At 68.0% G+C, this 113965-nt stretch carries 105 protein-coding genes, 1 tRNA gene and 1 pseudogene (2 of these 107 only partly in view); 52 read left to right on the forward strand and 55 right to left on the reverse strand.

Features of this window, described 5'->3' with window-relative positions; translation table 11 throughout:
• The 3 genes from EDM04_RS04445 to EDM04_RS04455 all read right to left on the reverse strand — a co-directional run.
• Positions 1-52: the beginning of a magnesium transporter gene (locus tag EDM04_RS04445; RefSeq protein ID WP_123619950.1), read on the reverse strand. The gene continues 1208 nt to the left of window position 1, outside the view; only the first 52 of its 1260 coding nucleotides appear in the window; it begins with the start codon at positions 50-52; its stop codon lies beyond the left edge, outside the window.
• 94 nt (positions 53-146) lie between these two features.
• Positions 147-3098 (reverse strand): excinuclease ABC subunit UvrA, encoded by a 2952-nt coding sequence (uvrA, locus tag EDM04_RS04450; RefSeq protein WP_123619951.1) that lies wholly within the window; start codon positions 3096-3098, stop codon positions 147-149.
• A 102-nt stretch (positions 3099-3200) separates the two neighbouring features.
• Positions 3201-5444, reverse strand: coding sequence for a twin-arginine translocase subunit TatC (locus EDM04_RS04455; RefSeq protein WP_123619952.1), 2244 nt, complete (start codon positions 5442-5444; stop codon positions 3201-3203).
• 121 nt (positions 5445-5565) lie between these two features.
• Between EDM04_RS04455 and EDM04_RS04460 the strand changes: the two genes are divergently transcribed.
• Positions 5566-6789, forward strand: a complete 1224-nt coding sequence (locus tag EDM04_RS04460; protein ID WP_123619953.1) for a twin-arginine translocase subunit TatC — start codon at positions 5566-5568, stop codon at positions 6787-6789.
• A 139-nt stretch (positions 6790-6928) separates the two neighbouring features.
• Here EDM04_RS04460 and EDM04_RS04465 read toward each other — a convergent pair whose 3' ends face one another.
• From EDM04_RS04465 to EDM04_RS04535, 15 genes are all read right to left on the reverse strand, one after another.
• Positions 6929-7291, reverse strand: coding sequence for a hypothetical protein (locus tag EDM04_RS04465; RefSeq protein WP_123619954.1), 363 nt, complete (start codon positions 7289-7291; stop codon positions 6929-6931).
• 529 nt (positions 7292-7820) lie between these two features.
• Positions 7821-8720, reverse strand: a complete 900-nt coding sequence (argF, locus tag EDM04_RS04470; protein ID WP_123619955.1) for an ornithine carbamoyltransferase — start codon at positions 8718-8720, stop codon at positions 7821-7823.
• A 107-nt stretch (positions 8721-8827) separates the two neighbouring features.
• Positions 8828-10027, reverse strand: coding sequence for a [LysW]-lysine hydrolase (locus EDM04_RS04475; RefSeq protein ID WP_206424421.1), 1200 nt, complete (start codon positions 10025-10027; stop codon positions 8828-8830).
• A complete protein-coding gene (locus EDM04_RS04480; protein ID WP_123619956.1) occupies positions 10027-11154 on the reverse strand; it encodes an aspartate aminotransferase family protein in 1128 nt (375 codons plus the stop codon). The genes EDM04_RS04475 and EDM04_RS04480 overlap by 1 nt, the downstream gene beginning before the upstream one ends.
• Positions 11151-12068 carry an acetylglutamate/acetylaminoadipate kinase gene (locus EDM04_RS04485; protein ID WP_123619957.1) on the reverse strand — a complete coding sequence of 306 codons (918 nt, stop codon included), beginning with the start codon at positions 12066-12068 and terminating at the stop codon, positions 11151-11153. Before EDM04_RS04485 ends, EDM04_RS04480 begins: the two co-directional genes overlap by 4 nt.
• Positions 12065-13141, reverse strand: coding sequence for an N-acetyl-gamma-glutamyl-phosphate reductase (gene argC / locus EDM04_RS04490; RefSeq protein WP_123619958.1), 1077 nt, complete (start codon positions 13139-13141; stop codon positions 12065-12067). Before argC ends, EDM04_RS04485 begins: the two co-directional genes overlap by 4 nt.
• Positions 13138-14046, reverse strand: coding sequence for a lysine biosynthesis protein LysX (gene lysX / locus EDM04_RS04495; RefSeq protein ID WP_123619959.1), 909 nt, complete (start codon positions 14044-14046; stop codon positions 13138-13140). The genes argC and lysX overlap by 4 nt, the downstream gene beginning before the upstream one ends.
• 41 nt (positions 14047-14087) lie before the next feature.
• The gene (gene lysW / locus EDM04_RS04500; RefSeq protein ID WP_004047516.1) at positions 14088-14276 is read right to left on the reverse strand and encodes a lysine biosynthesis protein LysW; all 189 of its coding nucleotides are present in this window, start codon (positions 14274-14276) and stop codon (positions 14088-14090) included.
• 273 nt (positions 14277-14549) lie between these two features.
• The gene (argH, locus tag EDM04_RS04505) at positions 14550-16067 is read right to left on the reverse strand and encodes an argininosuccinate lyase (protein WP_123619960.1); all 1518 of its coding nucleotides are present in this window, start codon (positions 16065-16067) and stop codon (positions 14550-14552) included.
• Complete coding sequence (locus EDM04_RS04510) at positions 16068-17309, reverse strand: argininosuccinate synthase (protein WP_123619961.1); 1242 nt, start codon at positions 17307-17309, stop codon at positions 16068-16070.
• A 359-nt stretch (positions 17310-17668) separates the two neighbouring features.
• Positions 17669-19006: a glutamate-1-semialdehyde 2,1-aminomutase gene (locus EDM04_RS04515; RefSeq protein WP_123619962.1), complete on the reverse strand. Its 1338-nt coding sequence runs from the start codon at positions 19004-19006 to the stop codon at positions 17669-17671.
• Between the two features lie 187 nt (positions 19007-19193).
• Entirely contained in the window at positions 19194-20873 is a 1680-nt protein-coding gene (locus tag EDM04_RS04520; RefSeq protein ID WP_123619963.1) for an ammonium transporter, read from the reverse strand.
• Positions 20874-21381: 508 nt separating this feature from the next.
• Positions 21382-22413 (reverse strand): DNA repair and recombination protein RadA, encoded by a 1032-nt coding sequence (gene radA / locus EDM04_RS04525; protein ID WP_123619964.1) that lies wholly within the window; start codon positions 22411-22413, stop codon positions 21382-21384.
• Positions 22414-22611: 198 nt separating this feature from the next.
• A complete protein-coding gene (locus EDM04_RS04530) occupies positions 22612-23112 on the reverse strand; it encodes an ACT domain-containing protein (RefSeq protein ID WP_123619965.1) in 501 nt (166 codons plus the stop codon).
• 54 nt (positions 23113-23166) lie between these two features.
• A complete protein-coding gene (locus EDM04_RS04535) occupies positions 23167-23637 on the reverse strand; it encodes a DUF6789 family protein (RefSeq protein ID WP_123619966.1) in 471 nt (156 codons plus the stop codon).
• Between the two features lie 186 nt (positions 23638-23823).
• Between EDM04_RS04535 and EDM04_RS04540 the strand changes: the two genes are divergently transcribed.
• Complete coding sequence (locus EDM04_RS04540; protein WP_123619967.1) at positions 23824-26049, forward strand: ATP-dependent DNA helicase; 2226 nt, start codon at positions 23824-23826, stop codon at positions 26047-26049.
• A gap of 48 nt (positions 26050-26097) precedes the next feature.
• On the opposite strand, the gene EDM04_RS04545 is transcribed toward EDM04_RS04540, so the two are convergent.
• Together EDM04_RS04545 and EDM04_RS04550 are read right to left on the reverse strand one after the other, a co-directional pair.
• Positions 26098-26457, reverse strand: a complete 360-nt coding sequence (locus EDM04_RS04545) for a hypothetical protein (protein WP_123619968.1) — start codon at positions 26455-26457, stop codon at positions 26098-26100.
• Positions 26458-26517: 60 nt separating this feature from the next.
• Complete coding sequence (locus tag EDM04_RS04550; protein ID WP_123619969.1) at positions 26518-27075, reverse strand: TATA-box-binding protein; 558 nt, start codon at positions 27073-27075, stop codon at positions 26518-26520.
• 87 nt (positions 27076-27162) lie between these two features.
• On the opposite strand from EDM04_RS04550, the gene EDM04_RS04555 reads away from it, so the two are divergent.
• The 3 genes from EDM04_RS04555 (at position 27163) to rpiA (ending at position 30374) form a co-directional block, all read left to right on the forward strand.
• Entirely contained in the window at positions 27163-28263 is a 1101-nt protein-coding gene (locus EDM04_RS04555) for a THUMP domain-containing protein (protein ID WP_123619970.1), read from the forward strand.
• A 162-nt stretch (positions 28264-28425) separates the two neighbouring features.
• Positions 28426-29553, forward strand: coding sequence for an ORC1-type DNA replication protein (locus EDM04_RS04560; RefSeq protein WP_123619971.1), 1128 nt, complete (start codon positions 28426-28428; stop codon positions 29551-29553).
• Between the two features lie 71 nt (positions 29554-29624).
• Positions 29625-30374, forward strand: coding sequence for a ribose-5-phosphate isomerase RpiA (gene rpiA / locus EDM04_RS04565; protein ID WP_123620175.1), 750 nt, complete (start codon positions 29625-29627; stop codon positions 30372-30374).
• A gap of 102 nt (positions 30375-30476) precedes the next feature.
• Here rpiA and EDM04_RS04570 read toward each other — a convergent pair whose 3' ends face one another.
• On the reverse strand, positions 30477-30644 hold the full coding sequence (locus tag EDM04_RS04570) for a DUF1931 family protein (RefSeq protein WP_004047560.1): 168 nt from the start codon (positions 30642-30644) through the stop codon (positions 30477-30479).
• A gap of 186 nt (positions 30645-30830) precedes the next feature.
• Here EDM04_RS04570 and larB point away from each other — a divergent pair, with 186 nt between their 5' ends.
• The 3 genes from larB (at position 30831) to EDM04_RS04580 (ending at position 32284) form a co-directional block, all read left to right on the forward strand.
• On the forward strand, positions 30831-31613 hold the full coding sequence (gene larB / locus EDM04_RS04575) for a nickel pincer cofactor biosynthesis protein LarB (RefSeq protein WP_123619972.1): 783 nt from the start codon (positions 30831-30833) through the stop codon (positions 31611-31613).
• A gap of 170 nt (positions 31614-31783) precedes the next feature.
• Positions 31784-31936: a hypothetical protein gene (locus EDM04_RS18435; protein ID WP_164471082.1), complete on the forward strand. Its 153-nt coding sequence runs from the start codon at positions 31784-31786 to the stop codon at positions 31934-31936.
• A 75-nt stretch (positions 31937-32011) separates the two neighbouring features.
• Positions 32012-32284: a GIY-YIG nuclease family protein gene (locus EDM04_RS04580; RefSeq protein WP_123619973.1), complete on the forward strand. Its 273-nt coding sequence runs from the start codon at positions 32012-32014 to the stop codon at positions 32282-32284.
• Between the two features lie 21 nt (positions 32285-32305).
• On the opposite strand, the gene hisG is transcribed toward EDM04_RS04580, so the two are convergent.
• The gene (gene hisG / locus EDM04_RS04585) at positions 32306-33196 is read right to left on the reverse strand and encodes an ATP phosphoribosyltransferase (protein WP_123619974.1); all 891 of its coding nucleotides are present in this window, start codon (positions 33194-33196) and stop codon (positions 32306-32308) included.
• A gap of 481 nt (positions 33197-33677) precedes the next feature.
• Between hisG and EDM04_RS04590 the strand changes: the two are divergent.
• Positions 33678-34343 (forward strand): annotated as a pseudogene (locus tag EDM04_RS04590) (RNA-guided endonuclease TnpB family protein); the annotation flags it as partial.
• 47 nt (positions 34344-34390) lie between these two features.
• On the opposite strand, the gene EDM04_RS04595 reads toward EDM04_RS04590, so the two are convergent.
• From EDM04_RS04595 to EDM04_RS04610, 4 genes are all read right to left on the reverse strand, one after another.
• Positions 34391-34933, reverse strand: a complete 543-nt coding sequence (locus EDM04_RS04595; protein WP_123619975.1) for a KH domain-containing protein — start codon at positions 34931-34933, stop codon at positions 34391-34393.
• 102 nt (positions 34934-35035) lie between these two features.
• A complete protein-coding gene (gene rio1, locus EDM04_RS04600) occupies positions 35036-36010 on the reverse strand; it encodes a serine/threonine-protein kinase Rio1 (RefSeq protein ID WP_123619976.1) in 975 nt (324 codons plus the stop codon).
• A gap of 73 nt (positions 36011-36083) precedes the next feature.
• Positions 36084-36638, reverse strand: coding sequence for a Holliday junction resolvase Hjc (hjc, locus tag EDM04_RS04605; protein ID WP_123619977.1), 555 nt, complete (start codon positions 36636-36638; stop codon positions 36084-36086).
• A gap of 81 nt (positions 36639-36719) precedes the next feature.
• Positions 36720-37259: an NADPH-dependent FMN reductase gene (locus EDM04_RS04610; protein ID WP_123619978.1), complete on the reverse strand. Its 540-nt coding sequence runs from the start codon at positions 37257-37259 to the stop codon at positions 36720-36722.
• Between the two features lie 757 nt (positions 37260-38016).
• Between EDM04_RS04610 and EDM04_RS04615 the strand changes: the two genes are divergently transcribed.
• The 3 genes from EDM04_RS04615 (at position 38017) to EDM04_RS04625 (ending at position 40729) form a co-directional block, all read left to right on the forward strand.
• Positions 38017-39417 carry a phosphoglucomutase/phosphomannomutase family protein gene (locus EDM04_RS04615; protein ID WP_123619979.1) on the forward strand — a complete coding sequence of 467 codons (1401 nt, stop codon included), beginning with the start codon at positions 38017-38019 and terminating at the stop codon, positions 39415-39417.
• A gap of 141 nt (positions 39418-39558) precedes the next feature.
• Positions 39559-39924: a hypothetical protein gene (locus tag EDM04_RS04620; RefSeq protein ID WP_123619980.1), complete on the forward strand. Its 366-nt coding sequence runs from the start codon at positions 39559-39561 to the stop codon at positions 39922-39924.
• 61 nt (positions 39925-39985) lie between these two features.
• Positions 39986-40729, forward strand: a complete 744-nt coding sequence (locus EDM04_RS04625; protein ID WP_123619981.1) for a DNA polymerase sliding clamp — start codon at positions 39986-39988, stop codon at positions 40727-40729.
• 56 nt (positions 40730-40785) lie between these two features.
• Here EDM04_RS04625 and EDM04_RS04630 read toward each other — a convergent pair whose 3' ends face one another.
• The 3 genes from EDM04_RS04630 to EDM04_RS04640 form a co-directional block, all read right to left on the reverse strand.
• A complete protein-coding gene (locus EDM04_RS04630) occupies positions 40786-42609 on the reverse strand; it encodes a histidine kinase N-terminal 7TM domain-containing protein (RefSeq protein ID WP_123619982.1) in 1824 nt (607 codons plus the stop codon).
• A 59-nt stretch (positions 42610-42668) separates the two neighbouring features.
• The gene (locus EDM04_RS04635; RefSeq protein ID WP_123619983.1) at positions 42669-44096 is read right to left on the reverse strand and encodes an MFS transporter; all 1428 of its coding nucleotides are present in this window, start codon (positions 44094-44096) and stop codon (positions 42669-42671) included.
• A gap of 75 nt (positions 44097-44171) precedes the next feature.
• Positions 44172-44765 carry a hypothetical protein gene (locus EDM04_RS04640; RefSeq protein WP_123619984.1) on the reverse strand — a complete coding sequence of 198 codons (594 nt, stop codon included), beginning with the start codon at positions 44763-44765 and terminating at the stop codon, positions 44172-44174.
• 131 nt (positions 44766-44896) lie between these two features.
• On the opposite strand from EDM04_RS04640, the gene mdh reads away from it, so the two are divergent.
• On the forward strand, positions 44897-45811 hold the full coding sequence (mdh, locus tag EDM04_RS04645) for a malate dehydrogenase (protein ID WP_123619985.1): 915 nt from the start codon (positions 44897-44899) through the stop codon (positions 45809-45811).
• A gap of 559 nt (positions 45812-46370) precedes the next feature.
• Entirely contained in the window at positions 46371-46643 is a 273-nt protein-coding gene (locus EDM04_RS04650; protein WP_123619986.1) for a glutaredoxin family protein, read from the forward strand.
• Positions 46644-46686: 43 nt separating this feature from the next.
• On the opposite strand, the gene EDM04_RS04655 is transcribed toward EDM04_RS04650, so the two are convergent.
• Positions 46687-48348: an HVO_2922 family protein gene (locus EDM04_RS04655; protein WP_123619987.1), complete on the reverse strand. Its 1662-nt coding sequence runs from the start codon at positions 48346-48348 to the stop codon at positions 46687-46689.
• Between the two features lie 204 nt (positions 48349-48552).
• Here EDM04_RS04655 and EDM04_RS04660 point away from each other — a divergent pair, with 204 nt between their 5' ends.
• From EDM04_RS04660 to ligA (EDM04_RS04670), 3 genes are all read left to right on the forward strand, one after another.
• Positions 48553-49728 (forward strand): amidohydrolase family protein, encoded by a 1176-nt coding sequence (locus EDM04_RS04660; RefSeq protein ID WP_206424422.1) that lies wholly within the window; start codon positions 48553-48555, stop codon positions 49726-49728.
• A gap of 234 nt (positions 49729-49962) precedes the next feature.
• Positions 49963-50502 carry a hypothetical protein gene (locus EDM04_RS04665; protein ID WP_123619988.1) on the forward strand — a complete coding sequence of 180 codons (540 nt, stop codon included), beginning with the start codon at positions 49963-49965 and terminating at the stop codon, positions 50500-50502.
• Between the two features lie 66 nt (positions 50503-50568).
• The gene (gene ligA / locus EDM04_RS04670) at positions 50569-52719 is read left to right on the forward strand and encodes an NAD-dependent DNA ligase LigA (protein ID WP_123619989.1); all 2151 of its coding nucleotides are present in this window, start codon (positions 50569-50571) and stop codon (positions 52717-52719) included.
• Between the two features lie 47 nt (positions 52720-52766).
• Here the strand turns inward: ligA (EDM04_RS04670) and EDM04_RS04675 are convergent, their stop codons facing one another.
• Positions 52767-54182: a GntP family permease gene (locus EDM04_RS04675; protein WP_123619990.1), complete on the reverse strand. Its 1416-nt coding sequence runs from the start codon at positions 54180-54182 to the stop codon at positions 52767-52769.
• Positions 54183-54504: 322 nt separating this feature from the next.
• Between EDM04_RS04675 and EDM04_RS04680 the strand changes: the two genes are divergently transcribed.
• The 4 genes from EDM04_RS04680 (at position 54505) to EDM04_RS04695 (ending at position 57194) form a co-directional block, all read left to right on the forward strand.
• Positions 54505-55593, forward strand: a complete 1089-nt coding sequence (locus EDM04_RS04680; protein ID WP_123619991.1) for an ABC transporter ATP-binding protein — start codon at positions 54505-54507, stop codon at positions 55591-55593.
• Positions 55590-56420 carry an ABC transporter permease gene (locus tag EDM04_RS04685; RefSeq protein ID WP_123619992.1) on the forward strand — a complete coding sequence of 277 codons (831 nt, stop codon included), beginning with the start codon at positions 55590-55592 and terminating at the stop codon, positions 56418-56420. Before EDM04_RS04680 ends, EDM04_RS04685 begins: the two co-directional genes overlap by 4 nt.
• Before the next feature lie 109 nt (positions 56421-56529).
• Positions 56530-56787, forward strand: a complete 258-nt coding sequence (locus EDM04_RS04690; protein ID WP_123619993.1) for an antitoxin VapB family protein — start codon at positions 56530-56532, stop codon at positions 56785-56787.
• Positions 56784-57194, forward strand: coding sequence for a PIN domain-containing protein (locus EDM04_RS04695; RefSeq protein WP_206424423.1), 411 nt, complete (start codon positions 56784-56786; stop codon positions 57192-57194). Before EDM04_RS04690 ends, EDM04_RS04695 begins: the two co-directional genes overlap by 4 nt.
• Before the next feature lie 18 nt (positions 57195-57212).
• On the opposite strand, the gene EDM04_RS04700 is transcribed toward EDM04_RS04695, so the two are convergent.
• Entirely contained in the window at positions 57213-58517 is a 1305-nt protein-coding gene (locus tag EDM04_RS04700) for an O-acetylhomoserine aminocarboxypropyltransferase/cysteine synthase family protein (RefSeq protein WP_123619994.1), read from the reverse strand.
• A gap of 166 nt (positions 58518-58683) precedes the next feature.
• Here EDM04_RS04700 and EDM04_RS04705 point away from each other — a divergent pair, with 166 nt between their 5' ends.
• Complete coding sequence (locus EDM04_RS04705) at positions 58684-59913, forward strand: SPFH domain-containing protein (RefSeq protein ID WP_123619995.1); 1230 nt, start codon at positions 58684-58686, stop codon at positions 59911-59913.
• A gap of 235 nt (positions 59914-60148) precedes the next feature.
• Here the strand turns inward: EDM04_RS04705 and EDM04_RS04710 are convergent, their stop codons facing one another.
• The 5 genes from EDM04_RS04710 to uvrB all read right to left on the reverse strand — a co-directional run bounded on the left by EDM04_RS04710 (position 60149) and on the right by uvrB (position 66790).
• On the reverse strand, positions 60149-61837 hold the full coding sequence (locus tag EDM04_RS04710; protein ID WP_123619996.1) for a ribonucleoside-diphosphate reductase subunit alpha: 1689 nt from the start codon (positions 61835-61837) through the stop codon (positions 60149-60151).
• Positions 61838-61839: 2 nt separating this feature from the next.
• Positions 61840-62868, reverse strand: coding sequence for a ribonucleotide-diphosphate reductase subunit beta (locus EDM04_RS04715; RefSeq protein WP_123619997.1), 1029 nt, complete (start codon positions 62866-62868; stop codon positions 61840-61842).
• Positions 62869-63427: 559 nt separating this feature from the next.
• Positions 63428-64024 carry a hypothetical protein gene (locus EDM04_RS04720; RefSeq protein ID WP_123619998.1) on the reverse strand — a complete coding sequence of 199 codons (597 nt, stop codon included), beginning with the start codon at positions 64022-64024 and terminating at the stop codon, positions 63428-63430.
• Positions 64025-64099: 75 nt separating this feature from the next.
• Positions 64100-64630 carry a hypothetical protein gene (locus EDM04_RS04725; protein ID WP_123619999.1) on the reverse strand — a complete coding sequence of 177 codons (531 nt, stop codon included), beginning with the start codon at positions 64628-64630 and terminating at the stop codon, positions 64100-64102.
• A 105-nt stretch (positions 64631-64735) separates the two neighbouring features.
• Positions 64736-66790 carry an excinuclease ABC subunit UvrB gene (gene uvrB / locus EDM04_RS04730; protein WP_123620000.1) on the reverse strand — a complete coding sequence of 685 codons (2055 nt, stop codon included), beginning with the start codon at positions 66788-66790 and terminating at the stop codon, positions 64736-64738.
• A gap of 114 nt (positions 66791-66904) precedes the next feature.
• On the opposite strand from uvrB, the gene EDM04_RS04735 reads away from it, so the two are divergent.
• The 3 genes from EDM04_RS04735 to EDM04_RS04750 all read left to right on the forward strand — a co-directional run bounded on the left by EDM04_RS04735 (position 66905) and on the right by EDM04_RS04750 (position 70394).
• Positions 66905-67360, forward strand: coding sequence for a hypothetical protein (locus EDM04_RS04735; RefSeq protein WP_123620001.1), 456 nt, complete (start codon positions 66905-66907; stop codon positions 67358-67360).
• Positions 67361-67786: 426 nt separating this feature from the next.
• Positions 67787-69439 (forward strand): thermosome subunit alpha, encoded by a 1653-nt coding sequence (gene thsA, locus EDM04_RS04745; RefSeq protein ID WP_123620178.1) that lies wholly within the window; start codon positions 67787-67789, stop codon positions 69437-69439.
• Positions 69440-69737: 298 nt separating this feature from the next.
• Positions 69738-70394, forward strand: coding sequence for a lactate utilization protein (locus EDM04_RS04750; protein WP_123620003.1), 657 nt, complete (start codon positions 69738-69740; stop codon positions 70392-70394).
• A 240-nt stretch (positions 70395-70634) separates the two neighbouring features.
• Here EDM04_RS04750 and EDM04_RS04755 read toward each other — a convergent pair.
• A tRNA-Lys gene (locus tag EDM04_RS04755) sits at positions 70635-70708 on the reverse strand.
• 112 nt (positions 70709-70820) lie between these two features.
• On the opposite strand from EDM04_RS04755, the gene EDM04_RS04760 reads away from it, so the two are divergent.
• Positions 70821-72188, forward strand: a complete 1368-nt coding sequence (locus EDM04_RS04760; RefSeq protein ID WP_123620004.1) for a M20/M25/M40 family metallo-hydrolase — start codon at positions 70821-70823, stop codon at positions 72186-72188.
• On the opposite strand, the gene EDM04_RS04765 is transcribed toward EDM04_RS04760, so the two are convergent.
• The gene (locus tag EDM04_RS04765; protein WP_123620005.1) at positions 72161-72829 is read right to left on the reverse strand and encodes a hypothetical protein; all 669 of its coding nucleotides are present in this window, start codon (positions 72827-72829) and stop codon (positions 72161-72163) included. The two genes, EDM04_RS04760 and EDM04_RS04765, sit on opposite strands and share 28 nt — an antisense overlap.
• Before the next feature lie 164 nt (positions 72830-72993).
• On the opposite strand from EDM04_RS04765, the gene EDM04_RS04770 reads away from it, so the two are divergent.
• A complete protein-coding gene (locus EDM04_RS04770) occupies positions 72994-74148 on the forward strand; it encodes an aminopeptidase (RefSeq protein ID WP_123620006.1) in 1155 nt (384 codons plus the stop codon).
• A 423-nt stretch (positions 74149-74571) separates the two neighbouring features.
• On the opposite strand, the gene pheT is transcribed toward EDM04_RS04770, so the two are convergent.
• The gene (pheT, locus tag EDM04_RS04775; RefSeq protein WP_123620007.1) at positions 74572-76308 is read right to left on the reverse strand and encodes a phenylalanine--tRNA ligase subunit beta; all 1737 of its coding nucleotides are present in this window, start codon (positions 76306-76308) and stop codon (positions 74572-74574) included.
• Complete coding sequence (locus EDM04_RS04780; RefSeq protein WP_123620008.1) at positions 76308-77816, reverse strand: phenylalanine--tRNA ligase subunit alpha; 1509 nt, start codon at positions 77814-77816, stop codon at positions 76308-76310. Before EDM04_RS04780 ends, pheT begins: the two co-directional genes overlap by 1 nt.
• 210 nt (positions 77817-78026) lie before the next feature.
• Here EDM04_RS04780 and EDM04_RS04785 point away from each other — a divergent pair, with 210 nt between their 5' ends.
• Entirely contained in the window at positions 78027-78332 is a 306-nt protein-coding gene (locus tag EDM04_RS04785; RefSeq protein WP_123620009.1) for a HalOD1 output domain-containing protein, read from the forward strand.
• A gap of 23 nt (positions 78333-78355) precedes the next feature.
• Here the strand turns inward: EDM04_RS04785 and EDM04_RS04790 are convergent, their stop codons facing one another.
• The 3 genes from EDM04_RS04790 to EDM04_RS04800 all read right to left on the reverse strand — a co-directional run bounded on the left by EDM04_RS04790 (position 78356) and on the right by EDM04_RS04800 (position 80606).
• A complete protein-coding gene (locus EDM04_RS04790; protein WP_123620010.1) occupies positions 78356-79051 on the reverse strand; it encodes a peptidase in 696 nt (231 codons plus the stop codon).
• Between the two features lie 74 nt (positions 79052-79125).
• Positions 79126-79776: a chromosome partitioning protein ParA gene (locus tag EDM04_RS04795; protein WP_123620011.1), complete on the reverse strand. Its 651-nt coding sequence runs from the start codon at positions 79774-79776 to the stop codon at positions 79126-79128.
• Complete coding sequence (locus tag EDM04_RS04800) at positions 79773-80606, reverse strand: hypothetical protein (RefSeq protein WP_123620012.1); 834 nt, start codon at positions 80604-80606, stop codon at positions 79773-79775. The genes EDM04_RS04795 and EDM04_RS04800 overlap by 4 nt, the downstream gene beginning before the upstream one ends.
• Before the next feature lie 135 nt (positions 80607-80741).
• Between EDM04_RS04800 and EDM04_RS04805 the strand changes: the two genes are divergently transcribed.
• From EDM04_RS04805 to EDM04_RS18440, 6 genes are all read left to right on the forward strand, one after another.
• The gene (locus EDM04_RS04805) at positions 80742-81203 is read left to right on the forward strand and encodes a 6-pyruvoyl tetrahydropterin synthase family protein (protein WP_123620013.1); all 462 of its coding nucleotides are present in this window, start codon (positions 80742-80744) and stop codon (positions 81201-81203) included.
• A complete protein-coding gene (locus EDM04_RS04810) occupies positions 81203-82009 on the forward strand; it encodes a 7-carboxy-7-deazaguanine synthase QueE (protein WP_123620014.1) in 807 nt (268 codons plus the stop codon). The genes EDM04_RS04805 and EDM04_RS04810 overlap by 1 nt, the downstream gene beginning before the upstream one ends.
• Before the next feature lie 64 nt (positions 82010-82073).
• Positions 82074-82772 carry a 7-cyano-7-deazaguanine synthase QueC gene (gene queC, locus EDM04_RS04815; RefSeq protein ID WP_123620015.1) on the forward strand — a complete coding sequence of 233 codons (699 nt, stop codon included), beginning with the start codon at positions 82074-82076 and terminating at the stop codon, positions 82770-82772.
• Positions 82773-82844: 72 nt separating this feature from the next.
• Entirely contained in the window at positions 82845-84008 is a 1164-nt protein-coding gene (locus EDM04_RS04820; protein WP_123620016.1) for a hypothetical protein, read from the forward strand.
• Between the two features lie 270 nt (positions 84009-84278).
• Positions 84279-84767, forward strand: a complete 489-nt coding sequence (locus EDM04_RS04825) for a type II toxin-antitoxin system death-on-curing family toxin (RefSeq protein WP_123620017.1) — start codon at positions 84279-84281, stop codon at positions 84765-84767.
• A gap of 25 nt (positions 84768-84792) precedes the next feature.
• On the forward strand, positions 84793-84933 hold the full coding sequence (locus EDM04_RS18440) for a hypothetical protein (protein ID WP_164471083.1): 141 nt from the start codon (positions 84793-84795) through the stop codon (positions 84931-84933).
• 389 nt (positions 84934-85322) lie between these two features.
• Here EDM04_RS18440 and EDM04_RS04830 read toward each other — a convergent pair whose 3' ends face one another.
• Positions 85323-85637, reverse strand: a complete 315-nt coding sequence (locus EDM04_RS04830) for a hypothetical protein (protein ID WP_123620018.1) — start codon at positions 85635-85637, stop codon at positions 85323-85325.
• Positions 85638-85730: 93 nt separating this feature from the next.
• On the opposite strand from EDM04_RS04830, the gene EDM04_RS04835 reads away from it, so the two are divergent.
• The 4 genes from EDM04_RS04835 (at position 85731) to EDM04_RS04850 (ending at position 89439) form a co-directional block, all read left to right on the forward strand.
• Positions 85731-86069 (forward strand): hypothetical protein, encoded by a 339-nt coding sequence (locus tag EDM04_RS04835; protein WP_206424424.1) that lies wholly within the window; start codon positions 85731-85733, stop codon positions 86067-86069.
• 1051 nt (positions 86070-87120) lie between these two features.
• Complete coding sequence (locus tag EDM04_RS04840) at positions 87121-88134, forward strand: site-specific integrase (RefSeq protein ID WP_123620019.1); 1014 nt, start codon at positions 87121-87123, stop codon at positions 88132-88134.
• A 107-nt stretch (positions 88135-88241) separates the two neighbouring features.
• Positions 88242-88934 (forward strand): nucleotidyltransferase domain-containing protein, encoded by a 693-nt coding sequence (locus EDM04_RS04845; RefSeq protein WP_123620020.1) that lies wholly within the window; start codon positions 88242-88244, stop codon positions 88932-88934.
• Positions 88927-89439: a DNA-binding protein gene (locus EDM04_RS04850; protein ID WP_123620021.1), complete on the forward strand. Its 513-nt coding sequence runs from the start codon at positions 88927-88929 to the stop codon at positions 89437-89439. The genes EDM04_RS04845 and EDM04_RS04850 overlap by 8 nt, the downstream gene beginning before the upstream one ends.
• A 14-nt stretch (positions 89440-89453) precedes the next feature.
• Here EDM04_RS04850 and EDM04_RS04855 read toward each other — a convergent pair whose 3' ends face one another.
• Together EDM04_RS04855 and EDM04_RS04860 are read right to left on the reverse strand one after the other, a co-directional pair.
• On the reverse strand, positions 89454-90569 hold the full coding sequence (locus EDM04_RS04855) for a site-specific integrase (RefSeq protein WP_123620022.1): 1116 nt from the start codon (positions 90567-90569) through the stop codon (positions 89454-89456).
• A gap of 2 nt (positions 90570-90571) precedes the next feature.
• A complete protein-coding gene (locus EDM04_RS04860) occupies positions 90572-90832 on the reverse strand; it encodes a hypothetical protein (RefSeq protein WP_123620023.1) in 261 nt (86 codons plus the stop codon).
• Between the two features lie 556 nt (positions 90833-91388).
• Between EDM04_RS04860 and EDM04_RS04865 the strand changes: the two genes are divergently transcribed.
• Positions 91389-92342, forward strand: coding sequence for a metallophosphoesterase (locus EDM04_RS04865; protein WP_241154849.1), 954 nt, complete (start codon positions 91389-91391; stop codon positions 92340-92342).
• 56 nt (positions 92343-92398) lie between these two features.
• On the opposite strand, the gene EDM04_RS04870 is transcribed toward EDM04_RS04865, so the two are convergent.
• Positions 92399-94504, reverse strand: a complete 2106-nt coding sequence (locus EDM04_RS04870; RefSeq protein ID WP_123620024.1) for a DUF262 domain-containing protein — start codon at positions 94502-94504, stop codon at positions 92399-92401.
• A 92-nt stretch (positions 94505-94596) separates the two neighbouring features.
• Between EDM04_RS04870 and EDM04_RS04875 the strand changes: the two genes are divergently transcribed.
• Positions 94597-95235, forward strand: coding sequence for an IS6 family transposase (locus EDM04_RS04875; RefSeq protein ID WP_123620025.1), 639 nt, complete (start codon positions 94597-94599; stop codon positions 95233-95235).
• A gap of 147 nt (positions 95236-95382) precedes the next feature.
• Here the strand turns inward: EDM04_RS04875 and EDM04_RS04880 are convergent, their stop codons facing one another.
• Positions 95383-96117: an MBL fold metallo-hydrolase gene (locus EDM04_RS04880; protein WP_123620026.1), complete on the reverse strand. Its 735-nt coding sequence runs from the start codon at positions 96115-96117 to the stop codon at positions 95383-95385.
• Positions 96118-96179: 62 nt separating this feature from the next.
• Positions 96180-98030, reverse strand: a complete 1851-nt coding sequence (gene ligA, locus EDM04_RS04885) for an ATP-dependent DNA ligase LigA (protein ID WP_123620027.1) — start codon at positions 98028-98030, stop codon at positions 96180-96182.
• 169 nt (positions 98031-98199) lie between these two features.
• On the opposite strand from ligA (EDM04_RS04885), the gene EDM04_RS04890 reads away from it, so the two are divergent.
• From EDM04_RS04890 to EDM04_RS04935, 10 genes are all read left to right on the forward strand, one after another.
• Positions 98200-99759 carry a hypothetical protein gene (locus EDM04_RS04890; protein ID WP_123620028.1) on the forward strand — a complete coding sequence of 520 codons (1560 nt, stop codon included), beginning with the start codon at positions 98200-98202 and terminating at the stop codon, positions 99757-99759.
• A gap of 327 nt (positions 99760-100086) precedes the next feature.
• Entirely contained in the window at positions 100087-101247 is a 1161-nt protein-coding gene (locus tag EDM04_RS04895; RefSeq protein WP_206424430.1) for a LeuA family protein, read from the forward strand.
• 385 nt (positions 101248-101632) lie between these two features.
• A complete protein-coding gene (gene ilvB / locus EDM04_RS04900; RefSeq protein ID WP_123620030.1) occupies positions 101633-103450 on the forward strand; it encodes a biosynthetic-type acetolactate synthase large subunit in 1818 nt (605 codons plus the stop codon).
• Positions 103447-104148, forward strand: coding sequence for an acetolactate synthase small subunit (ilvN, locus tag EDM04_RS04905; protein WP_123620031.1), 702 nt, complete (start codon positions 103447-103449; stop codon positions 104146-104148). The genes ilvB and ilvN overlap by 4 nt, the downstream gene beginning before the upstream one ends.
• Positions 104145-105245 carry a ketol-acid reductoisomerase gene (gene ilvC / locus EDM04_RS04910; protein ID WP_394338976.1) on the forward strand — a complete coding sequence of 367 codons (1101 nt, stop codon included), beginning with the start codon at positions 104145-104147 and terminating at the stop codon, positions 105243-105245. Before ilvN ends, ilvC begins: the two co-directional genes overlap by 4 nt.
• 70 nt (positions 105246-105315) lie before the next feature.
• Complete coding sequence (gene leuC / locus EDM04_RS04915; RefSeq protein ID WP_123620033.1) at positions 105316-106737, forward strand: 3-isopropylmalate dehydratase large subunit; 1422 nt, start codon at positions 105316-105318, stop codon at positions 106735-106737.
• Positions 106734-107390 carry a 3-isopropylmalate dehydratase small subunit gene (gene leuD / locus EDM04_RS04920; protein WP_123620034.1) on the forward strand — a complete coding sequence of 219 codons (657 nt, stop codon included), beginning with the start codon at positions 106734-106736 and terminating at the stop codon, positions 107388-107390. Before leuC ends, leuD begins: the two co-directional genes overlap by 4 nt.
• Positions 107387-108385, forward strand: a complete 999-nt coding sequence (locus EDM04_RS04925; RefSeq protein ID WP_123620035.1) for an isocitrate/isopropylmalate family dehydrogenase — start codon at positions 107387-107389, stop codon at positions 108383-108385. Before leuD ends, EDM04_RS04925 begins: the two co-directional genes overlap by 4 nt.
• A 94-nt stretch (positions 108386-108479) precedes the next feature.
• Positions 108480-108860: a DUF555 domain-containing protein gene (locus tag EDM04_RS04930; protein WP_123620036.1), complete on the forward strand. Its 381-nt coding sequence runs from the start codon at positions 108480-108482 to the stop codon at positions 108858-108860.
• A gap of 89 nt (positions 108861-108949) precedes the next feature.
• Positions 108950-109489, forward strand: a complete 540-nt coding sequence (locus EDM04_RS04935) for a CBS domain-containing protein (protein WP_123620037.1) — start codon at positions 108950-108952, stop codon at positions 109487-109489.
• Positions 109490-109545: 56 nt separating this feature from the next.
• Here the strand turns inward: EDM04_RS04935 and EDM04_RS04940 are convergent, their stop codons facing one another.
• A complete protein-coding gene (locus EDM04_RS04940) occupies positions 109546-109743 on the reverse strand; it encodes a hypothetical protein (protein WP_123620038.1) in 198 nt (65 codons plus the stop codon).
• The gene (locus EDM04_RS18945; RefSeq protein WP_277424142.1) at positions 109740-109868 is read right to left on the reverse strand and encodes a hypothetical protein; all 129 of its coding nucleotides are present in this window, start codon (positions 109866-109868) and stop codon (positions 109740-109742) included. Before EDM04_RS18945 ends, EDM04_RS04940 begins: the two co-directional genes overlap by 4 nt.
• Positions 109869-110085: 217 nt before the next feature.
• Between EDM04_RS18945 and EDM04_RS04945 the strand changes: the two genes are divergently transcribed.
• Both EDM04_RS04945 and EDM04_RS04950 read left to right on the forward strand, forming a co-directional pair.
• Positions 110086-110391 (forward strand): hypothetical protein, encoded by a 306-nt coding sequence (locus tag EDM04_RS04945; protein WP_206424425.1) that lies wholly within the window; start codon positions 110086-110088, stop codon positions 110389-110391.
• Between the two features lie 92 nt (positions 110392-110483).
• Positions 110484-112286: a nitrite/sulfite reductase gene (locus tag EDM04_RS04950; RefSeq protein WP_123620039.1), complete on the forward strand. Its 1803-nt coding sequence runs from the start codon at positions 110484-110486 to the stop codon at positions 112284-112286.
• Between the two features lie 46 nt (positions 112287-112332).
• On the opposite strand, the gene EDM04_RS04955 is transcribed toward EDM04_RS04950, so the two are convergent.
• The 3 genes from EDM04_RS04955 to EDM04_RS04965 form a co-directional block, all read right to left on the reverse strand.
• On the reverse strand, positions 112333-112953 hold the full coding sequence (locus EDM04_RS04955) for a class I SAM-dependent methyltransferase (RefSeq protein WP_123620040.1): 621 nt from the start codon (positions 112951-112953) through the stop codon (positions 112333-112335).
• Between the two features lie 133 nt (positions 112954-113086).
• Positions 113087-113230, reverse strand: coding sequence for a hypothetical protein (locus EDM04_RS04960; RefSeq protein WP_206424426.1), 144 nt, complete (start codon positions 113228-113230; stop codon positions 113087-113089).
• A 39-nt stretch (positions 113231-113269) separates the two neighbouring features.
• Positions 113270-113965: the 3' portion of an NAD-dependent epimerase/dehydratase family protein gene (locus tag EDM04_RS04965; RefSeq protein WP_123620041.1), read on the reverse strand. The gene runs 228 nt beyond the window's last position; the window shows 696 of its 924 coding nt (coding positions 229-924); its start codon lies off the right edge, out of view; the stop codon is at positions 113270-113272.

Raw genomic sequence — 113965 nt, forward strand, 5'->3', positions numbered from 1 at the left:
GCTCCAACGACATCGAGATGGTCTCCCCCGCGTCCTCAGCCTGAGTCGCCATACGATTGCGGCGCGACTGACTCACTAAATGGTACCGGGCGTGCGGCGATGCGGGGGTGCGGGCGTACGGAGGTGCTACACCAAAGTTCCCGCCCTCAGTCGTCGTCCGCGGCCGCCGGCTTCCGGCGGTCGTCGCGCGGCCCCTCCAGCTCCACGTCGGGGAGCATGTCGCGGAGGTACCGACCGGTGTGCGAGTCCTCCTCGCGGGCCACGTCCTCCGGGGTCCCGCCGGCGACCAGTTCGCCGCCGCCGTCGCCGCCCTCGGGACCGAGGTCGATCACGCGGTCGGCGTTCTTGACGAGGTCGAGCTCGTGTTCGATGACGACGGCCGTGTTGCCGGCGTCGACGAGGCGGTGGAGCACGTCGATCAGCTTGCGCTCGTCCTCCTTGTGGAGCCCCGTCGTCGGCTCGTCGAGCAGGTAGAGGGTGTCGCCGGTCGCCTTCTTGCCGAGCTCCTCTGCGAGCTTCACGCGCTGCGCCTCGCCGCCGGAGAGCGTGGTGGAGGGCTGGCCCAGCTCCATGTAGCCGAGCCCCACGTCCTTCAGCAGCTTCAGGCGGCGCTGGAGCCCCCGGTGGCTCTCGAAGAAGTCGTACGCCTCGTCGACGCTCATGTCGAGCACGTCCGAGATGGTCGCGCCCTTGTACTCCACCTCGAGCGTCTCGTCGTTGTAGCGCGCGCCGCCGCACTCCTCGCAGGGGACGTACACGTCCGAGAGGAAGTTCATCTCGATCTTCACGGTCCCCTGTCCGCCGCACTCCTCGCAGCGCCCGCCCTTCACGTTGAAGGAGAAGCGGCCCTTCTCGTAGCCGCGGCGCTTCGCGAGCTTGGTCTCCGCGAACAGCTCGCGGACGTAGTCGAACACGTCGGTGTACGTCGCGGGGTTCGAGCGCGGCGTCCGGCCGATCGGCGACTGGTCGATGAGCCGCACCGTCTCGATCCCCGCTTTCCCCTCGATCGCGTCGTGCTCGCCGGGGTCGACCGAAGTGTTGTCGTTCATCTCGCGGACGAGTCCCTTGTACAGCACGTCGTGGACGAGCGTCGACTTCCCGGAGCCGGAGACGCCCGTGACCGTCGTCAGCGTCCCGAGCGGGACCGACACGTCGAGGTCCTTGAGGTTGTGCTGGCGGGCGCCCCGCACCGTCAGCTCGCCGTCCGGCTCGCGGCGCTCGGCGGGTACCGGGATCTCCCTGCGGCCCGCGAGGTAGTCGGCGGTGATCGAGTCGTCGGCCGCGACGATGTCGTCGAAGTCGCCCTGCGCGACCACCTCGCCGCCCCGCTTGCCGGGGCCGGGCCCCATGTCGATGATCTCGTCGGCGCGGCGCATCGTCTCCTCGTCGTGCTCGACGACGACGAGGGTGTTCCCGAGGTCGCGGAGCCCCGCGAGGGTGTTCAGCAGGCGGTCGTTGTCGCGCTGGTGGAGCCCGATCGACGGCTCGTCTAAGACGTACAGCACGCCTACGAGCCCCGAGCCGACCTGCGTCGCGAGCCGGATGCGCTGGCTCTCGCCGCCGGAGAGCGTCGACGCCTCGCGGTCGAGCGTGAGGTACTCCAGGCCGACCTCCTCCATGAAGCCGAGCCGGGCGCGGATCTCTTTTAAGATCTCCGCGGCGATGGTCGTCTCGCGCTCGTTCAGCTCCGCCTCCATCCCCTCGAAGTGCTCGCGCGCCTCGGCGATCGACATCTCGTTGACCTCGGTGATCGCGGTGCTCGCGACGAACACGTGCCGCGACTGCTCTTTCAGGCGGGTGCCCTCGCACTCCGGGCACGTCGTCACGGCCATGTACTCCTCGATGTGGTCGCGGGCGCGCTCGGAGTCGGTCTCGACGTGACGGCGCTCTAAGTTCGGGATGACGCCCTCGAACCGCTCGGTCTTCTCGCGGGTGCCGTTCTTGGTGGTCCACTCGAAGTGGACCAGATCGTCGGTGCCGTAGAGGAACTGCCGCCGGATCGACTCGTCGAGCTCCTCGAAGGGCGCGTCCAGCGAGACGCCGAAGTGGTCGGCGACGTTGTCGAGCTGGCGGGAGTAGTAGGTGCGGTCGTAGCTCCACGGCTCGAAGACGTGTTTGAGGGGCTTGGAGGGGTCCTCGACGACGAGGCCCTCGTCGACCTCCTTCGTTGAGCCGATCCCCTCACACTCGGGACAGGCCCCGTAGGGGCTGTTAAAGGAGAACGAGCGCGTCTCGATCGCGGAGAACTGCACGTCGGAGTTGGGGTTGCCCAGCTCCTCGGAGAACTCGACGACGAGCCGGTCGTCGCGATCGGCGTCGGCCGCGAGCGATCCGGTCGAGCGCGCGTTCGACGCGAACGGCACGTCCTCGGGCGGGTCGGGGACGATCAGCTTGAGCGCGCCGTCCGCCTCCTCCAAGGCGGTCTCGACGGAGTCCGTGATCCGCGACCGGGCATCGGACGAGATCGTCACGCGGTCGACGATCACGTCGATCGTGTGGTCGTAGTTCTCGTCGAGGTCGGGGTCGTCCAAGGTCAGGTCGATCGGCTCGCCGTCGACCTCGACGCGGGCGTACCCGTCGCTCACGAGCTCCTCGAAGCGGTCCTCGAACGCGCCCTTCTGGTCGCGGACGACCGGCGCCGCGATCTTCGCGCGGGTGCCCTCGGGCAGGTCGAGGATCTGGTTCACCATGTCCTGTGCGGACTGCTCGCCGACCTCCTCGCCGGTGACGGGGTCGTACTGGGTGCCGATCCGGGCGTACAGCAGCCGGAGGTAGTCGTGCAGCTCGGTGACGGTCCCCACGGTCGAGCGGGGGTTGTTCGCGGCGTTCTTCTGGTCGATCGAGATCGCGGGCGAGAGCCCCTCGACGGACTCCACCTGGGGTTTGTCCATCTGCCCGAGGAAGTTGCGGGCGTACGCCGACAGCGACTCGATGTACCGGCGCTGTCCCTCGGCGTAGACGGTGTCGAACGCGAGCGACGACTTCCCCGACCCGGAGAGCCCGGTGACGACGGTGAACTCCTCCCGTGGAATCCGGACGTCGAGGTCCTTGAGGTTGTGCTCCTCGGCGCCGCGGACCTCGATGTAGTCCTTGCTCATCTTGTACCTCACTATTGCGTGCGCGCGCGGGAATACCCGTCGGTCTCGGCGGTCTGCGGCGCTGGCGGCGAAGGGAGCAGACGAAGGAGACTCGGGTGCCCGTCAGCGCCCGACGAGCTCCGAGGGCGGCGAGAGGTTCCGCCGGCCGCCGAACGTGACGAGGAACAAGACGCCGATACCGACGCCGTACGCCGCCATGAGCGGGAGCGTCGCGAGGATCATCGTGATCACGTCGGCGGGAGTGAACACCGCCGCGAACAGCATGATCCCGACGGTGACCTCGCGCCAGCGGTTCCGGAAGACCCGGTAGGGAACTCCGGCGTTGTTCAACAGGAGCATCGCGATCGGGATGTCCGCGAGGAAGCCGATCCCGATCGTGGTGTAGATGACGAGCCAGAAGAAGTCGCCCACCTGGTAGGTGATTATCATATCGGCGAGCCGCGCGTCGGTGACGAGCCAGCCGATGAGGCTGGGCGCGATGTACGCGTAGCCGAGGGCGAAGCCGCCGATCAGACCGGCGAACAGCGCGCCCGCCCAGAGGTACACCTGGTAGATGTGCCCGGCGACGAAGCCGCGCTCGCGGAGAGCGGGCCACGCGTAGTAGAGCACGACCGGGAACACGGCGACGATCCCGAGCAGCACGGAGAACTTCACCATGAAGATCAGCGCCTCGACCGGGTGGAGGGTGATGATGTTGATCCCGCCCTCGATCTCGGCGGGGACGCGGGACTCCAGATCGTTGCGAACCGTCCCGAGCCCGCCGAGGTACAGCCACGTGAACGCGGCCGCCATCACGCCGCCGAAGACGGCGACGAGCCGGAACGACCGCGAGCGCAGCGAGTCGAAGATGAACTTGAGGTCAGTGTAGTAGCCGCCGATGTCGTCTTCGGCCTCCTCCTCGTCGCCGTCGGTGAGCTCGGAGAGGAACGTGGAACTCGCGCGGGAGGTGCGGTCCTGAACGGTTCCCACGAGGCCGTCGTCGCCCGCGCCGCCGGTACCGCCCGCCCCACCGCCTCCGGTCCCCGCCGCGTCGGCGCCCGAGGTGCCGTCGGCGTCTCCATCTCCGTCTCCGCCTTCGTGTACCGCGTCGAACCGGTCGAGGATCGCCTGCGCCTTCTCCGGGTCGTCGTCGTCGATCGCGGCCTGCGCGAGCGCCAGCGACTCCTCCTCGTCCATCTCCGCGAACGCGTCGTCCGGGGCGGCGCGCACGCCGGCCGCGTCGAGTTCGCTCACGTCGATGGCCGCGGGGTCGCCGTACTGGTAGCCCGCGCTCGTCGTGTCGAGGTCGGCGTAGACGGCCCACAGCGTCGCGACGGCGACGAACGCGAACGCCCACACGGCGGCGTAGATCCCGGCCGTCGTCGCGGGGTCGGCTCCGAGGCCGGCGCCGGGCTCGAGGAAGCGCCAGTCGCTGCCGGCGAGCCGGAGGAGGTCGTTGAGGCCCGTCCGGCCGCCGTACTCGTAGAAGGCGTAGACGAGCCCGCCGCCGAGGACGGCCGCGCCGCCGACGACGTTCCAGTGGTTCCGCGCGGCGCCGAACACGTCGATCCGGTCGGAGCTCCGCTTGGCCGTGACGACGAGCTTCGCGAGGTAGAGGCTGAAGCCGTACAGGGCGATGAGCGGGAACGCCCACATCAGCTGGGTGAACGGGTCCGGCGGGGAGAACATCGCGCCGAAGACGAAGATGGCGACGACCGCGTAGCGCCACTTGTCGCGGAACGTCTCGTACTGGACGATCCCCGAGTAGGAGAGGCCGGTGATGAGAAGCGGCATCTGGCCGGCGAGCCCGAAGGACAGCGAGAGGAAGACGATGAACTCCGTCCACATCACGATCCCGTAGGTCGGCTGGAGCCCGGCCTCCAGCCCGAAGCCGGCGAGGAACGAGAACATGATCGGGAAGAAGGCGTAGACGCCGTAGGCGACCCCCACGGTGAAGAGCCCGGCTCCGAGGAGGAAGATCGCGGCGAGCTTCCAGCGCGGGACCGGCGACTGCGGCCACGCCCCGCGGGCGCGGAGCTCGTCGCGGGCCACGTAGATGAAGGGCGGAATCGCGAAGATCACGCCGACGATCAGCCCGATCTTCGCCTGCAGGAGGATCACCTCGAACGGGGTCGTCGCGATCACGTCCGTCTCGGCGGCGACCGCGGGCGACATGTTCGCCTCGGTGACCGCTCTGAGAGCGTCCCAGACGTACACGCGGAGTGCCCAGAACGTCGCGAGGAACCCCAACAGGAAGACGACGAACACCTTCTGAAGGTCTTTCTGCACCGACCGGAGGAAGGCCTTCGCCGACTCGCGTCCCTCCGCGAGCGACTGCTGGGTATCCTCGTCGAGGGCACTCGCCATACGGGACCGGAAGTCCGTCGCCGTTATCAACCTTTTCGACCGCGCTCGCGTCCGCGCGTCGGGCCGACGCTCGCCGCCATCCGAAAAGGCCTATAGTCACCCGGTTGCCTAGAAGAAGTGAATGGACGACTCGGACCGGTCGCGTGACGAGCCCTCGGCCCCCGACGACGACTCGGTCGACGACGACGGGAGGGTCGACAGCGCCGACGCCGACGAAGCGGCCGAAACGGGCGACGAACCCGTTGAGAACGGTCGATCGGCCGACGACGGAGCGGGCGACGAGTCGGAGTCCGTCGAGTCGGAGGTCTCTCCCGAGGTCACGCCGGAGATCGGCGCGAACGGGGACGACGCGGGCGACCCGAGCAACGCGGCCGACGAGGACGACGAAGGCGGCACCTTCGACGCGCACGAGCCCGGGAGCGCGAAACACCTCGACGACAGCGAGAAGCCGGACCTCACCGGCGGTTCGGCCGACGACGACTCCGGCGACGAAGACGGCGAAGGCGGCGACTCCACCCGCCCTGACCTCCCCGAGGACGCTCCCGACGCCCCGACCGTCGAGGACGGCGGGGTCGCGGGCGGGGGGACGGCCGTCGAAAGCGACGAGGAGTTCTCGGGGTTAGAGGCGCCGGAGACGGACGAGGAGATGCCGCTCGCGGCCCACATCGAGGAGATGATGCGGCGGCTCGCCGTCGTCTTCGCCATCGGCGGGCTGGCGACGCTGGTCGTCGTCACCGAGTCGACGGAGCTCATCAACTACTTCTGGAGCTACCACATCCCCGCGCCGATGGAGAACCGGCCGCGGCTGTACGGCCCCCTCGAACTCCCGCTCACGCGGCTGAAAGTCGCCGGACTCGCGGGCGTCGTGGTCGGGCTCCCGGCGTTCGTCTACCAGACCTACCGGTTCATGAAGCCGGGGCTGTACGAGAACGAGCGGCGCTACTACCTCGCGGCGGTCCCGACGAGCCTCGTGCTCGGCGGGGTGGGGATCGCGTTCGCGCACTTCCTCGTGTTGCCCGCGATCTTCTCGTATTTCACCACCTACACCTCCGACGCCGCGACGATCGCCTTCGGGCTCGCGGAGACGTTCAACCTGATCGTCATCATGCTGGCGTTCATGGCGATCGTCTTCCAGATCCCGCTTTTCATCATGCTCGCGATCATGATGAACCTCGTCACCCGGCAGTGGCTGGAGGCGAAGCGGCTGATCTTCTGGGGGTCGTTCCTCGGGATCGCCTTTTTGTTCAGCCCCGACCCGACCGGGATGGCGCCGATCATCGTGACGCTGACGATGATCGTGTTGTACGAGGGGACGCTGGCGGTGCTGCGCTGGACCGGGAACTAGATCTGGGATTGGGTTTTTGGGCTCTGTTGGAATCCTTAGAAAGTAACACATTCTGACCGAGGTGTGGTCAGTACAGGGGCCCCAGGAATCGCTCAATAAAGAACGATAGCAGACCGATCTGTACGAGTTATCCGGGCAGTCAGTCAGCGCCTTCTGACTCCTCGGTAGTCGTCTGTCTAACTGGGAATATCTCCGTGTCGGGTTCGTCAAACGGACTGTCAGGTCCGGTGAGCCATGCGGAGAGGTAGACGACACAGGCGGCGACGACAGCCGGCAGCAGTTGGACCGTGAAGACGCCGTAGACAACCGTGACAGCGATCGTAGCGCGAGTGAGTGTGTGGCGTTCTGCGCCGCCGTAATACACCAGCACGGCGACGACGAGCGCTGAAAGCAGGAACCCTGCTCCGATTAGAGCTCGGGCCATGACTATCCAATACGCAAGTCCACAGACGCCAATCAGCACCAGCGCCGCGACGATATAATTACGCTTCAGGGAGGGCATGGTGATCCCGTTTCATCCGAACATATTAAATTACAGTTATTAGTCACGAAGCAGTTCTCATCGACCGGCTGTTTCAGACAATAATATGTCTGAAGAATAGGAGTTCAACAGAGCCGGTTTTTGTGATCCGTTTGTTGTCGCGGAGGCCATCGCCAAAGATCCAGCCGCTCGCTTATAAGCCGTTGACTGCGGATCGACAGTGAACACCTCCAAAGCCCCAGCCGCGAGGAGGGCGCATGCTCGCTGCGCTCCTCACTCGGTCGCTCACGTTGTTCGCTCCCTCGTTGCGGTGCTTACATCGCCTGCGCCCTCCTCGCGGCTGCCCCTTTGAGTCCCGCCCCGCACAGCGACCGCAGCCTCACGCCTCCCCAGCCTCGTCGCTCGCTCGGGGCTCCCTCCGGTCGCCCACGTCACTCGCGACTCCCTCGCGCGTGCTCCTTGCGGCCGCCTTCGGCGGCCACTCGGAGGCACGCGCCACCGCACATCTTCTTATAAATAGCTCTCGGTCAAGCCAACTCTCGCTCAGCTCTCACTCCCCGCCGAGCAGCTCGACGAGCAGCGCGTTCTGCGCGTGCATCCGGTTTTCGGCCTGGTCCCAGACGAGCGCGCGGTCGGACTCCAACACGTCGTTCGTGATCTCCTCGCCGCGGTGCGCGGGTAGGCAGTGCATCACCTTCGCGTCGGTGCCGGCGAGCAGGGCGTCGTTCACCTGAAACCCCTCGAAGGCGGCGAGCTTCTCCTCGCGCTCGTCCTCCTGTCCCATCGAGATCCACACGTCGGTGTAGACCACGTCGGCGCCGTCGATCGCGGCCTCGGGGTCCGTAGTGGGCTCCACGTCGGCGCCGAACTCCGCGGCGCGGTCGAAGACGGCGGGGTTCATCCCGTACGCTGCGGGGGTGGCGACCTCGACGTCGATCCCGGCCATCGTCGCGCCGACGACGAACGACTGCCCGACGTTGTTGCCGTCGCCGACCCACGCGACCGTGGCGTCCTCGCCGACCGTCTCGCGGATGGTGAGGAGGTCGGCGAGCGTCTGGCACGGGTGCGCCTCGTCCGTGAGCCCGTTGATCACGGGGCAGTCGGCGTGTGCGGCGAGGGTCTCGACGTCCTCGTGGTCGAACAGCCTGGCCATCACGCCGTCGACGTACCGGCCGAGCACGCGCGCGGTGTCGCGCAGCGGCTCGCCGTGACCCAACTGGATGTCGTCGGGGCCGAGGAACATCGCGTGGCCGCCCAGCCGGGTCATTCCCGTCTCGAAGGAGACGCGGGTCCGAGTCGAGGGCTTCTCGAAGATCATCCCGAGCGTCGCGTCGCCGAGTCGGGGGTCGGTCTCGCCCGCCTTCATCGCGGCGGCGCGGTCGAGCAGGGCGTCCAGTTCGGCCGGCGTCACGTCGTCGATGTCGAGGAAGTCGTCGGTGGCGAGTGGCATGGGTAAGTCGTCTGTGTGGATGATCGGATCGGTGGTCGTGTCGGAGTTCTCGGTGAGGCGTTACGCCGGTTCAAAAAGAGGCGGCGTCACGGTCGGTGCCGTGACGCCTACGGTCGGTCCCGGCAGACGTCGCTCAACACCGCCGTCGCGCGGTCCAACTCCGAGAGGGGGAGCCGCTCGTCGGGCGCGTGGTCGAGGTCCGAGTTCCCGGGGCCGTAGGTGACCATCGGGCAGTCCCACGCGGCCGCGAACAGGTTCATGTCGCTCGTCCCGGTCTTGCGCAGCAGGCGGACGTCGCCGCCGGCGCCGCGGATCGCGACGCGGAACGCCCGCGCCAGCTCCGTGCGGGGGCTCTCCATCACCGGCGGGATCGGCTCCTTCCAGTGGACCGAGCCGGTCGACAGCTCCGTCTCGGCCAGCTCGTGAATCTCGTCGACCGTCCGGTTCGGCGGGACGCGGAGCTGCACGTCCATCGTCGCCTCGACCGCCAGTCCGTCGTCGGTGAGCCCGCCGTCGACCGAGACGGGCTTGGTCGTCACCTGCTCGAAGACCGGCGTGTCCTCGTCTGCGGGATCGAAGGTCTCCTCGACGCCGTGCCACCAGTCGATCGCGTGCTGGATCGCGTTCGGCTCCGGCCGCGAGGTGTGGCCGGACTCGCTCGTGTTCACGTACGTCCCCGCGAGGAAGCCGCGGTAGCCGAGGGTGACGCCGTCCCAGCCGGAGGGCTCGCCGTTCACCACGGCCTCGGGCGCGTCGCGGTCCTCGACGATGTGGCGGGCGCCCCGCGAGTTCGTCTCCTCGCCGGCGACGCCGACGAACGAGACGCCCGTCTGGACCGCCGCGACCGCCATCGCGACGAGCGGGCCGGTGGCGTCCACGGTCCCGCGGCCCCAGAGCACGGGTTCGCCCGGCTCGCCGACCTCGTCGTCCTCGGCCGCCGGCTTCACCTCGACCGGGATGTCGCCCGGGACGGTGTCGACGTGCGAGGTCAGCAGGACGGCGTCGCTGGCGGGCGCGCGGACGTTGCCGACCTCGTCGATCCACGCCTCCCGGCCGTTGGCCTCGAAGAAGTCGACGAGGCGCTTCGCGGCCTGCTCCTCCTCGCCCGAGGGCGAGGGGATCGACACCATGTCGTACAGCAGCTTCCGAGCCGGCGTGTCGCAGGCCTCGGGGTAGCCGCCGCCGGCGACCACGTCGGTGCCGGCCGCGGACGACTCGTCGGAGACCGGCTCGGTCGCCGCGTCGGTCGTATCCGTGTCGTCCGCGTCGTCGGCGTCGTCCGCCTCGCGCTCCGTCCCGGTCGACATCACCCGATCACCTCCGCGAGCGCGTCGACGACCGCGTCGGCGTGCTCGCGCTCGATCGTCAGCGGCGGGAGCAGGCGCAACACGGTGCGGCCCGCCGGCAGCGCGAGCACCTGATGCTCGATTGCCAGGTCGCGCAGCAGGCGGTTCGACCCGCGCTTCACCTCGATGCCGATCATCAGGCCGTCACCGCGCACGTCGCGGACGTCGTCGCCGAGGCGCTCCTCGATCTGCTCGCGGATGTACGACCCCATCTCGGCGGCGTGCGCGGGGAGGTCCTCGCGCTCGATCACGTCGAGGGTGGCTCCGGCGGCCGCGGAGACGACGGGTCCGCCGGAGAACGTCGAGCCGTGGTTGCCGGCGTCCTCGGCGACCCAGTCGCGGCACAGCGTCGCGCCGATCGGGAGCCCGCTGGCGAGCCCCTTCGCGGTCGTGAGCACGTCGGGCACCACGCCGTGTCTCTCGGCGGCCCACAGCGACCCGGTGCGGCCGAGCCCGGTCTGGATCTCGTCTAAGACCATCGCGGCCCCCGCCTCGTCAGTCGCCTCGCGGACCGCCTCGAGGTACTCGGTGGCGGCGGGGTTGATCCCGCCCTCGCCCTGCAGGGGCTCTAATATCACCGCGGCGGTCTCGTCGTCGACCGCCTCGCGCATCGCGTCGGCGTCGCCGTACTCGACGAACTCCACGCCGCCGGCGAGCGGCTCGAACCCCTGCTTGTACTTCTCCTTCCAGGTGGTCGCGAGCGCGCCCATCGTCCGGCCGTGGAACCCCTGCGTCGTCGCGACGATCTTCTCGCGGCCGGTCGCGTGGCGCGCGAACTTCAGGGCGGCCTCGTTGGCCTCGGTGCCGGAGTTACAGAGCCAGACGTTGTTCACGTCGCCCGGTCCGGCCTCGGACAGTTGCTCGTACAGCGCCGTCCGCGCCGCGTGCGGGTACGACGCCTGCACGTACATGAGCTCCTCCAGCTGGCTCGTCGCGGCGTCGACGACCTCGGGGTGGCAGTGACCCACCGGCGTGCACGCGTAGCTCGCGCCGAAGTCGAGGTACTCGGTCCCGTTCGGGTCGGTGAGCGTCACACCGTTCCCTGAGGCGATCTCGATCGGCTTCTCGGAGAAGACGAAGCCGCTCATGCGGTCTCGCCCTCCGTATCGGCCTGCTCTGCAATCGCGGTGCGTTCGATCGTCGTCCCCTCGCCGCCGAGCGCGGCGACGATCGGGTCGCGGACGTTGGCGTCCGCAACGATCACGCGCCCGGAGCCGCCCGAGAGCGCCTCCTTCGCGGCCATCACCTTCTTTCCCATGAACCCCTCGGCGGCGGCCTCGACCGCGTCGAGCTCGTCGGGCGTCGCCGCCGACTCGATCAGCGTGTCGGGGTCGTCGGGGTCCGCGTATACGCCGGCCACGTCCGTCAGCAGGACGAGGTCGGCGTCGAGCGCGCCCGCGACCGCGGCGGCCGCCCGGTCCGCGTCGGTGTTGACGGGCGTGACGCCGCCGTCGCTCTCTTTGCCTTCCATCGGGGGCGAGACGACGGGGGTGTAGCTGTCGGCGAGGAGGCCGGAGAGGAGGTCGGCGTTCACCGACTCGATCCGGCCGGAGTGCTCGCCGCGGCGGATCTTCTTCTTGCCGTCCTCGACCACGCGGACCGCCGACTTGCGCGGCCCCGAGAGGAGCCCGCCGTCGACGCCGCTCAGCCCGACCGCGTCGACGCCGGCCTCGCGGAACCGCGCCGTCAGCTCGGTGTTGAGCTTGCCGGCCATCGCCATCGTGAACGCCTCCATCGTCTCGGCGTCGGTGAACCGGCCCGTGACGCCGGAGGCGGACTCGACGTACTCGGGCTCCATGCCGAGCCGCTCGATGGTCTCGTCGACGACGGTGGAGCCGCCGTGGACGACGACGACCTCGCGCCCGTTGGCGGCGAGGTGGGCCACGTCGCCGACCGCGCCGGCCGGATCGACCGCCTTCGCGCCGCCGATCTTGACGACCACGGGCGGCTCGTCGGCGGGGTCGGAGTGCTCGCCCGCGCCGGCCGACCGCTCGTCGCTCATGGCGACCCCACGGGGTGGAGCCCCTGGAACTCCAGGCCGGCCTCTTCGGGCAGCCCGAGCGCGACGTTCGCCGCGTGGACCGCCTGTCCGGCGGATCCCTTCATCATGTTGTCTATCGCCGAGAAGACGACGATACGCCGGTTGCCGGGGTCGAGCTCGAAGCCGACCTCGCCGTGGTTGGTGCCGGCGACCGCCTTCGGCTCGGGGTAGCGGTAGACGCCGCCCCCGCCGGAGACGATCCGCATGAACGGCTCGTCGGCGTAGGCGCCGCGGTACGCCTGCCACAGGTCCGCCTTCGAGACGGGCTCGTCGGGGAAGACGTGGCAGGTCGCGCTCGCGCCGCGCACCATCTCGACCGCGTGGACGGTGAAGGAGACGTCGAGCCCGAGGTACGCGCCGATCTCCGCCTCGTGGCGGTGGCTCGTGGGCGCGTACGGGCGCACGACGCCCGACCGCTCCGGGTGCGAGGAGGCCGCGCCGCCGCCGGCGCCGCCCTCCGAGGAACCGACCTTCACGTCGACGACGACCTCGCCGGTGTCGGGGCCGAGCGCGCCCGCGTCGACGAGGGGCTTCAGCCCGAGCATCGTCGCGGTCGCGTTACAGCCGCCGCCCGCGATCAGGTCGGCGCCGGGGAGGTTCTCGCGGTTGAGCTCGGGGAGCGCGTACTCCGCGCGCTCTAAGTACTCGGGCGACTCGTGGCCGTCGTACCACTCGTCGTACAGCTCCGCCTCGGGCAGGCGGAAGTCCGCCGAGAGGTCGACGACCGTGTCGGCGGCCTCGAAGTACTCGTCGATCCGCCCCATCGAGACGCCGTGCGGCGTCGCCGAGAACAGCACGTCGACCGACGCCAGATCGTCGGGGTCCGAGAAGCGCAGGTCGAGCCCGCGCAGGTTCGGGTGCGAGCGACCGACCGTCATGTTGTCGGCCGACCGCGACGTGGCCTGCACCACGTCGAAGGCGGGGTGGCCCGAGAGGATCCGCAACAGCTCGCCGCCGGTGAATCCGGTGCCGCCGACGACGCTCGCGGTGTACGTCTCGTCGGTCGTCGAGTCGGCCTCGTGGTCGGCGCTCATGCGCTCGCCTCCGTGGCGTCGTCGTCCCCGGCGGCGTCGTCGGCCGCCGCGGCCGCCTTCGCCTCCAGCCAGTCGACGACCCTCGCGGGCACGTCGACGTCGGTGGCCGAGTCGAGCGCCTTGAACTCGACCGTGTGGTTCACCTCGTGGACGGTGTACTCGCCGGAGCCTGTCCCGCCGACCTCCATCAGGTCGACGCCGAGCATGCCGCCGCCGACCGCCTCCGAGGCGCGCTCGACCAGATCGAGCGCGCGGTCGTCGAGGTCGAACGACTCCGTCTCGCCGCCCTTCGCGGCGTTCGTGAGCCAGTGGTCTGACGACCGGGTCATCGCGGCGACCGGCTCGCCGTCGACCGCCAGCGCGCGGATGTCGCGGCCGGGCTTGTCGACGAACTCCTGGATGTAGAACACCTTGTGCTCGTAGTGGCCGAGCGTCTCCTTGTGCTCTAAGATCGCCTCCGCGGCGTTCCGCGTGTCGATCTTCGCCATCAGCCGGCCCCACGAGCCGACGACGGGCTTGAGCACGCAGGGGTAGCCGAACTCCTCGATCGACTCCATCGCGGCCTCCTTCGTGAACGTCACTTCGGTCGCCGGAGTCGGGATCTCGGCCTCGGCGAGCGCGAGCGAGTTCTTCGCCTTGTCGGCGCAGACGTCGCCCGTCTCCGGGGAGTTGATCACGGGGACACCGTAGCTGTCGAGGAACTGCGTCGCGTACAGCGACCGGCTCGTCGACAGACAGCGGTCGACGACCAGATCGAGGTCGGCGACGTCGGCCGTGGTCGACTCCAGCCCGAACCGCTCCTTGCGGACGTCGATCTTGGTGACCTCGTGGCCGCGCTCGCGGAGCTCGCCGAGCAGCAGCTTCTCGTCTTTCCGGATCCGCGAGTAGAGGATCCCTATTTGCATGTCGACCACTCGCGTGTCGCGGTCGTGGCGGTCGTCGCCATCTACTCGCCCCAGTCCTCCTCGAGTTCGGGGGCCTCCTCCAACACGACGGGGTCCAGCGAGATGACCTCCAGCTCGGTCCCGGTGACCGGGCTGTCGATGATCTCGCCGACCTCGACGTCGGCCGGAAGTTCGATCTCCTCGCCCGTGATCGGGTCCTCTGCCATCACCGGGTCAGTGTCGCTCGTCATCGTACCTCCTACTGGGCCGTGAACCCGCATAAACCCTTCGGACTTGTAATTCAGTTTACAATAAATAGACTAGCCGCTAACGGACGAAAATCGGTCGTACGAACGCCGTGTGAAATCCGATGTCAGATTTCAATAGTTAGTGTGTCCCCTCGCGGGGACGGCGGCGTCGTCGGCGGTCGCGGGTCGACCGTCGACGGCACCGATCGTCGCGGTGGTCGCCGCCGTCGCAGTCGCAGTCGTCGGGTCGTCGGATCGCCCGCGCGGACCGGCGGCTCACGCATACGAGTCCACCTCCGCGTCCAGCAGCTCCGCCGCCGCCGCGAGCGACTCCCGCTCGTCGGCCAGCGCCGCGTCGTCGGCCTCGATCCCCGCCTCCGCGGTCGCGAGCTCGTCGGCGACCGCCTCGGGAGCGGGTCCGCCGGCGGAGTCGCGACTCGCGACGCTGGCGGCGGGATCGAGCGCGGACTCCACGTCCTCCCGGCTCACGTGCGCCGAGAGGGGCTCGCCCGTCACCTTTCGAGTGGCCTCGTCAACTTTTGCGGCCGCGGCGGCCGGCGAGTCGCCGTCGGAGACGGTCTCGGCGGCGGTCGCGACGATCTCGTGGGCGGTCCGGAAGGGCAGCCCGCTCATCGCGAGCAGGTCGGCCACGCCCGTCGCCGTCGAGAACCCCTCGCCCGCGGCGTCCGCGAGCGCCGCCTCGTCCCAGTCGGCGGTCGCGACCGCGCCCGCGGCGACCGCCGTCGCCTCGCGCACGTCGTCGGCGATCTCGAACACGCCCGCGTGGGCGCGCTGGAGGTCGCGGTTGTACGCGCGGGGGAGCCCCTTCAGCAGGCTCAGCGTTCCGGTCGCCTCGCCGATCGCGTCGCCGGCGACGCCGCGGGTCAGCTCCAGCGTGTCCGGGTTCTTCTTCTGGGGCATGATCGAGGAGGTGGAGGAGTACGCGTCCGACAGCTCCACGAACCCCTTGTTCGAGAAGAGGATGAGGTCCTCGGCGAGCCCCGACAGCGTCGTCGCGAGCGTCGCGCACGCGGTCGACCCCTCCGCGAGGAAGTCGCGCGCCGACGCCGCGTCGGTCGAGTTCCGGACGGTCCCGTCGAACCCGAGCAGCTCCGCGGTGCGGTCGCGGTCGATATCGAAGGGCGTCCCCGCGAACGCCGCCGCGCCGAGCGGAGACAGGTTGACCCGGTCGTACGCGTCGAGCAGGCGCTCGGTGTCGCGGGCGACCCCGCCCTCGTACGACAGGAGGTAGTGCGCGACCGTCGTCGGCTGGGCCGGCTGGAGGTGGGTGTAGCCGGGCATCGCGGTCTCCGCGTGCTCGCTCGCGACCTCGACGAGCGCCTCGCGGAGCGCGACCGTGGCCTCGGCGGCCGCGAGCAGGTCCCCCCGCAGGCGGTACCGGATGCACGTCGCCACCTCGTCGTTGCGCGAGCGGGCGGTGTGCATCCGGCCGCCGTCCGGGCCGATCCGGTCGATGACGGCGGTCTCGATCGCCTCGTGAACGTCCTCTCCGTCGGGGAGTTCGCCGTGGCCGGCCGCCTCCACGTCGTCGAGCGCCCCGAGGATCTCGCCGGCGACCGCGCCGTCGACGATCCCCCGCTCGGCGAGCATCACCGTGTGCGCGCGGTCGACCGCGAGGTCCGCTTCGAAGATCGCCGCGTCGGCGGCGAGGCTCGACAGGAACTCGCGGGCGGGGCCGCCGCTGAAGCGGTCGCGGCGGACGGCCGTGCCGGTGGCGCCCGCCTCGTCGTCCGCGTCGGCGTCCGCCGCCGTGCCGGGGTCGTCGTCGGTCATCTAGCTGTGGTCGGCGTCGATTCCGTCCGTCTCGCCGGAGCCGTCCGTCGCCAGCTCGGGCTTCGAGACCGACTCCTTCACGTCGTTCGCGAGGCGCTCCTGCAGCCCGTGGTACTTCGCGACGCCCGTGGCGTCCTCCTGTGCGATGCCGGCCACGTCCTCGGTGTTGAACGAGGCCATCTCCTCGGAGTAGACGGCGTACTCGGAGTCGCGGGCGACGACGCGGCAGTTCCCGCCGGAGACCTTCACCGTCGCCGTCCCCGTCACCACGTCCTGCGTCTCGTCGATGAACGCGTCGAGCGCGTCGACGACCGGGGCGAAGACGAGCCCCTGGTACGCCTTCTCGGACCACTCCTGCTCGATCCCCTTCTTGAAGGAACGCTCGTTCTTCGTGAGCACGAGGTCTTCGAGCGCCTGGTGGGCCGTGAGCAGGACGGTCGCGGCCGGGTGCTCGTAGTTCTCGCGCACCTTCAGCCCGAGCATGCGGTCCTCCATCACGTCGGTGCGGCCGATCCCGTAGCCGCCGGCGTACTCGTTGAGGTGCTGAATGAGCGGGACGGGGTCCATCTCCTCGCCGTCGACGGCGACGGGGACGCCCTCCTCGAAGGCCACCTCGATGGTGGTCTCGCCCTCCGGCTCCGCGGTCCACTCGTAGATGTCCTCCGGGGGCTCGTAGTTCGGGTCCTCCAGTTCGCCGCCCTCGACCGCGCGCGACCAGATATTCTCGTCGATGGACCAGACGCCGCCGTCGCCGGCCTCGACGGGCAGGTCCTTCTCGGCGGCGTAGTCGATCTCCCACTCGCGGGTGAGACCGAGCTCGCGGACGGGCGCGATCACTTCCAGGTCGGAGCCGCGCCAGACGGCCTCGAACCGGAGCTGGTCGTTCCCCTTCCCCGTACAGCCGTGCGCGATGGCGTCACAGCCCTGCTCCTCGGCGACGCCGAGGATCGCCTCGGCGATGACGGGGCGCGCGAGGGCGGTGCCGAGCGGGTAGCCCTGATACGTCGCGTTCGCCTTCACCGCGTCGTAACACAGGTCCGCGAACTCCGCCTTCGCGTCGACGACGTGGATGTCGAGCCCGAGCGCCTCCGCGGTCTCCTCGGCCTCGTCGAACTCCTCGGTCGGCTGCCCGACGTCGACGTTGACGCCGATGACCTCGTCGTAGCCGTACTCCTCCTTCAGGAGCGGCACGCAGACGGTCGTGTCGAGTCCCCCACTGAACGCGAGTGCAACGGTTGCCATTACCGGAGTAAAACGGCCTATACCTCTTAAATTCACCGCTTTAGATATTGGAAGGAATTGGCGGCGGCGACGCTATCCGACGACGTAGCTGTCACTCTCCGGAACGGAACGGCGCGAACGCGACGAGGAAGGAAGTTATTGGCCCGAAGGGGCCGGTCGTCGCGCCGCGCCGGAAGCCGGTCGCGGCGGTCGGACGCCTCGTCGCGGTCGCGGGGCTCGTCGGCCTCGGATAAGGGCGGCGTCGAGACGAGCCTCCGCGGTCATCACGTGTACCTACCCGAGTTTCAGTATAAAAAGATTCCGCACCTAACGGCCGATCGCAACGTTTGCCGGCCGGAGGCGGCGGCTACGGCGTCGCCCTACAGCGCTTCCCGATACGCCGCCAGCGTCTTCTCCACGTCCTCCTCCGTGTGCGCGTAGGAGGTGAACTGACACTCGAACTGGTTGGCGGTGAGGAACACGCCCCGGTCTTTCATCTCCTGCCAGAACACGCGCTCCCACCGGTCGGTGGCGGCGCGGGCGACGTCGGCGCCGTTCTTCGGACAGGCGTCGTAGCGGTCGCAGTCGGGGTCCTGCCGACAGCCGCCGGGACAGCAGGCGTCCGGGTCGTCGGGCGCCTCGCGGGTGAAGACCGTCTTGAACATCGAGTCGGTACCGACGACGGTGTACTCGGGCGCGCGCTCCGCGCAGATCTCGGCGATCCCCTCGCGGAGCTTCCGGCCGAGGCGGTTGACGTGCTCGTACACGTCGTTCTCGGCGGCGTACTCCAGGGTAGCCTTGCCGGCCGCCATCGTCACCGGATGCCCGGAGAAGGTCCCGGACTGGAACACGTCGCCGGCGGGCGTGAAATCCTCGATTATCTCCGCTTTCCCGCCGATCGCGCCGACCGGGAACCCGCCGCCGACGATCTTGCCGAACGTCGTCACGTCGGGGGTGACGCCGAACTTCGACTGGGCGCAGCCGAGCCCGCCCACGCGGAACCCGGTGATCACCTCGTCGAAGATCAGCAGCGATCCGTGGTCGTCACACAGGTCCCGCAGCGTCTCGTGGTAGCCGTCGATCGGGGCGACGATGCCCATATTCGCCAGGATCGGCTCGACGAGGACCGCCGCGATGTCGTCGCCGTGCTCCGCGAACACCTCCTTCGCCGCCTGCGGGTCGTTGAAGGGGACCGGGAGGGTGTGCTCGGCGAACTCCGCCGGGACCCCCTTCGTCGAGGGGCGGGGGTCGTCGGCCGACCCCTCCACGAGCGTCGACTCCTGTGCCCCGTGGTAGCCGCCCTGCATGACGACGATCTTGTCGCGACCGGTGTGGCCGCGCGCGAGTCGTACCGCCGAGACGGTCGCCTCCGTGCCGGAGTTGACGAACCGGATCGACTCCACGCTCGGGACGTGTCGCGCCACGAACTCCGCGTGTTCGACCTCGATCTCGGTGGGCGCGCCGTACATCGGCCCCGCCGACGCGTGCGACTGGATGGCCGCCTCGACCGGCTCCGGGAGGTCGTGGCCGTACAGGAGCGGTCCGTACCCCATCACCCAGTCGACGTACCGGTTGCCGTCGGCGTCGATCACGTGGCCGCCGTCGCCGCGCTCGACGAAGAAGGGGTGCGGCATCGTCGCTCGGACGGAGGAGTTGACGCCGCCGGGCATGACCGACAGCGCGCGGTCGTACAGCCCGCGGGAGCGCTCGTGGTTCATACCGATCGGTTGGTCGGGAGGGCTGAAAGTAGTTGCCGAACCGGGCGGCGAGACCGACGCCGGACCGGCGGGTTTCGCGTCGCCCGCCGCCGCTCGGGGTCGCAGCGTCAGGTGAAAAATCGCGCGTCGGGAGGGAGTCGCTCCCGTCGAATTCCGATTTCGCGGTCGGTTCCGTCGCTACCGGAGCCTACACCGCCTCCGGACCGGTCGTGCCGGTGCGGACCTGCAGCGCGTCCTCGACCGGCATGATGAACACCTTGCCGTCGCCCGGCTCGCCGGTCTTGGCGGCGCCGGCGATCGCGTCCGCGACCTCGTCGGCCGGGATGTCGGCGACGACCACGTCGATCTTCACCTTCTGGTGGAGGTCGACGGTGAACTCCTCGCCGCGCCACTGGCCCGTCTTCGCGGGCTGACTGCCGCGGCCCGAGACGTTCGTCACGGTGAGCGAGGGCGCGTTGATCTCCGCGAGCGACTGCTTGATGGCCCCGAGCTTGTCCGGGCGGACGACCGCCGTGACCATCTTGATCTCCGAGCCCGCCTCCTCGCCGCCGTCGGCGCGCGGGGACTCGTCGGTAGTGTCGACGACGGAGGGACCGCCGTCCGTCGCGACGTTCGCCTTGCCGAACTCGGGGTACGTCTCGACGCCGTGCTCGCTGACGTCGAGCCCGTCGCGCTCGTGGTCGGGGGTGACGCGGGCCTGACCGGCGGCCTTGAACGCGCCGAACACCACGCCGGTCGCGACGACCGTCCACGCGGTGATGACGGCGACGCCGATCACCTGCGAGACGAGCAGGTCCATCGAGAAGCCGTCGACGTGGACGAACGGCAGCGCGAGGACGCCGATGACGCCAGCGGAGCCGTGAACCGGGAAGACCGCGCACACGTCGTCGATCTTCATCTTGTCCGAGACGAACTCGAACACGAGCGGGAGCTGGAGGCCGCAGATCAGCGCGACGAGGACGGCGCCCCACCAGGTGATCGCGTTGGCGGTGCCGGTGACGGCGACGAGCCCCGCCAGGACGCCGTTTGCGACGTACAGGGTGTCGACCTTCTTCGTGAGGTACATCGAGCCGAGCGCCGCGCCGACGGCCCCGGCGCCCATGCCGAGCGTCGTCGTCAGGGCGACGCGGCCGACCGCGGCGTAGCCACCGAGCGCGAGCTCGCCGGACTCCGTGACCGAGAAGACGGTCGCGGTCGTCCCGACGTTGAAGCCGTACCAGCCGAACGCCAGGATGAGGGTACCGAGCACCGCGAACGTCATCGAGTGACCGGGGATGACGTTCGTGGAGCCGTCCTCGGCGTAGCGGTCCATGCGCGGCCCGAGCATGTACGCCGCGGTGAGGCCGGCGATGCCGCCGACGCCGTGGACGATCATCCCGCCCGCGAAGTCGGTGAAGCCGAGCCCGGCGCCGCCGAGGAAGCCGCCGCCCCAGGTGATGCCCGCGACGACCGGGTAGATGACCGCCGAGATGGCGATCGTGTACGCGACGTACGCGCGGAGCTTCGCGCGGCCGGCGACCGCGCCGGAGACGATCGTCGCCGCCGTCATCGCGAAGACGGCGCCGAACAGCCAGCTGTTGACCCACCCGCCGTCGCTGAGGGCCGACGCCGGGGAGAACCCGCCGCCGCTCGCGACGCCTTCGATCCCGAAGCCGATCAGGAAGTACACGAGGACGCCGACGCCCCACGTCAGCAGGTTCTTCGTGAGCTGGTTCGCGACGTTCTTCGCACGTACCTGCCCCGCTTCGAGCATCGCGAAGCCGGCGTGCATGAAGAAGATCAGGAAACAGACCACGGCGACCCACATCAGGTTCACGCCCTCCGCGAGGACGCTCGGGTCGATGCTCGCGAGTACGCCGGTCGTCACGCTTCGACCACCTCAACTGAACGTTCGTCTTTCGAACAGCGCATTTCATCCGTGTTCATGTGCTGAATCACGTTCCGATAACGGGGAACAGGAACATATAAACGTTTGAGTTGAGATTCACAAAAAATCTTCTTAATAATACGGAGAATGTCAGATATAAGGACGTATCCATGGTGTATAAGGATATATTCTCGGCTCATTTCTCGCAATCCTTGCGACCGAATCGGACGAGCGTTTTGTAATATAATTGAGTATATTCGATAGAGGGGCGGATTTGGGGTGCCACAGCACCGCGCGCGGTCAGTGCTGGCGATTCTTGCCGCGCGGGTTTCCGGACGAAACCGGCGTTGTGGCGTCAAACACCCGATATCGCGGGTTTCGGGCGCTTCGAGAGGAAGTTTGCGTTTGTCAACCGGATACGCGATCTAGTTCGTGATCCGGCGATCGAGCCGCGAACTCGTGTTCGTATCGGCGGGTTCCGGGGAGTCGAACGACGGATCGGACCGGGTTACTCCGGCTTCAGCCCTTCGCCCTGCACGCGCATCACGGCCTCGCCGTCGGCGAGGTTCGGCGCGTCGACGAGGCGGACGATCCGCTTGTCGCCCTTCGACTTCCGGAGGTAGATCCGGAACGTGGAGGCGTGTCCGAGGATGTTCCCGCCGATCGCCTGCGTCGGGTCGCCGAAGTAGGAGTCGGGGTTGGAGGCGACCTGGTTCGTGACGAGGATGGCGGTGTTGAACAGATCGCCGATCCGCATCAGGTCGTGGAGGTGTTTGTTGAGCTTCTGCTGTCGCTCGGCTAGTTCGCCCCGCCCGACGTACTCCGCGCGGAAGTGGGCCGTCAGCGAGTCGACGCAGACGATCCGGATGGGCCACTCGCCCTCCTCGTGCTCGCCCGCCAGTTCCTTGGCCTTCTCGGCCAGCAGGATCTGGTGGTTGGAGTTGAACGCCTTGGCGACGTGGATCTGGTCTAAGAAGGCCTCGATCAGTTCCTCCATCGCCTCCTCGTCGCTCGGCGTGCCCTCGATCTCGCGACGCTCCATCTCCTCGGCGAGGATCTCGTCGTCGAGCCCGCGGACCATGTCGTCGATCCGCTCCGGGCGGAACGTGTCCTCGGTGTCGACGAAGATGCAGCCGCCGTCGAGCCCGCCGTTCTCCGGCAGGAGCTGGACGTTGACCGCCATCTGGTGGGTCACCTGCGACTTCCCGGACCCGAACTCGCCGTACACCTCGGTGATCGACTGCGTCTCGATGCCGCCGCCGAGCAGGTCGTCGACCTCGTCGATCTGCCACGAGAGCTTCCCGATCTCCTGTCGGCGCTCCAGCACGCTCGCGCCCGTCTCGAAGCCGCCGACGTCGGCGGCGTCGCGGGCGGCGTTGATGATGTCGCTGGCCGACGACTCGCCGATGTCGGCGGTGTTCGACATCTCGCCGGGGCTCGCGACCGCGATCGACTGGTAGCTCTCGAACCCGTTCTCGACGAGCTTGTCTGCGGTGGCGGGGCCGACTCCGGGGAGGTCCTCGAGTTCGTCTTCTGGCATGTACACGTCCCTTGTTCGCCATCCGGTATAAAGACTGGTTTACACCCGAGTGAAAGTGAAAACCGGGCGGGAACGGCGCTCCGGAATGGCTCGGTACCGTATATAAGACGTAGTACGAATTCGGCGGTGCGCCGACGGGGCGGAACTGATCGTCTCGCCGATCGGCGGCGGCGCTCCCCGCGCTCTCGCCCAGTCGTCTCAGAACCCGACGCGCCGGACGTACGCCAGATCGCGTATCTCGACGAGCAGGTCGCCGGAGAGGTCGGCGTCGGTGATCACGTACAGCTTCGGGTCGTCGGTGAACTCCGGGTCCTCGCTCAGCACCTGTCGGATCGAGACGCCGTGATCCGCCAAGATTCCGGTCACCTCAGCGACGATCCCGGCCTCGTCGGCGGCCGCGACCTCGATCGTGAGCACCGTGAGATCCAGCACCGGGGCGAGATCCATCAGGCTTGGCACCGACGAGATGTTGGTGAAGATGCGTTTCAGCTCGGGGTCGGCCAAGATCGCGTCGGTCGTCGAGTCGACGACGCGCCGGTCGACGTCGAGCTCGCGCGCGATCCCGGTGTAGGGGATCTCGATCCCGCCGGAGACGACCCGTCCCTCCTCGTTGACGGAGAAGCCGCGCTCTAAGAACAGCCGGATCACCGCCTGCTGGCTGGGTGACCCCTCGAACTTCTCGAGGATCTCGTCGAACATTGGTTGCTACGGTGCTCGTCGCTGACGGCTTAAAAAGCGGGGTACCGCGGAGTCTCAGTTCGTGACCACCGAGTAGACGCCGCCGAGGACCGTCCCGTAGACGACGTGGCCGACGAGGCTCTCGACGCCGACGTTCGGCAGCGGCGGCGCGCCCGGGAACCCGACGGCGCTCAACCAGATCGGCATCACGATCACCGCGAGCGCGACCCACACGAGGAGGCCGTAGGCCGCACCGATGGCGAGACTCGATCCCAGCGAGTCGCTGAGGTCCGGCCTCAGATCCGCGACCGCGGCGAACACGAGACCGATGACCGCGCTGTGAGACATGTGGACCGCCCAGCCGACGGCGCCGGCGGGGCCCTCGATACCGTACATCGCCGGGATCGCCATCTCCAGTACGCCGGGGGTCATCACCGACATCATCGCGCCGAAGATGAGGCCCCCACCGAGCCCGCCGGCCACGCCGGCCTTCCAGTTCCCGGTCTCGGTCGATACGTCGGTCGCTGTCGCAGTTTTGGTTGCCATGTGTGAACTATACTCACCCGACAACCGGTAATAGCTGCCGGTAGTGTGCGTCTCGGGCGCACGTTCCCGGAAGATGTTTTCGCCTACTGTTACTACTGGCACGGAATTACCATTCCTGTCGGGCCGGTCGACCACTTCCGCTCCGGCACCCGACCCCTTTTAGCCGATGGCGACGAACCTCGTCCCGTGTCAGAGTCGCCGCATCTCCGGTTCTTCCCGTACGAGGAGCCGTACCCGAACCAGCGCGAGGCGATGGGCAGGATCGCCAACGCCCTGGACCGCGGACAGGACGTGCTGTTCGAGGGCGCGCCCGGGACGGGGAAGACCCTCTCCGCGCTCGTGCCCGCCCTGGAACACGCCCGCGAGCACGACCGCACGGTCGTGATCACGACCAACGTCCACCAGCAGATGCGGCAGTTCGTCGAGGACGCCCGCGCGATCACCCGCGAGGAGCCGATCCGCGCGGTCGTGTTCAAGGGCAAATCGAGCATGTGCCACATCGACGTCGACTACCAGGAGTGTCAGACCCTCCGGGACACCACCCGCGAGATGGTGGAGACGGAGAGCGAGGTCCGCGAGCTGGAGGCCCGCCAGCGCGAGCTGCTGGCCGAGAGCCGCGAGGGCGACGCGGGGGCCGCCGAGGCCCGCGAGTCGGTCATGGAGGAGCTCGACGAGTTAGAAGACGATATCGACGAGTACGAGACCGCGAACGTCTGCGCCCACTACCGGAACAACCTCGTCGAGGACACCGACGAGTTCTTCGGCTGGCTGTTCGAGGACGTTCGCACCCCCGAGGACGTGTACGCGTACGCGGACGAGCGCGAGTTGTGCGGCTACGAGCTGCTGAAGGAGGGGATGGAGGGCGTCGATCTGGTGGTGTGTAACTACCACCACCTGCTGGACCCGAACATCCGCGAGCAGTTCTTCCGGTGGATCGACCGCGACCCCTCCGAGATAATCACCGTCTTCGACGAGGCCCACAACGTCGAGGACGCCGCCCGCGACCACGCCACCCGCACCCTCACCGAGAACACCCTCGACGCCGCCGTAGAGGAGCTCGCGGAGAGCGACGACTCCCGCGCCGAGGCGGCCGAGAACGTGGTCCGGGCGTTCCGCGACGCGCTGGTAGAGACCCGCGACGACGCGCTCGGCGTCGGGCAGCGCGAGTCGGTCGGCGAGAACTGGGAGGACCTCGCTATCGCCAACGACGACCGCCGCGACGACCTCACGCTCGCGTTCCTCCGCAACTACGAGGGGAAGGGGATCGACACGGAGACCGAGCTCGCCGTCCAGCTCGGGCAGGCGCTCGACGAGGAGTACGAGCGCCGCTACCGGGACGGCGAGACCACGACCCGCACGGAGTGTCAGACCCTGCAGGTCGCCCGGTTCGTCTCGACGTGGATGGAGGAGGGGACCGAACTGGGCCAGTACCCGGTCGTCTCCGTGCGCCGCGACGGCGCCACCGACGAGGTGTACGGGCGCGCGGAGCTGTACACCTGCATCCCCCGTCGAGTCACCCGAGAGCTGTTCGACGAGGTCGCCGCCTCGGTGCTGATGAGCGCGACGCTGCGCCCCTTCGACGTCACGAAGGACGTGCTCGGCCTGGAGGACGTGGCGTCGCTGGCGTACGAGATGGGGTACCCCGAGGAGAACCGGCGGACGTTCGCGGTCGACACGCCCCCGCTGTTCGCCTCCGAGCGCAACGACCCGGAGACGCAGGAGACCGTGGCGTCGCTGCTGCGCGACGCGGTCCGATTCACCCCGGGGAACACGCTCGCCTTCTTCCCCTCCTACGCCGAGGCGGAGCGCTACTACGAGCGGCTCGGCGGGTCGGCGGGCGGCGGGGGAGGAAGCGACACCGGCGCCGGCGGCGGGCTCGCGGGCGCCGGCCTCGGCACACTCTACCTCGACGGCCCGGGCGAGGACGAGGAGGACCTCCGCCGGCGGTTCGTCGAGAGCGACGGCGCGACGCTGTTCACGTCGCTGTGGGGGACGCTCGCCGAGGGCGTGAGCTTCGACGGCGACGACGCCCGGACGGTGGTGGTGGTGGGCGTGCCGTACCCGCACCTCTCGGACCGGATGGAGGCGGTCCAAGACGCCTACGACCGGGCGTTCGCCGACCGCGACCGCGCCCGCGATCCCGGCTGGGCGTACGCGGTCGAGATCCCGACGATCCGCAAGACGCGACAGGCGCTCGGTCGCGTCGTCCGCGGCCCCGAGGACTTCGGCGTCCGGATCCTCGCGGACCGCCGGTACACGTCGGCGGACATGGGGAAGTACTCGGTCCGCGGCGCGTTCCCGCCGGAGGAGCGCGAGGAGCTGCTCGATATCGACCCCAAGAAGCTGAAGTTCGCGATGCTGAACTTCTACGGCGACCACGACGCGTACGACGGGGCACCGCCGGAGCCGTGAGTCGGGGACGGCGAGGGAGAGCCGCCACCGACCTCTCGCCCTCCTCCTTCACCCCGGCCGCGCCGCGAGCAGCACCGCGACCCCGAGCAGCACGATTCCGAGCAGCGTCGTGATCACCGCGTGTATCACGGTCATCCCGACGACGAGCCGCCGCGGCTGGTCGTAGCTCCACGCGAACATGGCGGCGTCGACGACGAGCGCGGCCGCGACGATCAGCGCCTCGGGGAGGGCGAAGGCGCCGCCGACGACGCCGATCACCGCGGGGAGCGGGCCGACGTAGAGCGCGCGGCGCGGGTCCACGTCGCCGAGGACGTTCCGGGCGGCGAGGTGGGCAGTCAGGGAGAGGAACAGCGCGAACAGGACGGTCGTCCCCAGCACCGACGCCGGCGTCACCGTCTGCAGGAGCATGGGCCGACTACGGGACGCCGGGTAAAAGTGGTCGCGGAATCGGATCGGGCGATATCGTCGTCAGGCGAGCAGCCCGAGCCCGTCCAGCTCCTCGACGATCACGTCGACGGCGGCCGCGGCGTCGTCGGGGCTCGTCCCGCCCGTGACGACGAGCTTCCCGCTGCCGAACAGGAGCGCCACCACGTCGGGCTCGTCGATCCGGTAGACGAGGCCGGGGAACTGCTCCGGCTCGTACTCGATGTGTTCGAGTCCCAGTCCGATCGCGATCGCGTTGAGGTTGAGGCTCTCGCCGAGGTCGGCGGAGGTGACGATGTTCTGGACCGTGATCTCCGGGTCCTCGATCGGGATCTGGAGCTTGCGGAGCTCGTCGAACACGATCGCGAGGCTCTCGTGGACGGCCTCGATGGAGTTCGCGCCCGTACAGACGATCTTCCCGGACCGGAAGATCAGCGCGGCCGACTTCGGGTCCGTGGTGCGGTAGACGAGGCCGGGGAACTGCTCCGGATCGTAGTCGGCGCCCTCCAGGTCCATCGCGACGCTCTGGAGATCGAGCTCCTGCCCGATCCCCGTGGAGGCAACGACGTTCTCTATCGTGATCGTCTCCTTCGGATCGGCCATTTCTACTTCACTACACACTTGAAGCACGTAAAAAGGTGGCTGGTCGGAACCGCTATCCTCTTGCGACCGGCGACCCGACTCCGCGGCGTGTACTGGCTCGAACTCGCCGGCGAGGAGGACGCGTTCGCCGCCCGCGAGGCCGCCGTCGCGGCGACGGGCGTGGAGCTGCTCGCGCCGGGGGTCGCGCGCGCCGGGAGCGTCGGTCGCGGGGACAGCGCTGGCGACGGAGAGAGCGTCGACGGCGTAGGAAGCGCCGGCAGTCGGGAGAGCCCGGTCCGCCGCCTCGCCTACACCCGCGCCGCCCACGAGGCGATCGCCCGGACGGACGCCGAGATCGACGCCGCCGCGGCGGCCCTCGACGCGGCGCCGCTCGACCGATCGGGCGCCGTCGCGGTCCGCGCCCGCAACGTCCGGAACACCACCGACGTGTCGACGAGCGCGGCCGAGCGCGAGCTGGGCGGCGTCCTCGTCGACCGCGGGTTCGACGTCGACCTCGACGACCCCGACCACGTCCTGCGCGCGCTGTTCGCGGCCGGCGAGCGCGACGAGCACGAGGCGGTCCCGGGCGCGGACGGCGGCGACGCCGCGGTCTGCGCGCTCGGGTGGGTCGCCGTCGAGGCCGCCCGCGACTTCGCGCCGAAGCCGACCGACCGCCCCTTCTTCCAGCCGGGGAGCATGGCGCCCGCCGACGCCCGGGCGTACGCCAACCTCGCCGGGGCGGCGCCCGGGCGGACCGTCCTCGACCCGATGTGCGGCACCGGCGGGCTCCCGCTGGAGGCCGGGATCGTCGGGAGCGGCGCGGTCGCGTGCGACGCCCAGGCGAAGATGGTCCGCGGGACGCGCGAGAACCTCCGGGAGTACGTGGGTGCCGCCTCCGACGGCTCCGTCCCCGACTGGCACGTCGTCCGCGGCGACGCCACCGCTCTCCCCCTGCGCGACGACGCCGTCGACGGGGTCGCGTTCGACGCCCCGTACGGCCGCCAGTCGAAGATCGCCCGCCACGAGCTCGCCGACCTCGTGGGGGGCGCGCTCGCGGAGGCCGCCCGGGTCGCGCCCCGGGCCGTCGTGATCGCGGACCGCGACTGGCGCGGGGAGGCCCGGACGGCCGGCTGGGGGGTCGACGCCGCCTTCGAGCGCCGAGTTCACCGGTCGCTCACTCGGCACGTCCTCGTGCTCGATCGGGAGTGATCGTCGATCGCGGGGAATCACCGGGGAACCGAGCCGGTTCCACCGTCCCGAGAGTGAACGATCGGCCGCCGATACCCGGCGGTTGAGCGTCGCAGACGACAAGTTTCAGTTACACCGTTCCCGCGGGCAACGGTTAAGTGGGCGGCCTGTCGTGGTGTTCACATGACCGGGGACGCCGGCGGCGACATGCTCTCGTGGGACGAGTCGGTGTTCCGCGACGAGTCGGTGTTCGAGATCGACCACGTCCCCGAGACGTTCCGCCACCGCGAGAGCCAGCTCGAGAGCTTGAAGTACGCGCTCCGCCCCGCCGTCCGCGGCTCCCGCCCGCTCAACACGATGGTGCGCGGCCCGCCCGGCACCGGGAAGACCACCGCGGTCCAGAAGCTGTTCGGCGAGCTCGGCGCCCGGACCGACGTGCGAACCGTCCGCGTGAACTGTCAGGTGGACTCGACGCGGTACGCCGTCTTCTCCCGGCTGTTCGAGGGCATCTTCGACTACGAGCCGCCCTCCTCCGGGATCTCCTTCAAGAAGCTGTTCGGGCAGATCACCGACCGCCTCGTCGAGGAGGACGACGTGCTCGTCGTCGCCTTGGACGACGTGAACTACCTCTTCTACGAGAACGAGGCGTCCGACACCCTCTACTCGCTTCTGCGCGCCCACGAGGCGCACTCCGGCGCGAAGATCGGCGTCATCGTCGTCTCCTCCGATCTGGGCCTCGACGTGATCGACGACCTCGACACCCGCGTCCAGTCCGTCTTCCGGCCCGAGGAGGTGTACTTCCCCGTCTACGACGCCACCGAGATCTACGACATCCTCTCCGAGCGCGCGAAACGCGGGTTCCACGACGGCGTCATCGGCGACGCCGAGCTTGAGCGCGTCGCGGACCTCACCGCCGAGAGCGGCGACCTGCGGGTCGGGATCGACCTCCTGCGTCGGGCGGGGCTGAACGCGGAGATGCGCGCGTCGAAGACGATCGCCGAGGAGGACGTGGAGTCGGCGTACGACAAGTCCAAACACGTCCACCTCTCGCGGTCGCTCCGCGGGCTCTCGGACTCCGAGCGCGCCCTCGTCCGCGTGCTCGCCGAGAACGACGGCGAGCGCGCCGGGGCGGTGTACGAGGCGTTCCACGAGGAGACGGGCCTCGGCTACACCCGCTACTCGGAGATCATCAACAAGCTCGACCAGCTCGGCGTGATCGACGCGGAGTACGCCGAGGTGGAGGGCCGCGGGCGCTCGCGGGAGCTCACTCTGGCCTACGAGGCCGAGGCGGTGTTAGACCGGCTGGAGTGAGCCCGCCGTCGCGTGCCGGCTCGCTCCCCGACCCCGACGCCTTTTCAACGGCCCCGCACGCACTCGACTTCATGAAGACGAGCGGCGGCAGCGACGCGGCGAAGCGACGCGCGGGCGAGTCGGCGGCCGAGGCGGTCGCCGACGGCGACGTGGTCGGCCTCGGCACGGGCTCGACGGCGGCCCACGCGATCCGACGGCTCGGTGACCGGGTCGACTCGGGCCTGGACGTCAGGGGCGTCGCCACCTCCTTCGCGAGCCGCGAGCTCGCCGCCGACTGCGGGATCCCCCTGCTCGACCTCGACGAAGCGGTCGGCCCCGACGCGCCGGGGATCGACGTGGCGATCGACGGGGCGGATCAGGTCGCGGTCGGCGGGGAGGGCGACGAAACGGGGAGCGACGCGGCAGACATCGGCGTCGGCGCCCTGATAAAAGGCGGCGGCGCCGCCCACGCCCGCGAGAAGCTTGTCGACGCGGCGGCCGATCGCTTCCTCGTCGTCGCCGACCCCTCGAAGGAGACGCCGCTCCTCGACCGGTCCGTACCGGTAGAGGTGCTCTCAGCCGGTCGATCTGCCGTCGCTGAGGCGGTCCGGGCGGCCGGCGGCGAGCCGACTCTGCGGCGCGCGGAGCGGAAGGACGGACCGGTCGTCACGGACAACGGGAACCTCGTGCTCGACTGCGCGTTCGGCGAGATCGACGACCCGGACGCGCTGGCGACGAGGCTGGCGACGACGCCCGGCGTCGTCGAGCACGGGATCTTCGTCGGGCTCGCGGACGAGGTCCACGTCGGGACGGAAACGGGCGTGCGGGTCGCGAGGCGGTGAGGAGTCGGCGAACCGGCGGACCGGCGGACCGGCGGACCGGCGGACGCGTCGCTCGCCGATCGGCGGGTGCACAAAAAATGAAGAGCGGAAAGCGCGTCCGTCTTAGAGGTCGCGAGGCTGGACCGTCTTCCGGTCGTTGGCCTCGGCGCGGCGCGCGGCGTCTTCGAGCAGCTCGTCCACTTCGTCGTCCAGCGCGTCGTAGAAGTCCGAAGCGACGTTCTTGTCGTCCAGGGCTTCCTTGACGGCCGCTTTGACAATAAGGTCTGCCATGCGCTCGACGCTATCCATCGACAGTTAATAAGAGTTCCTGAATTCGCCCGCGAGGGAGGCCGTGCGGGCGGTTCGCGGCGATGTACCGGAGCGCTCCCTTATAAACTTTGTGAGAGCGAGAGGCGATCGGCGCCGAGATCGGTGGAGATCGATAGGTATGACACCGTTCGGCCCCCACGAGCGACCATGCGCGACACGCTCGAGGCGCTCGACGCCGGGGATATCGGCGTCGCGGAGGCGGAGTCACGGCTCGCTGGCTACGCGACCACGGCGGCGGGTCGGTTCGACGCCGCGCGTGAAGGACGGCGCGGGATCCCGGAGGCGATCCTCGCGGAGGGGAAGACGCCCGCGGAGGTCGCGGCGCTGACGACGACCGCGGTGGAGACGACGGGTCGGGCGCTCGTCACGCGGACGGACGCCGACGACGCGGCCGCGATCCGGACGGCGTTCACGCCGGGCCCCGACGCCGACGGCGAACTGAGCGCGACCGTTGACCACGACGAGCGGACCGGCACCGTCGTCGTCCACGCCGGCGACTTCGAGCGCCCGGACCTCGACGCGACCGTCGCGGTCGTCGCGGCCGGCACCGCGGACGCGGCGGTCGCGGGGGAGGCGGCGGTCGTCGCCCGCGAGATCGGCGCGACGATCGACCGGATCGACGACGTGGGGGTCGCGAACCTCGACCGGATCTTGGACCAGCGCGACCGGATCCGCGAGGCGGACGTTGTCGTGGTCGCCGCCGGCCGCGAGGGGGCGCTGCCGACCGTCGTCGCGGGGCTCGTCGCCGCGCCGGTGATCGCGCTCCCGGTCTCGACCGGCTACGGCGTCGGCGGCGAGGGCGTCGCGGCGCTGGAGGGCGCGCTCCAGTCCTGTTCGGTGCTCACGACGGTGAACGTCGACGCCGGCTTCGTCGCCGGCGCGCAGGCGGGGCTGATCGCTCGGGCGGTCGACGCGGCCGGGTCCGAGTGACTGTCAGCTCCGAGCGACGGCTCTGAGCGACTGTCGAGCGCGAGCGACCGCCGGGGTGACGCCCGAATTCGGTAGCGTTTATAAGTGATTTTCCGGAATCTGACGGGGGTGAGAAAGGGTATTTGTTCGTCGAACGCCTACGATCGGTCGCCGGTGAAAGCCGGTACCAAATGCCACGATGTGACCACTGCGGGTCGCACGTCTCGGACCGTTTCGCGCGCGTGTTCGCAGACGAGCACGGCGACCTGAACGCCTGTCCGGACTGCTCCGCGAACGCCGGGATCGCCGAGGTCTCCCGGGACCGCGCCGGCACCGGAGACTGACGCGCCGATCCCGCCGCGAAGCCGAGCGCGAGCGAGACCGGCAGCTATTCGTTTCCGTCGCGCCGAGCCGGTGGCGTGTCGACGCCGAGTCGGGAGTCGTCCCACTACGTGTACGTCATCGAGTGCGCCGACGGCACGCTCTACACCGGCTACACCACCGACGTGGAGCGGCGCGTCGCCGAGCACGACGCCGGCGAGGGCGCCAAGTACACCCGCGGGCGGACCCCGGTGACCCTGCGCCACGTCGAGTCGTTCGAGTCGCGGTCGGCGGCGATGTCCCGCGAACACGCGATCAAATCTCTGTCGCGCGCCGAGAAGGAGGCGCTCATCGAGACCGACCGCGACTGAGACTCCGGTTCCCCCTCGTCCCTACTCGACGAGCCGCTCGATCTCGGTGACGAGGATGCCGGTCGCGCCGACCGCCTTCAGCTCCGAGATCGTCGCGAACACGTCGCGCTCCTCGACGACGGCGTGGACCGCGACCATGCCGTTGCCGTCCTCGTCGGCCTCGACGTCCATCACGGTCGGCCCGCCGAGCCCGGGGATCACCTCTTTCACCTCGTCGAGCCGCTCTTTCGGGGCGTTCATCATCAGGTACCGGCGCCCGTCGGCCGCGAGCACGGACTCGAAGGCGGTCAGCACCTGCGTCACCTTCGGGTCGTCGACCACGTCCGAGCGCGCGAACAGCCGCACGGAGGAGTCGAGCACGTCGTCGATGACGGCCAAGCGGTTCACCTTCAGCGTCGTCCCCGTGGAGGTGATGTCGACGATGGCGTCGGCCATGTCGACGTGGGGAGTGAGCTCCGTCGCGCCCGTCACGGTGACCACGTCGGCGTCGACCCCCACCCGGTCGAGGTAGTCGCGGGTGACCGCCGGGAACTCGGTGGCGACCGTGCCGCCGGCGAGGTCCCCGACGACCGAGATGTCGCCGTCCTCCGGCGCCGCGAGGACGAGCTTACAGGAGCCGTACCCCAGATCGAGAAGGTCGACGAGGTCGTCGTCACCCGCCTCGCTCGCGGAGTCGGCGACGCCGCCGGACTCCGCGGCCTGATCGAGACCCGTGATCCCGACGTCCGCCGCGCCGTCGCGGACGTACTCGGGGATGTCGGCCGCGCGAGCGAAGAGGATCGACACGTCGGGGTCGACGGTGTCGGCGTACAGCTGGCGGTCGGCGGTCTCCTCGACGTGGAGCCCCGCGCGCTCTAACAGCGAGAGCGTCGGATCGTGTAAGCGGCCCTTGTTGGGGACGGCGATGCGCATACGGAGAGCCTCGCGGGGAGGCGGGGAAACGTTTTCGTCCGGGGAGCGGCGGGGAGCAGCGACGCGGACACGCGAACCGACGAATGCGGTGGCGCGCGCCTCCGAGCACCCTTTGGGTGCGAGGAGCGCCGCGCGAGGGAGTCGCTGGCGCCATCGGCGCCAGCGACAAGGCTGGGGAGGCGTGAGGCTGCGGTCCCGCGGGCGACCGACAGGAGTGAGCGGGAGCGTGGAAGTCGCAGCCCGCGCAGCGAACGGAGTGAGCGAGCAGGACCAGGGCGAGACCTCCGGTCTCGCTTGCTCACGCGGTGAAACCGCGTGACCGTCTTCCAGTGGTGCTGTGCGGGGCTGGGTGGGACTCAAAGGGGCCGCCGGTTTCAAGCAGAGCTTCGCTCTCGCCCCGCCGCGAGGGCGAAGCCTGACGACCTAAGTATCGCAAGGAGTGAGCGAAGCGAACGACTGAGCAACGCAACGAGTCACGCGAGTCGTCGCCTGTTCCACGACTACTGGGAACCAGTACCTCTACGACGGACGGGAGTTGTTCGGACGGTTCCGCGAGACGACCGACGAAATCGCCCGCCTACAGTCGAAACTCCGAGAGGGTCGCTACTCCTCAAATCGGATTCGACGGCTGTACCGACAGCGGACGAAACGGCGTGACCACGCACAGAACGCGTTGGTGCGCGATCTCGTTGAACGGCTGTACGACGAGGGCGTGGCGACGGTGTACGTGGGCGACCTGACAGACGTGCTGGAAACGCACTGGTCGGTCAGGGTGAACGGGAAGACGCACAACTTCTGGGCGTTCAAGAAGTTCATCCACCGTCTCGCGTGTGTCTGTGAGGAGTACGGCATCAGCCTTGAAGCCGAGTCGGAAGCGTGGACGAGTCAGACGTGTCCCGAGTGTGGCGACCACGAGAAGACGGTTCGCCACGAGGATACGCTGACGTGTCCATGTGGCTTCGAGGGGCACGCCGACCTCACGGCGTCAGAGACGTTCCTTCGAGAAAACAGCGATACCGAAATCAGGCCGATGGCACGGCCCGTGCGATTCGAGTGGGACGACCACGACCGGTCGGGGAAACCACACCCTCACGAAAGTCCCAAAGAAGTGCGCACGAACCCGCAAGTTGCCTCCGTGGGTCGGTAGCCGAACCCCCAACGGAGGAATCCTCGCGTTTTAGCGCGGGGAGGATGTCAATGCGGCGCGTTGAAGCTCACGTCGTCGTCGAGCTCGTTCGACATGCGCTCCAAGTACGAGTACACCGCGCCGTGCGGGGCCCCGTCCAACAGCATCCCGACCGCCCGCCGAACCACTTCCAGCTCCTCGGGCTGACCGACGGCGCCCACGGTCGAGCCGTAGACGACGACGTTCGCGCCCGACAGCTCCTCGATCAGCTCCCGCGTGCGACCGTTCTCGCCGATGATCCGGCCCTTCTTGCGCTGGAGGTCGTTGTCGTTGCGGGTGTGCTCCGAGAGGTCGATCAGGTCGAGCGTCCGGAGGTCGTGGTCGAGGATCGACAGCGCCGTCTCCGGCTTGAACCCCCGCCCGATCGCCTTGATGATGTCCGGGGCCACCAGCGCGGCGACCGGGTCGTCGCGCTCCTCGATGGCGACGCTGCCCGACTCCGAGTCGATGTCGAGCCGCACGTTCGCCCGCTCCTCGATCTCCCGCATCGTCTCGCCGCCGGCGCCGATGACGACGCCGATCCGGTCCTGCGGAACCGTCACGTGTTGCATACCACGAGTTACCGTCGGAGCCTTTTAAGCGTGTTCCGCCGCGGGAGGTGTGTGGCCGCGTGACGGTGGTCTTCGGAGGATTCAGAGCGATTTCACCGCGATCTACTTCTCCGACTCCCCGCTCGGCTCCGGGTCCGACCCTCCGTCCGCTCCCGGCTCCCCGCTCGGCTCCGGTTCCGGCTCCGTCACGTACGCGCGGAGGTCGTCGGGGTCGACGTCGATCCCCTCCCGCGTGAAGAAGGTCGCCACGTTCTCGCAGTCCCGCTCTAAGAACTCCCCCGCGTTCGGGTGGTGCACCGTCACCGCCTGCCCCAGATCGATGATCACCAGCTCGCCCTCGTGGATGATCATGTTGTACTCGGAGAGGTCGCCGTGGATCAGCCCGGCGCGGTAGAGCCGGCGCATGTACTCGCGGACGACCTCGTAGGCGGTCTCGGGGTTCTCGACGTCGACCTCGTTCAGCCGCCGGGCGCGGTCCTCGGCGTGTCCCACGAGCTCCATCACGAGGACGTTTCGCTGGACCGCGATCGGCTCGGGAACCCGCACGCCGGCCTTGCGCGCGCGTTTGAGGTTCGCGAACTCCTTGCGGGTCCACGCCAGCACGACCGCCTTCTTGTCGCTCGCGATCCCCTCGAAGCGCGGGTCGCCCTCGAGGTACTCGCGCATGTGCCGGAAGTTCGAGGAGTTGATCCGGTACACCTTCACCGCGACCTCGCGCTCCGGCGTGACGCCCTCGGGACCGCCGCCCGCGGCTTCCGACCCCGGCTCCGGCCGCTCGCCCGCCTGCCCGCCGAGCGCCTCGAAGACGCTCGCCTCCTTCCCGGTGGACACCGGCCCGCCGAAGGCGTCGATATACCCGTCTTGGACGAGTTTATAAAGGGCCGCCAGCGTCGCGTCGTCGAACACCGACTCCTGGAGTTTGAACTGCTCGGTGTCTTTGATCCGCTTGCGGAACTCGTCGAACTCCCGGTCCTGTCGGCGGGCGATCCGGTCCGCCTCCGTGTCGGAGACGTCCAGCTGTTCCCACTCGTCGCCGGGCTGATCGTCGGGTTCGAGCAGGACGAACTCCTCGCTCATTCGCCTCGACGTTCGACGCCGCGAGGGATAAGCGAGGGGGTCTCCGCGCGCCGAACGCCCGTCTCGCCGCGGGTCATAACACGTCGAGCGCGTCCTCGACCGGCATGTGCCCCTCTCGCACCGCCTCCAGTATCTCCCGGCGCTCCTCCGCCTCGGGGTCGACTCCGTCCCCCGCGCCCTCACCGCCGCCGTCGCCGACCTCGCCGAGCGTCACCTTCTCGGTCTCGCCGACGAACTCGGGGAAGTCGGTCCCCTCCGCGAGCGCTTTCTCCTTTTTCACCCGGTAGGACCCGGCGTCAGTGGTGTACAGGTCGCCGGGGTGGAAGAAGTACCAGTCCTCGCGGTCGAACCGGACCGCGATCCGCGCCTTCGCGCCGAAGTTCCGCGCGAAGAAGAGGAGCGCCTCCACCTCCTCGCCGGTGAGGTAGATCGGGTCGCCCGCGCTCGACTTCGCCTCGATCGCGTAGAACGTGTCGCCGTCGCCCGCGAGCACGTCGGGGAGCTCCCGCTCCGTCGCGGCGCCGCTGGCCGGGGCGCGCATCACGGCGAACCCAGCGTCGTCGAGGGCGTTCACCAGCTCCCGCTCGCGGCGGTCGCCCTTCCGGTTAGCGGACACGGTCGTCGTCACCCGGTTCGGTCATGGGCGTCGTAGAGGGGAGTCGTTCAAAAGCGCGGCGGGTCGCGGCAGCCGACCCGCCTCGGTCCCTGATCACTTCCGCAGCCGCTCCGCGTGCTCGACGACGACGCGCGCCAGCGTCTCCGTGCGCCGCCGGACGTCGTCGTCGACGATCGCCGGGTTCTCTCCCGTCTCGACTGCCCGCGACGCCCCCTCTATGCCGACCTCGTGGGGCACCGTCCACGCGTGGACGTTCCGGAACGTCGACCGGAGGTGTTCGAGCGTCCCGCCGTACGAGCCCCCGCCGGCGGTCGCGAGCAGCCCCACGGCGGTGTTCGCGTACTCGTCAGAGCCGCAGAAGTCGTGGAAGTTCTTGAACGTCGAGGAGTAGGAGCCGCGATAGACCGGGCTGCCGGCGAGGACGCCGTCGGCCTCGCGGACGCGCCGCGTCAGCGCCTCGCTGTCGCCCTGTACGTCCTCGTCCGGGTGGTACAGCGGGAGGTCGACCGCGCCCAGATCGATCAGGTCGGTCTCGGCGCCGGCGTCTCCCGCGGCGTCGAGCGCGACCGACAGCGCGGCCCGGGTAGTGCTCGCCTCCCGACGGCTGCCGGAGATGGCGACGATTCGGGTCATACGCCGGGTTCGAGGCGAGGCGACAAAAAACGCGGGCGATAGCTTGTACGTATCTGACAGTGGAGCGACGGTGAACGCTCCCGGAGTCCGAGCCGCTCGCTTATAAGTGGTTACTCACGGCGGATCGACGGTGAACACCTCCAAAGCCCCAGCCGCTGCGGGCGCCGCACGCTCGCTGTCGTTCGAAAGGCGCAGAGCGCCTTTCGTGATGACGAGAGAGCTTTGCTCTCTCGAACCACGCTCCTCACTCGGTCGCTCACGGCGTTCGCTCCCTCGTTGCGGTGTCGCCGGCGGCGAAGCCGCCGGCTGCCCGTGGCGCTACGCGCCACGCTGCTTACGTCGTCATCAGAACGCTTTGCGTTCTGATTGGCTCACGAGAGCGGAGCTCTCGTGAACGCCTGCGCCGCCCGCAGCGGCTGCCCCTTTGAGTCCCGCCCCGCCCGCACCGCAACCGCACCTCACGCCTCCCCAGCCTCGCCGCTCGCGCTTAAAAGCGCTCGCGGCGTCCCTCGCACCGGCGTCGCCGGCGGCGCTGCCGCCGGCTGACAGAGGGACCTTCGGTCCCTCGCTGTTCGCGGCCTGACGGCCGCTCACCGGGGCGCAGGGAGGCGCGACGCGCCTCTTGCAGCCGGCGGCGAAGCCGCCGGCGACGCCACCGCCGTTCATTTATAAATCGCAATCGACGCCTCGCTCCTCCACCCTTCGCGACCGGGAGGGGACACCGGGCATTATTGTCCCCGCCGCCGACGTGGCCGACATGGACGAGATTGCCTTCGGCACGGACGGGTGGCGAGCCACCCTCGACACCTTCACCGACGAGCGCGTGCGTATCGTGGGGCAGGCGGTCGCCGATCACCTCGCGGCGGCGGGACGCGACGAGCCGGTCGCGGTCGGCTACGACGCCCGCGAGACCTCGGAGGGGTTCGCCGAGAGCCTCGCCGAGGTGCTCGCCGGCAACGGCTTCGACGTGCTCCTCCCCGAGCGCGACGCGCCGACGCCCGTGATCGCGCACGCCATCGTCGACCGCGGACTGGCGGGCGCGTGCATGGTCACGGCCTCGCACAATCCTCCCGAGTACAACGGCGTGAAGTTCATCCCGGACGACGGCGCGCCCGCGCTCCCCGGAGTGACGGAGGACATCGTCGACCGGCTCGCGGAGCCCGACCTCCTCCCCGAGGCCGAGCGCGGCGAGATCTCGCGAGTCGATCTGGTGAGCGACCACGCCGCCGCGGCCCGCGAGGTCGTCGGCACCGCGACAGGCGGCGAGGGGGTCGACCTCGACGGCCTCACGGTCGCGTACGACGCGATGCACGGGAGCGGACGGGGGGTCACCGACGCCCTCCTCGAGTCCGCGGGGGCCGAGGTCGTCCGCCTGCGCTGCGACCGCGACGTGACCTTCGGCGGGGGCTCCCCCGAGCCGTCGGCCGAGCACCTCGAGGAACTGACCGCCCGCGTGACCGACCCCGACAGCGACGTTGACCTGGGGATCGCCAACGACGGCGACGCCGACCGGATCGCGGTCGTCACGCCCGAGCGCGGCGTACTCAACGCGAACCTCTTCTACGCCGCCTGCTACGACCGGCTCTTGGAACACGACTCCGGACCCGCCGTCCGCACCGTCTCCACCACGTTCCTCGTCGACCGCATCGCGGAGGCGCACGGCGAGGCGGTGTACGAGACCCCGGTCGGCTTCAAGTGGGTCGCCGAGGCGATGGGAGACCACGACGCGCTGTTCGGCGGCGAGGAGTCGGGCGGGTTCACCCTCCGCGGCCACGTCCGCGAGAAGGACGGCGTGCTGATGGCGCTGCTCGCGGCGGGTACCCACGCCGCGGAGCCGTTCGACGACCGGGTCGATCGCCTGCTCGACGAGCACGGGGAGATCGCCTCCGGGCGCGTGTCGCTCGACTGTCCCGACGCCCGCAAAGCGGGGGTTCTCGACGAACTCGAAGCGCACATCCCCGAGTCGGTCGCCGGCCACGGCGTCGCGAAGGTGGTCACCCTCGACGGCTTCAAGCTCCTCTTGGAGAACGGCTCGTGGCTGCTCGTCCGGCCCTCGGGAACGGAGCCGAAGCTCCGGGTGTACGCGGAGGCCGACTCCGAGGCGGCGGTCGACGACCTCCTCGCCGAGGGACGCGAGATCGTCGAACCGCTGATCTGAACCCCGAGCGACACCGCCGTCCCCCTCCGAGAGCGCACCCCGTCTCCGACGACTTTCAGTTCCGCTTTGCATTCGGCTCAAATACTTATGAATTAACCTCGTATCGTCGCGTGCGGTCGACCAGTCGGCCGCAGCCGTTCCATGTACGACGAGATCCCCGCACCCCCGACGACGGACGTATCGAGCGACGATCGGAGCGGCGAGCAGAGCGCGAACCCCGAACCGGCCCCTACCCGGAGCGATCGGGAACCCGATCGTGTCGGCGCCGATCGAGACGGACCCGACCGATCCGAATCCGACCGTCCCCGCGACGGCGTCGATCCTCCCGCGGAGGTGGCCCGCGATCGATCGGAATCCGATCGGTCGGAACGCGATCGGAGCGAAAGCGACGGGGACGACGACGAGTGCGGTCCGGAGTCGGCCGAATACCGGCTCGAACGCCTCCGATTGTGGCGAACCGTGGTCACGCTCGCGGTCGTCGTCGCCCGGCTGATCCGGTCGCTTTGAGCGTTTCCGTGCCGGTCCGATCGGGTGCCTTTTTAGGTGATACCGCCCTAGCCGAACGTATATGTTCAAGGCCATCGTGGGCGCGTCGACGCTACAGGACGCGCTCGATTCGGTGAGCGTGTTGGTCGACGAGTGCAAGATCCGCCTCAACGAGGAGGAGCTCTCCATCCGGGCCGTCGACCCCGCCAACGTCGGCATGGTCGACCTCACCCTCGAGGCCGCCGCGTTCGAGTCCTACGAGGCCGACGGCGGCGTCATCGGCGTCAACCTCGCCCGCCTCGAAGACATCGCCGGCATGGCCAACTCCGGCGACCTGATCCACCTCGAACTCGACGAGGAGACCCGCAAGCTCCACATCGAGATCGACGGCCTGAGCTACACCCTCGCGCTCATCGACCCCGACTCAATCCGGCAGGAGCCGGACATCCCCGACCTCGATCTCGCCTCCGAGATCGTCGTCGAGGGCGCCCAGATCGACCGCGGGATCAAGGCCGCCGACATGGTCTCCGACCACATCCGGCTGCGCGTCGACGAGACCGACGAGGCGTTCTTCATCGAGGCCGAGGGCGACACCGACGACGTCGACCTGCGGCTCGCCCGCGAGGACCTCATCGCGCTCACCGCCGGCCCCGCCGACTCGCTGTTCAGCCTCGACTACCTCAAGGACATGAACAAGGCGATCCCCTCCGACGCCGAGGTCACCATCGAGCTCGGCGAGGAGTTCCCCGTCAAGCTCCACTACGGCTTCGCCGAGGGGCTCGGACATGTGACATTTATGCTAGCCCCTCGCATTCAGAGCGACTAAGGCGTTCGAATACGGCGCTTTTATAGATGTCATAGATCGATTTTTTTTCTCCCGACTCACGCCTCCTCCACGACCGGGATCGACACCGTCACCCGCGTCCCGCGCGGTTCGCGGTCGGCGTAGTCGACCTCGGCGCCGATCGCCGCGGCGCCCCACTCGACGACCCAGAGCCCGAGCCCCGAGCCGTGTTCGAGCGCGGTCTCCCGGCCGGACTCGACCGCCTCGACCTCGTGATCGGGGATGCCCGGGCCGTCGTCCTCGACGGTGAGGACGGATCGGGGACCGTCGCTCGCGTCGCCTGCACTCCTCGCGTCGTCTGCGTCGGCCTCCCTCTCGCTCTCTCGCCGCAGCGACGCCCGCACCCACGCTCCCCCGTCCCCCCGCTCGCTCCCCTCGCCGTCGTGGTGGTCGAGCGCGTTCTCCACGGTGTTCTCGACGATCGCCCGGAGCGCGTCCTCCCTGATGCGCGTGGTCCACTCGCCGTCGGCGAGGTCCTCTGCGACCAAGTCGACGGTCGCGTCGGGGTCGCGCTCTCGCGCGTCGGCGACCGCGGACGCGACGACCTCGTCGACCGCAACGGTGCTCGCGTCGACGTCGGAGACGAGGCGCTCGACGGTGCCGGCCTTCTCGCCGAGCGCGGCCAGTGCGCCGGCGCGGCGCTCGATCGCGTCGGCCATCCGGACCAGTTCGTCGTCGTCGAGGCGATCGCGGAGGATCTCGCCGTAGCCGTGAACGACGCCGGCGTCGTTCCGGAGGTTGTGGCGTAAGATCCGGTTGAGAACCTCCAGCTGCTGGCGACGGCGCTCGCGCTCCGTGATGTCCGAGAGGACGACCGTGTACCCGACGTGGGTCCCGTTCGGATCGGTCAGCCGCGAGGTCGACACCGCGTAGGTGCGCCGACCGGTCCCGGCCGCCGAGTCGACCTCGACCATCTCGCGGGAGCCGCCGGCGGGGTCCGCGCCGTCGGACTCCGACTCCGTTTCCGCGTCGCCGACGCGGACCGGCAGGTCGAGGAAGTCGGCGAGCGGGCGGTCGCGCGCGGTCTCGGCGTCGACGCCCAGAACCGGCTCGGCGGCGGGGTTGAGCCGGACGACGCGTCGGTCGAGCGCGAGCGCGACGATGGGGTCCGCGAGGTCGTCGATCGCGGTGCGCTCGGCCGCGCGGCTGGTCGTCGGGTTGCGGTCGAACATCTCCGCGCGGTCGAACGCGTACGCGTCGAGCAGCACGTGCGGGACGAACATGATCGGCGCGAGCTGGAGCTGCGGCACCGGGCCGAGCTCCAGCGCCCACGCGACGAGCGCGAGACCGGGCGGCAGCGAGCTCAGCGCGACCGCAGCGCTCTCCCGGCGGTAGAGGGGGCCGTAGCTGAGCAGGGTGTCGACCAGCAGGAAGACGGCGCTGGCGACGAGCACGGTCTCGACGGCCACGACGAGGTACGCCCACGGGCCGAACGCGTACGAGACGGTCTCGACGCCGAAGACGGGGTCGAATCCGAACCCGGTCCAGAACGCCCCGTGGAGGGGGTTCGTGGCGACGAGCGCGGTCGAGAGGAGGCCGAAGCCGACGATCGCCGCGAAGGGGCGGCTCCGGACCACGTCGCTCCGTCCCGTGTACTCCAGCGCGAAGCCGAGGAAGGCGATCCCGGTCCAGACGATCCCGAGCCACATCGTCGTCTCCAGCGCCGCCCGAAGCGCCGGGTCCGTGACGAGCAGCCCGACCCCGTAGGAGAGGCACCACGTCGCCTGCGCGGCGAACACCCCGAGGAACCAGTCGACGCCGGGGCGACCTCGGCGTTCGCGGATCGCCAGCGCGAGGCCGAGCGCCCCCGCCCCGCCGGCGATCGAACCGACGGCGGGCCACGCGGGGACGGCGTCGAGCATGTGTCGGTCAGGTGGGCGACCCGCGAGGTAAAACTATCGCGCTGCGACGGTTCGCTCCCTCAGTCCGCCGACCGTCCGGAGCCCGCCGACCGCCCGAACGCGACCGCGACGGGGACGAGGAGGAGCGCCCCGGCGAGGAACGGCGACGCGACGGCGACGGTATAGAGGACCGCCATCAGGGGCGGGCCGACGGTCCGCCCGAGGCTCGACGCGCCCTGCGTCACCCCGAAGGCGGCCCCCTGCTCCGCGTCGCCGGCGGAGGTCGAGACGAGCGTCGCCAGCGAGACGTTCACGAGGGCGTTCCCGAGCGAGAGCATCGCGAGCGCGGCGAGCAGCGCGACGAGTGGGAGCGTGAGCCACGCCGGGCCGCCGACGGCGACGCCGCCGGCCGCCCGGTCGACGAGCCCGGTCGCGGGGATCCCGACGAGTGCGGCCGCGAGCACGACCGACCCGGCCGCGACGAGCGTCCGCGAGGGGACGACCCGCGAGAGCCGGCCGACGAGCACCCCCTGATTTACCGCGCCGAGGACGCCGACGTAGGTGAGGAGGAACGCCGCCGCCGTGGCGTCGTAGCCGAACGCGTCGGCGACGAACGGGATGAACATCACCTGAACGCCCGCGAACGCGACGGCGACGACGAAGTACGCGACCGTCAGCGGCCGGAGCGCGGCCGAGGCGAGCGCGTCGCGGAACTGGCCGACCGCGGTCGTGCGCCGCCCGCCGGCCTCCGCTTCTCCCGCCGTCGGGCGCGTCCGAGTCGGCTCTTCGAGGAAGACGAACCCGACGGCGACGGCGAGGAAGCTCATCCCCGCCGCCGCGAAGCTCGGGAGCGAGTAGGCGGTGGCCGGGACGAACGACGGGAGGAGAGCGTCGGCGCGGGCGACCACGGGGTCGGCGGCGAGCAGGCCGCCGATCGCCGGCCCGAAGACGAATCCGAGGCCGAACGCGGCCCCGATGAGCCCGAGCGCGCCCGCCCGCCGGTCCCGAGGCGTGATGTCGGCGACGTACGCCTGCGCGGCGGCGATGTTGCCGCCCATCGCCCCGGCGAGGGTTCGGGAACCGAACAGCGTCGCCAGCGCCGCGACGGTCCCGAAGCGCGCCCCCGCCTCACCGGCGTAGCCGAACGTCGTCCACGCGACCCCGGCGGCCGCGAGCGACGCGAGCAGGACGGGTCGGCGCCCGATCCGGTCCGAGAGCCGGCCGAGCGTGGGCGCCGCGAGGAACTGCGCGAGGGAGTACGACGCCGCGAGCAGGCCGATGAAGGCGTCGCTGACGCCGAACGATCTGACGTAAAAGGGGAGGATCGGGATCACGATCCCGAAGCCGACCAGGTCGATGAAGACGACGCCGATCACCACGGCGAGCGCGCGCCGCGGATTGGCGACGGCCGGGGGTCTCGGGGGGTCGTCGCCGTCGCCGACGCGGTCATCGTCGACGCCCTCGCTCGCGTCTCCGAACGACGCCGCGCCCGCCTCCGGATGTGTCACGATGGCGAAACGCCGCGCGGGGATTTAAAAATCAGGTGGACGCGGGAGGTCGCCGTGGTCGGTGGTCGCTCCGAGTTATAAATGCCGCTCGATGACGCGTTTCGCCGACTGTCCCTTCTCCTTCCAGCCGTACCCCTCGTCGTACACGTGGCGCTTGGCGTCGACGAGCTCCTCGGGCGTCGACTCCTCGAAGCCGCCGCGGTCCCACGCGCCGGACTCGCGGAGCCACTCGATCACGTTCTCGCGGGTCTCGGGCCACGAGAGCCCGACCATCTCGTACCACGCCACCATCGCGAAGACGGCGTTGTCGTGGCAGCCGGGGACGGAGCCGTGCTCGTAGACGGTCCGCATCGGGTCGCGGGTGGGCTCGGAGACGCGCTCCTTGAACTCCGCCGCCGTGAGCAGCCGGAGCCGGTCGCCGTCCTCGACGACCCGCTGTTCGCGTTCCAGGGCGTCGAGCGCGGCCTTGTGGAGGCCGCCCCACTCGCCGTGGACCGCCTCGCGGAGCGTCGACTCGGCCATCCCGTTCGGCTCGGCGGTGAGGACGGTGAGCAGATCCGTGTACGCCTTCTCGATGGTCGGCCAGCTCACGCCCTCGAAGTCGCAGTCGGCGTCGTGGAGGCTGTTGGTCGTCCGACAGCCGGGACACGGGTAGCGGAACGTCGGCACTGGATGGGTGTGTGCGGCCGCCGGAGTTAGAGCTTTCGCGACGGCTCGGCGGAAGCGACGCCCCGAAACCACACGGACGCTTCTGGGGTTCCGAAACGTTTACTCGCCGCCCGACCCCGAGTTCACACGGTATGACAAAAGTGAGCGTCATCGGTGCGGCGGGGACCGTCGGTGCCGCGGCCGGGTACAACCTCGCGCTGCGGGACGTGGTCGACGAGCTCGTCTTCGTCGACATCCCGGACCAGCGCGAGACGACGATCGGGCAGGCGGCCGACGCGAACCACGGCGTCGCCTACGACTCGAACACGACCGTCCGGCAGGGCGAGTACGAGGACACCGCCGGCTCGGACGTGGTCGTCATCACGGCCGGCATCCCGCGCAAGGAGGGCCAGACCCGGATCGACCTGGCCGGCGACAACGCGCCGATCATGGAGGACATCGGTTCGTCGCTCGCCGAGCACAACGACGACTTCGTCACCGTCACCACCTCCAACCCGGTGGACCTGCTCAACCGCCACCTGTACGAGGCGGGCGACCGCGACCGCCACAAGGTGGTCGGCTTCGGCGGTCGGCTCGACTCGGCGCGCTTCCGCTACGTCCTCTCGCAGCGCTTCGACGCGCCCGTGAGGAACGTCGAGGCGACGATCCTCGGCGAGCACGGCGACGCGCAGGCCCCCGTCTTCTCGAAGGTGCGCGTGAACGGACGCGACCCGAGCTTCGGCGCCGACGAGAAGGAGGCGATCCTCGAAGACCTGCAGGAGTCCGCGATGGACGTGATCAGCCGCAAGGGCGCCACGCAGTGGGGTCCCGCCACCGGCGTCGCGCACACCGTCGAAGCGATCGTGAACGACACCGGCGAGGTGCTCCCCTGCTCGGTCGTGCTCGACGGCGAGTTCGGCCACGAGGACACTGCCTTCGGCGTGCCCGCGAAGCTCGGCTCGAACGGCGTCGAGGAGGTCGTCGAGTGGGACCTCGACGAGTACGAGTCGGAGCTGCTCGACGAGGCCGCCGACAAGCTCTCCGAGCAGTACGAGAAGATCGCTTAAGAAACGACTCGGCCGGATCCGCCGCTGGCAACGTTCGATCTCAACGCCCCGATTTCTGTGACGCTGGCCGGAGTTCGAGACAGCGATGCGCACTCTACTTATAACTGATGTGCGGTGGCGCGCGCCTCCGAGCGGCTGCCCTCGGCAGCCGTGAGGAGCGCCGCGCGAGGGAGTCGGCCGGCGCTTATAAGCGCCGGCCGACGAGGCTGGGGAGGCGTGAGGTGCGGTTGCGGTGTGGTCGGGCGGGACTCAAAGGGGCAGCCGCTGCGGGCGGCGCAGGCGATGCAAGCACTGGAGGGAGCGAGCAACGCGAGCGACTGAAGCGCGCAGCGAGCGTGCGCCGCCCGCAGCGGCTGGGGCTTTGGAGGTCTTGACCGCGGAATCATCGATCACGTAGTACCGAGCGGCTGGGGCTTTGGAGGTCTTGACCGTCGATCGGCTGTTAGCAACTTATAAGCGAGCGGCTGGGGCTTTGGCGGTGTTCACCACACCACCGGTACATTGACCACGTCTCCGACCGATCGAAAGCGACTCGGCCTCGACGACCCACCCGTCACGCATGAGCGAGCCGGACGCCTCTGAGGCCGTCCCCGTCACGGTGTACACCCGCGAGGACTGTTCGCTGTGCGAGGTCGCCCGCGAGACGATCGAGGAGGTCGCCGCCGACCTCGACGTGGCGATCGACCTCGACATGGTCGACGTCGACGAGGACCCCGAACTGGCCGAGGAGTACGGCGAGCGCGTCCCCTACGTGCTCGTCGACGGCCACCCCGCGTTCAAGTACGAGGTCGACGAGCGCGACCTGCGGCTGAAGCTGTTGGCGGCGTCCTGATCGACTTTTAAGAGAACTCGAAAACCGCCCCGGCCGACCCGACTTACTCGCCCGCCTCGACCGTCTCCGCTTCCGCGCCGGGAGCGTTCCGCTTCACCGACGTGACGGCCTCGACCGCGTTCGACCGGGAGACGTACCCCTCGCCGGAGTCGGCGACGATGTTGCCGTTGCGGTGGCGGAGCCGCCAGCGCCACTCGCCGCCGGCGTCCTCGTAGATCTCGAAGGCGGCGCTGCCGACGTCCAACACGTCGGCGTCGGGACCGTACTCGCGGACGCGCCCGATCGCGTCCCGCGCGTTCGACCGGGAGGCGTACCCCTCGCCGGAGTCGGCGATGACGTTCCCGTTGCGGTGGCGGAGCCGCCAGCGGTACTCCTCCGCAGCGTCCTCGTACAGCTCGAATGCGGCGTTTCCGTCCCCGCTCTCGCGCTCCTCGCCGTCGACCTCGAGGGCCGCGTCGGCGGCGTTCGACCGCACGCTGTCGAGCCCCTGTCGGGCCTTCGACCGGGAGGAGTAGCCCTCGCCGGAGTCGGCGAGGACGTTCCCGTTCTCGTGGATGAGCCGCCAGCGCCACTCGCCGCCGGCGTCGCGGAACACCTCGAAGGCGGTCGGGTCGACCCGGAGGTAATCCGCGGCGGCGACGTGCTCGCGGACCCGGCCGAGAGCGCGCTTCGCGTTCGACTTGGAGGCGTACCCCTCGCCGGAGTCCCCGATGACGTTCCCGTTGTCGTGGCGGAGCCGCCAGCGCCACTCGCCGCCGGCGTCCTCGAACAGCTCGAAGGTCGCCTCGCTCGCGATCTCCTCGTCGTCGCTCGGGACGGCCACGTCCGGGTCCGCGGCGTCCTCGGGTTCGGGGCCGTCGTCGGCGGCGATCGCCTCGGCCTCCGCGACCGGGGTCTCGATCCGGAGGATTCCGGCGCCGAGCGCGTTCCGCCGGACGCTGTGGAGCCCCTTCTGGGCCTTGCCGCGGCTGCTGTACCCCTGTCCGGCCGTCGCGATCACGTTGCCGTTGCGGTGGCGGAGCCGCCAGCGCGGCTTGCCGCCGGCGTCCTCGAACAGCTCGAACCGCGCCTTGCTCTCGCGCAGCGCCGCGGTCTCCGCGCGGGCGGCTTCGAGCTCGGAGTCGGCGGTCGCGAGCTCCTCGCGGGTCGTCTTCAGGTCCTCACGCGTCGACTCCAGATTCTCGCGGGTCGACGCGAGCTCCGCGCTCGTCTCGTCGCGCTCGGCCGTCGCGGCCGCGGTCTCGCTTTGCATCCGCTCGTAGTCCTCGCGGACCGGGTCGGTGATGAGCGGGACGACCGTCCCCGCGAGCCCGATGAGCCCGAGTCCGATTCCGTACACGGCGATCACGGTCGGGTCGCCGGAGGCGGTGAACCAGCCGTCCGGGAAGATGTTCACGAACCAGACCACCCCGAGGACGCTGACCGCCGTCCCGAGGTAGCCGAGGTACGTCCCGGCCCGTCGGAGCGGGAAGCGGATCACCGCGCCGAGCATGACGAACGGCGGGGCCAGCGCCGCCAGCGCGTACGCGATCCCGCGGGTCGTCGTCGCCGACTCGGTGAGGAAGAACAGGACGACCCCGGCCAGCCCGAGCAACACGCCGAAGCCGAACAGCCAGAACCCGTTCACCTCGTCGTCGGTCGTGGGGGTCCCGATGCGTTGCGCGTACAGCCCGCCGGGCGAGCCTGGTTGCTTGTCACTTGCCATGGTCGGGAAATCGGCGGCCGGTCGGTTATAGGTATGGGTGTATGACACAAACCAACTTGTGACACGCCACCGGGTCGAGGGTGATCCGCGACGGCTTCCCGGGGCGGATACCCGCTCCGGGACGTGCTCCCGGAACTGGCCCCCGACCTGCGACGGACTACCGGGACCCGAGCGTTTACGAGTCGAACGCTCTCCTGTGGGAACATGCACGTGATCCGAGGCGGACGAGTGGTCGACGCCGACGGGACCCGCGAAGGCGACGTCGCCGTCGCGGACGGCGAGATCGCCGCGGTCGGGCCGAGCGCGGTCGAGGAGATCGGCGGCGAGGACGCGGTCGACGCCGAGACCGACGCGAGCGGGTCGGTGGTCGCGCCGGGCCTCATCGACGCGCACGTCCACGTCATGATGGACGGGCGGCCGGACGTGGCCACCGCGGTCTCCGAGAGCGACTACACCGCGAGCTACCGAGCGGCCGGCAACCTCCGCGACGCGCTCGAAGTCGGGGTCACGACGGTCCGCGATCTGGGGAGCCGCGGGACGCTCGCGCTCGACGCGGGCGAGGCGGTCGCCGCCGGCGAGATCGACGGCCCACGCGTCCTCGCGTGCGGCCGCAACGTGATCATGACCGGCGGCCACGGCAACTGGTTCGGGCGCGAAGCTGACGGGCCGAGCGAGGTTCGGAAGGCGGCCCGCGAGCAGCTGAAGGCGGGCGCGGACGTGCTCAAGTGCATGGCGACCGGCGGCGTCCTCACCGAGGGCGCGGTGACGGGCGCGCCCGAACTCACCCCCGAGGAGCTCGAGGCGTTCACCGACGCCGCCGCGCCCACCGACACTCCCACCGCGGCTCACGCCCACGGCGAGGAGGGGATCAAGAACGCGGTCGAGGCCGGCATTTCGAGCGTCGAGCACGGAACCTTCATGGACCGCGAGGCCGCCGAGATGATGGCCGAGCGCGGCACCTACTGGGTGCCGACCGCGAGCGCGCTCCGCGGTATCGTCGATCACGGGACCGAGGCCGGTATCCCCGAGGACGCCGTCGCGAAGGCCGAGGACGCCGCCGACCGCTTCGACGACGCGTGGGACCGCGCGCTCGAGGCCGACGTGCCGATCGCGATGGGGACCGATGCCGGGACCCCCTTCAACTTCTTCGGGGACATCCCCCGGGAGCTCGAGTACATGGTCGACTACGGCCTCTCGCCCGAGGGCGCGCTGGAGGCGGCCACCGTCAACGCCGCCGACCTGCTCGGGCTCGACGACGTGGGCCGGATCGAGGAGGGGTACCGCGCCGACCTCGTCGTGCTCGACGCCGACCCGACCGAGGACGTGACGGCGTGGCAGGAGCCGGAAGCGGTGTTCGCCGCGGGCGAACGGGCGAGATAGCGAGCAGAATCCGGGGTCGGCACAAAGTATTCACCTGACTCGTTAGACCGGTCGTGTATGACTGATGGTCGGCGGCGTGTGTTACGACTGGCCGGCGCGTGTCTGATCGGAATCCCGTCGGCCGGCTGTCTGTCGCCCGCCGATTCGGAGCCTTCGGGTAATTCCGAGTCTCCGGAGAACTCCGAGGCCTCGGAGAAGTCGGAGGCTTCCGGGCCCGACTACGATCAGTGTCACTTGATCAAAATCGAGTATTCCCAGCTTCCTGACGACGTTCAAGCCGAAATCAACACCGTCCTCGAAGACGGCGAGTACCGATCGGAATCGTTGCTGTTCGACGATGCGGTCGACCCGTCCTACTCGTACATCGTCCTCTACGACACACCCTACGATCCCCGTGTCGAGGACGGTGACGGCGGGACACAGATCCTCACGCTCACCGAGGTCGAATCGGTCAGAGCGCCGAATCCACCGGCGATCACCGTCAGAAACACCGCCGACCGCGAACACGAGGTCCGTATCGAGGTGGTCGGCGAAGAGACCCTCATCGACGAGACCGTCACGATCGAGTCGGACGACTTCCGGAAATACCATCCCACCGATGAGTTCGGGAGCTACGAGCTGACCGTCGAGACCCTGACCGATGAGAAGGAGCCGCGTCGATACGACTTCGTCGTCGACGACTTTCGCAAGGAAGCGGATGTCACGATAACCGACGACGACATTCACGTCTCTCAGGGGGTCGTCGACTACGCGCCGTGTGAATGGGACGGGTGATAGCGAGATACAGGCACCCGCCACCGAACGGTCGCTTTTAACCCGAGCCGACGCAAGGATCGGCCGATGACGAGCGCGAACTCCGGGTCGTCGCCCCGGCACGCGGACCCGGACGAGAACCCCTACGTGGAGTCGCCGCCGACCGACTTCGAGCCGGTCGCGGAGCTCTCTGAGAACGAGGCCGCCGAGCAGGCGTCGCTGCTCCGGGCGGCGGTCCGAGAGCACGACTACCGGTACTACGTGCGGGCCGACCCCCTGATCGCCGACGAGACGTACGACCGGCTGTTCGCCCGACTCGAAGAACTGGAGGACGCGTTCGACCTCTCGACGGAGAACTCCCCGACCCGCAGGGTCGGCGGCGAACCGCTCGACGAGCTGGAGACGGTCGAGCACGTCGCGCCGATGCGATCGATCGACAACGCGACCGAGGCGGAGGCGGTCCGCGAGTTCGACGAGCGCGTCCGGCGCGGGCTCGACGCCGAGGGGTTCGACCCCGACGCGGTCGAGTACGTCTGCGAGCCGAAGTTCGACGGGCTCTCGGTCGAGGTGGTCTACGAAGACGGGGGGTACGTCCGCGCCGCCACGCGGGGGGACGGGACCGCGGGCGACGACGTGACCGAACAGGTCCGGACGATCCGGTCCGTACCCGGGAAGCTGCGCGGCGACGCGCCGGACCGGCTCGCGGTCCGCGGTGAGGCGTACATGCCCCGCGACGCGTTCGAGGCGTACAACGAGGCGCTGATGGAGCGCGGCGAGGAGCCGTTCGCGAACCCCCGCAACGCCGCCGCCGGCACCCTCCGGCAGCTCGACCCGTCGGTCGTCGCGGAGCGCCCCCTCGAGGTGTTCTTCTTCGACGTGTTGGGGTGGGAAAACGACGGAGCGGGCTCGTCTGTGGAGCGCCCCGACACCCACTGGGCCGAGTTCGACGCCTTCGACGCGTTCGGGCTCCGGCGCACGGACCGGGTCGAGCGCGTCGACGACATCGAGGGCGCGCTCGATTACCGCGACCGGCTCATGGCCGACCGCGAGGACCTGAACTTCGCGATCGACGGGGTCGTCATCTCGGTGGACGACCGCGCGCACCGCGAGGCGCTCGGGTCGACCTCGCGGGCGCCGCGCTGGGCGTTCGCGTACAAGTTCCCGCCCCGCACCGCGACGACGACCGTGGAGGGCGTCACGGTGCAGGTGGGTCGCACGGGCCGGCTCACCCCCGTCGCCGAACTCGACCCGGTCGACGTGGGCGGCGTCACCGTCTCGCGGGCGACGCTGCACAACCCCGCCGAGATCGAGGCGCTCGGCGTGAACGTCGGCGACCGCGTGCGGATCTACCGCGCCGGCGACGTGATCCCCTACGTCCCGGAGGTGGTCGAGAAGCGCTCCGAGGGGACCTACGTCTTCCCCGACGCCTGCCCGATATGCGACGCGCCGGTCGAGCGCGACGGGCCGCTCGCGTTCTGTACCGGCGGGCTCGGCTGTCCGGCGCAGCTGAAGCGGGCGATCGAACACTGGGCGCGTCGGGATGCGCTCGACGTCGAGGGGCTGGGTCCCGAGCGCGTCGAACAGCTCCGCGAAGCGGATCTGGTCGCGTCGCTGCCGGACCTGTACGACCTGACCGTCGAGGACCTCGCCGCGCTGGAGGGGTGGGGCGAGACGAGCGCCGAGAACCTGATCGCGGAGCTGGAGGCCACGACGGAACCCCCGCTCGACGCGTTCCTCGCCGGGCTCGGGATCCCCGACGTGGGCGCGACGACCGCCCGGGCGCTGGCCGCGCACTTCGGCGACCTCGACGCGATACTCGACGCCGACGAGGCGGCGCTCCGGGCGGTCGACGACGTGGGCCCCGAGGTCGCCGAATCGATCCGGACGTTCCTCGACAACGAGGAGAATCGGGCGGCGATCGAGGGACTCCGCGAGCGCGGGGTCGACCCCGAGTCGGTCGCTGTCGAGACCGCAGACGAACTCGACGGGCTGACCTTCGTGTTCACCGGGTCGCTGTCGACGACGCGGGGCGAGGCGCAGGCGCACGTGGAGGCCCACGGCGCCGACGCCACGTCGAGCGTCTCGGGCAACACCGACTACCTCGTCGCGGGCGAGAACCCTGGACGATCGAAGCGCGACGTCGCCGACGCGGAGGGCGTGCCCGTCGTCGACGAGGAGGAGTTCGCCGATCTACTCGCCGATCGCGGAGTGGCGTGGCCGCCCGAGGGTGACGAGTAGCGACGGGACTCCCCTTAGCGTCTTAAAAAAAATACGAGCCGCTCGCGTCAGACGAGCGGGAAGATCGTCGAGACGATCAGCACCGTGATGAGGCCGGTCACCGAGATGATCGTCGTCAGCGCGGTCCACGTCTTCAGCGTCTCCGTCTTGGTGAGTCCCCCGATCTCGCTGACGAGCCAGAAGCCGGAGTCGTTGAACCACGAGAAGATGTTCCCGCCGGCGCCGATGACCATCACGAGGTAGGCCGGGTGGACGGTCAACTGCCCGGTGAGCGGCGCCATGATCCCCGCGGCGGTCAGCATCGCGGCCGTGGCGGACCCCTGCGCGATGCGGACGATCGCGGCGATGAGCCACGCCGTAACGAGCAGGCCGATACCAACTTCCTGGAGCGCGTTGGCCAGGTAATCGCCGATTCCGGAGGCCGCGAGCAGCGCGCCGAAGGCACCACCGGCCGCCGTGATCGCGGCGATGTTCCCGCCGCTTTTCAGGGCCTCGGTGAGTTCGTCGCTCCACTCGCTCCGCGTCATGGAGTCGTAGCGGTAGAACGTGTACGCGGCGGCGAGCGCGGCGATGGTCAGCGCGACGTTCTTGTCGCCGAGGAAGTCGGTGATCGGCTGCAGCGAGGTCAGGACCGGAACGACCTCTTGGAACGTGTTGACGAACGTCGAGGACGCGATTAGCAGGACCGCGAGCAGGATCGGCGCCAGCGACTCGAGCACGCCCGGCAGCTCGCTGGTCGGCCGGTCGGCGACCTCCTGTAGCTCCTCCGTCGAGGTCGCCATCGTGTCCCGAAGCGGGATGTCGAGCCGGCTGTTGATCCAGCGCCCGTAGACGAGCCCGGACATGATCGCCGCCGGAACGGCGGTCACCAGCCCGATGACGATCGTCGTGAACAGGTTGCTGCCGATCTGGTCCGCGACCGCAAGCGGACCGGGCGTGGGCGGGACGAACACGTGCGTCGTCGCGGCCCCCGCGCCGACGACGACGATGAACAGCGTGTAGTCACGGCCGACGCGGGCGCGCATCGACCGGGCGAGCGGCGCCATGAGGTAGAACACGCTGTCGAAGAACACCGGAATCGCCAACACCGAACTGCTCCCGAGCAGCGAGATGTCGGAGTTGCTCTCGCCGAGCACGTTTTGGAACCCACGAACGACCCGCTGGGCCGCGCCGCTTTCCAACATCCCCTTCCCGATGATCGCCGCCATCAGGATCGGAATCCCGATCCCCGCCATGCCGTCCCCGAACGCCGTCGCTACCTGACTTCCGGCGTCGGCGGCGGTGAAGTCCGCGACGAAGATCGTGTTCACGACCCCGACCAAGAACGCCGAGATGATCAGCCCGATGAACGCCGGGAGATCCAGCCACACGAGCATCGCGACGACAATTATCAAACCAATTATAAATGTTAGTAGCGGACTGTGCGAGAACTGAACAGTTGCTTGGAGCGGTGTCGGTATCATCCCGGCTGACATGATATACATAAATAATTAAAATTTTCGAAGTCGGGAAATTATTCCCGCGTCTATCGGTTTTCGAATATCGAAACGAACCTTCACTTTCGTCGGGGCGGAGGCGCTGCGAGCCGAAAAGGACAGTCAGATATCCTATAATCATTTCTTATAATCATTCATCTGTCATTCAACCGGGTTCAAGTTTCGTTCTCGATGACGTCGTCGTGAGCGTCCTGTGCCCGGTGCCGTAGTCCCGACGCGCCGCTACGCGCTTCCCGACTCGCCGTCACGACCCACAACCCTTTATCCGGCGACGCGGCAACGGGGCGGTATGACCGCTATCGAACTGCGGGGCGTGACGAAGGAGTTCGCCGACGTCACGGCCGTTCGCGGCCTCGACCTCACCGTCGAAGAGGGGGAGGTGTACGGCTTCCTCGGTCCGAACGGCGCCGGCAAGTCGACGACAATCGACATGGTGCTCGACCTCGTCCGGCCGACCGAGGGGACGGTGCGCGTGCTCGATCAGGACGCCACCGCCGACGGCGTCGCGATCCGTCAGCGCACCGGCGTGCTCCCCGACGGGTTCGCGGTGTACGATCGGCTCACGGGCCGGAAACACGTCGAGTTCGCGGTCCGCTCGAAGGAGGCCGACGACGACCCCGACGCCCTCCTCGACCGCGTGGGGCTCCTCGACGACGCCGACCGCAAGGCCGGCGGCTACTCGAAGGGGATGCGCCAGCGCCTCGCGCTCGCGATGGCGCTCGCCGGCGACCCCGACCTGCTCATCCTCGACGAGCCCTCCTCCGGGCTCGACCCGGCGGGCGCGAAGGAGATGCGCGAGATCGTCCGGGCCGAGGCCGACCGCGGCGCGACCGTCTTCTTCTCCTCGCACATCCTCGAACAGGTCGAGGCCGTCTGCGACCGCGTCGGAATCCTCCGCGCGGGCGAGCTCGTCGCCGAGGACTCCGTCGAGGGGCTCCGCGAGGCCGTCGGCGGCGAGGAGACGCTGGAGATCGCGATCGCCGGCGGCGACGCGGACGGCGCGAGCGACGCGGCCGTCGACGCCGTCCGCGACCTCGACGGCGTGAGCCGCGTCGACCGCGACGGGGACACCCTCGTCGTGAGCTGCGCCGACGGGGCGAAGACGCGGGTCATCGGCGCCTTAGAGGACGCGGGCGTCGCCGTCGCCGACTTCCACACCCGCGAGGCCTCGCTGGAGGACCTCTTCTTAGCGTACACCGAGGGCGACGCGCCCGGTTCGGGAGACGCCGACGCGGCGGACGGGCCTGACGCTGACGCCACCGTCGGCGACACAGATGACGCCACCGTCGGCGACGCTGATGACGCCGCCAGCGAGGGCGCGGATGATCCTGCCGGCGACGCAGACGACCCCGCCGACGCCGAGGAGGTGAGCCGATGAGTCTCGCCGCCATCGCGGAGAAGGACTTCCAGGAAGCGGTGCGCTCCCGCGGAATGTTGATCCTCGTGGCGCTGTTCTCGCTGCTCGTCGCGGTCTTCGCGTACGTCGTCAGGCCGACCGGTCAGGGCGAGCAGTTCGCGACCGAGGCCCTCCTGAGCTTCGCCGTCGGCCCCTTCCTCGTGACGACGCTCGTCCCGCTGGTCGGCGTCGTCGTCGGGTACAACGCCGTCAGCGGCGAGCGCGAGTCGGGCTCGCTGAAGCTGCTCCTGTCGCTGCCGCACTCCCGGGCCGACGTGGTCTTCGGGAAGGTGATCGGGCGGGGCGCCGCGCTCGCGCTCGCGGTCCTCACCGGCTTCCTGCTGCCGGCGCTCGTGCTGTTCGGGCTCGCGCAGACCGGGGCGCTCGCGACGTTCAACGTGGGCGCGTTCCTCGGCTACACGGTCTTCGCTGCGGTCCTCGGCGTCGTCTTCGTCGCCATCGCGGTCGGCTGCTCGGCGGCCGCGACGACGCAGCGCCGCGCGCTGATCGGCGGGGTCGCGATCTTCGTCCTGTTCGTGGTGCTGTGGAGCTTCGTCACCGGGCAGCTTCTCGACGCCGCGAGCGGGCTGATCGACCCGCTGCCGGCCTCCCAACAGCAGGTCAGCGTGTTCCTGCGGGTCGCGAACCCGATAACCGGTGTCGAACTGCTGTCCAACGCGTTCCTCGGCGAACAGCTGTTCACGGGCGAGACCGTCAACCGGCAGGTCTCGGCGGTGTCGATGCTCGTGTTCTGGACGATCGCGCCGCCGCTCGCCGGGCTCTGGAAGTTCGACAGCGACGACCTGTAGGCTCGGCTCCGAGCGGACGGCGACTGCGGATGCCGAATTCGCTCCCGCCCCCGACGTCGAGCCCACACGCGACCGCATCTTTATCACTGATGCATACGTAACTGCATACATGGCGGGGGACACCTCCATCCGGGTCTCGCGAGACGCGAAAGAGCGGCTCGACCTCCACAAGCGAGACGACGAGAGCTACGACGACGTCATCCTGCGGCTCGCTTCGACGGACAAGTGGGCGGGATTCGGCGTCGCCAGCGGTGACCCCGAGGCGTCTCGCGAGGGCGTGGACGGCCTGCGGGACTCGATGCGCGAGTCGATGGACCGAGCCGTCGAACAGACGGACGATCGAGCTCGCGACGGACGGGACGCGTGAGCGTGCTCGTCCTCGACAACAACGTCCTCAGCGACTACCTAAACGGGACGGACGCGGCGAAAGAATTCCTCACGGCACACGAGAACGACCAGTGGGCGGTCTCGTCGATCGTGCTGTACGAGGCGTTGATGGGTGCGACGTACGGCTACATCGGCGCCGATCCGGCGACGGTGCGGCAGGCAGTGACCGGATCGATTCGGGTGCTCGACGTCACGGAGCGAACCGCGATCGAAGCTCGGCGGCTCCAAGACGACCTTCTCGATGAGGGTTCACCGGTCGATCAGCTCGATGCGCTCATCGCCGCGTCGGCAGTCGAACGCGGCGGGACGTTCGCGACCGCCGAGAAGACGTTCGGCAGCGACGCGGTGCGGTCAAAACTCGATGTCGCTGTGTACGAACCGGAGTGAGGTGACCGCTCTGCCGGCCTACGCCGACGCGCGCTCGATCGCCGCCTCGAGGTCGGCCACGATGTCGGCCGGGTCCTCGATGCCGACGGAGAGACGCACCATGTCGCCGGTGACGCCGGCGGCCTCCTGTTCCTCCTCCGTCAACTGTTGGTGGGTCGTCGACGCCGGGTGGATGACGAGCGTCTTCGCGTCGCCGACGTTGGCGAGAAGCGAGGCCAGATCCGCGTTCTCGACGGTCCCCTTCGCGGCCTCGTAGCCGCCCTCAAGCCCGAAGGTGATCATGCCGCCGTAGCCGCCCTCTAAGTACTCGCTGGCCTCCTCGTGGGTCTCGTGGCTCTCCAGTCCGGGGTAGTTCACCCACGCCACCTCGTCGTGGTCCTCGAGGTACTCCGCGACGATCCCGGCGTTCTCGCAGTGGCGGTCCATCCGCAGCGGGAGCGACTCGGTCTGCTGGAGGGTGTTCCACGCGTCGAACGGCGACTGCTGGTCGCCCAGGTCGCGCAGCCCGCGGGTGACCGCCGCGAAGGTGAACGCCGCGTCGCCGAACGCCTCGACGTAGTTTATCCCGTGGTACGCCGGGTTGTCCTGCGCGATCTCCGGGTACTTCTCGGCGTGCTCGCCCCACGGGAACGACCCGCCGTCGACGAGGACGCCGCCGACGGTGGTGCCGTTGCCGGTGAGCCACTTGGTCGTCGACTCCCAGACGAGGTCCGCGCCGTGGTCGAGCGGGCGGCAGAGATAGGGGGTCGCGAACGTGTTGTCGACGAACAGCGGGACGCCGTGGTCGTGCGCGATGTCGGCGATCCGCTCGATGTCCGGCGTGACGAGGGCGGGGTTCCCGATGGTCTCGAGGTGGACGTAGGCGGTGTCCTCGTCGATCGCGTCGGCGTACCCCTCGTAGTCGAGCGGGTCGACGAACCGCGTCGAGACCCCGCGGCGCTCGACCGAGTGCGTGAGGTAGGTGTAGGTGCCGCCGTACAGCGCCGACGACGAGACGACGTTGTCGCCCGCGGACGCGAGCATGAACGTCGCGAGATCGAACGCCGCCATCCCCGACGACGTGGCGACCGCGCCCACGCCGTTCTCGAGCGAGGCGATCCGCTCCTCGAGGGCGGCGTTCGTCGGGTTCATGATCCGCGAGTAGACGTTGCCCGCCTCCTCTAACGCGAACAGCCGGGCGGCGTGGTCGGCGTCCTCGAACTCGTAGGAGGTCGTCTGGTAGATGGGCGTCGCCCGGGCCCCGGTCGCCGGGTCCGGGTTCGACCCCGCGTGGACGCTTCGCGTGCGGAACTCGCGGTCGACGTCGTCTTCGTCGGCTGGCATACCCCTGCATGCGCGCGCCGAGCGCTTAAAGCCGCCCGACCGTCGCGGGCGTTTCCGGTACCTCGGAGACGGGTCTGGGAGTCGGAGATCCGCGAACGCCGGCGATTCCGAGTCGAACGACTCCTCTCGTGACAACCGTTAACAGCGTCGGCCCGTAACGTGGACTATGGGAACACAAGGTCCGCGCGACGACGCCTTCGAGATCGGGGAGGCGACGGGGTCGATCCCGGACGCCGTCTGGCGGTACACGGCGCTCGCGGGCGCGCTCCTCGTCGGCTTCGCCCTCCTCAGCCAGAGCCTCGTCTACGGGGTCGGGGCGCTCGCGGTGTTGGTCGCGGCGGTCACGGTCGTCAGCGCGGTCGAAATCGTCGACGCCTACGACAAGGAGGCGCTCACGGTGTTCGGCGAGTACCGGAAGCTCCTCCAGCCGGGCGTCCACCTCATCCCGCCGTTCGTCTCCCGAACGTACGCGTTCGACATGCGGACGCAGACGATCGACGTGCCGAGCCAGTCGGCGATCACGCGGGACAACTCCCCGGTGACCGCGGACGCCGTCGTCTACATCAAGGTGATGGACGCGAAGAAGGCCTTCCTCGAAGTCGACGACTACAAGAACGCCGTCTCGAACCTCGCGCAGACCACCCTCCGCGCCGTCCTCGGCGACATGGAGCTCGACGACACGCTCTCCCGGCGCGACCAGATCAACGACCGCATCAACGAGGAGCTGGACGAGCCGACCGACGAGTGGGGGATCCGGGTCGAGGCGGTCGAGGTCCGCGAGGTGAGCCCCTCACAGGAGGTCCAGCGCGCGATGGAGCAACAGACCGGCGCCGAGCGCCGCCGCCGCGCGATGATCCTCGAAGCGCAGGGGGAACGCCGCTCGGCGATCGAGCAGGCGGAGGGCGACAAGCAGTCGAACATTATCCGCGCGCAGGGTGAAAAGCAGTCGCAGATCCTCGAGGCGCAGGGGGACGCGATCTCGACGGTCCTCCGCGCCCGCTCGGCCGAGTCGATGGGCGAGCGTGCCATCATCGAGCGCGGTATGGAGACCTTAGAAGAGATCGGGAAAGGCGAGTCGACGACGTTCGTCCTCCCGCAGGAGCTCACCAGCCTCGTCGGCCGCTACGGCAAGGCGCTGTCCGGTTCCGACGTACAACAGATGGAGGGGTTAGAGGGCAAGGAGTTCGACGAGGAGACGGAGAGGCTGCTCGGGCTCGAAGACATCGAGAGCGCGTTAGAGGAGCTCGACTCGGTCGCCGACAACGACCTCCGAACCGACGAGACCCGCGACGCCGACACCCTTCGGGACGCGGAGGTGTCCGGCGAGGCGGATCTCGACCGGGAGGGCGACCGAGATATCGAGCTGGAGGCCGAAAGCGAGCGACCGGGGGACTGAGAGCCGAGCGACGGGTGTCACGCGTCGTCGACGGCAAGCGGGTTGCTACCACGACCGCGCCGGCGGCGCTACCCAGTTTTACGGAGAATCGGGGAGAAAGCCTCGCGCTTCAGCGCGGGGAGGATGTCAAAGATCCTCGAATCCGAAGACATCGACCGCGAGGCGGACCGGGGCGTCGATCTGGAGTCGAAGACTGAGCGACCGGGACGGCAGGCGAGCCGCCTACGAGGAGCGATCAGCTCTCACAGGCCCTGCACTCGAGAATATCTCGACTGAATTTCTGTGCAGCGTTCACGCTGTGCTGATAGTAGAGGCTCTTTACCCCCTTCTTCCAGGCTTCTATGTAGAGCTGATTGATCTCCTTGACGCTCACTTCACTCGGGTCGATAGAGACGTTCACGCTCTGTGCTTGGTCTATGTGTTTCTGTCTCTGTGCTGCTTGGTTGATGATCGCCATCTGTGGTATCTCTGCAAAAGTCTTGAACACCTCTTTCTCTTCGTCCGTCAGACACTCGAGATGTTGAACGCTCCCGTCTTTGTTTGCGATGCTGTCCCAGACTTCGCGCGTGTCTTCGTCTCGCTCCGCCAGTATAGCCTGAAGGAATCTGTTTTTTTGCGTCGATTTCAGCTTCGCGCCGTCTCGCACGAAGTAGTTCGCTTTCAGCGGCTCGATGCTCGGACTGACCTGACCCAGAATAACGCTGCTCGATTTTGTCGGGGCCACGCTCATCGTCGTCGTGTTCCGCCTGCCGTACCCCTCTAGGACCTCCGGCTCCCCGAACTCGTCGGCAAGCGCTTCACTCGCCTCGTAGCTCCGCTCTTTGATCGTCCGGAACAACTCATCGTTCTTCTCCATCGCTTCCATACTGTCGAAGGGGATCATGTTGCTCTGGAGATAGCTGTGCCACCCGAGGACGCCGATCCCTATCGCTCTGTGTCGCTTCGCAAACCGCACGGCCCGCTCCATGAACCGTGTCCCCTCCGTTTTTTGAATGAATTCCTCCATCACCGCGTCCAGAAACCGCGTCAGTGTCTCCACTGCATCGGTATCCTTCCATTCGTCGTAGTGGAGAGCGTTCATACTCGAGAGACAGCAGACGAAGCTCTCGTCAGCCGTGGCCGGCAGTGCTATCTCGGTACAAAGATTGGACGCGTTAATCTGGTAGTCCTTGTCCTTGTACACCTGCGGTTTCCCCTCGTTCATGTTCCCCCGGAAAATGATATACGGGACGCCGATGTTGATCCGGGTCTCGATGATATCTGCCCACGTCTCTCGTTTCTCTTCGTCGCCGTCGACCATCGCTTGGAACCAGTCATCGCCGATGATGACGCCGTAGTAGATGTCCTGTACCGGGTCCCCTTCGGTTTTGATGTTAAGCCACTCTTCCAAGTCGTCGTGTTCGACGTCGATATAGCCAGCGAACTGCCCTCTCCGGGTTTCACCCTGGCTGATGACGTTGATGATCGTGTCGAACAGCTCCGTGAAACTGTAGCTCCCGTTACTCTTGCCGTTGTCCGTTATCGGACTGCCTCGCGGCCGCAGCTCGCCGAAGTACCCGCTCGTGCCTCCGCCCTGCTTGGTCATTTCGCCCACCTCTGCCTGGGTGTGGAGAATACTCTCTATGTTATCCTCCATGTAGCTGCCGAAGCAACTGATAGGAAGGCCTCTGTCCAGTCCGAAGTTGGACCACACTGGGCTGGCGAGGCTATAGTAGCCTCGGCTCATGTACTCGTAGAACGTGTCGGCGAAGCCCTCGTCGTCGAGGATTTCTTCAGCGCGCTCCGCTATTTGTCTGACTCTCTCTTCGGCTGTGACGCCCTCAAGCAGATACCCCTCTCTGAGGAACTCTCTGCTGTCCTCGTTCAACCAGTAGAACGGCTCTTCGTGCTGTTGATCGACGTGATCGAGTGCTGTTTGTGCCATTGTTAAAACATGTCCTCGGCGGTAACGCTCTGCGTGTGTTTGTTGTACGTGGTCGACCGCTTGCTGAAGAAATCGTTATCTTTCGTCATCATAATGTCCTCGTCGAACCAGCGCGTCTCCTCAAGCAGGTCATCGTCTGTCTCGAATACCGGCTCCACGCCGACGTTTTTTAGACTCTGATTGAACCGGTCTCGCAGAAACGCGTTCACGTGCGTTCGAGGGAGAAACTCCAGCTCTCCATCCTCGAAAATCCAATCGAGAATCTCCATCTCTGCCTCGTACGCCTGCTGACAAGCCTCCTGGACGTCCTCCTCGAAGTCGTCATCGAAGAGATCCGGGTTCTCCTCTCTGATCGTCTCTACCAGTTCGACCCCGAACAGACCGTGAATCTGCTCCTCTTTGCTGGTCGCTTCGACGGCGTTCGCTATCCCCTTGAATTTCTTTTCGTGCTTGTCGAAGCTCGTCATTATGAGGAACTGGCTGAACAGCGATACGTGCTCGACGAACGTGCTGAACAGCAGGATGCTCATCACGTACTCCCGTTCGTCGTCGCTCTCGCTCTTCTCCAGGTATTCGTCGAGATACTCGATCCGCTTTTTCATCGCTGGCTCCTCAGTCACCTGCTCGAAATCGTCCGTGATCCCCAAGACATCGAGTAAATGGCTGTAGGCGTCCATGTGCCGCACTTCACTCTCCGCGAAGGTCATGCCCACATTCCCGACCTCGGCCTTGGGCATCTCCTCGTAGATGTCCGACCAAAACGTCTTCACCTGTACCTCGATCTGTGCGATGGCCAACATCGTCCGCTTGATAACGGTCTGCTCAGCAGCGTTCGTGTTGACCTTGAAGTCTTGGACATCTCCGTCGAAATTAAACTCCGTGTGCACCCAGTAGCTGTTCCGAATCGCCTCGACGTAGTCGAGGAAGTCGGCGTACTCGTAGGGCTTCAGCTGTTTCCTCTCCGAAAAGATGTCCGTCTCTATATCTTCGCCTGTACTCGCGTTCGTGTTTGCGTTTTCGCTTTCACTCATCGTTGGTCATCTCGAACGTGACCGATCGCGTTAGATTGCCTCTGCCACTGTCTGGCGTCAGTCCGGTGAGTTCGACCGTGATCGCGTCGCTCGGAAGACGGTCTTACAGCGTACCGTGAGTTTGGCCGTGTGAACCGTATCGAATCACACAGACTCCACTGTTATAAGTATTACCAATAAAATTGTAGTATAACAACCTCACTTTCATAATAGGGGAGCGGAGTTGTCCCTCCGATCCGCGAACGGGCGGTGCCGAGACGAAGACTGAGCGGTGATCTCCGGGTACTGGTGGTTGCTACGGCGCCGACTGGCGGCGTCAAGCCCGCGCCAGTCCAATCGCGAGGGCTCCACAGAGCGGTTCGGCGAGAAGTGCGAACCCGATCCCGGACGCGAGCGGGGGACAGACAACGCGTGAGACTCGGACAACGCCGACCCCGCCCGGCAGGACGAGGAGATCCGCGAGGCCGACCGGGACAGCGAACTTGAGGCGGAAAGCGAGCGGCCGAGCGACTGAGCACCGATCACGCGATTTCTCGATAGGGGGAGTTCCCGGCCCGAATCAGGGCCGCCACGTCTCGGGATCGACCGCCCAGAGCAACCCCACCGCGCCGGCGCCGGAGACGCCACCAGTGACGAGTCCGAGCGGAGAGCCGGACCCGGCGACGACCGACGCGAGCAGCAGGGCCGCGCCGACGAGCAGCGTGACCGTGTCCTCCGTGATCGTGGCGCGGACCACGGGCGCGATAGCGGCGCCGGCGATGGCCCCGGCGGCGATCCGGGCGCCGAATCCGGATCGAAGGAGGTCGTACGCGGCCGGATCGGTCGCGGTCGCGAGGGTCGATTCGGGAGCTACCCCGAGACCGAGCCCGAACGCGACCGCGGTCGCGGCACCTATCGCCGGCGCGGACAGCGCGGCGCGCGCGGAGAGGTCGGCGTCGGCGAGCGCGGCGACGCCGCCGACCAGCAGCACCGACCCGGCCGCGAGCAGGAGCGGCGAAGCGAGCAGCGAGACCGGCGAGGGCGTGACGACCGAGAGCCCCGTCGGGCTCGACGACGAGGGGACGACCGCGAGGGTGGTCTCGGACGCGAGGTACAGCGACGCCGCGGCGGCGAGGAGGGCGACCGATCCGACGAGACGACGGCGGAGGGTACTCATGATCGGTCGGACACCGCGCGGATACAAAACTGTCTCGGGAGGTGACTGTTCGTATCTCGTGATCGAGGGCCCGCGTCAGACGGTCACGCCGGCGCGGTCGCCCTCGATCGAGACGACCACGCGAGCGGGCGGCCCTCGCTCGTCCGCCAGTCGCAGAAGAAGGGTCTTGACCACCGGTTCGTCGGTCTCGACCTCGCCGCGAACGCCCGCGACGTCGACGGCGACGCGGAGTGAGTGGTCCCCGATGCGGCTGACCGACCCCAGCCGGAGTTCGACCTCGGGTGCGGTGAGCCGCTGCGCGGCGACGAGCACCGCCCTGCCGCCGTCGCCGACGAACGAGGTGGCCTCGACGAACGCCATCGTCTCCGGTTGATCGGGGAGAACCGCGGCCTTCGCCGCCGACTTCGACCGGAAGGAGGCGGCGTGGGTCACCAGTCCCTCCGGGCGCGAGCGAACGCTCTGTCCCTCGACGAGCGGGTCGCCGTCGACGTAGTCACTCCGGACGGCGAGGTCCCGCGGCGTCGACGCCGCCAGGTCGTGGAGCCGATCGGTACAGCCCGCGCTGGCGACGGTACAGAGGCCGGCCACCAGCGCGCGGCGCTTCATGTGACGCGTTCCGACGGTCGCGGTTAAAAACCCCGGCGTCGCGGGTCTCGGCGCGCGAGAATCGGAGCCGGGACGGGAGTAAGGGTAGGGAGTGAGAGCGGACCGCTACTCGTCGATCATCGGCGCCGGCACGCCGTCGTCGCCGCCGTCGAGCTCGAACGCGCGGCGGAGCTCCGCGATCCGGTCGCGGATGTCGGCCGCCAGCTCGAACTCCAGGTTGCTCGCGGCCTCGTCCATCCGTTCTTCGAGCGCCTCGATCTGCGCTTTCGCCTCCTCTTCGCTCTCCACGTCGCCGACGCTGACCGACGAGGTGTCCGTCTTCGACCCCGGCAGGTTCGTCTCCCCGACCGGCTTGTCGATGGTGGTCGCCTCGTAGCCGTGCTCCTCGTTGTACTCGAGCTGGATCTCGCGGCGGCGCTGGGTCTCCTCGATGGCTTCCTCCATCGAGTCGGTCACCCGGTCGGCGTAGAGGACGACCTCGCCGTTGACGTTGCGCGCGGCCCGCCCCATCGTCTGGACGAGGGTCGTCGTGGAGCGGAGGAACCCCTCCTGGTCGGCGTCGAGGATGGCGACGAGCGAGACCTCCGGGATGTCGAGCCCCTCGCGCAGGAGGTTGATCCCGACGAGCACGTCGATGTTGCCCAGTCGGAGGTCGCGGATGATCTCGTGGCGTTCGAGGGTGTCCGTCTCGTCGTGCATGTACGCCACGTCGATCCCGGCCTCCTCGAAGTACTCCGTGAGGTCCTCGGCCATTCGCTTGGTGAGCGTGGTGACCAAGACGCGCTCGTCGCGCTCGATCCGGTCGTCGACCCGTTCGAGGAGGTTCTCGACCTGCCCCGTCGCCTCCGCGATCTCCACCTTCGGGTCGACGAGGTGGGTCGGCCGGACGATCTGCTCGACGATCTGATCGGAGGTCTCGCGCTCGTAGTCGCCCGGCGTCGCCGAGACGTAGAGGGTGCGGTCCGTCTTCTCCTCGAACTCCTCGAACGTGAGCGGGCGGTTGTCGTAGGCGGTCGGGAGCCGGAACCCGTTCTCGACGAGCGAGTCTTTCCGCGACTTGTCGCCCTCGTACTGGCCCTTTATCTGGGGGATCGTCTGGTGGGACTCGTCGACGACGGTGAGGAAGTCGTCGGGGAAGTAGTCGAGCAGGGTGTAGGGGGCGTCGCCGGACTCGCGGTCGTCCATGTGGACCGAGTAGTTCTCGATCCCCGAGCAGTAGCCCGCCTCCCGTAGCATCTCCAGGTCGAAGGTGGTGCGTTCCTCGATGCGCTGGGCCGCCACGAGGTCGCCCTGCCGCTCGAAGTAGCTCACCCGCTTCTCCATCAGGTCCTCGATCTCCGCGATCGCCTGCTCCAGCTGGTCGTCCGGGATCGAGTAGTGCTCCGCGGGGTGGAGCATGACGGCGGGCTCCTCCGAGACGACCTCGCCTTTCATCGGGTCGACCTTGAGCATCCGGTCGATCTCCTCGCCCCACAGCTCCACCCGGACCGCGTACCGCCCGTACATCGGGTAGATCTCGACGGTGTCGCCCCGAACCCGGAAGGTGCCCTGCGTGAAGTCCACGTCGTTGCGCTCGTAGTTCAGGTCGACGAGGTCGGCGAGCAGCCGCTCGCGGCCGACCTCCTCGCCCATCTCCAACCGGAGCGCCATGTCGCGGTAGTTCTGCGGGTCACCGAGCCCGTAGATCGCGGAGACGGAGGCCACCACGATCACGTCGTCACGCGTCAGGAGCGAGCGCGTCGCGGAGTGGCGCAGGCGGTCGATCTCCTCGTTTATCGACATCTCCTTGTCGATGAACGTGTCCGTCTGCTCGACGTACGCCTCCGGCTGGTAGTAATCGTAGTAGGAGACGAAGTACTCGACGGCGTTGTCCGGGAACAGCTCGCGGAACTCCTCGTACAGCTGGGCGGCGAGCGTCTTGTTGTGGGCCAAGACGAGGGTCGGCTGATCGAGCTCCTCGGCGACCCACGAGACGGTGTTGGTCTTCCCGGAGCCGGTGACGCCCAGCAGGGTCTGCTTGTCGGCGCCCGACTCGAACCCCTCGACCAGCTTCTCGATCGCCTCCGGCTGGTCGCCCGCGGGCTCGAACGGGGCGTCGACGCGGAGGGGGCGGTCGACGGTCGGACGGTCCTCGGAGAGGGGGGAGTCGGCGTCGCTCACTATACGTGTCGTTGGGGGGCGAGACACTTGAGCGGCGCGGCCACACCGTGTCCTCGGGGGACATACAGCCGATTTCGACAGAAAGTATTTGCACCACCCGTGGCCTCACCGACTATGAGACGACGAGCCCTCCTCGCCTGTGCGCTGTCGGCGGCGATCGCCGGCTGTACCGACGACGATCCGAACGACGGGAACAACGAAACCGACGGCGGGGAAGACGATCCGGGCGGCGGAAACGACCGGCCGGACGACGGAGACAACGAATCCGACACCGCGAACGGCGAAACCGACGATGGCGAGAACGGCGTCGAGGAGTCGAAATACAGGGTCGTCGTGGAGGCACCGGAATCGGACCCCGATGACGGGTCGGTCTGCGAGTTCGAGGCGCTCCCGGCCGCCGCCCGAGACGAGTTCGAGGCCGCGATCGAGGGCGTCGACTTCGAGAGCGCCGACCGCGGCGACTACACGTCCACGAGCTCACCGGCCATACTCGATACGGACTGTTACAACAGCTACGTCGCGTACGAGGGCGAGTACTACTGGGTCGGAGTCGATGTCGGAGGCGGGTGAGGACCTCCCTGTTACGGAGAATCGGGGAGAAAGCCTCGCGCTTCAGCGCGGGGAGCATGTCAACCTCGCACTGTTCGTCTGGATGGCGACCGGCATCTGGGTGAATTTCGACGCCCACGCTCGCGGGAGCGACTATCCGGCCTTCTGGGGCGTTTTCGCGCCGGTTTCGGGCGTCATACTGTTGTACTACCTGCTGTGGTGGCGTCGCGGACGGTCTCGCGAGTACCCGCCGTCTCGCTGGGAGCGATCCGCGTCCCACCACTCGATCTAGGCTTCTATATAAAAGAGGCGTGTGAACGTGACTCATACTGCCCGATACTCCCCCACCGTGTTGCGGTTTCGCACGCACCGAACAAAGGATTTATATAGAATCACAATCAATCAATGGCTGTAATGTCACAGCGCCAGCGGATGGGCAATCAGCCCATGATCGTACTTTCCGAGGAGTCGCAGCGAACATCCGGAAAGGACGCTCAGAACATGAACATCACGGCCGGGAAGGCGGTCGCGGAGTCCGTCCGCACCACGCTCGGCCCGAAAGGGATGGACAAGATGCTCGTCGACTCCGGCGGGTCCGTCGTCGTCACGAACGACGGCGTCACCATCCTGAAGGAGATGGACATCGACCACCCGGCGGCCAACATGATCGTCGAGGTCAGCGAGACGCAGGAGGAGGAGGTCGGTGACGGGACCACCTCCGCCGTCGTCGTCGCCGGTGAGCTCCTCGATCAGGCCGAGGAGCTCCTCGACCAGGACATCCACGCGACCACCCTCGCGCAGGGGTACCGCCAGGCCGCCGAGAAGGCCAAGGAGATCCTCGACGAGGAGGCCATCGACGTCTCCGCGGACGACTACGACACGCTCGTCGAGATCGCCGAGACGGCGATGACGGGCAAGGGCGCCGAGAACTCCAAGGACCTGCTCGCCGAGCTCGTCGTCGACTCCGTCCTCGCGGTCCAGGACGACGACGGCATCGACACGGAGAACGTCTCCGTCGAGAAGGTCGTCGGCAGCTCGATCGACAAGTCCGAGCTCGTCGAGGGCGTCATCGTCGACAAGGAGCGCGTCGACGAGAACATGCCCTTCGCGGTCGAGGACGCCGACGTGGCGCTGTTCGACGGCGCAATCGAAGTGAAGGAGACGGAGATCGACGCCGAGGTCAACGTCACGGACCCCGACCAGCTCCAGCAATTCCTCGACCAGGAGGAGGAGCAGCTCCGCGAGATGGTCGACCACCTGACGGAGATCGGCGCCGACGTCGTCTTCGTCGGTGACGGCATCGACGACATGGCGCAGCACTACCTCGCGCAGGAGGGCATCCTCGCCGTCCGCCGCGCGAAGTCCGACGACCTCAAGCGCCTCGCCCGCGCGACCGGCGGCCGCGTCGTCTCCAACCTCGAGGACATCGAGACGGACGACCTCGGCTTCGCTGGCTCCGTCGCCCAGAAGGACATCGGCGGCGACGAGCGCATCTTCGTCGAGGACGTCGAAGAGGCGAAGTCCGTCACGCTCATCCTCCGCGGCGGCACCGAACACGTCGTCGACGAGGTCGAGCGCGCAATCGACGACTCGCTCGGCGTCGTCCGCACGACGCTGCTCGACGGGAAGGTGCTGCCCGGCGGCGGCGCCCCCGAGGCCGAGCTGGCACTCCAGCTCCGCGACTTCGCCGACTCCGTCGGCGGCCGCGAGCAGCTCGCCGTCGAGGCGTTCGCAGACGCGCTGGAAGTCATCCCGCGCACCCTCGCCGAGAACGCGGGTCTCGACCCCATCGACTCGCTGGTCGACCTCCGCTCCCGCCACGACGGCGGTGAGTTCGGCGCCGGTCTCGACGCCTACACGGGCGACGTGATCGACATGGAGGCCGAGGGCGTCGTGGAGCCGCTCCGCGTCAAGACCCAGGCCATCGAGTCCGCCACCGAGGCGGCAGTCATGATCCTCCGCATCGACGACGTCATCGCGGCCGGCGACCTCAAGGGCGGCGGCACCGACGACGGCGGCGACGACGGCGGCCCCGGCGGCGCGCCCGGCGGAATGGGCGGCGGCATGGGCGGCATGGGCGGTATGGGCGGCGCGATGTGAAGTTCGGTTAACGCCTTCACACCCCAACCGACCGCAGCCGCTTCGCCGAACCGCACCGCCTCTCGACCGACCGTCGCGCGCCCCTTCGGGCCTCGACGACACGCGATTTTTATCGACGACCGCCTCGACGACCGCGGAGCCGCCGGCTCGCCGAGCGATCGCGTTCATCGGTACCGACCCGCATATTCGTCGTCGTCGACACGAGGGTAACACCCGCGTAACCACCGGACAGCGGTGTCCGCGAGCGGTTAAGTGACTCCCGGCCGTTCGATCCTCCGACGAGGTTTTTACCTTCACAATGCCACAGCAGAAAGCCGACTACGCAGACGACGCCGAGATCGACGCGGAACTGGACGAACTTCCCGACGACGAGACCGTCGAGGAGACGGTCGCGAACCTCGAGGAGCGCGGCTTCGACGTGATCGTCGTCGACGACGCCGACGAGGCGCTGGAGGCGGTCCGGTCGCAGATCCCCGCGGGCGTCTCCGTGATGAACGGGCACTCGACCACCCTCGAGGAGATCGGCTTCGACGACCTCCTCGGCGAGGGCGACCACGAGTGGGAGAGCCTCCCCGACGAGATCTGGAGCATCGACGACGACGCCGAACGACAGACCGCGCGGCGCGAGTCGCAGACGGCCGACTACTTCCTCGGCGGCATCAACGCGGTCGCGCAGACGGGCGAGCTCGTCGCCGCCGACCTCTCCGGCAGCCGAGTCGGGGCGTACCCGTTCGCCGCCGGCAACGTGGTCATCGTCACGGGCACGAACAAGATCGTTCCGACGCTCGACGACGCGCTCGACCGGCTGGAGTCGGTCGCGTACCCGCTGGAGAACGAGCGCGCACAGGAGGCGTACGGCGTCGAGTCGGCGATCGCCAAGCAGCTCATCTACCGCCGCGAGACCGAGGAGGGCCGGACGACGGTCGTCCTCGTGCGCGAGCAGCTCGGGTACTGAACCCGGCACGCGCCTCGCCGGTTCGACGGCGACGCGTCACGCGTTCTTCCCCCGGTTTTCGCGCTCGTGAGCCGCGGCGCCGTCGCTTGTGGTGTTGTTAGCGGGAGTGATGGTGGGCCGGGAGGGATTCGAACCACGGTCGCACGATCGCCTCGCTTCGCTCGGCGCTGCGTGCTCTCTGGTTCGAATCCCTCCTGCCGGTTCCCTCACCGCCTCGCTGTCGCTCGGCGGTTCAGTGCACGGGCCGGGAGGGATTCGAACCCCCGACCGTCCGGTTAAAAGCCGGACGCTCTCCCTAACTGAGCTACCGGCCCAGACACGAATCGGTACGGCGAGACCACGGATAAACGTTTAGAAACCGCGTGCAGCGAGGGGAGCGCCCGTCGACCCGAAACGGTTTCCCGGAACGCCACCGTCGCCGACCGCATGGACTTCGACATGCGCGCGTTCGCCGCCGATCTCTGCCGGTTCGCCTCCACGGCCGGCGAGGAGGCGGCCGCCGCCGACTTCGTCGAGGGCGAGCTCGACGCGCTCGGGTTCGAGACGTACGCGTGGGACGCCGATCCGGACCTGCTCGCCGATCACCCCTCCTTCCCGGACGACCTCGACGAGGCGGACGTGACTGGTCGGCGGAGCGTCGCGGGCGTGCTCGAACTCGGCGGGGCCGACGAAGGGGAAAGCGACGACGAGGACGCGACCGACAACACTCCCACGGTCGTCTTGAACGGCCACATCGACGTGGTACCGGCCGAATCTGGGGAGTGGTCGAGCGATCCGTTCGAGCCGGTGTGGGGGGAGAGCGAGGGCGAGGAGGAAGGCGATACCGGCGAGACCCTCACCGCCCGCGGCGCCGCGGACATGAAGTCGGGGGTCGCGGCGTGCGTCGGCGCGGCCCTCGACGTGCGGGAGGCGGTCGAGACCGGCGCGCTCGATCTCCCGGACGCGGGGGTCCGGGTCGTCGTCGAGGCGGTCGCCGGCGAGGAGGACGGCGGGTACGGGGCCGCGACCGCGGCGCTCGCGAACCCCTACCCCTTCGAGCGCGACGCCGCGATCGTCGCGGAGCCGACGGAGCTGAGCCCCGTGGTCGCCACCGAGGGGTCGCTGATGGCGCGGTTAGAGCTGACCGGGCGGAGCGCTCACGCCGCCACGCGCTGGCGCGGCGAGGACGTGCTCCCGCGGTTCGAGGCGATCCGAGGTGCGTTCATGGAGCTGGAGACGGAGCGCGCCGAGGCGGTCGAGCACCCCCTGTACGGCGAGTTCCCGGTGCCGTGGCCGGTGGTGTGCGGGACGGTCGAGGCCGGGTCGTGGGCGTCGACGGTGCCGGCGACGCTGACCGCCGAGTTCCGGATCGGCGTCGCGCCCGGCGAGACGGTCGACGAGGTGGAGGCGGCGTTCCGCGCGCGGTTAGCGGAGGTCGTCGCGGACGACCCGTGGCTCCGCGAGCACCCGCCGACGTTCGAGCGGTTCTCGGTGCAGTTCGAGGCGAGCGAGGTCGCCGTCGACGAGCCGATCGTGGCGGCGGCGCGGGCGGGGCTCGTCGAGGCGGGACTCCCCGACGCGGAGCCGACGGGCGCGACCTACGGCGCGGACTCCCGGCACTACGTCGCGGCGGGGATCCCGACGGTCCTGCTCGGACCGGGGACCGTCACGGAGGCGCACTACCCGGACGAGACGATCGCGTGGGAGGAAGTCGAAAGCGGGAGAGAAGCGATCGCGGCCGCGGTCGGTCGGTTCGCGGCGGAGTACGCCGCGCCCGACTCGGAGGGCTACTCCGGGTCCGACTCGGCGAAGTAGTCGTCGAGCGCCTCGGCGACGAGGTCGCCGGGCTCGATGTTCCGGTTCGAGGCGCGTCGCCTGAGCTCGACGTAGGCGTCGAGCGGGAGGTCGATCTCGACGTGGCCGAGCTCGACGCCCGCCTCGCGGACCGCGGTCTCGACGTCGCTCCCGTCGTTGACGGCGGAGGCGATGGAGCGCACCTCCCGGACCGTGAGGTCGCCGTCGATGGTCGCCCACGCCAGCAGGTAGCGGTCGGTACCGCCGAGGCGCGCGACGTGTTTCGCCGCGCTCGGCGCGATCCGCCCGCTCGCGACCTGCCTGCGGATCGCCTGCGGGAGGTCGTGGACGCGGGCCCACTTGCGGATGAACGCCACCGACACCTCGTCGCCCGCGCGCTCGGCGGCCGCCTTGTACGAGCCGACGCCGCGGACGAGCGCGGCGCAGGCGGCCGCCCCCCGGAGCATCAGCACGTGGTCGTCGTCGCCGACGTCGCCGGCCGCGAAGCGGGCGACCGTCTCGGCCGCCTCGGCGACGCTCTCGGGGTCGTCGGGGTCGAACCCCACCGCCTCGGCGGCGCGCTCGCCCGTGACCTCCGGGTCCGCCCGGACGACGGGCTCGCCGACGGGAGAGCGTCTGTCCGCGGGTGACTCCTCGTTCATGTCCTACCCCTTCGGGTGCGCGCACATAAGCGGCCGGCACCGGGGCAGGTTTCGCTGACGACGGCGACGGTCGAAACGCCTGGATCGGCGGCGTCGCGAGACGCCGAACCGGCGCGTGCGGCCGATGAAGCGGGGTTTTTACCGGGCGACCGACACCACACGGCATGGACGAACGCGTACGCGAACACGCGGCGGTGCTCGTCGACTGGAGCGCGCGGGTCGAGGCCGGCGACGACGTGGTCGTGAGCGTCGCCGAGGACGCCCACGAGCTGGGCGTCGCGGTCGCCGAGGCGCTCGGCGAGCGGGGCGCGAACGTCACGACGCTGTACGGATCGGACGAGGTCTCGCGGGCGTATCTGAAGGGGAGCGAGGCGGGAGCGGAGGGCGACGACAGCGCCGGCGACGGCGACGCGCCCGCCTTCGACGACGACCCGGCCGTCGAGCGCGCGCTGTTCGAGGCCGCGGACGCCTACCTCCGGATCGGCGGCGGGCGCAACACCACCGCGACCGCGGACGTGTCGAGCGAGACGCGGCGGGCGTACGCGAAAGCCCGACGGGACGTGCGCGAGGCGCGGATGGACACCGACTGGGTGTCGACGGTCCACCCGACGCGCTCGCTCGCCCAGCAGGCCGGGATGGCCTACGAGGAGTACCGGGACTTCGTCTACGACGCCGTGCTCCGCGACTGGGAGGCGCTCGCCGACGAGATGGCGGCGATGAAAGAGGCCCTCGACGCCGGCGACGAGGTCCGGATCGTCACCGAGCGCGACGACGCCCCCGACACGGACGTGTCCATGTCGATCGCGGGCCGCACCGCGGTCAACTCCGCCGCCTCCGTTGCGTACGACTCGCACAACCTCCCCTCCGGCGAGGTGTTCACCGCCCCCTACGACACCGAGGGCGAGGCGTTCTTCGACGTGCCGATGACGATCGACGCGACGCGCGTCCGGGACGTGCACCTCGTCTTCGAGGACGGCGAAGTCGTCGACTTCTCCGCGGGCGCCGGCGAGGACGCGCTCGCGAGCGTGCTCGACACCGACGCGGGCGCCCGGCGGCTCGGCGAGCTCGGCATCGGGATGAACCGCGGCATCGATCGGTTCACCGACTCGATCCTCTTCGACGAGAAGATGGGCGACACGATTCACCTCGCCGTGGGACGCGCCTACGACGCCTGCCTGCCCGAGGGCGAGTCGGGCAACGACAGCGCGGTCCACGTCGACATGATCAGCGACGTGAGCGAGAATTCCCGACTGGAGATCGACGGCGAGGTCGTTCAGCGGAACGGCACGTTCCGATGGGAAGACGGGTTCGAGGGCTGATCGAGGGGCGGCGTCAGAAACGATACGGTATTTAAACAAACACGGCGGTGCGGTGGCGCGCGCCTCCGAGTGGCCGCCATCGGCGGCCGCGAGGAGCGTCGTGCGAGGGACGCGGTGAGCGCTCGGAGAGCGCGAACCGCGAGGTTGGGGAGGCGTGAGGTGCGGTGCGGTTGCGGTCGGGTGGGACTCAAAGGGGCAGCCGCGCTCGGCGAACCCCAGCGACGTAAGCACCGCAGCGAGCAACGCGAGCGAGGAGCGCAGCGAGCTGTGGGAGCCGAGCGCGGCTGGGGCTTTGGAAGTGTTCACCGTCGATCGGCGGTCAACCACTTATAAACGAGCGGTTGGGCCTTTGGAAGTGTTCACCGTCGATCCGGCATTAACTACGGATAAGCGCCCGACAGTAACGCAAAGACCGACTCCGAATTACCGTAACGCGTCCAGGTGGAACTCGAAGGCGGCGACGGGAACCTCCAGGTCGTGTTCGACGAGGACCGCCGGGTGGATCTCACCGATCACGCCGACCTCCTCGCCGTCGATCACGACCGCGGCGGTCCGGCCGTCGATGAAGGAGGGATGCTCCGTGCGCGGGGTCTCCAGGTCCGCGCCGAAGTCGTCGCACACCGCCTTCAGGCGGCCCTTCGCGGCCTCGTAGGAGGCGTCGCGGCGGGCGACCGCGCCGGCGACGTGGCGGCGCTCGGCGACGTTCGTGTCCTGCGTCTCGTCGCGCCCGGCCGCGAAGCCGACCTCCGCGACGTCTTGCGGGTAGGCGTTGTGGGTGTTCCGCTCCAGCAACATCAGCAGCGACGGGACCGCCCACGTGCGGAGCTGGGTGTACTCCTCGCTGTACGGCTCCGTGATCTCGACGGCGTCGCCGCCGCCGAAGGCGTCGGTCCCCGCCTCCAGGTTCATCCGGTCGTAGTTCTCGGTCCCGCTCGTCATGTGGAAGTTGAGCAGGTCCTCGAAGCCGAGCCCGACGAGGCTCGTCCGGACCGCGTCCTCCAGCCGGGAGCGCTCGTGGCGGCCGCCGACCGTCCCCACGTCGGGGTAGCGCGGCTCCAGGTTGTCGAAGCCGTAGGCCCGTCCCACGTCGTCGACCAGATCGAGCGGGTGGAGTACGTCGACGCGGTAGGGCGGAATCTCCACTTCGTAGGTCACGTCCTCGTCGAGGGTGTAGGAGGCGTCGAGGCCGGCGCGCTCGAAGCAGTCGACGACCTCCTCGGGCTCGAAGTCGACGCCGAGGAGGGTCTCGATCCGGTCGTGGCCCACCGCCTTCTCGTCGGTGTCGAAGTTCGGACGGACCAGCTCCGCGCCGTACTCGCTCGGGTGGGTCGCGCCGTCGGCGTAGTTCACCTCGACCTCCTCGATCGTCGCGCCGCGGGCGGAGAGGGCGTAACAGACGATGTTGCACATCCGGTCGATCGTCCACTGGTCGGTGCCGGTGAGCTCGACGAACAGCTCGCGGGAACCCGTCGTCACCTCGGTGCGCTTCCCGTTGATGACGGGCGGGAACGAGAAGAGGCCGAGCTCGTCGTAGATAGCGGGGTATCGGTCGAGATCCGCGACGAGGTCGGCGTACGTCTGCCCGGTGGCGTGTTCGGCGAGCACCTCGTTGGGCGTCAGCTCGTCGTTCGCGTCCAGCGGGACGAACGTGTCGCCGTCGGGGTCGACGCCGCGGTAGGTGATCGACGGCTCCGCGCCCTCCTGTAAGGGCGCTCCCTTGACCATCGCGAGGTCGTGGATGCCGATGGCGCCCTTCGCGCGGCCGCGCCCCATCGTCGCGTGGAGCTTCTCCTGCAGCTGGATCAGCGAGTCGAGCGCGCCCTCGTCGAGGTCGACGCCGCGGACCACGGCGCCGGTGACGTACGGGCGCTCGTCGGGGACCGATTCGTCGACCTCGATGGTCCACTCGGGGTCGTTCGTCTCGGGGACGTAGACGCCGCGGTCGTCGCCGTAGTGGTAGCGCAGCGAGCGCGCGACGCCCTCGACCGAGAGCCGGTCGAGCCGGTCGGGCGCGAACTCGAACTGGAGGAGGCCGTCGTCGGTCTCCCCCTCGAACTCCAGCCCGAGCCCGAACAGGTCCTCCGTGAACTCCTCGTCGCTCGTGTCGGTGCGACCCGTCAACCCGCGCAGCTCGTCGGTGTCGATGTCGACGACGGGCATCAGTAGCTCACCTCCGCGTCGCGCAGGAACTCGATGTCCGCCAAGGTCCCGTGGAGGTCGCGGATGTCCTCCGCGCCCGTCGTCAGCATCGCGAGCCGCTCCAAGGCCAGCCCCCACGCCATCACGTCGCAGTCGACGCCGAGCGGGCCGGTGACCTCCTCGCGGAAGACCCCGGAGTTCCCGATCTCGATCTCCTCGCCCGTCTCGGGGTGTTCCCCGAACAGCTCGAAGGACGGCTCCGTGTACGGGTTGTAGTGGGGCTTGAACCGGATATCCGTAATTCCGAACTGCCGGTAGAACTCCTCGAAGGTGCCCATCAGGTCGCGGACCGAGAGGTCCTCGGCCATCACCCACCCCTCGATCTGGAAGAACTCCAGCAGGTGGGTCGGGTCGAGCGTGTCGTTGCGGTACACCTTCTCCACGGAGAAGTAGCGCTGCGGGGGTTCCAGCTCGGCGCCCGCGATCCCCGAGAGGTACCGCATCGAGAGCGAGGTGGTGTGACCGCGGAGGGCGACCTCGCGGGCGAAGTCCTGCGACCACGGCGAGTGGTAGCCGTCGCCGTCGAGCCCCCAGCCGTCGCGGTGGGCCGCCTCGACGCGAGCCATTAGCTCGTCCGGGATCCCCTCCATCGGCGGCACGTCCAGCGCGAACCGGTCCCAGTGGGTCCGCGCCGGGTGGTCCTGCGGCATGAACAGGCAGTCGTTGATCCAGAAGTCGCTGTCGGCGTGGGGACCCTCCATCTCCTGAAAGCCCATCCCGACTAACACGTCCTTGACGCGGTCCGCGGTCCGGCGGAGGACGTGTTTCCGGCCGCCCCGCGCCGCGGGCGCGTCGGCCTCGACGTTGTACTCGGAGAACTCCACGTCGCGCCACTCGCCGCTGGCGAGCAGCTCCGGCGTGACCTGCGCGACCGTCTCGGTCGCCTCGACGCCCATCATCAGCGCGTCGACGCCGTCGTCGGTGAGCGTCACCGACCGGGTGACCGACTCGCCGCGGTCGACGAGCCCGCGCGAGTCGAGCTGGTCGAGCACGGCCTCGTCGACCGCGGGGTCGTCGCCGTCGGCGAGCGCGGCGAGCGCGGCGGCCTCCGGGTCGGCGCCCGGATCGGCGTCCGGATCGGCGGTCAGTTCGCCCGAGTCGATCGAGCCGAAGCCCTTGCGCGCGAAGTTCGAGAGCGCGATGTCCACCTCGGGACCGTCGAGGTCGGCCTCGCCGATGACTCGCCCCATCGAGACCGGTGACTCGTCGGCGCCGACCGCGAGCCCGGCCCGGTAGAGCCGCGTCTCGGGGAGCGCGTCGTCGACGTACCGTCGCCCCTCGTCGGTGAGATCGAGGGTCTCGGCGGCGGTCTCGACGACGGAGAGGAGCCCCTCGTCGCGGAGGTCGAAGGCGGCGCCGGTGACCGTCTCGGGTTTCAGGCCGGTCTCCGCCGCGATCTCGTCTATCGTCCGTTCGTCGGTCGCGCTCGCGGCCTCGAGGACCGCGAGCTGTCGTTCCGGGAGTCGCATTCGAGTTGTCTCTATAGGCGTCTGGCTGGTTGGTAACGGTTCCGGCACGTCGCCGCCGCCGAGCGCGGTTTCACCGCCCGGCCGCGGGGCGGAATCCGCCGCGCGCGACTCACGCGAGAACGAATCCGAACTCGAACGCTCATCCGCAAAATTTCAATAACGATATACGCGGGTGGGGTTTTTATATAGATGTTCGGAGCCAATTCCCGTATGAGCAGCGTAACGTCGAATTCCCGGGGCGAGGAGTCGGCCCCGGAGGCGGTTCGCGTCGAACACGGCGACGGCGGACTGTCGCCGAGCCACGCCGTCGTCGAGGCCCTCGCCGGCGTCGCCGGCGTCGATCCGGTGGACCTCGCCGACGAGGCGGGGATCTTCCTCTACGACCACGTCGACCTCGAGGCGCTGGACGAACTCGTGGCCGGCCAGCGCGGAGCCGATCTCTTCGTCTCGCTTTCGGTCGACGACTACGAGATCAGCGTCGACGCGACGGCGGTCGTCGCCGAGCACGCGCAATAGCGTTCAAACGCGGAGGCAACGGCTCACGCCGCTTCCGATCCCTCTCGCTCCCGCAGCGCCGCGATCCGATCGCCGAGCGGCGGCTGCACCTCGAACCACGTCGACCAGTCGCCGGTCTCCGGCTCGACCCCGCGGATCGCCGCCGCGCGCTCGAACGCGTCGGCGACCCGGCCCGCGCCGACCGCGTCCGCGGCGCGGTCGTCGGCCGCGTACTGCACCCGCCGCCCGACCCAGAACGCCGCGAGCCCGACGGCGACGAGCGACGCGAACCCCGCGTCGAACGGCACGGTCGCGGTGACGATCGCCGCCAGCACGCCCACGACCGCCGCGACCGCGACGGCTCGGAACTCGCCGTAGTACGTCTCGACGCGCCCGGTCTCGGCCGCGAGGAGGCCGACCGCGACGTCCTCGTCCAGGTCGTCGAGCACGGCCTGCGAGAGGAACAGCACGCGCCGGCGGGGCGGGCCGCGGACCGCGACCTCGATGCGGCCGACGGCCTCACTCCCGTTTTTGTCTCCGGTCTCGGCCTCACCGCGCCGCTCGATCGCGACCCGGTCCACGTCGAGGCCGGCCGTCTCGCGGAGGTAGTCGAGGCGCCCGCGCTCGGCGTCGGTCGGCTCGCGGAGGTCGCGGAACCGGTCGGCCGCGTACAGGGGACCGATCTCGACGGCGAGAAACGTCAGGACGGCGACGCCGACGAGGAAGGCGACCGTGAGCATCGTCGGGGATCCGTCCCGGAGCGGTAAAAAGGCGGGAGTTCGCGAGTCGTCGAGAGGGGCGGAGTCGCCGCCACTCAGGAGGGCACCCGCCGAGCGATCTCCCGGACCGCTTCCGCCGCGACGCTGTCCGGCGCGTCGTCGACGACCGGTCGCTCCTCGGCGACCGACCTCCCGACCCGCGGGTCGGCGGGGACGACCGACGCGGGCGCGCCGAGCGCGTCGGCGATCGCGTCGGTCGGCGGATCCTCGGTCACGCGGTTGACCGCGCAGCCGACGAGCCCGGCGTCGAGCTCGCGGGCGAGCTCCCGGGTTCGGATCGCGTCGGCCAGCGCGAACGCCCGCGGCGACACGACGAGCAGGCACGCGTCCGCGACCGCGAGCGGCACGCCGGCGTCCGCGCGCCGCCCCGCCGGACAGTCGACGACGACGGTGCCGCGCTCCCGCTCTATCGCCGCCACCGCGGCGTCGAGCCGCCGGAGGTCGGCCGCCCGCGCGCCGGCGAGGGTCCGGCCGCAGGGGACCATGTCGACGGGACCGGCGCGCAGCGTCTCGATCGGGTCGGCCGCGCCGGCGAGCACGTCGTGGAGGTCCGGACCGCGGCCGCCGGGGAGGTCGGCCATCCCGAGGTCGGCGTCGACGACGACCGCGTCGAGCGCGGCGGCGACGTTGTACGCGAGCGTCGTCTTCCCGACGCCGCCCTTGCCGCCGGCGACCGCGAGGATCACGCTAGCCGCTCCAGCGCCTCGACCGGCGCGTCGGTCTCCTCTGCACGCGTCGCGAGCGCCGACGCGCGTTCGCTCAGCTCTCGGAGCCGATCCGCGTCGGCGGCGACGCGCTCGTCGAGTCCGGAGAGCGCCTCGACGCCGTCGACCTCCGCGACCGCCTCCGTCGCGGTCGCCAGGTCGGCGTCGGTCAGACGCTCCGTCCGGTCGATCCGTTCCTCGACCGCGCTCAGTCGGGCGTCGACCGCGTCGAACCACTCCATCGTCGCTTCCGGCGGCGAGGTGGAGGCGGCGGAATCACCGGCCGCGTCGTCGGCGTCGATCGCATCGTCGGTCGCGTCGGCACCGGCGTCGGCGGTGGGACCCGGCCCGCCCGCGTCACCCTTCAAACCCGTCGCCTCGCCTCTCGAACCCGCCGTGTCGAGCTCGGCCGCCCTACCCGCGACCGCGTCCCTCGGCGGGCGGTGGTCGCCGAGCCGCCGGAGGGCGGCGGCCGTCGGCGACGCGGTCGCTTCGTCGCTCTCGGTCGGCCCCCCTCCCCCCTCATTTTCGGCCGGATCGACCGCCGCCACCTCGGCGATCTCGACGGGGGGATCGGTCGGCGGAGCGCGGGCCGCGAAGCCGAGCGCCCGCCGTTCACCGGGGTCGAGACGCAGCGTCACGCCCGATTCGTCCCACCCGTCCTCCGGGACGCCGCCCCGCCGGGGCGGGAGCACGGGCGCGTCGAGCCGGCTCTCGATCCGAACGCGCCGCGGGACGGCGTCGTCGTTGCGCACGCGACACCGGACAAGCGACACGTCGCCCTCCCGATCGACGTCCCACGCGAAGTCCATACGCCGGGTGCCGCGGTATCGCACTTAAACTGCGGGCCGGAGCGCGGTGGGGGCGACAACGCGGGGGTCCGACCGGGCGGGTCAGCGAGCGAAAGAGAATGCAACCGTTAAATAGTCCCTGAGTATTCTCCGAGTATGCCTCGAAGCACATCAAGAGGGGAAGGCGACGCCAGCCTCCTCGAGTCCGCCGGGGAACGGCGGCTCGTGATCGGCGGCGACAGACCGATCCGGATCAGCGCCGGTCACCGCCTCCTCCACCACGACGGCAAGTGTTCGCGGCCGCACGGTCACAACTACGAGATCGCCGTCGAGGTGACGGGGACGCTCGGCGAGGAGGGATGGGTCGTCGACAAGGGCGACGTGACCGACGTCGTCGACGCGTGGGACCACCGGTTCCTCGTGGAGCGGGGGGACCCGCTGGTGGAGGCGTTCGACGCGTCGGGCGACGGCGAGTCGCTCGTCGTCCTCGACCACCCGCCGACGGCGGAGGTGATGGGGGCGCTCTTAGAAGAGCGGCTGCGCGAGTCGTTCCCGGACACCGTCTCGGACGTGTCGGTGAGCGTCCGCGAGACCGGCGAGCTCTGTGCCACCTACTGATGCCGGTCGCGAGCGACGTCGACGAGCTGTCGCGAGACGGCGAGGCGACCGACGGCGAGGCGACCGACGACGAGGTGACCGACGACGGGCTCCCGATCAACGAGGTGTTCTGCTCGCTCCAGGGAGAGGGGACGCTCGCCGGGGTGCCGTCGGTGTTCGTCAGGACCGCCGGCTGTAACCTCCGCTGTTGGTTCTGCGACTCGTATAACACCTCGTGGGAGCCGAGCGGCGCGTGGCTCGACGTCGACTCGATCGTGGACGAGGTGCGGTCCTACGAGCAGGCCGACCACGTGGTCCTCACCGGCGGCGAGCCGCTGATCCACGAGGCGTCGGTGCGGCTGCTCGACGAGCTCTCGGACGCCGGGTACCACACGACCGTCGAGACGAACGGGACGATCCACCGGGACGCCGCGATCGACCTGGCGAGCGTCAGCCCGAAGCTGGCGAGCAGCACGCCGACGCCCGAACGCGACCCGAAGGGCGACGGCGAGTGGGCGGAGCGACACGAGGAGCGTCGGATCGACGTGGACGCGCTCGCCGCGCTGGTCGACGACTACGAGAGTCAGCTGAAGTTCGTCGTGACCGACGCCGACGACCTCCCGGAGATCGAGGGGATCGTCGGTCGGATTCGGGAAGCGGCGACGACGGGGGTGCGCGACGACGAGGTGTTGCTCATGCCCGAGGGGACGACGCGGGACCAACTGGATCGCGTCCGAAACGAGATCGCCGAGCTGGCGATAGAGCACGGCTACCGGTACACGCCCCGGCTGCACGTCGACCTCTGGAACGACGCGAAGGGGACGTGAGATGCGGCAAGGACGCGAGACGCGGTGCACAGAAGCGACATCGACCGCAGCTTAAACGACAGACATGAGCAACGGAAACGGCGACGGCGCGGTGATTCTGGTATCGGGCGGCATGGACAGCGCGACGGCGGTGTACGAGGCGATCGAGCGCGGCCACGAGCCGTACTTCCTCCACACCTCGTACGGGCAGCGCACCGAGGACAAAGAGTACGCGTGTGCCGAGGCGCTGGCGGACGAAGTCGACGCCGCGGAGTTCCTTCGCGTTCGGACCGGCCACCTCTCGGCGATCGGCGCGTCGAGCCTCACCGACGAGGAGATGGACGTCGAGGACGCGGACATGGAGAGCGACGAGATCCCGACCTCGTACGTCCCGTTCCGGAACGCGAACCTCCTCGCGATGGCGACGTCCTACGCCGAGGCGAACGACTGCTCGGCGGTGTTCATCGGTGCGCACTCCGAGGACTTCTCGGGGTATCCGGACTGCCGACCGGCCTTCTTCGAGGCGTTCCAGGGGGTCATCGACGCCGGCACGAAGCCGGGGACGGAGATCGATCTGGTCGCCCCGTTCGTCGAGTGGTCGAAGGCGGAGATCGCGGAGCGGGGACTGGAACTCGGCGTGCCGTACGAGCTGACGTGGTCGTGTTACCGCGACGAGGAGCCGGCGTGTGGCACCTGCGACGCCTGCGCGTTCCGGTTGGACGCGTTCCGGCGGGCGGGAGAGCGCGACCCGATCGAGTACGCGGAGCGACCGGCGTTCGACTGAGCGGTTCGAGGGGCGGCCGAGAGCTCCGAGACCGCACGGAGGATTTAGGACGGGACGCGCTCACGATTCGGTATGAACGAGCCGGCGGTGTTCGATCGCGTGGTGACCGCGCTCGACGAGCGGAACTACGAGCCGCTGGTCCACGTCCCGCAGGCCCACAGCGACGCGTACGCGGACGTGCTCGATCGGTGCCGCCGCCACGAGATCGCGATCCGGGGACGGTACCCGGACGTGCTCGGCTTCACCGACGCGAACCGCGTGTTCGCGATCGAGGTGAAGGGCTCCTCGAACCTCCTCCGAGGCATCGGACAGGCGCTCACCTACCAGCAGGGCGCGCACGCCTCGTACCTTGCGGGCCACGGCGACGCCGTCAGACCCCACGCCGACCTGCTCCGCTCGAAGGGAATCGGCGTCATCGGCGTCGACGAGGACGGCGCGACGGCGTGGCGCTCGCCGCCGAGCGCGGAGTCGACCGCGGAGGTCGCGGACATCGAGGGGCAGCTCTCCCTGCGGCTCCGGGGGAACGAGTTCGGCGGCGACGTCACGACGCTGAGCCTCGCCCAGCCGCTCAACTACTTCGCACCGGTCGTCGCGCTCGATCGGTACGGCCCCCTCGCCCGCGACGAACTCGTCGACGCGATCGCCGACGAGTACGGCTTCGGTGCCGGCGGCGAGACGGTCGCGAGCGCGCGCACCCTCGGGCTCCTCACCGCGGGGTCGCCTCACGAACTGACCGAGCAGGGGGAGCTGGCCGCGACGGTCCTCCGGGGCTACGGGATCGAGGACCTCGACGACCTGCGCCTGACGAAGGAGGACGTGGCCCGGCGCACCGTCGCCGAGGTCCACCCGCCGCTCGCGGTCCTGCTGAAGAACTCGTTCGTCAGACACCCCGAGTTCGGGCTGCTGCTCGACGCGCTCCGGAAGGAGGGGCCGCGCGTGCACTTCCTCGACCTCGTCGAGCGGCTCGTCCGCGAGTACCCGAACGTCTTCCTGAGCGCGTTCTGCACGACCCGCGGCGCGGCCCGGGCCCGGGAGCTGATCGAGCGCGGCGAGACGGAGCGGCTCTACCGAGACCGGAGCGTCTGGACCGACGTGATCCGGAACAACGTCCTGTTCAACTTCGTCCAGCAGCTGAAACACGTCGGCGTCCTCGCGCCCGAGACGCGCAGCCACAGCGGCGCGATCGCCGAGTACGACCCCGACGCGAAGCCGTGGATCGTCGCGGACGCGGGGTGAGTCGAGGGACGGGTGTTCGTGGGAGGAGATTTCGGGGCCGACGGAACGATCCCGAAGCGCGACTCAAACAGGGATCGCCGTGACCGACGGCCCGGCGATCGTCGGTGCAGGCATCCCACGAGGGCGCGACGGGCGCTACTTCGACTGTCGAACGACTCGACCTTTCAGGCGTGAGGCGGCCGAATTCGACGTCATTGAAACGGCGATATCTGACACCGTTCAGCCGGCGATGACAAAATCTACACCGGTGTAGCACCGACGCCAGAGCGAATGGCCGACTCGTTGTGGTACCCGTCCGTCGAAGACGTCGTCGCCATCCACGACGACGTCGTCGCGGAGTATCCCGAGACTCCCGCCGGTGTTCGGAACCGCGGCGACATCGAGTTCGCACTGAACTACATCGAAGAGGGGAGCTTCGGCTTAGCGCCGGAAACCATCCACGAGAAGGCGTATCATCTTCTGCGGCTCCTCGTCGCTAATCATCCCTTCGTCGATGCGAACAAACGTACCGCGCTCAACGTGACCGTCGTCTTCTACTTCCTCAACGGGTACCGCTTCGAGTACGACGACGAAGTGAGGGCGATTCTGAAAGCGTTCGGTACCGACGAAGCGGCGGTGGATGAGGAAGAAACCACCGAGTATCTGCGCTCCCACACCGAAGAGTTGGATCTGGCCGGTGAGATCGAGGAGTGGCGAGACGAACTCGTCCGGTACGGGCTATCGGAGTTGACAGGCGATTCGTCGGACCCGAACGGTTAACGGGGTTCGACACGTCCGTTCAGGCATGGCCACCGAAGACGGCGCAGAAACGACATCACCGCTCGACGACGTGATGGAGGACATCCGGCGGGAGTTAGTTCGGCGGGTCGCGGCGGACGACCGCGATGCGAACCGAGACGTCTACGACGCCCTCGAAGACGAATAACCGGACGGTACTGAGCAATCGTTAGTCGGATCCGACCGGTGCAACCGATCTGCGAGTGATTTTCTCTATCGAATCCAGCTTTGCCTGTACGCGACCCCCACCGATGCGCCAGTAGACGGTCACCTGTCGAACGAAAGCACGCGACTCGGATTATTACCGCGTCTACCCCGACGCAGCCATGCGATTAGAACGGTACGGGCGCGACGGGCGCTGGTTCGGCTGTCGAACGGATCGACCTTTCAGGCATGAGGCGGCCGAATTTAGCCGTTTCAAAACCGCCTTTTTGATAACTAAGTGACATTCTGTACGACCCGTGGGAGATACAGAGCCCACATCTCACATCGGCCCTCCTCGGCTCAGTCGGAGTTGGCTCGTTCAGTATAGAGGACTTACTTCCAATCGTGCTCCTCGATGCCCTCGTAGTGTTTCAGGCGACTATCGATCTCCCAGGCTTCCCAGCCGCATTCGTGGTAGAGGACGTCGGCGAGTTTGTCGAAGCGGCTCTTGTTGAGTTCGATACCGCGGTTTCCCCGGTAGGTAATGTAGGGTTCGCTGCGAAGATCGGCGTAGACATCTCGCGCAGTCGGGTAGTCGCCGTCGATCGCTGAGAGATTGAGGAGCGCCTCCTCCGCGATCGGTGTGCCCCACTTGTGTTTCGCTATCATCGTCGCCAAGAGGGCACATTTCACCGACGGCTTCTCCATAGCGGAGGGATGAATCCACTCTCACATAAAAACTGTTAATGACGGTTAACGCTAGTGGGAACACTTATACACACACAGATGGTGTCTCTCTGTATGAGTAGTATGGAACAGGCGGACGACCGCGGGGCGAAAAAGGAGCTCCGGAAGGAGCACCCGAGCGGGTGGCTGTACCTCACGCAGCACGATGCGATCCCGATTCTCGTGGACGCGTTGCTCGATCTCCCGCCGAACCGCGAGTTCAACAAAACCGAACTCGCAGAACACGCCGGCGTCACGCGCCAGACCGTCGGCAACTACACTGACCTCCTGATCGAGGTCGAACTCATCGAGGAGGTTCCGAACACGTCACCGCGTCGGTACCGGGTCGCGGACAGTAACGTCGTCCGCGAGCTCTTCGAGCTGAACAGCGCGCTCAACAGCGTCGGCGAATAGCAGTTGCCCGCGAGCATTCGCCAGGTATCCCGAGGGGCACGCTGGTCAGTCCACTACGAAATTCAAGGATCTGTTGAGATTCTCAGCTGGTGGTACCGTCAGACGCGGCCCCGGTCCATACAGGAAACTCACTGATCGCTCAGTACAGACACAGCGACGAGCGATTGCGGGAGTGGGTATAGTAAAACGGTGGAGTGGTTGTTTATAACCGATCGAGTGGCGTTGCTGTCGGCTGTTTATAAACGATCGACGGCACTGGGGTGATGGCTTTCAAAGCCCCAGCCGCTGAGAGCGGCGCACGCTCGCTGCGCTCCTCACTCGGTCGCGTTGCTCCCTCGTTGCGGTGCTTACGTCACCTGCGCCGCTCTCACCGACTGCCCCTTTGATTCCCACCCACCCGCAACCGCACAGCACCTCACACCTCCCCAGCCTCGTCACCGGACTACGTCCGGTTGCAAGCGAGAGCTTCGCTCTCGCCCTGTCGCTGGCGGCGACAGCCGCCAGCGACTCCCTCGCGCGGCGCTCCTTCGCGGCCGCCGGTGGCGGCCACTCGGAGGCGCACGCCACCGCATCGTTCGTTTATAGGCGATCGTCGCCGTCGCTCACGGCCGTTTACATACTGAATCCCTGCCACCGATCTGCGATACGTATTCCCGTACTCGATCAACAAGCAGTTCTCATCAAACGGCTGTTTCAGGCGAGAATATATCTGAAGAATAGGATGCCAACAAAGCCTCCTCTATGTAATAATTGAACTTTCATAGAACTCGGGTATTCTCTCCGATCACGCAAGAAGAATGAGTCAATCACCGATTGATTTTCTCTCCCTGCGCCAGTTTGGATGTACGCGAACCCCACCGATGGACCAGCGGACGATCACCTATCGAACGAAAGCACGCGCCTCGCACTATTACGGCGTCTACCCCGACGCTGTCATGCGATTAGAAGACTACGGGCGCGACGGGATAGCGACCCCGACCCGGAAAAGTTGGTAATACGCTGAACGGGTGTCGAAGGCCGCGTAGTCGTGTGGTTCGAAACCGATCGAACCATGGAACTCGAACCAATCGACCCCGAAACGGCGTTCGAGCTGTATATCGCGGAGAAAAAAAAAACTTCGGTTGCGGAGGCGACGGTCGTCTCTCACAAGTCACGTCTGAGTTTCCTGCTCAGATGGTGTGAGGAGCGCGAGATAGAGAACCTGAACGAACTGACCAGGCGGAGACTTCAGGAGTTTCGACTCTGGCGGCGCAACGTCGGCGACCTCACGAAGGTGAGCGAGAAGACGCAGATGGACACGCTACGCGTCTTCGTGAAGTGGCTAGAGTCAATCGACGCTGTTGAACAGAATCTTCATAAGAAGGTCCTCTCGCCGGATATCACATCTCAAGAGAATAGTCGCGACGTGATGCTCGAAACTGACGACACTGAAGCGATGCTCGCGTACCTCGAGCGATACGAGTACGCCTCAATCAACCACGTGACTGCGACGCTCCTGTGGCACACGATGCTCCGGATGGGCTCGGTGCGAGCGCTCGACATCAAAGACTACGACCCGGAAGAGCAGTCGCTACGGCTTCGGCATCGACCTGATACCGGCACACCACTCAAGAACAAGCAAGAAGGCGAGCGAATCATTGCCGTCTCAGGTGAGGTCTGTCTCGTTCTCGACGACTGGAACCGCGAACAACGGCCCGAAGTCATGGACGACTACGGTCGGAACCCGCTTCTCACGACAAGAAACGGGCGGGTTGCGAAGTCTACCCTCCGAAAGTACTGCTACCAGATGACTCGTCCGTGTGAGTACGGCCAAGAGTGTCCGCACGACCGCGACACGACTGACTGTGCAGCCCTAGAGAAGAGTGGAGCATCGAGGTGTCCGTCTAGTGTTAGTCCGCATCCGTTCCGTCGTGGCGCGATCACGCACTACCTACAGAGTGACGTGCCCGAGACGGTGGTCGGCGACCGGGCGAACGTGACGTCCGACGTTATCGACCAACACTACGACCAGCGCTCGCAGAAAGAGAAGATGGAACAACGGAGGGGATACCTCGACGACATCTAAAGGCACTCTCGGGCGCGGTCGCTGACTCTCCCACAGAACCATCCAATATAAATCAAACCGCCTTTTTCATATAAAGTTTAAATAGATAGAGAAACATATCCTTTGCTATGAAAAGTAGCTCGAATATTATGGCCGAAGACGGGTTACAGATACTTCTCGATATACCGGCCCAAAGCGGGAATTTATTCGGTAGTACGGCCACAGACACAGTTCTCTCTTTTTTATCTCGCCATCATACCCAGGAGTTCTCGATTAGTGACCTCGTCGAGGCAGTGGACTATTCGCAGCCGAGCGTCTCCAAGGCGGTAACCGTACTCTCCGAAAACGATCTCGTCGTCGAACGACGCGAGGGCAACACTCGATGGGTCCGGATCAATCACGAGCGGCTCCACGTCCCAGACGATCCCTATTTACAGATTCCTCAGGTCGAGTTTCAAGAACCCGTGAGAGCAGCGGTAACCGAACTCCGCGAGGAACTCGCCGACGTGATCGGGGTCGTTCTGTACGGTAGCGTCGCGCGAGGCGAAGCGGACCGGCGGAGTGACATCGATCTCTGGGTGCTCGTCGAGGAAGAGCGAATGGCAAACCAGCGAGCGGCGAATCAGGTCAAACAGGCACTCGAAGACGAGGAGTTCGAGAACGGTCGGTACGAATACGAGATCGACGTCGAGGCGCTTCAGGCGGTCCCGAAGTACGTCTCCGAGATACGGGAGGTGCTCAGCGACGGGATCGTAATCCACGAGACGGAGAAGTTCCAGACGGTCCGGAACATGGTTTTCCACGGTGATATCGATGAGTGAGGAGTCCGATCCGCGGGATATCCGGACGGCTCTCGATGCGGCTATCGACGCGTTCAACGAGGAGGGATTCGGCGTCCCGAACCGCGAGGACGCGATCTCGACCGGCGACGATTGGAAGACACAGCTCACGAAGGCGTGTCGGCTGCTGGATGCGGTCGCACGGATCGACGGAGAGGGACACTACACCGCTGCCATCGAACTTTGCTTCGGGGCGACCGAGCGGTCTATCGAGGCCTATGCCCTCGCAGTCGGTGGTGATGAACTGGACGATTTCTACGATCACACGCACTGTTACGACCGGGCAGCGGACCTCGGCCTGCTCTCGCGGACGGCGACACGGGAGCTTCGGGGACTCTACGACGACAACAGGACGGACAGCTACTACGGCGGCAAGCGGCCCACAGAGAAGCAAGCGGATAGTGTGTATGCGCTCTCTCGCAGCGTTCACCAGTACGTCACGGATCAGATACGGGAAGGCGGCGTCTGTGTCTGCGACACTCGATAGCCGGGACGTAACGACTAGGTGTACGATGAGCCACGACCGTCGACGTCGTCGAAGGCTTCCTGCCGCTGCTTCATTTTGTCCTCTTTCGACCGCACGTCGTAGTGCTGGTCGATAATTGTCGGCGAGACGTTACACCGGTCGCTGACGATTTCGACCGGAACGCCTGCCCGGAGCAGCTGCGTGATGTATCCTCGTCGGATCGGATGGGGCGTCACGCTCGACGGGCAACGTGCGGCTCGTGCCTCGTTCTTGACGGCTTCGCAGTCGTCGGGGTCGCGGTCATGCGGACACTCCCGACCTATCGCGCACGGCCGTGACCACCGGTAGACGTAGGTACGGATGGTCGACGTCCCCACGCGACCCCGCTGTGTCGCGAGGAGCGGCTTTCGGCCGTGGTCATCGACGACGTCTGGGCGTCGCTGTTCGAGGTAGTCGTCGATCACGTCACACGCTTCTTCACTGATTGCGACGCGACGCTCACCCGGCTCCTTGTTCTTGATTGGCGTATCTGAGTCCGGACGATGATGGATCTCGATGTGGGGCGTCTCCGCATCGGCTTGGTAGTCGCCCACGTCGAGGGCACGAGCTCCTCCCAAGCGTACACCCGTTTCCGTGAGGACGACCCAGCAGACGTGCTCCGTTGTGGCGTACTCGTATCGCTCGAGGTAGGCGAGGACCTCTTGGGCGCGTTCCGCGTTGAGCACGGTCTCTCGCGCGTTCTCACCGTTGTCTAGGTTCGGTGAGTCGACCTTGCGGTACAGTCCAGACTCGACGGCGTCGATGGTCTCGCACCACTCGATGAACACGCGCAGCGAGTCCATCTGCGTCTTTTCGCTGACGACGTTGAGATCTTCGCGCCGCCACACGCGGAACTCGTGGAGGTCGCGAGCGGAGAGCTGGTCGAGCGTGTCGATGCCTTGGTCGTCACACCAGTCAACGAAGAAGCCGAGCCGAGAGCGATGGGCATCGACGGTCGCTTCCTGGCAGTCGCGGGCCTTGTCGTCGAGATAGAGTTCGAGTGCTCGTTCTGGATCGGTCGGTTCGAGCGATTCGGTCGTCTGCTCGAGCAGTTCCTCGAGACGATTCTCCAAGCTGTGCGACTCGGCGATGGAAGGGACCTCATTGGACACGGTTACTCCAACCTCTCGAGCATTTTCTTGACGAATTCATCTGGTGATTCTTCGGATAGATCCGTTGTCGTCGGCTGGTCAGGATCTTGGGTAGGGGAAGATTCGAGTGCTCGAAGATCGTGGGAATTCCGGTCGATGTGTTCCTCGATAACGCTCTCGAGGTATGCCGAGACGGTGAGGTCACACTCCTCGGCAGCACGGGTGATCTTGATCTTCGAGTCCGATTTGATACGAGCGGCGACCGATTCAGTGCGATTGGTCACGCCAGTGCGCAGACCGAACGTACTGATATAGGTTAGTCAGAATTGGTGGTTGGGCGGCCTATATTCACCAATTCCTGCCAATGTATGCTGTAAACCCGGTATAGAAATGACAGAATGAGCTATTCTGCCACCAATTATGGTTCTGTATTTGTGTCTGGTTACCAACTACAGAGGCGAGATCACAGGTTATCTACCAACTCATATCGACGAGCGATCTATCTCGTCAAATCGCCATACTGCACGTCTATATTGGTGTTTGATATCCCAGAAAGAGGTTCGTCCACTCACGAAAAAAGCATCAATATCAGGGTATTCGTGGCGGGAAAGTTCTCGCGCGACATTGATGAGTTGATTCGATCAGTTCGTTCTGGACGCCCACTAGCTTGGAGGAGTACCCAAACTCGGTCTGGTCGCCACTATCAGCAGAACTAACAAGATATCCGAAGTGGCGTGACTCGTGGAGACCACTAGCGGCCTCCGGCACAATCAGTCCGTAACGGGTCCGTTGGAGGTGACGGTCCACGACGTCAACACCCATCCCAAGCCGCCTCGAGACGTGGAACTCATCGCGACTGATGCTGACGGGGTGGAGATACAGGTCGTTACTTGGAAGAAACACGACGTAACGGTCGAGTGGGAGGTCGGTGCTACGTACGCGATCAGGGGCGGAAGAGCGAAGCGATACATCGACGCTTCGGGTCCGGAGCTTCGGATCCACAGTAACGCGGATTTTGCTGTCGAGCGGGTTACATCCGAATCAGACCGGTTACGGCTCCTCTTCCTCGGCGATACGCACGTCGGGTATCGCCATCGGGCGTCAAATACCAAGCCGCCGTGGGCCCAAGATGTGGACAACAGACAAACGTTCAGTCGGAGTCTCGCCCGTGCTCGGGGCCTCGACGTCGACGCGGTCGTCCACGCTGGCGACGTGTTCGACCACGAAATAACCCGAAACGATAGGGATCACGTTCGCGAGGAGATCCGACGCACCCACGATGCGGGGATCCCGCTGTACTACATCCACGGGAACCACGACAACGAAGCGGGTAACAGGACGTTACGTCAGGGTCCGAGAATCCATATCGGTGGTGAGACCGCAGTGTTCGGCGACGGTGTCGTCCGACTTTCTGGACTTGACTACGGTGCGGGAGAGTTTTCGAGTCCGCAGCCGGAGAAGCCGGGCGACGATGGGGCATCGGTATCGATCCTTGTTATACACGACACGCCGTATCCGGCAGTCGACGAGAACGGATCTCCGATCCATCGGACTGATCCGAATCATCTTGATCTCAGGGAGTTTCTCGACTCGGCTGAGGAGTGGTTGGACCTGATCGTCTCGGGGCATCTACACGTCGGGAGCCGCGCTTCGATAGCGGGCTACGAGACGCCTCTCATCGTCACGGGCCCGACTGCGGAGATTAGCACATCGACACAGGAGAACACTCCTTCCACCTGGTTGGTGACGGTGCTGAACGGAGAGGTTCAGGTTGAGCGGCAGCGATTGGTATGAGCCGGCTCTGTGGTCCCCCAACTATGTTTTCGACAGTCCTCAAGCAGGAGGTGAAATCACTTCAGATCCATCTCTGCTTCGAACTGCTCGCGTTGCGCAGAATCGAGCGTGAGAACCCATTCGAACTGGTCTCCTGCCCACGATGGGGACATGATCGAGTGGCGGAACTCCTTGGAGTGTTTCGACGTCAGCCCCGCGAGAATACCTGAAAGACCGCTACTGCCACCGACCGTCTCCCCGTACTCGTCTTCCATCCGTTCGATCAGGTCGTCGGTGAGCAACGGCTCTTCTGCGGCGTACAGAACGCGGAACATCGCCTCCTGTTTGCTGGTGAGGCGGTCGAAGAAATCAGGTGGGAACCACCCGACAAACTCATCAGGGGCATCCGTTGAATCCGGCTCGGAGGACGCGGGATCGGTGGACCAGTGATCGAGCGCGAATTCGACAAGCGTGTCGGTCCGCTCGTCGATGGCCGACTGCCCGAAGGTGTCGAACGCCGCGAGTTCCCGCTGGACACGTAACGACGAGGAGGCATACTCTTTTTCGCGTCCACCGCTGGCGTGTTTCTTCTCGGAGAAGGGAAGATTGCCGTACGAGCTGTTCCAGTATCTACTGGCGAGCGTGAGGTTCCCGAGGCGGTGGACGTGTTCGTCGAACTCGTCGACAAGACTCTCCGGAATCGCATCAGTAGGAAGCTTTCGAGCAAGAATGTGTTCAACTTGGAACTCAGTCGAGAGGATATGTCCCGGACTCGTCAGGACCTCCTCACCAGCTTCGGACTCAACCTGTTGTCCGTAGCGATAGAGGAGGTACTTCGTGTCTCGGCTTGACGTACTCTGGTAGAAGTTTGGATCGCGGAGCCGACGCTCGAACCGGTCGTCGTCTGTGTATCGCTCCGTGATTGAGTCGAGTCGTTCGACAACAGTCTCGGGATCGATCGACTGTGTAGTGTGAACGTCGTGGGCGAGTCGGACCAGTCGGCCTCGACCCGTGTCCGAACGCCTCGAGTCGATCGCGTACATCCGGAATACGAGCGTTTCACACGCGTCGACGATGTCAGCAAAGCCATCGGGGTCATCACCAGCGAACTTCAGGTACGATGCCATCAGGACGGGGAGAACGTTCGCCAGTCGCCCGAGCTCCAAGAGTCGCGTGAGAGCGGGCTCGACAGAGTCTGGCACGTCCGGCTGGAGTATCGCAGCAAACGCCGTAGCAGCCTCACGGAGGTCCTGGACATACGAGTCAATTCCTGACTGGACGGCATCGAGTTCACCGGCACGGTACTGCTCGCGGAGCCGGTCTTTCAGTGTCCCGAATCCGTTGAAATACTCATTAGAATTATAGCCGTCGTACATCCCCCAGTGGAATCGGAGGAAACTGTCCTCGTCGAAGTCATTCACCCGATTATGGCCGGTGTTGAAAACGAACAGATCTCGGAAGATGCTCCCAAACCGCTGCTTGATCTTGGTTTCAAGGGCACCGTCGTTGCTGGAGCGGTCGTCCATGTACATCAGGAAGCTCTTCGTTTTGTCGAGCGTCGACAGCGGCCGGCCGCGGTCGTTAAGACTCTCGAATATCGAAGCCGCCTCGGAGCCGTCATCGATTTCGACGACGTTGATCCGGCAGTCGTATCGGAGCGTCTCAGCGAGATCAAGTACGGCGTCCTGGTCCTCGAGCGCCTCGAATCCCTCTGTGAAGAAGTCAGTGGCGGCCTTGAGCCGCGTCTGTGACGGGGTCTCTGGATCGATAGATGAGGATCCAAGTAATCCGTCACGGAAATACTCGGTATCTTGATCCTGCGGAAGTAATCGCGGCCGTTCCTCGACAGGGAAGAGTAGGTTATCCTCGTCAAGCGTCGCCGCGACCGTGTCATCAAACTTCGAAGCGACGTACAGAAAGATGATTGCCGATGTCAGACGCTGTTGGCCGTCCACGACGTCGTACTTATCAAATCGACGTCGACGATCCGTCTCGAACTGCGTGTCCTGCTTGCGAAGAATGATGTTCCCGAAGAAGTGAGACTTCTCCTCAGGAAGATACAGGATATCCTCGAACAGGTCAGTGAGCTGGGGCTCCGTCCACGAATAGCTTCGCTGGTAGCTCGGGATATCGAACAACCCGTCCGTCAACAGAGAGTCAAGATGGACCGTTCGGGTTTCCATGATGGTACGGTGGTGTGTGAGCCAATATAAATCGGGGTTGTCATTTTGGTCGCGTTAAGTTAGAGGATGAGGCGGACGATTTCTGAGTGTCTATGACAGAATTCGACCGCCTCAGCGAACGTATCGCCTGGATCGACTTGTCGTTTGTGGAGCGAGATCGAACGCCGCGCTGGGCGATTGAAGTAGGGATCCGCTGTCATTTGGCCGGTATGTCACTACGCGAGGTAAGTAATCATCTCGAAAGGTTTGGGATCGATCGCAGTCATGTCGCTATCCATCACTGGGTTCATAAAGCCGATCTACAGCCGATCTCGACCGTCTCCGAGGATCAACTCGCGGTTGATGAAAAGATGATCCGCCTCCACGGCCAGAAGTTCTGGCTGTACGGCGCGGTTGATCCACAGACGAACGAGATCCTTCACGTAAGTCTCTATCCGACCGCAAACAAACAGACGACGCGATGGTTTCTCACCGAGCTACACCGGCGMTATCAGCTCAACAACGTCGAATTTCTCGTCGATGACGCAGACTATCTCGGCTCAGTCCTCGCTGAAGACGGCTATCGATTTYAAGTGATTCGACATGGAAATCGGAATGCCATCGAACGTGTCTTTTGGGAAATAGAAAGACGAACATCATCGTTTGCAAATAGTTTCAGCAATGTCGCGTTCGAGACAGCTCAAAATTGGCTCGAAGCCCTCGCAGTCTACCACAATTCACGCCAAACTTAACGCGACCCGTCGCTCATCACCGTTTAAATAGTATATCGCCGCTATCGATCTGGAATACTCACTCCCGATACCGCTCGTCGCGACGCCCCTACTGAGCGATTGCGAATCTACACGCGCCTGCTACAGAGGGCTTCACCAGAGCCGGTGCTACTGGTTCGCCGAGCGGGCGTCGAGCGCGACCGGGATCGAGCGCGCGGCCACGTCGCCCGCGAACGCCTCGCCGTCCGCCTCCAGCTGTTCGAAGGTGTCGTAGTGGATCGGGACGACCAGGTCCGGGTCTATCGCCTCGGCCAGCTCCGCGGCGGCGCGGCGGTCGGAGACGAGCCCCCCGCCGCCGATGTTCGCGAGGAAGACCGAGACGTCGAGCTCCGCGAACCCGTCGAGCGCGTCGGAGTCGCCGGGCCAGAAGACGGTGCGGTCGCCGAGCCCGAGCAGGAACCCGCAGCCGAACCCCGGCGGGTGGATCACCGAGCCGTCGGGGTCGGCGTTGGGCCCCTCGGGGTCGTTGTGCGCGGCGACCGACCAGACCGCGACCTCGCCGGCCGGGGTCGCCACGTCGACGCGCGCCTCGTCGTCGACGCGGACCACGTCGTAGTCGGCGGCGAGCGACTCGATCGGCTCCACGTCCCGGTCGATCCCCGCGGGGTCGACAGCCTCGTAGATCACGAGCGTCGCGTCCTCGCGCGCGACCGACCGGATCCCCTCGGGGTCGTAGTGGTGGTCGTGGGTGACGACGACGAGGTGGCCGTCTCGGGCCCAGTAGTCGTCGAGGACGCCGTACCGTCCCGGGTCCGTGTAGGCGACGGGGCCGTCCTCCGGCTCCAGCCGCGCCGTCGCGTAGCCGAGCCACTCCACCGAGAAGCCGTCGTAGTTGACCGTCATACGCCGAGATCCGGACGCGGGCGCCTTGAGGGTGGCTATCGGGTCCGCGTTATCCGCCTCGTTCACTCCCCGTCGCCGGCGAGCCGCGCGACCCGCTCGAGCGAGTCGGCGTCGTCGACCGATTTGTCCCCGCGCACGCCGACGAACCGCGGGAACCGCAGGGCGTAGCCGGACGAGTAGGTCGGCGAAGTCTGGATCTCCTCGTACCCGACTTCGAGGACGACCGCGGGCCGGATCTCGATCTCGGTGCCGTCCTCGCTCACCACGTGGGGCTCCAGCCGCTCGGTGAGGTCGGCGAGCTCCTCGTCGGTGAGCCCGGTCGCGACCTTCCCGATGGTTGCGAACTCGTCGTCGCCGCCGGTCCGCACGCCGAGCAGGAACGTCCCGAACAGCTCCGCGCGGCGCCCCTCGCCCCACTCCGCGCCGACCACGACGGCGTCGAGCGTCTCCACGTCCGGCTTGCGCTTGAGCCAGTCGCGGCCGCGGTCGCCCGGCGTGTACGCCGCCTCGGGGTTCTTCAGCATCACGCCCTCGTGGCCCGCGTCGAGCGCGGCCGCCTCCGCCGCCTCGACCGCCCCGGGGTCGTTCGCGAACTCGACGCCCGCGGCCGCGTCGGGCAAGACCTCGCCGAGCCGGTCGTGGCGGGCGCGGAGCGGTTCGTCGAGCAGGTCCTCGCCGTCGGCGTGGAGGCAGTCGAACGCGTGGAGCTGGAGCCCGACCTCCTCGCGCATCCGGTCCACGTCGTGTTTCCGCCGGAAGCGACGCAGGACCTCCTGGAACGGGAGGGGAGCGCCGTCGTCGTCGACCGCGACGACCTCCCCGTCGAGGATGACCGGGACCGAGACGCGGGACTCGACGTACTCGACGACCTCCGGGAGCGCGTCGGTCACGTCATCCATGTTCCGGGAGTAGATCCGCGGACCGAGTCCGTCGGAGTCGTCGCCGCCGGTCTCGTCGCCGGCGCCCCCGGCATCGTCACCGCCCGACTCCGGCACGTAGTGGACCTGCACCCGCGCCCCGTCGAACTTCGTCTCGACGGCGACCTCGCCGAACGCCTCGACCGCGTCGGTCGCCGTGCCGGCCTGCGCGAGCATCGCCTGCACCGGTCGACCGACCTCCAGCCCCTCGGCGCGTAGGCCGGCGAAGCCCTCGTCGCGGGCGAGGACCGCGACGCGCCCGTAGTCGTTGGTCACCTGCAGCGCGCGCTCGACCGCCGCGACAGCCTCGTCGCCGGCGCGGAGGGTCGGATCGTCGGCGTCGCCGTCGTCGCTCTCGTCGTCATCGACACCTCCGCCGTCGGCCGCCTCGCCCGCGAGAAACGCCTCGGCGATCGCGTCGCGGACGGCCCCCTCGCCGACGCCGAGCCGCATCTCGCCGAGCACGAGCCGGGCGAGCACCTTCGCCTCGGCGGGCTCGCACCGGTTGAACAGCCCGAACAGGACGTCGCGCTTGCGGGACTCGCTCCCGTCGCCGGCGGCGGCCGCCAGCTCGCGCAGCTCCGCGTCGACCCCGGCGACGGTGAGCTCGTCGCGCCCCTCGCCGAAGGCGGCGAGGCCGCGCTGGCCGCCGAACTCGAAGCCGGCGGCGACCGCGCCGATCTCGCCTTCCTCGGCCAGCCGCTCTTCCACGTCGTCGGCGGTCACGTTCGGGCCGGCGGCGCGAGCGATCGCCTCGCGACAGAGGGCCGGGCCCACGTCGAGCGTCCGGGTGTCGTGCGCCGGGAAGACGCGTCCGAGCAGGAACCGGGTGACCGTCGCGAGGTCGTCGTCCTCGGTGTCGCCGTCGCCGTTCTCGCCGCCCTCGCCGCGATCCCCGGCCGCCGCGAGCAGGTCGGCGACGAGCCGGGTCGTCTCGATGTCTGCGGGCTCGGTCGCCAGCTCCTCCGCCCGGTCGGCGAGCGCTGCGAACTCCATGCGCGGAGTCGGCGATCGCTCGGCAAAAGCGCCCCGATACAGATGGCGCCGGGATACGCGTCGGTATCGCGACGCGAATCGGTCTCGGACGAGCGAACCGCGTGCCGACCCCTCCCACGCCGCCGATCGGGCGCAGGCCTTTTTACCGGCCGCGGTCGTCGACCCTCCCATGAGCACCGAGTCCGCCCTCGCCGACGGCGTCCGCGAGGCGCTCGCGGTCGACCCCGACGAGTTCGACGCCCGCGCCGAGGAGGAGGCGGAGGTCGTCAAGCAGGCGCTCCGCGACGGCGCCTTCGACAACCACCAGTCGATCGTCGGCTTCGAGTACGAGTTCTACGCGGTCGCCGACGGGCGGTGGAGCGAGGAGTCGCGGGCGGGCGAGTACGCCCTGATGAGAGTCCCCCGTCGGCTGCTGGAGCTGATGGGGTTCGAGAAGGAGCTCGGGCTCCACAACGCCGAGATGTCGACGAGCCCGCAGCCGCTCTCCGACCACGGGCTCCGGGCGCAGCTCGCGGAGGTCCGGGCGCGGCTGGAGGCCGCGGAGAACACCGCGGGCGTCGAGGGGATGCGGCTCGTCTCCGACGCCCTCTGGACCATCCCGCCGGCGGGCGAGACGGCCCGCGAGTACCTCACCGACAGCGTCGACGTCGACGGGGTCACCGTCGCCGTCAACATGAGCGACGCGGTGCGATACCACGCGATGGCGAACGCGGGCGACGACGGGAACCGCGGGACGGTCCTCGAGGCGCCGGGGGTGTCGCTGGAGGCGGACACGGTGATGCCCGAGAGCCTCATCACCTCGATACAGCCCCACTACCAGGTCGCGCACGCCGAGACCCTGCCGCGCCACTTCCGGTACGCGCTCCGGGTCGCCGGCCCCCTGCTCGCGCTCGGGGTCAACTCCCCCTTCTTCCCGCCGGACCTGTACGACGACGACTGGGACGGCGACCGCGTCCTCGCGGAGGGCGCGACGGAGAACCGGATCCACGTGTTCGAGTCGGTGCTCAACGCTCGCACCGACGAGGGGAAAGTCCGGTTCCCGCGGGAGTTCCACGACGTCGAGACCGCGGTCGACCGGATCGCGGGCGACGAGACGCTGATTCCGATGCCGGAGCCCGACGGTACCGACCGGTTCGACGATCAGTTCGCGACGTTCCGGACGAAACACGGCAGCTACTGGCGGTGGGTCCGCCCGGTCTTCGAGGGCGCGAGCCGGTCGAGCGCCAACGCTCGGATCGAGTTCCGGCCGATCCCGGGCCAGCCCACCGTCCGCGACTCGATCGCCTTTCAGGGGGCGTTCGCCGGGCTGATGCAGGCGCTCCCGCAGCGGGAGCACCCCGTCATCGGGCTCGACTGGGAGACCGCCCGCGACAACTTCTACGCCGCGGTCGCCGACGGGCTCGACGCGGAGATCGAGTGGGTCGACCTCGACGGGGAGCGCACGACCGACACCGACGCGGTGTACGGGGACCTCCTCGACCACGCCGAGGCGGGCCTCCGGACCGCGGGCTGCCCCGAGGAGGAGGCCGCCGCGTGGCTCGCCCCGCTCCGGTGGCGGGTGGCGAACCGAACGACTCCGGCGAGCTGGAAGCGGGACCGGGTCCGCGAGCGCCTCGACGCCGGCGAGGAGTTCGAGACCGCCGTCCACGCCACCCAGCGCGAGTACATCGACCGACAGGCCGAGACGCTGATCGAGGGCGGCTTCTCCGCGTGGATGAACGGGGACTGAGGCGCGTGTCGGTCGCGAGTCGACTGCGAGCTGACCGCGCGCCGGCTTCCCGCGGAACGGAACGAACGTCGATATCCCTTATTAACCGGGTTCCGAAACCACAGCACCCCGATCGCCTCGGTGTGTGTATAGTGTGTATAAGGATCCTTCGTCTCGTTGGTGTCGGGCGATTTTTCGGATCGGCGCTCGGATCACGAGCTCCTTCGGACGGGCCGTTTTTGCGACCGGCACAAGTGTTAAGTTCTCGACCCTGCTTTCGTCAGTCGATGACAGACATCACGGAGGATTCGTCGGACGCCCCGGCGGATCGAGTTCTTCCAGGGCACGATAGCTTCTAACATCGATATCGGTCCTGTACGGATCTTCGACACGACGTTACGAGACGGTGAACAGTCACCGCGCACGTCGTTCAGCTACGAGGAGAAACGCCGCATAGCGGCGACGCTGGACGACATGAACACCCACGTCATCGAGGCTGGGTTCCCGGTGAACTCGGACGCGGAGTTCGAGGCCGTGAGCGACATCGCCGCCGCGACGGACACCACCGTCTGCGGACTGGCGCGGGTCGTCGAGGGCGACATCGACGCCGCCGTCGACTCCGGCGTCGAGATGGTCCACGTGTTCGTCTCCACCAGCGACGTACAGCTGGAGGACTCGATGCACGCGACCCGGCAGGAGGCGAAACAGCGCGCCGTCGCCGCCGTCGAGCAGGTGAAAGACGCCGGCGTCGAGTGCATGTTCTCGCCGATGGACGCGACGCGGACCGACCCCGACTACCTGCGGGAGATCGTCGAGGCGGTCAGCGACGCGGGCACCGACTGGATCAACATCCCGGACACGTGCGGCGTCGCGATGCCGACGAGCTTCGGGAAGACGGTGAAGGCGGTCGTCGAGGCGACCGACGCCCGCGTCGACGTGCACACGCACGACGACTTCGGGATGGCCGCGGCGAACGCGGTCACCGGGTTCGAGAACGGCGCGGAGCAGGCGCAGGTGTCGGTCAACGGGATCGGCGAGCGCGCCGGCAACGCCGCCTACGAGGAGGTCGTGATGGCGGTCGAATCGGTGTACGGCGTCGACACCGGCATCGACACGACCCAGATCACCAAGCTGGCCCGGATCGTCGAGGAGGCCTCGGACATCCCGGTGCCGGCGAACAAGCCCGTCACCGGGCGGAACGCGTTCGCCCACGAGTCGGGCATCCACGCCGCGGGCGTCATCGAGAACGCCGACACGTTCGAGACCGGCGTGATGACCCCGGAGATGGTCGGCGCCGAACGCGAGTTCGTTTTAGGCAAACACACCGGCACCCACAGCGTGCGCAAGCACCTGGTGGAGGCCGGCTTCGATCCGAGCGACGGCGAGGTCCGGCGCATTACCAAGCGCGTCAAGGAGTACGGCTCCGGCAAGCGTCAGGTGACCGCCGGCGACGTCGAGCGGTTCGCCGAGGAGGCGGACGTCGACCGCGAGGAGGAGGTCCGGGTCTGATGGCCGCCTCCCTGCGCGGGGAGCCCGCGGAGCGACCGCCGCGCGGTCGCGCGGGCGGAATCGATCGCGCGGTCCGAAGCGATCGCACGGTTCGACCCGCGCCTCGGAACCGGCCTTCCGGTTCCGCTCCCCGACAGGGATTTATACCCCGGCTGTGTTGGTGGGGACGAGATGCGACGGCACGCCGCGAACCCGACGACCGCCGACGTCGCCGGAGCCGTCGCGCCGATCATCGTAGGGGTATAACCCCCTACACCACCCCTTCCTCACCGACGCCGCGCATCGACGAACGCCGACGGTCGAGTCCGCTCTCGTCCGGCGATTCGGCGTTCGGACCGACCGACTCTCACACCCGCGAGATGCACCACCGAACACCACCACGACAATGAGCGACACAGCAGCACAGCCACGAGACGACGAGACAGAGGACCCGCCGGACGCGGACGAGTCGGTCGCGGCCGAGACCGACGGCCCGACCGACACGGACGGTCCCGCCGCGGGACCGGTGTCGACCGGCGCCGAGTCGGTCGTCGCCGCGCTGGAGGCCGCCGGCGCGGAGACCGCCTTCGGCGTGCAGGGCGGCGCGATCATGCCCGTCTACGACGCGCTGTACGACTCCTCGATCCGCCACGTGACGATGGCCCACGAGCAGGGCGCGGCCCACGCCGCCGACGCCTACGGCGTCGTGGCGGGCGAGCCGGGCCTCTGTCTGGCGACCTCGGGGCCGGGCGCGACCAACCTCGTCACCGGGATCGCCGACGCCGACATGGACTCCGACGCGATGCTGGCGCTGACGGGGCAGGTGCCCACCGAGTTCGTCGGCAACGACGCGTTCCAGGAGACCGACACGGTCGGCGTCACCCGCCCGATCACGAAGCACAACTACTTCGCGAACGGCGCGGACACCGTCGGCGACACCGTCGGCGAGGCGTTCGAGCTGGCGCGCGCGGGCCGTCCCGGACCGACGCTCGTCGACCTGCCGAAGGACGTGACGCAGGACGAGACGGACGAGACGCCCGGGCCGGCGACGCCGCCGGCCGGCACCGACCCCGACCCGAACGCCGACCCGGACGCGGTCGAGGAGGCCGCTCGGGCCATCGAGGAGGCCGAGCGACCCGTGTGCCTGTTCGGCGGCGGCGTCATCAAGGCGGACGCGAGCGACGCCGCGCGCACCTTCGCGCGCACGTACGGCGTCCCCGTGACGACGACGATGCCGGGCATCGGCTCGTTCCCCGAGGACGACGAGCTCTGCCTCTCGTGGGCCGGGATGCACGGCACCGGCTACGCCAACATGGCGATCACCCACACCGACTGCCTGATCGCGGTCGGCACCCGGTTCGACGACCGGCTGACGGGCGGGATCGACACGTTCGCGCCGGAGGCCGAGGTCGTCCACGTCGACATCGACCCGGCCGAGATCTCGAAGAACGTCTACGCCGACTACCCGCTGATCGGCGACGCGGGGCGCGTCCTCGACCAGCTGACCGCCGCGGTCCGCGAGGCGCCCGACGCCGAGGCGTGGCGCGAGCGCTGTTCCGAGTGGAAGGAGACGTACCCGCTCACGTACGCGACGCCCGACGACGAGCCGCTGAAGCCGCAGTTCGTCGTCGAGGCGTTCGACGAGGCGACCGCCGACGACACCATCGTCACCACGGGCGTCGGCCAACACCAGATGTGGGCCTCCCAGTTCTGGACGTACTCGGAGCCCCGGACGTGGGTCTCCTCGCACGGGCTGGGGACGATGGGCTACGGCGTGCCCGCCGCGGTCGGCGCGCGCGTCGCGGCCGACAACATGGGCGAGCCGGACCGCGACGTGGTGTGTTTCGACGGCGACGGCTCCTTCCTGATGACGATGCAGGAGCTGTCGGTGGCGGTCCGCGAGGACCTCGACGTCACCATCGCGGTGCTGAACAACGAGTACATCGGCATGGTGCGCCAGTGGCAGGACGCCTTCTACGAGGGGCGTCACATGGCCTCCGACTACACGTGGATGCCCGAGTTCGACAAGCTCGCCGAGGCGTTCGGCGCTTTAGGGCTCCGCGTCGACGACTACGACGAGGTCGCGCCCGCGGTCGAGGAGGCCCTCGACTACGACGGGCCGGCCGTGATCGACTTCCACGTCGACCCCGAGGAGAACGTCCTTCCGATGGTGCCGAGCGGCGGTGCGAACGGGAAGTTCGCCACCGCGGAGGACCAGCTATGAGCGACGACTCGCCCGACTCCCGCGCCGCGACCGACGGCGGCGCGCCCGAGGCGGACTCCCGGCCGATGCCGAGCGAACAGCCCGGCCCGGCGGAGCGCGACCACCCCGAGGGGCGCCGGAACCTCGAGGGGATCCGTATCGACCCCGTCCTCGAGGCGGAACACGAGTCCCGCCGCGCCGTCATCTCGGCGCTGGTGGAGGACGAGCCGGGCGTGCTCGCGCGCGTCTCCGGGCTCGTCTCCCGCCGCCAGTTCAACATCGAGAGCCTGACCGTCGGCCCGACGACCGTGGACGGCCACTCGCGGATCACCATGGTCGTCGAGGAGACGGACCCCGGCATCGATCAGATCGAGAAGCAGATGGCGAAGCTGAAGCCGGTCATCTCCGTCGGCGAGGTCGCCGGCGACGCGGTCACCTCGGAGCTCGTCCTGTTGAAGGTCGAGGCCGACGACCCCGCGGCGGTCCACGCCGTCTCCGAGATGTACGACGGCCGGACGGTCGACGCCGGCCCGGAGACGATCACCGTCGAGCTCACCGGCGACAACGCCAGGATCGACAACGCGATCGGCGCCTTCGAGCGGTTCGGAATCGTCGAGATCGCGCGCACCGGGCCGACCGCTCTCGCGCGCGGCAACACGCCGACGGCGCCCGGAGAGAAGCCCGGAACGGCCGGCGAACCGACGACGCACGACGACTGACACGCGACGCGAACACACGCGAACCCACAACCATACACATGACCGAAGACGACACGCAGACGTTCGACTCGACAGTATACTACGACGAAGACGCGGACGAGGAGGCGATCGCCCACAAGACCGTGGCCGTGCTCGGCTACGGGTCGCAGGGCCACGCGCACGCGCAGAACCTCTCCGAGAGCGGGGTCGACGTGATCGTCGGCCTCCGCGAGGACAGCTCCTCGCGAAGCGCCGCCGAGAGCGACGGGCTCCGCGTGGAGACCCCCGCGGACGCGGCCGCCGAGGCCGACATCGTGAGCGTCCTCGTACCCGACACGGTCCAGCCGGACGTGTACGAGAACGCCGTCGAGCCGAACCTGGACGCGGGCGACACGCTCCAGTTCGCGCACGGGTTCAACATCCACTACAACCAGATCCAGCCGCCCGAGGACGTCGACGTGACGATGGTCGCGCCGAAGTCGCCGGGCCACCTCGTGCGCCGGAACTACGAGAACGACGAGGGGACCCCAGGCCTGCTGGCGGTGTACCAGGACGCGACCGGCGACGCCCACGACGAGGGGCTCGCCTACGCGGCCGCGATCGGCTGCACCCGCGCCGGCGTCGTCGAGACGTCGTTCCGCGAGGAGACCGAGACCGACCTGTTCGGCGAGCAGGCCGTCCTCTGTGGCGGCGTCACCTCGCTCGTGAAGCAGGGGTACGAGACGCTGGTCGACGCCGGCTACTCCCCGGAGATGGCGTACTTCGAGTGTCTCAACGAGCTCAAGCTCATCGTCGACCTGATGTACGAGGACGGGCTCGGCGGCATGTGGGACTCCGTCTCCGACACCGCCGAGTACGGCGGGCTCACGCAGGGCGACGTGGTCGTCGACGAGCACGCCCGCGAGAACATGGAGGAGGTCTTAGAGAAGGTCCAGAACGGCGAGTTCGCCCGTGAGTGGATCTCCGAGAACCAGGCGGGGCGACCCTCCTACACCCAGCTCCGGACCGCGGAGAAGAACCACGAGATCGAGGCCGTCGGCGAGGAGCTTCGCGGCCTGTTCGCGTGGCAGGAGGAGAGCGAAGAAGACGAGGAGGAGAGCGCCGAGGTGTCCGCCTGATGGGCGTACGCGGCGACGCGAACGGGCCCCACGACACCGCACAGCCCACGCGTCACGCGGGTGAGCGCCCATGAGCGAGGGGACGCTGTACGACAAGGTGTGGGACCGCCACAAGGTGACGCGGCTGCCGACCGGCCAAGACCAGCTGTTCGTCGGGCTCCACCTCGTCCACGAGGTCACCAGCCCGCAGGCGTTCGGCATGCTGAAGGAGCGCGGACAGGAGGTCGCGTTCCCGAAGCGCACGCACGCGACGGTCGACCACATCGTGCCGACCGGGAACCGCGACCGGCCCTACCGCGACGAGGCGGCCGAGAGCATGATGGCGGAACTGGAGGAGAACGTCCGCGGCTCCGGCATCGAGTTCTCCGACCCGGACTCCGGGAATCAGGGGATCGTCCACGTCATCGGGCCGGAGCAGGGGCTCACCCAGCCGGGCATGACGATCGTCTGCGGGGACTCGCACACGTCGACGCACGGCGCGTTCGGCGCGCTGGCGTTCGGCATCGGAACCTCGCAGATCCGCGACGTGCTGGCGACCGGCTGCGTCGCGATGGAGAAACAGAAGGTCCGAAAAATCGAGGTCACGGGCGAGCTCGGCGAGGGCGTCACCGCGAAGGACGTCATCCTCACGATCATCGGGAAGCTCGGGACCGACGGCGGCGTCGGCCACGTGTACGAGTACGCCGGCGAGGCCATCGAGAGCCTCGGGATGGAGGGGCGGATGTCCATCTGTAACATGTCGATCGAGGGCGGCGCCCGCGCGGGGTACGTCAACCCCGACGAGACCACCTACGAGTGGCTGCGGGAGACGGACGCCTTCGCCGACGACCCCGAGGAGTTCGAGCGGCTGAAACCCTACTGGGAGTCGATCCGGACCGACGACGACGCCGAGTACGACGACGTGGTCACCATCGACGGCTCGGCGATCGAGCCGACCGTGACGTGGGGGACCACGCCCGGGCAGACCGCGGGGATCACCGAGCCGATCCCGGACCCCGACGACCTGCCCGAGGAGGACCGAGATACGGCGCGGCGCGCACAGAAGCACATGCGCGTCGAGCCCGGCGACACGATGGAGGGGTACGACATCGACGTGGCGTTCCTCGGCTCGTGTACCAACGCGCGCCTGAAGGACCTCCGCGAGGCCGCGGCGTTCGTCGAGGGCCGCGAGGTCGACGACGACGTGCGCGCGATGGTCGTCCCCGGCAGCCAGCGCGTTCGCGACGCCGCGGAGGCCGAGGGGCTCGACGAGGTGTTCAAGGAGGCCGGCTTCGACTGGCGCGAGCCCGGCTGTTCGATGTGTCTCGGCATGAACGACGACCAGCTGGTGGGCGACGAGGCGAGCGCCTCCTCGTCGAACCGGAACTTCGTCGGCCGGCAGGGCTCGAAGGACGGGCGCACCGTGCTGATGAGTCCGATCATGGTCGCGGCCGCGGCGGTGACCGGCGAGGTCACCGATGTCCGCGAGATGGAGGAGGTGGCGACCGTATGAGCTCGCCCGAGTTCAGCGACGGCGAGGCGCCGGCCGAGAAGGTCACCGAGGTCTCCGGCACCGGGATCCCGGTCCGGGGCAACGACATCGACACCGACCAGATCATCCCGGCGCGGTTCATGAAGGTCGTCACCTTCGACGGGCTGGGCCAGTTCTCCTTCTTCGATCAGCGGTTCGACGACGAGGACGAGGAGAAGGACCACCCGTTCAACGAGGAGCAGTACCGCGGCGCGAACGTTCTGGTGGTCAACCAGAACTTCGGCTGCGGCTCCTCGCGCGAGCACGCCCCGCAGGCGCTGATGCGCTGGGGGATCGACGCGGTCGTCGGCGAGTCGTTCGCGGAGATCTTCGCGGGCAACTGCCTCGCGCTCGGCGTCCCCACGGTCACGGCCGATCAGGAGGACATCGAGGCGCTACAGGACTACGTCGAGGCCAACCCGGACGCCGAGGTCGACATCGACGTGGCCGCGGAGACGATCGCCTACGGCGACACCGTGATCGACGCGACGGTCCACGACGCCCAGCGGAAGGCGCTCGTCGAGGGGGTCTGGGACACCACGGCGCTGATGGGCGCGAACGAGGGTGCGGTCCGCGAGACCGCCCGGTCGCTGCCGTACGTTCCGGCCGAGCACATTCCGGGGGACGAGGCGTGAGCCACGAGGTCGTCGTCATCGAGGGCGACGGGATCGGCCGCGAGGTCGTCCCGGCCGCCGTCGAGGTGCTGGAGGCGCTCCCGGTCGACTTCGAGTTCGTCGAGGCCGAAGCCGGCGACGCGGTAAAGGCGGAGACCGGCGAGGCGCTCCCGGCGGAGACGTACGAGCTCGCGGCCGAGGCGGACGCGACGCTGTTCGGCGCGGCCGGCGAGACCGCCGCCGACGTCATCCTCCCGCTGCGCGATGCGGTCGACTCGTTCGTCAACGTCCGGCCCGCGAAGGCGTACCCCGGCGTCGACGCGGTCCGGCCGGAGACGGACGTGGTCTTCCTCCGCGAGAACACCGAGGGCGTCTACGCCGGCCACGAGGACCGACTCTCCGACGACCTCTCGACGCTGACGCGGGTCGTCACCTCGTCGGCCTCCCGCGAGCTCGCGGAGTTCGCCTGCGAGTTCGTCGCGGACGGTCGGGGGCCCGGCGGCGACGCCGAGGAGGGGTTCACCGTCGCGCACAAGGCGAACGTGATGCGCGAGACCGACGGTCGGTTCCGCGAGGAGGTGCTCGCGGTCGCCGAGGCGCGCGGCGTCGACGCCGACGAGGAGCTGATGGACGCGTTCGCGACGAAGCTCCCGCTCGACCCGAGCCAGTACGGCGTGATCGTCTGTCCGAACCTCGCGGGCGACGTGCTCTCCGATCTGGCCGCCGGGCTCGTCGGCGGGCTCGGCCTGCTTCCGTCGGCCAACATCGGGCACGACAACGCGCTGTTCGAGCCGGTCCACGGCACCGCGCCCGACATCGCCGGCCAGGGAGCAGCCAACCCGACCGCGGCGATCCTCTCGGCCGCCATGCTGCTGGAGTACCTCGGCCACGTCGAGGAGGCTCAGCGGGTACGCGACGCCGTGGAGGGCGTGCTCTCCGACGGGCCGCGGACCGGCGACCTCGGCGGCGACGCGGCGACCGACGAGGTCACCGCGGCGATCGCCGACCGGCTGTAGGCCGCGATCGTCGCCGCTTCTTCTGCGTGCCATTCAGTCGCTCGACCGCGGGCGAACCACAAGAAAGGAAACCCTGCGGCCCGTCGGCTCGCGTATGAGCAACTACGAAGTCGCGATGGAAGCCGCCTGGTTGGTCCGTGACGTCGAGGAGACCGACGACGCCATCGGCGTCGCGGTCAGCGAAGCCGGAAAGCGACTCAACGAGACGGACAAGCAGTACGTCGAGGTCGAGCCCGGCGTCACCGGCTGTCCGGTCTGCGGGGAGCCGTTCGACGCCGCGTTCCTCGCCGCGAACACCGCCCTCGTCGGGCTCCTCTTGGAGATCGACATCTTCAACGCCGACAGCGAGGAGCACGCCGAGCGGATCGCGAAAAGCGAGGTCGGCGGCGCGCTCCGCGACGTTCCCCTCGAGGTCATCGAGGTCATCGAGACCGAGGGCGACGAGGAGGACGCCGACGTCGGCGCCGGGGAGTAAGGCTTCGTTCGGTGGCTTGACCCGGAGACCGCTCCCGCGAAATCGGTCGTTGCCGAAACCTTTTCTAATAACCCGGAGTTATCCAGCGTATGGAACTCCCGACGCCACAGGACCTCCGCGAGCGGCGGACGACGCTGGAGCTGACGCAGAGCGAGCTCGCGGACGCGGCCGACGTCTCACAGCCCCTCATCGCGCGGATCGAGGGCGGCGACGTCGACCCGCGGCTCTCGACGCTCCGCCGGATCGTCAACGCGTTACAGGAGGCGGAGGGCGAGGTCGTTCGCGCGAGCGACCTGATGAACGAGACGGTGATCAGCGTCGCGCCCGACGACGCGGTGCGCGAGGCGGTCGAGTTGATGGAGGAGGAGGCGTACTCGCAGCTCCCGGTGTTACAGAACGGCGTTCCGGTCGGCTCGATCAGTCAGGGCGACGTGGTCCACGCCGGCGAGAACGTCGGGGACCACCCCGTCAGCGAGGTGATGAGCGAGTCGTTCCCCACGGTCGCGCCGGGCGCGACCGTCGACGAGGTCCGGAACCTACTCGACCACTACAAGGCGGTGATGGTGACCGACGGCGGCGAAACGGTCGGGATCATCACCGAGGCCGACATCGCCGCGCACCTGTCGTAGGGCGACGTCTTCGGACGAGACGTCGGCGGAAAACGAGAGGCCCGAGCCGCCCGCGGTCACTCCTCCCTGCGCTCCGAGAGCCGCTCCCAGATCTCCGTGCAGCCGGCCCCGTCCTCGATGTCGTCGAGGTGGCCCGTGCCGTCGTCGGGCTCGGCGTCCGTCTCCTTTTCCGGCTCCGCGTTCTCTTCCCGCTGGTCGCTCTCGATCGCTTCTCGCTCGTCATCGGTCGTTCGGGGATCGCTCCGCTGCGTCATCGGTCCTCCGGGGCGTCGTCGAAGAGCTCGGGCGCCACGTCCGCGGACGCGTGCTGTCTGTACTCGCCGTCGTCGACCGGGCTGTCGGGTGGATCGTCACTGGAGTCGGGAACCGAGTCGGTCATTACGACGCCGTACACGCGGACGAGCGATAAGTACCGACACACGAGTAAATTGAACCACTACTCCCGGATACCGGATTTCGTGTCCGGTAGTTCGGAAGCTAATTTAACGGAGAATCGGCGTGCAGTCGGTCGGTTTCCCATTCTCGTGGCGTCATCGAAACGGTCGCCGATTGCGACCACCGCCACCCATTGGGTCGTCGCGAGCGAATCGGGGGATGTGACAACTCGACTGCGCGTCCTCGACGACGGGGCGTGGATCTCCGTCAACGACGCCCGGGAAGTACGTGTCAGCGAACTGTGGCGCCTCGACGCGCCGGATCTGTGCGAGTGCGCGCTCAGCGATCTGGTCGTCGAGAACTTCCAGTCGGTCGGCGTCGACGGCCCGACGGTGGAGGTGCGAGTCTACGGTCAGTGTATCGCGTGCGGGGTGTCGGGAACTACCGGCTGGATCCCCGTCGGGCGGGTACGCGGTGGCGAGTTCGCCGAACTCGACCGATCCGCGGTTCGCCGCGTGCGGCGGTGAGTGTAGCGGCAACACGTGCCAGATCGGTGGGGCACCGGGGAAGGTTGACGCCACGCCGTCAGCTATGTGGGCGTCGGGTGTAGGGGCTCTCGATGCCAACGGACGTCGAGAACTGGAAATCGGAGGTGTACGGGTCGGAGATCCGCGACCGCCTGTTCGAGTTCGCCGAGGAGGGATACGACTCGATCCCGGACGACGAGCGGGACGCGTGGTTCGAGCGCTTCAAGTGGTGGGGCCTGTACCACCAGCGGAACGGACAGGAGGGGTACTTCATGATGCGGATCGGGACGCCGAACGGCGTGCTCGAACCGGGACAGCTCCGGACCGTCGGCGAGATCGCCGACGAGTACGCCCGCGGCCCCGGGGTGAACCCGATCTTCGGCGACGCGTACGCGGACTTCACCACCCGGCAGTCGATCCAGCTCCACTGGATCGAGCTGTCGGACGTGCCGGCGATCTTCGAGAAACTGGAGGAGAACGGGCTCTCGACCCAGCAGGCCTGCGGGGACTCCTGGCGGAACATCGTCGGAAACCCGGTCGCCGGGAAGGACGGACAGGAGGTGATCGACGCGTGGCCGGTCATCCGGGAGCTCAACGAGACGTTCAAGGGGAACGACGACCACGCGAACCTCCCGCGGAAGTGGAAGGTGTCCGTGACCGGCTCCGCCGACGGCTCCGGGCAGGGCGACATCAACGACCTCGCGTTCGAGCCCGCGTACAGGGCGGTCGGCGGAGGCGGTAGCGGATCCGGGGACGGCCGAGACCGCGACGGCGACGGGGGCGAAAGCGAGGACGCCGTCGGCTTCAACGTCCGCGTCGGCGGCGGCCTCGCGCGCAACGAGCCCCGGCTCGCCCGCGATATCGACGTCTGGGTGCCCCCCGAGCGGGTGCCGGACGTGGCCGGCGGGCTCTCCGCGCTGTTCCGCGACTACGGCGACCGCGAGGACCGGTACAACGCCCGGATCAAGTTCCTCGTCGACGAGTGGGGCGCGGAGAAGGTCCGCGAGAGGCTTCAGGAGGAGTACGTCGACTTCGAGTTAGAGACCGCCGGCCGCGACGTGCGCGAGGAGTACACCTACAACGCGGGCGAGGGCGAGCGCAACGACCTTATCGGCGTTCACGACCAGAAGGACGGGACGAATTTCGTCGGGCTGAACGTGCTCGTCGGGCGGATGGGCGCCGACGACGTGCTCGAACTGGCCGACCTCGCCGAGGAGTACGGCTCCGGCGAGGTCCGCCTCTCCCAGCGGCAGAACGTCATCGTCACCGACGTGCCCGACGACACCCTCGACGACTTCCTCGACGAACCGCTGCTCGATCACTACTCACCTTCGCCCTCGCCGTTCATGCGCGGCTCGGTCGCGTGTACCGGCACGGAGTTCTGCTCGCTGTCGATCGTCGAGACGAAGAACCGGCAGGTCCGGTTCGCCCGCTGGCTGAAGGCGAACGTCGACCTCCCGGCCGACGTCGACGAGTTCCACATTCACCTCTCCGGCTGTACGGCCTCGTGCGCGCAGCCGCAGATCGCCGACGTGAGCCTGCGCGGGATGAAGACTCGCAAGAACGGGGACCCCGTCGAGGCGCTCGACGTGGGCCTCGGCGGCGGGCTCGGCGAGGACCCGCAGTTCGCGCGCTGGGTCACCCAGCGCGTCCCGGTCGACGAGGTGCCGGGCGCGATCGCCAATCTGGTCGAGAGCTTCGCCGCCGAGCGCGACGAGGGCGAGTCGTTCCGGGCGTTCGTCGCTCGCCACGACGACGACGAGCTGGACGCCTTCGTGGACCCCGAGGAGACCGACTACGAGGACCCATTGATGTACAACACGAAGCGCACGTGGTACCCCTACGCCGAGGACGACTCGATGGAGGACGCGCCGCCGACGCCGGCGGACGACTGACGGTACCGGATCGCCCACTCCACGTGAACGCCGTCGTGGCCCGCACTCAGTCGGACACGCGGAAGGTCCGCGTGGTGTCTCTGTCGCCTCGGACGACGTCGACCTCGGCGAGGCCCAGCGAGGTGAAGACCCGGCTCCAGTCCCGGTAGTAGAGGGGGGTGTCGTCGTCGACGTAGTTCACGTCCGGATCGGACGGCGACGATTCGCGTACCGGCTTCTCGATCTCCGCCGTGACGAGGAGGTCGTCGGTGATCCGAGCGATCTCCTCGAAGACCCACTCGACGTCGGGATGGAGGTGTTGGAGCGTTTCGACCGAGTAGACCGCGTCGAACCGCCCGTCGTCGAACCCCTCGATGACGTCCTCTATCGCGCCGCAGTGAAACGTTCCCTCGGCGGCGAGGTCGGGATAGGTCTCCCGCATCGTGTCGAACGCCTCGCAGTTGATGTCGACGCCCGAGAGGTTCCCGAAGCCGTCGGCGGCGAGGTGGTGGAGGTGACGGCCCGAGCCGCAGCCGAGTTCGAGGACGGCCGCGTCGCGGCCGAGGTGCTCGCGGAGGGTATCGCGGACCAGCGCACTCGTCTCGTTGGGACCGTAATGCGCGTAGTACGCCGGCGAGTATTCGCCCGTCCGGTTCGTCCACGTGTCTCGGACGGTATCGGGATTCACGTGTAGTGACGCTGGACGGAGATGTATAACCTCGTCGGACGGGGGCTCACGCTCTCGAAAGGGCGCTCCCAGTCGCCAATCCGATTTCGTCGCTGACCGGACGCGTCGAGATCACAATAAACGCCGACTGCGACTATCTATAAACGATGTGCGGTGGCGCGTGCCTGCGAGGCCGCACCGCGGTCGAGGCGAGCGGTTCGAGGAGGATGTCGATGACGTCGTTACAGCCGACGCCGAGCCCTCGGACGTCGTCGTCTTCCATCAGGTCGTAGGTCACGCGGTCCGGACGGCCGCTGTCGCGGACCGCCGCCGTCCGCTACCGCCCGCTGTCCAGGTACGGTTCACAGACGAGTTCGACACCCTCCTCGAAGCCGATCTCGGGCTCCCAGCCGGTGGCCTCGCGGAACGCCGCGTAGTCGGCCATGGTGTCGTGGACGTAGCCGTCGAAGGGGCACTCGACGTACTCCGGGTCGACGTCGGTGCCGAGCGCGTTGTTGATCAGCGCGACCATCTCGTTGAACGAGTAGGCCTCTTGGGTGCCGACGTTGTACACGCCCGTCAGCTCGCGGTCGGCGGCGAGCTCGCAGGCGCGGGCCACGTCCGAGACGTGCGTGAAGTCGCGCGTTTGCGTGCCGTCGCCGAACAGCTCCGGGGCCTCGCCCGAGGCGATCTTGTCCGCGAACTGCGCCACCGTGTTGGCGTACTCGCCCTTGTGCTCCTCGTTGCCGGCGAACCCCTGGTAGACGGAGAAGAAGCGCAGGCCGGCCACGTTCATCTCGTGGTGGTTGGCGTAGTACTCGGCGTAGCGCTCGCGGGCCAGTTTGGAGGCCTCGTAGGCCGTGTGCGCCTCCACGTCCATGCTCTCGGGCGAGGGCTCGGTGCGGCTCCCGTAGATCGAGGAGGTCGAGGCGTAGACGACGGTGTCACAGCCCTCCTTTCGGGCGCGCTCGACCGCGTTGACGAACCCCTCGACGTTGACGCGACAGCCGCGCTGGGGGTCCTCCTCGTGCAT

This window comes from Halorubrum sp. CSM-61 (genome assembly GCF_003781945.1).
In the GTDB taxonomy this organism is placed as follows: domain Archaea; phylum Halobacteriota; class Halobacteria; order Halobacteriales; family Haloferacaceae; genus Halorubrum.

Coding starts and splice junctions, on each gene's coding strand:
- uvrA (WP_123619951.1), bottom strand. CDS start 3,098: ATGAGCAAGGACTACATCGAGGTCCGCGGCGCCGAGGAGCACAACCTC.
- EDM04_RS04455 (WP_123619952.1), bottom strand. CDS start 5,444: ATGGCGAGTGCCCTCGACGAGGATACCCAGCAGTCGCTCGCGGAGGGA.
- EDM04_RS04460 (WP_123619953.1), top strand. CDS start 5,566: ATGGACGACTCGGACCGGTCGCGTGACGAGCCCTCGGCCCCCGACGAC.
- EDM04_RS04465 (WP_123619954.1), bottom strand. CDS start 7,291: ATGCCCTCCCTGAAGCGTAATTATATCGTCGCGGCGCTGGTGCTGATT.
- argF (WP_123619955.1), bottom strand. CDS start 8,720: ATGCCACTCGCCACCGACGACTTCCTCGACATCGACGACGTGACGCCG.
- EDM04_RS04475 (WP_206424421.1), bottom strand. CDS start 10,027: ATGTCGACCGGGACGGAGCGCGAGGCGGACGACGCCGACGACGCGGAC.
- EDM04_RS04480 (WP_123619956.1), bottom strand. CDS start 11,154: ATGAGCGGCTTCGTCTTCTCCGAGAAGCCGATCGAGATCGCCTCAGGG.
- EDM04_RS04485 (WP_123619957.1), bottom strand. CDS start 12,068: ATGAGCGACGAGCGGTCGGCCGGCGCGGGCGAGCACTCCGACCCCGCC.
- argC (WP_123619958.1), bottom strand. CDS start 13,141: ATGAGCGCCGACCACGAGGCCGACTCGACGACCGACGAGACGTACACC.
- lysX (WP_123619959.1), bottom strand. CDS start 14,046: ATGCAAATAGGGATCCTCTACTCGCGGATCCGGAAAGACGAGAAGCTG.
- lysW (WP_004047516.1), bottom strand. CDS start 14,276: ATGACGAGCGACACTGACCCGGTGATGGCAGAGGACCCGATCACGGGC.
- argH (WP_123619960.1), bottom strand. CDS start 16,067: ATGACCGACGACGACCCCGGCACGGCGGCGGACGCCGACGCGGACGAC.
- EDM04_RS04510 (WP_123619961.1), bottom strand. CDS start 17,309: ATGGCAACCGTTGCACTCGCGTTCAGTGGGGGACTCGACACGACCGTC.
- EDM04_RS04515 (WP_123619962.1), bottom strand. CDS start 19,006: ATGAACCACGAGCGCTCCCGCGGGCTGTACGACCGCGCGCTGTCGGTC.
- radA (WP_123619964.1), bottom strand. CDS start 22,413: ATGCCAGAAGACGAACTCGAGGACCTCCCCGGAGTCGGCCCCGCCACC.
- EDM04_RS04530 (WP_123619965.1), bottom strand. CDS start 23,112: ATGTTCGACGAGATCCTCGAGAAGTTCGAGGGGTCACCCAGCCAGCAG.
- EDM04_RS04535 (WP_123619966.1), bottom strand. CDS start 23,637: ATGGCAACCAAAACTGCGACAGCGACCGACGTATCGACCGAGACCGGG.
- EDM04_RS04545 (WP_123619968.1), bottom strand. CDS start 26,457: ATGCTCCTGCAGACGGTGACGCCGGCGTCGGTGCTGGGGACGACCGTC.
- EDM04_RS04550 (WP_123619969.1), bottom strand. CDS start 27,075: ATGGCCGATCCGAAGGAGACGATCACGATAGAGAACGTCGTTGCCTCC.
- EDM04_RS04560 (WP_123619971.1), top strand. CDS start 28,426: ATGACCGGGGACGCCGGCGGCGACATGCTCTCGTGGGACGAGTCGGTG.
- rpiA (WP_123620175.1), top strand. CDS start 29,625: ATGAAGACGAGCGGCGGCAGCGACGCGGCGAAGCGACGCGCGGGCGAG.
- EDM04_RS04570 (WP_004047560.1), bottom strand. CDS start 30,644: ATGGCAGACCTTATTGTCAAAGCGGCCGTCAAGGAAGCCCTGGACGAC.
- larB (WP_123619972.1), top strand. CDS start 30,831: ATGCGCGACACGCTCGAGGCGCTCGACGCCGGGGATATCGGCGTCGCG.
- EDM04_RS18435 (WP_164471082.1), top strand. CDS start 31,784: ATGCCACGATGTGACCACTGCGGGTCGCACGTCTCGGACCGTTTCGCG.
- hisG (WP_123619974.1), bottom strand. CDS start 33,196: ATGCGCATCGCCGTCCCCAACAAGGGCCGCTTACACGATCCGACGCTC.
- EDM04_RS04595 (WP_123619975.1), bottom strand. CDS start 34,933: ATGCAACACGTGACGGTTCCGCAGGACCGGATCGGCGTCGTCATCGGC.
- rio1 (WP_123619976.1), bottom strand. CDS start 36,010: ATGAGCGAGGAGTTCGTCCTGCTCGAACCCGACGATCAGCCCGGCGAC.
- EDM04_RS04610 (WP_123619978.1), bottom strand. CDS start 37,259: ATGACCCGAATCGTCGCCATCTCCGGCAGCCGTCGGGAGGCGAGCACT.
- EDM04_RS04615 (WP_123619979.1), top strand. CDS start 38,017: ATGGACGAGATTGCCTTCGGCACGGACGGGTGGCGAGCCACCCTCGAC.
- EDM04_RS04620 (WP_123619980.1), top strand. CDS start 39,559: ATGTACGACGAGATCCCCGCACCCCCGACGACGGACGTATCGAGCGAC.
- EDM04_RS04625 (WP_123619981.1), top strand. CDS start 39,986: ATGTTCAAGGCCATCGTGGGCGCGTCGACGCTACAGGACGCGCTCGAT.
- EDM04_RS04630 (WP_123619982.1), bottom strand. CDS start 42,609: ATGCTCGACGCCGTCCCCGCGTGGCCCGCCGTCGGTTCGATCGCCGGC.
- mdh (WP_123619985.1), top strand. CDS start 44,897: ATGACAAAAGTGAGCGTCATCGGTGCGGCGGGGACCGTCGGTGCCGCG.
- EDM04_RS04650 (WP_123619986.1), top strand. CDS start 46,371: ATGAGCGAGCCGGACGCCTCTGAGGCCGTCCCCGTCACGGTGTACACC.
- EDM04_RS04655 (WP_123619987.1), bottom strand. CDS start 48,348: ATGGCAAGTGACAAGCAACCAGGCTCGCCCGGCGGGCTGTACGCGCAA.
- EDM04_RS04660 (WP_206424422.1), top strand. CDS start 48,553: ATGCACGTGATCCGAGGCGGACGAGTGGTCGACGCCGACGGGACCCGC.
- ligA (WP_123619989.1), top strand. CDS start 50,569: ATGACGAGCGCGAACTCCGGGTCGTCGCCCCGGCACGCGGACCCGGAC.
- EDM04_RS04675 (WP_123619990.1), bottom strand. CDS start 54,182: ATGATACCGACACCGCTCCAAGCAACTGTTCAGTTCTCGCACAGTCCG.
- EDM04_RS04680 (WP_123619991.1), top strand. CDS start 54,505: ATGACCGCTATCGAACTGCGGGGCGTGACGAAGGAGTTCGCCGACGTC.
- EDM04_RS04685 (WP_123619992.1), top strand. CDS start 55,590: ATGAGTCTCGCCGCCATCGCGGAGAAGGACTTCCAGGAAGCGGTGCGC.
- EDM04_RS04690 (WP_123619993.1), top strand. CDS start 56,530: ATGGCGGGGGACACCTCCATCCGGGTCTCGCGAGACGCGAAAGAGCGG.
- EDM04_RS04700 (WP_123619994.1), bottom strand. CDS start 58,517: ATGCCAGCCGACGAAGACGACGTCGACCGCGAGTTCCGCACGCGAAGC.
- EDM04_RS04705 (WP_123619995.1), top strand. CDS start 58,684: ATGGGAACACAAGGTCCGCGCGACGACGCCTTCGAGATCGGGGAGGCG.
- EDM04_RS04710 (WP_123619996.1), bottom strand. CDS start 61,837: ATGGCACAAACAGCACTCGATCACGTCGATCAACAGCACGAAGAGCCG.
- EDM04_RS04715 (WP_123619997.1), bottom strand. CDS start 62,868: ATGAGTGAAAGCGAAAACGCAAACACGAACGCGAGTACAGGCGAAGAT.
- EDM04_RS04720 (WP_123619998.1), bottom strand. CDS start 64,024: ATGAGTACCCTCCGCCGTCGTCTCGTCGGATCGGTCGCCCTCCTCGCC.
- EDM04_RS04725 (WP_123619999.1), bottom strand. CDS start 64,630: ATGAAGCGCCGCGCGCTGGTGGCCGGCCTCTGTACCGTCGCCAGCGCG.
- EDM04_RS04735 (WP_123620001.1), top strand. CDS start 66,905: ATGAGACGACGAGCCCTCCTCGCCTGTGCGCTGTCGGCGGCGATCGCC.
- thsA (WP_123620178.1), top strand. CDS start 67,787: ATGATCGTACTTTCCGAGGAGTCGCAGCGAACATCCGGAAAGGACGCT.
- EDM04_RS04750 (WP_123620003.1), top strand. CDS start 69,738: ATGCCACAGCAGAAAGCCGACTACGCAGACGACGCCGAGATCGACGCG.
- EDM04_RS04760 (WP_123620004.1), top strand. CDS start 70,821: ATGGACTTCGACATGCGCGCGTTCGCCGCCGATCTCTGCCGGTTCGCC.
- EDM04_RS04765 (WP_123620005.1), bottom strand. CDS start 72,829: ATGAACGAGGAGTCACCCGCGGACAGACGCTCTCCCGTCGGCGAGCCC.
- EDM04_RS04770 (WP_123620006.1), top strand. CDS start 72,994: ATGGACGAACGCGTACGCGAACACGCGGCGGTGCTCGTCGACTGGAGC.
- pheT (WP_123620007.1), bottom strand. CDS start 76,308: ATGCCCGTCGTCGACATCGACACCGACGAGCTGCGCGGGTTGACGGGT.
- EDM04_RS04780 (WP_123620008.1), bottom strand. CDS start 77,816: ATGCGACTCCCGGAACGACAGCTCGCGGTCCTCGAGGCCGCGAGCGCG.
- EDM04_RS04785 (WP_123620009.1), top strand. CDS start 78,027: ATGAGCAGCGTAACGTCGAATTCCCGGGGCGAGGAGTCGGCCCCGGAG.
- EDM04_RS04790 (WP_123620010.1), bottom strand. CDS start 79,051: ATGCTCACGGTCGCCTTCCTCGTCGGCGTCGCCGTCCTGACGTTTCTC.
- EDM04_RS04800 (WP_123620012.1), bottom strand. CDS start 80,606: ATGGACTTCGCGTGGGACGTCGATCGGGAGGGCGACGTGTCGCTTGTC.
- EDM04_RS04805 (WP_123620013.1), top strand. CDS start 80,742: ATGCCTCGAAGCACATCAAGAGGGGAAGGCGACGCCAGCCTCCTCGAG.
- EDM04_RS04810 (WP_123620014.1), top strand. CDS start 81,203: ATGCCGGTCGCGAGCGACGTCGACGAGCTGTCGCGAGACGGCGAGGCG.
- queC (WP_123620015.1), top strand. CDS start 82,074: ATGAGCAACGGAAACGGCGACGGCGCGGTGATTCTGGTATCGGGCGGC.
- EDM04_RS04820 (WP_123620016.1), top strand. CDS start 82,845: ATGAACGAGCCGGCGGTGTTCGATCGCGTGGTGACCGCGCTCGACGAG.
- EDM04_RS04825 (WP_123620017.1), top strand. CDS start 84,279: ATGGCCGACTCGTTGTGGTACCCGTCCGTCGAAGACGTCGTCGCCATC.
- EDM04_RS18440 (WP_164471083.1), top strand. CDS start 84,793: ATGGCCACCGAAGACGGCGCAGAAACGACATCACCGCTCGACGACGTG.
- EDM04_RS04830 (WP_123620018.1), bottom strand. CDS start 85,637: ATGGAGAAGCCGTCGGTGAAATGTGCCCTCTTGGCGACGATGATAGCG.
- EDM04_RS04835 (WP_206424424.1), top strand. CDS start 85,731: ATGAGTAGTATGGAACAGGCGGACGACCGCGGGGCGAAAAAGGAGCTC.
- EDM04_RS04840 (WP_123620019.1), top strand. CDS start 87,121: ATGGAACTCGAACCAATCGACCCCGAAACGGCGTTCGAGCTGTATATC.
- EDM04_RS04845 (WP_123620020.1), top strand. CDS start 88,242: ATGAAAAGTAGCTCGAATATTATGGCCGAAGACGGGTTACAGATACTT.
- EDM04_RS04850 (WP_123620021.1), top strand. CDS start 88,927: ATGAGTGAGGAGTCCGATCCGCGGGATATCCGGACGGCTCTCGATGCG.
- EDM04_RS04870 (WP_123620024.1), bottom strand. CDS start 94,504: ATGGAAACCCGAACGGTCCATCTTGACTCTCTGTTGACGGACGGGTTG.
- EDM04_RS04880 (WP_123620026.1), bottom strand. CDS start 96,117: ATGACGGTCAACTACGACGGCTTCTCGGTGGAGTGGCTCGGCTACGCG.
- ligA (WP_123620027.1), bottom strand. CDS start 98,030: ATGGAGTTCGCAGCGCTCGCCGACCGGGCGGAGGAGCTGGCGACCGAG.
- EDM04_RS04890 (WP_123620028.1), top strand. CDS start 98,200: ATGAGCACCGAGTCCGCCCTCGCCGACGGCGTCCGCGAGGCGCTCGCG.
- ilvB (WP_123620030.1), top strand. CDS start 101,633: ATGAGCGACACAGCAGCACAGCCACGAGACGACGAGACAGAGGACCCG.
- ilvN (WP_123620031.1), top strand. CDS start 103,447: ATGAGCGACGACTCGCCCGACTCCCGCGCCGCGACCGACGGCGGCGCG.
- leuC (WP_123620033.1), top strand. CDS start 105,316: ATGAGCGAGGGGACGCTGTACGACAAGGTGTGGGACCGCCACAAGGTG.
- leuD (WP_123620034.1), top strand. CDS start 106,734: ATGAGCTCGCCCGAGTTCAGCGACGGCGAGGCGCCGGCCGAGAAGGTC.
- EDM04_RS04930 (WP_123620036.1), top strand. CDS start 108,480: ATGAGCAACTACGAAGTCGCGATGGAAGCCGCCTGGTTGGTCCGTGAC.
- EDM04_RS04935 (WP_123620037.1), top strand. CDS start 108,950: ATGGAACTCCCGACGCCACAGGACCTCCGCGAGCGGCGGACGACGCTG.
- EDM04_RS04940 (WP_123620038.1), bottom strand. CDS start 109,743: ATGACGCAGCGGAGCGATCCCCGAACGACCGATGACGAGCGAGAAGCG.
- EDM04_RS18945 (WP_277424142.1), bottom strand. CDS start 109,868: ATGACCGACTCGGTTCCCGACTCCAGTGACGATCCACCCGACAGCCCG.
- EDM04_RS04950 (WP_123620039.1), top strand. CDS start 110,484: ATGCCAACGGACGTCGAGAACTGGAAATCGGAGGTGTACGGGTCGGAG.